The sequence below is a fragment of the Streptomyces chryseus genome (assembly GCF_014650755.1).
Taxonomy (GTDB): domain Bacteria; phylum Actinomycetota; class Actinomycetes; order Streptomycetales; family Streptomycetaceae; genus Streptomyces; species Streptomyces chryseus.
Genome location: NZ_BMVO01000015.1, coordinates 57,295 through 159,849 on the forward strand (window position 1 = coordinate 57,295; position 102,555 = coordinate 159,849).

At 71.6% G+C, this 102,555-nt stretch carries 80 protein-coding genes and 1 tRNA gene (1 of these 81 only partly in view); 26 read left to right on the forward strand and 55 right to left on the reverse strand.

Going from position 1 to position 102,555, the window contains the following annotated elements:
* Window positions 1-1,624, forward strand: the 3' portion of a protein-coding gene (locus IE185_RS21705; protein ID WP_138896060.1) for a DNA gyrase/topoisomerase IV subunit A. 830 nt of this gene lie to the left of the window's left edge; only the last 1,624 of its 2,454 coding nucleotides appear in the window; its start codon lies off the left edge, out of view; it ends in the stop codon at window positions 1,622-1,624.
* Here the strand turns inward: IE185_RS21705 and IE185_RS21710 are convergent.
* On the reverse strand, window positions 1,621-2,703 hold the full coding sequence (locus tag IE185_RS21710; protein WP_138896059.1) for a CobW family GTP-binding protein: 1,083 nt from the start codon (window positions 2,701-2,703) through the stop codon (window positions 1,621-1,623). The genes IE185_RS21705 and IE185_RS21710 overlap by 4 nt on opposite strands.
* A gap of 137 nt (window positions 2,704-2,840) precedes the next feature.
* On the opposite strand from IE185_RS21710, the gene IE185_RS21715 reads away from it, so the two are divergent.
* Window positions 2,841-4,589, forward strand: coding sequence for a sensor histidine kinase (locus tag IE185_RS21715; protein ID WP_138896058.1), 1,749 nt, complete (start codon window positions 2,841-2,843; stop codon window positions 4,587-4,589).
* Window positions 4,586-5,269, forward strand: a complete 684-nt coding sequence (locus IE185_RS21720; protein ID WP_138905821.1) for a DUF7342 family protein — start codon at window positions 4,586-4,588, stop codon at window positions 5,267-5,269. Before IE185_RS21715 ends, IE185_RS21720 begins: the two co-directional genes overlap by 4 nt.
* Before the next feature lie 163 nt (window positions 5,270-5,432).
* Here the strand turns inward: IE185_RS21720 and IE185_RS21725 are convergent, their stop codons facing one another.
* The 3 genes from IE185_RS21725 to IE185_RS21735 all read right to left on the reverse strand — a co-directional run bounded on the left by IE185_RS21725 (window position 5,433) and on the right by IE185_RS21735 (window position 9,819).
* A complete protein-coding gene (locus IE185_RS21725; RefSeq protein ID WP_138896650.1) occupies window positions 5,433-7,025 on the reverse strand; it encodes a monocarboxylic acid transporter in 1,593 nt (530 codons plus the stop codon).
* Window positions 7,022-7,513 carry a DUF485 domain-containing protein gene (locus IE185_RS21730; protein WP_229843629.1) on the reverse strand — a complete coding sequence of 164 codons (492 nt, stop codon included), beginning with the start codon at window positions 7,511-7,513 and terminating at the stop codon, window positions 7,022-7,024. The genes IE185_RS21725 and IE185_RS21730 overlap by 4 nt, the downstream gene beginning before the upstream one ends.
* Window positions 7,514-7,698: 185 nt before the next feature.
* Window positions 7,699-9,819, reverse strand: a complete 2,121-nt coding sequence (locus IE185_RS21735) for a DNA gyrase/topoisomerase IV subunit B (protein WP_138896649.1) — start codon at window positions 9,817-9,819, stop codon at window positions 7,699-7,701.
* Window positions 9,820-10,251: 432 nt separating this feature from the next.
* Here IE185_RS21735 and IE185_RS21740 point away from each other — a divergent pair, with 432 nt between their 5' ends.
* Window positions 10,252-10,482 (forward strand): DUF7455 domain-containing protein, encoded by a 231-nt coding sequence (locus tag IE185_RS21740; RefSeq protein ID WP_138896648.1) that lies wholly within the window; start codon window positions 10,252-10,254, stop codon window positions 10,480-10,482.
* A gap of 115 nt (window positions 10,483-10,597) precedes the next feature.
* Here the strand turns inward: IE185_RS21740 and IE185_RS21745 are convergent, their stop codons facing one another.
* The 7 genes from IE185_RS21745 to IE185_RS21775 all read right to left on the reverse strand — a co-directional run bounded on the left by IE185_RS21745 (window position 10,598) and on the right by IE185_RS21775 (window position 20,765).
* The gene (locus IE185_RS21745) at window positions 10,598-11,428 is read right to left on the reverse strand and encodes a serine protease (RefSeq protein WP_138896647.1); all 831 of its coding nucleotides are present in this window, start codon (window positions 11,426-11,428) and stop codon (window positions 10,598-10,600) included.
* Between the two features lie 159 nt (window positions 11,429-11,587).
* Window positions 11,588-13,162 carry an RNA polymerase sigma factor gene (locus IE185_RS21750; RefSeq protein WP_138896646.1) on the reverse strand — a complete coding sequence of 525 codons (1,575 nt, stop codon included), beginning with the start codon at window positions 13,160-13,162 and terminating at the stop codon, window positions 11,588-11,590.
* 350 nt (window positions 13,163-13,512) lie between these two features.
* Window positions 13,513-14,400, reverse strand: a complete 888-nt coding sequence (locus IE185_RS21755) for a FadR/GntR family transcriptional regulator (RefSeq protein WP_167518800.1) — start codon at window positions 14,398-14,400, stop codon at window positions 13,513-13,515.
* Window positions 14,401-14,560: 160 nt separating this feature from the next.
* On the reverse strand, window positions 14,561-16,315 hold the full coding sequence (locus IE185_RS21760) for an ATP-binding cassette domain-containing protein (RefSeq protein WP_189715783.1): 1,755 nt from the start codon (window positions 16,313-16,315) through the stop codon (window positions 14,561-14,563).
* Between the two features lie 175 nt (window positions 16,316-16,490).
* Window positions 16,491-17,255 (reverse strand): NUDIX hydrolase, encoded by a 765-nt coding sequence (locus tag IE185_RS21765; RefSeq protein WP_138897175.1) that lies wholly within the window; start codon window positions 17,253-17,255, stop codon window positions 16,491-16,493.
* Window positions 17,256-17,354: 99 nt separating this feature from the next.
* On the reverse strand, window positions 17,355-19,361 hold the full coding sequence (locus tag IE185_RS21770) for a glycogen debranching N-terminal domain-containing protein (protein ID WP_189715785.1): 2,007 nt from the start codon (window positions 19,359-19,361) through the stop codon (window positions 17,355-17,357).
* Between the two features lie 99 nt (window positions 19,362-19,460).
* Window positions 19,461-20,765: a DUF4192 domain-containing protein gene (locus tag IE185_RS21775; protein WP_138897173.1), complete on the reverse strand. Its 1,305-nt coding sequence runs from the start codon at window positions 20,763-20,765 to the stop codon at window positions 19,461-19,463.
* Between the two features lie 111 nt (window positions 20,766-20,876).
* Here IE185_RS21775 and IE185_RS21780 point away from each other — a divergent pair, with 111 nt between their 5' ends.
* Together IE185_RS21780 and IE185_RS21785 are read left to right on the forward strand one after the other, a co-directional pair.
* Window positions 20,877-23,039, forward strand: a complete 2,163-nt coding sequence (locus tag IE185_RS21780; protein WP_138897172.1) for a RecQ family ATP-dependent DNA helicase — start codon at window positions 20,877-20,879, stop codon at window positions 23,037-23,039.
* Window positions 23,040-23,339: 300 nt separating this feature from the next.
* Entirely contained in the window at window positions 23,340-23,969 is a 630-nt protein-coding gene (locus tag IE185_RS21785) for a hypothetical protein (RefSeq protein WP_138897171.1), read from the forward strand.
* Between the two features lie 114 nt (window positions 23,970-24,083).
* Here IE185_RS21785 and IE185_RS21790 read toward each other — a convergent pair whose 3' ends face one another.
* The 3 genes from IE185_RS21790 to IE185_RS21800 form a co-directional block, all read right to left on the reverse strand.
* Complete coding sequence (locus IE185_RS21790) at window positions 24,084-24,710, reverse strand: hypothetical protein (protein WP_138905830.1); 627 nt, start codon at window positions 24,708-24,710, stop codon at window positions 24,084-24,086.
* A gap of 61 nt (window positions 24,711-24,771) precedes the next feature.
* Complete coding sequence (rnhB, locus tag IE185_RS21795; protein ID WP_138897393.1) at window positions 24,772-25,482, reverse strand: ribonuclease HII; 711 nt, start codon at window positions 25,480-25,482, stop codon at window positions 24,772-24,774.
* A gap of 61 nt (window positions 25,483-25,543) precedes the next feature.
* Window positions 25,544-26,173, reverse strand: coding sequence for a TetR/AcrR family transcriptional regulator (locus IE185_RS21800; protein WP_138897394.1), 630 nt, complete (start codon window positions 26,171-26,173; stop codon window positions 25,544-25,546).
* Window positions 26,174-26,293: 120 nt separating this feature from the next.
* Here IE185_RS21800 and IE185_RS21805 point away from each other — a divergent pair, with 120 nt between their 5' ends.
* Window positions 26,294-27,850 carry an MFS transporter gene (locus IE185_RS21805; RefSeq protein WP_138897395.1) on the forward strand — a complete coding sequence of 519 codons (1,557 nt, stop codon included), beginning with the start codon at window positions 26,294-26,296 and terminating at the stop codon, window positions 27,848-27,850.
* An 88-nt stretch (window positions 27,851-27,938) separates the two neighbouring features.
* Here the strand turns inward: IE185_RS21805 and IE185_RS21810 are convergent, their stop codons facing one another.
* The 4 genes from IE185_RS21810 to IE185_RS21825 all read right to left on the reverse strand — a co-directional run bounded on the left by IE185_RS21810 (window position 27,939) and on the right by IE185_RS21825 (window position 32,413).
* Complete coding sequence (locus IE185_RS21810; protein WP_229843630.1) at window positions 27,939-29,738, reverse strand: DUF4153 domain-containing protein; 1,800 nt, start codon at window positions 29,736-29,738, stop codon at window positions 27,939-27,941.
* 331 nt (window positions 29,739-30,069) lie between these two features.
* The gene (locus tag IE185_RS21815) at window positions 30,070-30,978 is read right to left on the reverse strand and encodes an ADP-ribosylglycohydrolase family protein (RefSeq protein WP_138897396.1); all 909 of its coding nucleotides are present in this window, start codon (window positions 30,976-30,978) and stop codon (window positions 30,070-30,072) included.
* On the reverse strand, window positions 30,975-31,649 hold the full coding sequence (locus tag IE185_RS21820; RefSeq protein ID WP_138897397.1) for a histidine phosphatase family protein: 675 nt from the start codon (window positions 31,647-31,649) through the stop codon (window positions 30,975-30,977). Before IE185_RS21820 ends, IE185_RS21815 begins: the two co-directional genes overlap by 4 nt.
* A 158-nt stretch (window positions 31,650-31,807) precedes the next feature.
* On the reverse strand, window positions 31,808-32,413 hold the full coding sequence (locus IE185_RS21825; RefSeq protein ID WP_138905834.1) for a YdbC family protein: 606 nt from the start codon (window positions 32,411-32,413) through the stop codon (window positions 31,808-31,810).
* Window positions 32,414-32,603: 190 nt separating this feature from the next.
* Here IE185_RS21825 and IE185_RS21830 point away from each other — a divergent pair, with 190 nt between their 5' ends.
* The gene (locus IE185_RS21830; protein WP_138896254.1) at window positions 32,604-33,128 is read left to right on the forward strand and encodes a TerD family protein; all 525 of its coding nucleotides are present in this window, start codon (window positions 32,604-32,606) and stop codon (window positions 33,126-33,128) included.
* Between the two features lie 100 nt (window positions 33,129-33,228).
* Here the strand turns inward: IE185_RS21830 and IE185_RS21835 are convergent, their stop codons facing one another.
* The 3 genes from IE185_RS21835 to nrdR form a co-directional block, all read right to left on the reverse strand.
* Entirely contained in the window at window positions 33,229-33,969 is a 741-nt protein-coding gene (locus IE185_RS21835) for a class I SAM-dependent methyltransferase (RefSeq protein ID WP_138896255.1), read from the reverse strand.
* A 300-nt stretch (window positions 33,970-34,269) separates the two neighbouring features.
* The gene (locus IE185_RS21840; RefSeq protein ID WP_138896256.1) at window positions 34,270-37,173 is read right to left on the reverse strand and encodes a vitamin B12-dependent ribonucleotide reductase; all 2,904 of its coding nucleotides are present in this window, start codon (window positions 37,171-37,173) and stop codon (window positions 34,270-34,272) included.
* 125 nt (window positions 37,174-37,298) lie between these two features.
* Entirely contained in the window at window positions 37,299-37,817 is a 519-nt protein-coding gene (gene nrdR / locus IE185_RS21845) for a transcriptional regulator NrdR (RefSeq protein ID WP_138896257.1), read from the reverse strand.
* Window positions 37,818-38,276: 459 nt separating this feature from the next.
* Between nrdR and lexA the strand changes: the two genes are divergently transcribed.
* On the forward strand, window positions 38,277-39,062 hold the full coding sequence (lexA, locus tag IE185_RS21850) for a transcriptional repressor LexA (RefSeq protein ID WP_138896258.1): 786 nt from the start codon (window positions 38,277-38,279) through the stop codon (window positions 39,060-39,062).
* 120 nt (window positions 39,063-39,182) lie between these two features.
* Here lexA and IE185_RS21855 read toward each other — a convergent pair whose 3' ends face one another.
* The 5 genes from IE185_RS21855 to IE185_RS21875 are packed head-to-tail and all read right to left on the reverse strand — an operon-like array spanning window position 39,183 to window position 47,264.
* On the reverse strand, window positions 39,183-41,153 hold the full coding sequence (locus IE185_RS21855; RefSeq protein WP_138896259.1) for an ATP-dependent DNA helicase: 1,971 nt from the start codon (window positions 41,151-41,153) through the stop codon (window positions 39,183-39,185).
* Window positions 41,154-41,208: 55 nt separating this feature from the next.
* Window positions 41,209-43,080: an IucA/IucC family protein gene (locus IE185_RS21860; RefSeq protein WP_138896260.1), complete on the reverse strand. Its 1,872-nt coding sequence runs from the start codon at window positions 43,078-43,080 to the stop codon at window positions 41,209-41,211.
* 60 nt (window positions 43,081-43,140) lie between these two features.
* Window positions 43,141-43,866 (reverse strand): GNAT family N-acetyltransferase, encoded by a 726-nt coding sequence (locus IE185_RS21865; protein ID WP_189715786.1) that lies wholly within the window; start codon window positions 43,864-43,866, stop codon window positions 43,141-43,143.
* 40 nt (window positions 43,867-43,906) lie between these two features.
* A complete protein-coding gene (locus IE185_RS21870) occupies window positions 43,907-45,817 on the reverse strand; it encodes an IucA/IucC family protein (RefSeq protein WP_229843631.1) in 1,911 nt (636 codons plus the stop codon).
* Between the two features lie 28 nt (window positions 45,818-45,845).
* Window positions 45,846-47,264, reverse strand: a complete 1,419-nt coding sequence (locus IE185_RS21875) for a diaminobutyrate--2-oxoglutarate transaminase family protein (RefSeq protein WP_138896404.1) — start codon at window positions 47,262-47,264, stop codon at window positions 45,846-45,848.
* Window positions 47,265-47,578: 314 nt separating this feature from the next.
* On the opposite strand from IE185_RS21875, the gene IE185_RS21880 reads away from it, so the two are divergent.
* Window positions 47,579-48,814 carry a trypsin-like serine peptidase gene (locus IE185_RS21880; protein WP_138896403.1) on the forward strand — a complete coding sequence of 412 codons (1,236 nt, stop codon included), beginning with the start codon at window positions 47,579-47,581 and terminating at the stop codon, window positions 48,812-48,814.
* A 163-nt stretch (window positions 48,815-48,977) separates the two neighbouring features.
* Here IE185_RS21880 and hflX read toward each other — a convergent pair whose 3' ends face one another.
* The 6 genes from hflX to miaA all read right to left on the reverse strand — a co-directional run bounded on the left by hflX (window position 48,978) and on the right by miaA (window position 57,032).
* Window positions 48,978-50,477, reverse strand: coding sequence for a GTPase HflX (hflX, locus tag IE185_RS21885; RefSeq protein ID WP_138896402.1), 1,500 nt, complete (start codon window positions 50,475-50,477; stop codon window positions 48,978-48,980).
* A 214-nt stretch (window positions 50,478-50,691) separates the two neighbouring features.
* Window positions 50,692-52,182 (reverse strand): M1 family metallopeptidase, encoded by a 1,491-nt coding sequence (locus IE185_RS21890; RefSeq protein ID WP_138896401.1) that lies wholly within the window; start codon window positions 52,180-52,182, stop codon window positions 50,692-50,694.
* Window positions 52,183-52,318: 136 nt separating this feature from the next.
* Window positions 52,319-54,442 (reverse strand): RelA/SpoT family protein, encoded by a 2,124-nt coding sequence (locus IE185_RS21895; protein WP_138896400.1) that lies wholly within the window; start codon window positions 54,440-54,442, stop codon window positions 52,319-52,321.
* Between the two features lie 185 nt (window positions 54,443-54,627).
* Window positions 54,628-55,515: a diaminopimelate epimerase gene (gene dapF, locus IE185_RS21900; protein WP_138905842.1), complete on the reverse strand. Its 888-nt coding sequence runs from the start codon at window positions 55,513-55,515 to the stop codon at window positions 54,628-54,630.
* A gap of 34 nt (window positions 55,516-55,549) precedes the next feature.
* The gene (locus IE185_RS21905; protein WP_138895854.1) at window positions 55,550-55,987 is read right to left on the reverse strand and encodes a hypothetical protein; all 438 of its coding nucleotides are present in this window, start codon (window positions 55,985-55,987) and stop codon (window positions 55,550-55,552) included.
* A 106-nt stretch (window positions 55,988-56,093) separates the two neighbouring features.
* Window positions 56,094-57,032 (reverse strand): tRNA (adenosine(37)-N6)-dimethylallyltransferase MiaA, encoded by a 939-nt coding sequence (miaA, locus tag IE185_RS21910; protein WP_138895843.1) that lies wholly within the window; start codon window positions 57,030-57,032, stop codon window positions 56,094-56,096.
* 183 nt (window positions 57,033-57,215) lie between these two features.
* Between miaA and IE185_RS21915 the strand changes: the two genes are divergently transcribed.
* Window positions 57,216-57,458 (forward strand): hypothetical protein, encoded by a 243-nt coding sequence (locus IE185_RS21915; protein ID WP_138895844.1) that lies wholly within the window; start codon window positions 57,216-57,218, stop codon window positions 57,456-57,458.
* 25 nt (window positions 57,459-57,483) lie between these two features.
* Window positions 57,484-57,756, forward strand: a complete 273-nt coding sequence (locus IE185_RS21920) for an antitoxin (RefSeq protein WP_138895845.1) — start codon at window positions 57,484-57,486, stop codon at window positions 57,754-57,756.
* A gap of 99 nt (window positions 57,757-57,855) precedes the next feature.
* Here the strand turns inward: IE185_RS21920 and IE185_RS21925 are convergent, their stop codons facing one another.
* Window positions 57,856-58,590: a class III extradiol dioxygenase subunit B-like domain-containing protein gene (locus tag IE185_RS21925; protein ID WP_138895846.1), complete on the reverse strand. Its 735-nt coding sequence runs from the start codon at window positions 58,588-58,590 to the stop codon at window positions 57,856-57,858.
* Window positions 58,591-58,665: 75 nt separating this feature from the next.
* The gene (gene miaB / locus IE185_RS21930; protein WP_138895847.1) at window positions 58,666-60,150 is read right to left on the reverse strand and encodes a tRNA (N6-isopentenyl adenosine(37)-C2)-methylthiotransferase MiaB; all 1,485 of its coding nucleotides are present in this window, start codon (window positions 60,148-60,150) and stop codon (window positions 58,666-58,668) included.
* A gap of 70 nt (window positions 60,151-60,220) precedes the next feature.
* On the opposite strand from miaB, the gene IE185_RS21935 reads away from it, so the two are divergent.
* Window positions 60,221-61,216 (forward strand): TAXI family TRAP transporter solute-binding subunit, encoded by a 996-nt coding sequence (locus IE185_RS21935; RefSeq protein WP_138895848.1) that lies wholly within the window; start codon window positions 60,221-60,223, stop codon window positions 61,214-61,216.
* On the opposite strand, the gene IE185_RS21940 is transcribed toward IE185_RS21935, so the two are convergent.
* Window positions 61,206-62,603, reverse strand: coding sequence for a sensor histidine kinase (locus tag IE185_RS21940; protein WP_138895849.1), 1,398 nt, complete (start codon window positions 62,601-62,603; stop codon window positions 61,206-61,208). The two genes, IE185_RS21935 and IE185_RS21940, sit on opposite strands and share 11 nt — an antisense overlap.
* Window positions 62,604-62,609: 6 nt before the next feature.
* A complete protein-coding gene (locus IE185_RS21945; RefSeq protein WP_138895850.1) occupies window positions 62,610-63,320 on the reverse strand; it encodes a response regulator transcription factor in 711 nt (236 codons plus the stop codon).
* 269 nt (window positions 63,321-63,589) lie between these two features.
* On the opposite strand from IE185_RS21945, the gene IE185_RS21950 reads away from it, so the two are divergent.
* The 8 genes from IE185_RS21950 (at window position 63,590) to IE185_RS21980 (ending at window position 70,058) form a co-directional block, all read left to right on the forward strand.
* The gene (locus IE185_RS21950; protein ID WP_138895851.1) at window positions 63,590-64,375 is read left to right on the forward strand and encodes an amino acid ABC transporter ATP-binding protein; all 786 of its coding nucleotides are present in this window, start codon (window positions 63,590-63,592) and stop codon (window positions 64,373-64,375) included.
* Between the two features lie 74 nt (window positions 64,376-64,449).
* Window positions 64,450-65,364 (forward strand): glutamate ABC transporter substrate-binding protein, encoded by a 915-nt coding sequence (locus IE185_RS21955; protein WP_138895855.1) that lies wholly within the window; start codon window positions 64,450-64,452, stop codon window positions 65,362-65,364.
* A 114-nt stretch (window positions 65,365-65,478) separates the two neighbouring features.
* Complete coding sequence (locus tag IE185_RS21960) at window positions 65,479-66,126, forward strand: amino acid ABC transporter permease (RefSeq protein WP_138895852.1); 648 nt, start codon at window positions 65,479-65,481, stop codon at window positions 66,124-66,126.
* Window positions 66,123-67,088: an amino acid ABC transporter permease gene (locus tag IE185_RS21965; protein ID WP_138895853.1), complete on the forward strand. Its 966-nt coding sequence runs from the start codon at window positions 66,123-66,125 to the stop codon at window positions 67,086-67,088. The genes IE185_RS21960 and IE185_RS21965 overlap by 4 nt, the downstream gene beginning before the upstream one ends.
* Window positions 67,089-67,231: 143 nt before the next feature.
* On the forward strand, window positions 67,232-68,929 hold the full coding sequence (locus IE185_RS21970; protein WP_189715788.1) for an FAD-dependent monooxygenase: 1,698 nt from the start codon (window positions 67,232-67,234) through the stop codon (window positions 68,927-68,929).
* A gap of 47 nt (window positions 68,930-68,976) precedes the next feature.
* On the forward strand, window positions 68,977-69,048 hold the full coding sequence (locus tag IE185_RS34015) for a putative leader peptide (protein ID WP_309544753.1): 72 nt from the start codon (window positions 68,977-68,979) through the stop codon (window positions 69,046-69,048).
* A gap of 78 nt (window positions 69,049-69,126) precedes the next feature.
* Window positions 69,127-69,672 (forward strand): cupin domain-containing protein, encoded by a 546-nt coding sequence (locus tag IE185_RS21975; RefSeq protein WP_138899525.1) that lies wholly within the window; start codon window positions 69,127-69,129, stop codon window positions 69,670-69,672.
* Window positions 69,669-70,058 carry a rhodanese-like domain-containing protein gene (locus IE185_RS21980; RefSeq protein WP_229843632.1) on the forward strand — a complete coding sequence of 130 codons (390 nt, stop codon included), beginning with the start codon at window positions 69,669-69,671 and terminating at the stop codon, window positions 70,056-70,058. The genes IE185_RS21975 and IE185_RS21980 overlap by 4 nt, the downstream gene beginning before the upstream one ends.
* A 248-nt stretch (window positions 70,059-70,306) precedes the next feature.
* Here the strand turns inward: IE185_RS21980 and recX are convergent, their stop codons facing one another.
* The 4 genes from recX to IE185_RS22000 form a co-directional block, all read right to left on the reverse strand.
* A complete protein-coding gene (recX, locus tag IE185_RS21985) occupies window positions 70,307-70,909 on the reverse strand; it encodes a recombination regulator RecX (RefSeq protein ID WP_138896293.1) in 603 nt (200 codons plus the stop codon).
* A 3-nt stretch (window positions 70,910-70,912) separates the two neighbouring features.
* Window positions 70,913-72,040: a recombinase RecA gene (recA, locus tag IE185_RS21990; protein ID WP_189715792.1), complete on the reverse strand. Its 1,128-nt coding sequence runs from the start codon at window positions 72,038-72,040 to the stop codon at window positions 70,913-70,915.
* 180 nt (window positions 72,041-72,220) lie between these two features.
* Entirely contained in the window at window positions 72,221-73,387 is a 1,167-nt protein-coding gene (locus IE185_RS21995) for an AI-2E family transporter (protein WP_280117288.1), read from the reverse strand.
* A gap of 151 nt (window positions 73,388-73,538) precedes the next feature.
* The gene (locus IE185_RS22000) at window positions 73,539-73,733 is read right to left on the reverse strand and encodes a DUF3046 domain-containing protein (protein WP_138896291.1); all 195 of its coding nucleotides are present in this window, start codon (window positions 73,731-73,733) and stop codon (window positions 73,539-73,541) included.
* Between the two features lie 79 nt (window positions 73,734-73,812).
* Between IE185_RS22000 and IE185_RS22005 the strand changes: the two genes are divergently transcribed.
* Complete coding sequence (locus IE185_RS22005) at window positions 73,813-74,727, forward strand: hypothetical protein (RefSeq protein WP_138896290.1); 915 nt, start codon at window positions 73,813-73,815, stop codon at window positions 74,725-74,727.
* A 66-nt stretch (window positions 74,728-74,793) separates the two neighbouring features.
* Here the strand turns inward: IE185_RS22005 and IE185_RS22010 are convergent, their stop codons facing one another.
* The 3 genes from IE185_RS22010 to IE185_RS22020 are packed head-to-tail and all read right to left on the reverse strand — an operon-like array spanning window position 74,794 to window position 76,764.
* Window positions 74,794-75,102, reverse strand: a complete 309-nt coding sequence (locus IE185_RS22010) for an AzlD domain-containing protein (protein ID WP_138896289.1) — start codon at window positions 75,100-75,102, stop codon at window positions 74,794-74,796.
* Complete coding sequence (locus IE185_RS22015; RefSeq protein WP_138896288.1) at window positions 75,099-75,884, reverse strand: AzlC family ABC transporter permease; 786 nt, start codon at window positions 75,882-75,884, stop codon at window positions 75,099-75,101. The genes IE185_RS22010 and IE185_RS22015 overlap by 4 nt, the downstream gene beginning before the upstream one ends.
* A 10-nt stretch (window positions 75,885-75,894) precedes the next feature.
* Window positions 75,895-76,764: a helix-turn-helix transcriptional regulator gene (locus tag IE185_RS22020; RefSeq protein ID WP_138896287.1), complete on the reverse strand. Its 870-nt coding sequence runs from the start codon at window positions 76,762-76,764 to the stop codon at window positions 75,895-75,897.
* 91 nt (window positions 76,765-76,855) lie between these two features.
* Here IE185_RS22020 and IE185_RS22025 point away from each other — a divergent pair, with 91 nt between their 5' ends.
* The 3 genes from IE185_RS22025 (at window position 76,856) to IE185_RS22035 (ending at window position 83,385) form a co-directional block, all read left to right on the forward strand.
* The gene (locus tag IE185_RS22025) at window positions 76,856-81,490 is read left to right on the forward strand and encodes an ATP-dependent helicase (protein WP_189715794.1); all 4,635 of its coding nucleotides are present in this window, start codon (window positions 76,856-76,858) and stop codon (window positions 81,488-81,490) included.
* Between the two features lie 270 nt (window positions 81,491-81,760).
* On the forward strand, window positions 81,761-82,558 hold the full coding sequence (locus IE185_RS22030; protein ID WP_189715797.1) for an Fpg/Nei family DNA glycosylase: 798 nt from the start codon (window positions 81,761-81,763) through the stop codon (window positions 82,556-82,558).
* 62 nt (window positions 82,559-82,620) lie between these two features.
* Entirely contained in the window at window positions 82,621-83,385 is a 765-nt protein-coding gene (locus IE185_RS22035) for an SDR family NAD(P)-dependent oxidoreductase (protein WP_138910008.1), read from the forward strand.
* Between the two features lie 178 nt (window positions 83,386-83,563).
* Here IE185_RS22035 and IE185_RS22040 read toward each other — a convergent pair whose 3' ends face one another.
* The 10 genes from IE185_RS22040 to IE185_RS22085 form a co-directional block, all read right to left on the reverse strand.
* Window positions 83,564-83,935, reverse strand: a complete 372-nt coding sequence (locus IE185_RS22040) for a hypothetical protein (RefSeq protein ID WP_189715819.1) — start codon at window positions 83,933-83,935, stop codon at window positions 83,564-83,566.
* Window positions 83,936-84,066: 131 nt separating this feature from the next.
* Entirely contained in the window at window positions 84,067-84,537 is a 471-nt protein-coding gene (locus tag IE185_RS22045; protein WP_138897093.1) for a Dps family protein, read from the reverse strand.
* Between the two features lie 195 nt (window positions 84,538-84,732).
* The gene (locus IE185_RS22050) at window positions 84,733-85,113 is read right to left on the reverse strand and encodes a helix-turn-helix domain-containing protein (RefSeq protein WP_138897094.1); all 381 of its coding nucleotides are present in this window, start codon (window positions 85,111-85,113) and stop codon (window positions 84,733-84,735) included.
* Window positions 85,114-85,222: 109 nt separating this feature from the next.
* A complete protein-coding gene (locus IE185_RS22055) occupies window positions 85,223-85,771 on the reverse strand; it encodes a CinA family protein (RefSeq protein ID WP_138897095.1) in 549 nt (182 codons plus the stop codon).
* Window positions 85,772-85,848: 77 nt separating this feature from the next.
* Window positions 85,849-86,502 (reverse strand): CDP-diacylglycerol--glycerol-3-phosphate 3-phosphatidyltransferase, encoded by a 654-nt coding sequence (gene pgsA / locus IE185_RS22060; protein WP_138897096.1) that lies wholly within the window; start codon window positions 86,500-86,502, stop codon window positions 85,849-85,851.
* Window positions 86,499-87,992, reverse strand: a complete 1,494-nt coding sequence (gene rimO / locus IE185_RS22065) for a 30S ribosomal protein S12 methylthiotransferase RimO (RefSeq protein ID WP_138897097.1) — start codon at window positions 87,990-87,992, stop codon at window positions 86,499-86,501. Before rimO ends, pgsA begins: the two co-directional genes overlap by 4 nt.
* A 124-nt stretch (window positions 87,993-88,116) precedes the next feature.
* Complete coding sequence (locus IE185_RS22070) at window positions 88,117-88,938, reverse strand: helix-turn-helix domain-containing protein (RefSeq protein WP_138897098.1); 822 nt, start codon at window positions 88,936-88,938, stop codon at window positions 88,117-88,119.
* A gap of 189 nt (window positions 88,939-89,127) precedes the next feature.
* Window positions 89,128-91,959, reverse strand: coding sequence for a DNA translocase FtsK (locus IE185_RS22075; RefSeq protein ID WP_138897099.1), 2,832 nt, complete (start codon window positions 91,957-91,959; stop codon window positions 89,128-89,130).
* A gap of 131 nt (window positions 91,960-92,090) precedes the next feature.
* Window positions 92,091-92,777 (reverse strand): response regulator, encoded by a 687-nt coding sequence (locus tag IE185_RS22080; protein ID WP_189715799.1) that lies wholly within the window; start codon window positions 92,775-92,777, stop codon window positions 92,091-92,093.
* 243 nt (window positions 92,778-93,020) lie between these two features.
* The gene (locus tag IE185_RS22085; RefSeq protein WP_189715801.1) at window positions 93,021-98,576 is read right to left on the reverse strand and encodes a HAMP domain-containing protein; all 5,556 of its coding nucleotides are present in this window, start codon (window positions 98,574-98,576) and stop codon (window positions 93,021-93,023) included.
* Window positions 98,577-98,841: 265 nt separating this feature from the next.
* Here IE185_RS22085 and IE185_RS22090 point away from each other — a divergent pair, with 265 nt between their 5' ends.
* Entirely contained in the window at window positions 98,842-101,505 is a 2,664-nt protein-coding gene (locus IE185_RS22090; RefSeq protein ID WP_189715802.1) for a SpoIIE family protein phosphatase, read from the forward strand.
* A 46-nt stretch (window positions 101,506-101,551) separates the two neighbouring features.
* On the opposite strand, the gene IE185_RS22095 is transcribed toward IE185_RS22090, so the two are convergent.
* Together IE185_RS22095 and IE185_RS22100 are read right to left on the reverse strand one after the other, a co-directional pair.
* Window positions 101,552-101,624 (reverse strand) — tRNA-Thr (locus IE185_RS22095).
* A gap of 99 nt (window positions 101,625-101,723) precedes the next feature.
* The gene (locus IE185_RS22100) at window positions 101,724-102,407 is read right to left on the reverse strand and encodes a DegT/DnrJ/EryC1/StrS family aminotransferase (protein WP_189715804.1); all 684 of its coding nucleotides are present in this window, start codon (window positions 102,405-102,407) and stop codon (window positions 101,724-101,726) included.
* Between the last annotated feature and the right edge of the window lie 148 nt (window positions 102,408-102,555).

Consider the following 102,555-nt stretch of genomic DNA (forward strand, 5'->3'; position numbering starts at 1 on the left):
CACCGTCGGCCCGGAGAAGGTGATCGCGAAGATCAAGGACCTGGTCTCCGCGAAGAAGCTCCAGGGCATCGCGGACGTCAAGGACCTCACGGACCGCGCGCACGGCCTGCGTCTGGTCATCGAGATCAAGAACGGCTTCGTCCCCGAGGCCGTCCTGGAGCAGCTCTACAAGCTGACGCCGATGGAGGAGACCTTCGGCATCAACAACGTGGCGCTGGTCGACGGCCAGCCCCTGACGCTCGGCCTCAAGGAGCTGCTGGAGGTCTATCTCGACCACCGCTTCGAGGTCGTACGCCGCCGCAGCGAGTTCCGCCGCACCAAGCGGCGCGACCGGCTGCACCTGGTCCTCGGCCTGCTGGTCGCGCTGCTCGACATCGACGAGGTCATCCGCCTCATCCGTTCCAGTGACAACTCGGCGCAGGCCAAGGAGCGGCTCATCGAGCACTTCTCCCTGAGCGAGATCCAGACGCAGTACATCCTGGACACGCCGCTGCGCCGGCTCACCCGGTTCGACAAGATCGAGCTGGAGGCCGAGCGTGACCGGCTGAACGCCGAGATCGACGAGCTGACCGCGATCCTGGAGTCGGACACCGAGCTGCGCAAGCTCGTCTCGGCGGAACTGGCGGCGGTGGCGAAGAAGTTCGGCACCGACCGGCGCACCGTGCTGCTGGAGTCGGGGAGTTCTCCGGTGGCCGCGGTGCCGCTGGAGGTCGCGGACGACCCGTGCCGGGTTCTGCTGTCCTCGACCGGTCTGCTGGCCCGTACGGCCAACGGCGAGCCCCTCGCCGTGGACGACGCCCGGCGCGCCAAGCACGACGTGATCGTCTCGGCCGTGCCCGCCACGGCACGCGGCGACGTGGGCGCGGTGACGTCGTCCGGCCGCCTGCTGCGGCTCGCGGTGATCGACCTACCCCAGCTCCCGGACACGGCCTCCGCGCCCAACCTCTCGGGCGGGGCGCCGGTCACGGAGTTCCTCTCCCTGGAGCCGGACGAGTCGCTGATCTGCCTCACCACGCTCGACGAGTCCTCTCCCGGGCTCGCGCTCGGCACCGAGCAGGGCGTGGTCAAGCGGGTGGTCCCGGACTATCCCGCCAACAAGGACGAGCTGGAGGTCATCACCCTCAAGGAGGGTGACCGGATCGTCGGCGGGGCCGAGCTGCGCACCGGCGAGGAGGATCTGGTCTTCATCACGGACGACGCCCAGCTGCTGCGCTATCCGGCGGGGCAGGTCAGGCCGCAGGGCCGGGCCGCGGGCGGCATGGCGGGCATCAAGCTCGCCGAGGGCGCCAAGGTGATCTCCTTCACCGCGGTCGACCCGGCGGCGGACGCCGCGGTCTTCACGGTGGCCGGTACGGCGGGGACGCTGCTCGGCGACACGGAGACGTCCGCCAAGCTGACGCCGTTCGACCAGTACCCGCGCAAGGGCCGGGCCACGGGCGGCGTGCGCTGCCAGCGGTTCCTCAAGGGCGAGGACGTCCTCGTCCTGGCCTGGGCGGGCGCCGCCCCGGCGCGCGCGGCGGCGAGCAACGGCGCACCGGTGGAGCTGCCGGTGCCCGACCCGCGCCGCGACGGCTCGGGCACTCCGCTGGCGACGCCGGTGGCGGCTCTGGCCGGCCCGGCCTAGCCCTCGCCCTGTACGTACCGCAGGACGCCCCACATGCTGTGCTCGTAGGCAGCGGCGGAGGCGTCCTGCGGTACGTCGAGCGCTTCCTCTCCCGGGCCGCCGGTCCGGCATGCCTCCAGTTCCTTGCCCAGGGCCCGCCCGTCGGTCCCGGAGCCGATGAGGACGAGCTGCGTCGTCCTCGGCTCGTCGCGCCCCCACGGCTGTGGGTAGAAGCGCAGGAACCGGCCGACGGCGTGCACCCCGTACCGGTTGCGGGGGTCGGCCGCGCCGAAGTCGACGTACCCCTTGATCCGGTACAGGCCCTGGGGCCTGGTGTCGAGGAACTCCATGAGCCGGCGCGGGTCCACCGGCACGTCGGAGGTGAAGGAGACGCTCTCGTACGCCGCGTGCAGGTGATCGTCGTGGCCGTCGTGCGCGTCCTGCTCGGCCCGCAGGTCGTCGAAGGACAGCTGCCGTGCCTTCTCCTCGGCGTCGGGCCGCGCCGCCGGGTCGAAGAGCAGTGCCGGATCGATCCGCCCGTACTCCGCGCGGACGACGGCCGTCCCCCCGCTGAGGCTCCGTACGGTGTCGAGGACGCGGCCGAGCCGCTCCTCCCCCACCCGGTCCGTCTTGTTCAGCACGACGAGGTCGGCGACGGCGAGGTGGCGGTCCAGCTCGGGATGGCGCGTGCGCGTGGCGTCGAACTCGACCGCGTCGACGACCTCGGCGAGCCCTCCGTACACGATCCGCTCGTTCTCACTGGCGAGGATCATCCGCACCAGTTCCTGCGGTTCGGCGAGCCCGCTCGCCTCGATGACGATCACGTCGAGCCGGGCGGCCGGACGGGTCAGCCGCTCCAGGTACTCGTCCAGCTCGCTCGCGTCGACGGCGCAGCACAGGCACCCGTTGCCGAGCGAGACGGTGGAGTCCCCGAGCTGCCCGGCGACCGCCATGGCATCGATCTCGATGGCCCCGAAGTCGTTGACGATCGCACCGATCCTGGTGCCCCGGCTGCGGGCGAGCAGGTGGTTGAGCACGGTGGTCTTGCCGGAGCCCAGGAAGCCCGCGAGGACGACGACCGGGATCTGCTTCTTGCTCACCGTGGGACCTTTCTCATGACGCAAGAACGGGCCGCCCCAGGATAGGGGCGGCCTCGGCGCCCCCGCGGATCACGGCAGCCGCACGGCCGGAGGCCGGGATTTCGGAAAGCCGTGCCCGGCGCTCTACCGTTCGAGACATGAGCGCCGCACCGACCACCCCCGGCAGACGCCTGCGTCTGGGCTGGCCCCAGCGGGTCTTCTCGCAGGTCCTCCTCATGCAGCTGGCCATCGCCACCGGCGTCACCGTGCTCGCCACCGGGCTCTTCCTGGCCCCGCTCAGCGCTCAGCTCGACCAGGAGGCGATGCGGCGCGCCCTCGCGATCGCGCAGACCACCGCTGTCCAGCCGCAGCTCGCCGACGCCGTGACCGGCTCGCGGCCCGCCGTCTCGGGGCCCGTGCAGGCCGAGGCTGACCGCGTCCGGCGCTCCACCGGCGCCGAGTACGTGGTGGTCATGGACGACCGGGGCGTCCGCTGGTCCCACACCGACCCCCGTCAGATCGGCCGGATCGTCTCCACCGACCCGAGCGAGGCGCTCGCCGGCCGCGAGGTGATGGAGATCGACGAGGGGACGCTCGGCCGCTCCGCCCGGGGCAAGGTCCCGCTGCGCGACACGGCCGGCGAGATCGTCGGCGCGGTGTCGGTCGGCATCGAGTACGACAGCGTCCGTGCCCGGCTGCTCGCGGCGATCCCGGGGCTGCTGGCGTACGCGGGCGGCGCTCTGGCCGTCGGCGCGGTGGCGGCGTACCTCATTTCCCGAAGGCTCCAGCGGCAGACCCACGACCTGGCCTTCTCCGACATCTCCGCGCTGCTGGCCGAGCGCGAGGCGATGCTGCACGGCATCCGCGAAGGCGTCGTCGCCCTGGACTCCCAGGGCAGGATCCGGCTGATGAACGACGAGGCCCAGCGGCTGCTCGGCCTCGGCGCACAGGCCACGGGCCGCCCGCTGGACGAGGTGCTGGGCGAGGGCCGTACGGCGGACGTGCTGGCGGGCCGGGTGACCGGCGACGACCTGCTGACCGTGCGCGGTCACCGTGTCCTGGTCACCAACCGGATGCCGACGGACGACGGGGGCGCGGTGGCGACCCTGCGCGACCGTACCGAGCTGGAGCGGCTCGGCCGCGAGCTGGACTCGACGCGCGGCCTGATCGACGCCCTGCGCGCCCAGGACCACGAGCACGCCAACCGGATGCACACGCTCCTGGGGCTGCTGGAGCTTGGCATGCACGAGGAGGCGGTGCGGTTCGTGACGGAGGTGGCGGGGGTCCGCCGGGCCACCGCCGAGCAGATCACCGAGAAGATCCACGACCCGATGCTGGCGGCCCTGCTGGTCGGGAAGGCCACGGTCGCCGCCGAGCGCGGCGTCGCGCTCCGGCTGTCCGACGCGACGCTCCTGCCCGACCGGCTGGTGGACCCGCGCGGCCTGGTCACCGTCGTCGGCAACCTGGTGGACAACGCGCTGGACGCGTCGGCCGGGTCCCCGGACGCCGTGATCGAGGTCGAGCTGCGGGCACGGGGGCGTACGGCCGTACTGCGCGTGGCGGACGGCGGGCCGGGTGTCCCGGCGGAGCAGCGCGAGCTGATCTTCACGGAGGGGTGGTCGACCAAGGAGCTGCCGGCCCACGGCAAGCGCGGCCTGGGGCTCGCCATGGTGCGCCGGCTCGCGGAGCGGCAGGGCGGCAGCGCCCGGGTCGGCGAAGGGGCGGAGGGCGGCGCGGAGTTCACCGTCGTACTGCCGGAAGCCCTGACGGACGCCGGGCTGGACGGCCCGGACGGCGCCGGCAGGGACGGCGACGGCAGGGAGTCCGGCGAGCCCGGGGCCGGCGGTGCGGGGCCCGCCGCCGCGCCCACGGACGCGGCGCTCGACCCGGCGGGAGAGGCGCGATGATCGACGTACTGGTGGTGGACGACGACGTGCGCGTGGCGGAGATCAACGCGGCGTACGTGGCCAAGGTCGCCGGATTCCGTGTCGTCGGCCGGGCGCACTCGGTCGCCGACGCCCTGGCCCGGCTCCGCGCGGACCACGTCGACCTGGTGCTCCTGGACCACTACCTGCCGGACGGGAACGGGCTCGCGCTCGTCCAGGAGCTGCGCGCGCTCGGCCTCCAGACCGACGTGATCATGGTGACGGCGGCGCGTGACATCGGGACCGTACAGGCGGCCATGCGCCAGGGGGCTCTCCAATACCTCGTCAAACCCTTCAACTTCGCCGGGCTGCGCACCAAGCTGGAGGCGTACGCCACGCTGCGCCGGACCCTCGACGGCGGCGGCGAGGCGGAACAGGCCGAGGTGGACCGGATCTTCGGCGCGCTCTCCGTGTCCGGCTCGCCCGAGCTCCCGAAGGGGCACTCGCCGACGACCGCCGAGCTGGTGCGGCAGGTGCTGCTGGCCGCCGACGGGCCGATCTCCGCGCAGGAGATCGCGGAGCGCGCGGGCATCAGCCGGCAGACCGCGCAGCGCTATCTGAAGCTGCTGGAACGGTCGGGGCGGGTTCGGCTCAGTCTCAAGTACGGCGAGACGGGCCGCCCGGAGCACCGGTACGCGTGGACGGCCGGCAGCGGCGGCTGAGACGGCGCTGCGCGGTCGGGCGGTCGCGGTCGTCGGGAGCGGGGTCGTCGGGAGCGGGGTCGCGGTCGGCCAGGGGGCGCCGTGCCCCGTCGACGGCCCGTTTCGTGTCGCAGTGGGCGCCAGGCCCCCTCGGCGATGCGGGGGGCCTGGGCCCGGCCGGGCGTCAGACCGCGCCCGCGCCCGTCAGCGAGCGCACCTCCGTCTCGGCGTGCCTGGCCTCGTCCGGCGGTTCGGGTGACAGCGCCGTGCCGGCCCACCCAGCGAGGAAGCCCAGCGGGATCGACACCAGGCCCGGGTTCTGGAGCGGGAAGAGCTGGAAGTCGACGCCGGGGAACAGCGCTTCGGGGCTGCCCGAGACGACCGGCGAGAGCAGCACGAGCAGCACGGCCGGGATCAGGCCGCCGTACACCGACCAGACCGCGCCGCGCGTGGTGAAGTTCCGCCAGAACAGCGAGTAGAGGAGCACCGGCAGGTTGGCGGAGGCGGCGACCGCGAAGGCCAGGCCGACGAGGAACGCGACGTTCAGGTCGCGGGCGAGCAGGCCGAGGCCGATGGCCACGGCTCCGATCCCGGCCGCCGCGAACCGCGCCACCGCGACCTCGCTGTACTGCTTGGCGTGGCGCCGCCTGAGGGAGGCGTACAGATCGTGGGCGACGGAGGCGGAGGAGGCCAGGGTGATGCCGGCGACGACCGCGAGGATGGTGGCGAAGGCGACAGCCGCGACGATGGCGAACAGAACCGTTCCTCCGGTGGAGCCCGCGCCGCCGCCGAGGTCGAGGGCGAGCAGCGGAACCGCCGTGTTGCCCGCCGCGTTCGACGCCCGTACCTCGTCGGTGCCGACCACCGCCGCCGCGCCGAAGCCGAGCACGATCGTCATCAGGTAGAAGCTGCCGATCAGGCCGATCGACCAGACGACCGAGCGGCGGGCGGCGCGCGCGGTCGGCACGGTGTAGAAGCGGGACAGGATGTGCGGCAGACCGGCCGTGCCGAGGACGAGCGCGAGGCCGAGGCTGATGAAGTCGAAGCGGGCCGTCCAGTCGCCGCCGTACCGCAGACCGGGCGAGAGGAAGTCCGCGCCGTGGCCGCTGCGTTCGGCGGCGGACAGCAGCAACTGGTTGAAGTCGCCGTGGAAGCGCACCAGGACGAGCACCGTGAGCGCGACCGTGCCCGCCATCAGCAGCACCGCCTTGACGATCTGGATCCAGGTGGTGGCCCTCATCCCTCCCAGCGATACGTAGATCACCATCAGCGCGCCCACGCCGATGACCGTCCAGGAGCGCGCCGCCTCACTGCTCCCGCCCAGCAGCAGCGCGACCAGGCTGCCCGCCCCCACCATCTGCGCCACCAGATAGAGAACGGACACGGTGACCGAGGAAGTTCCCGCCGCGATGCGCACGGGCCGCTCCCGCATCCGGGCGGCGACGACGTCGGCGAGGGTGAACCGGCCGCAGTTGCGGACGAGTTCGGCGACGAGCAGCAGGACGACGAGCCAGGCGACGAGGAAGCCGACGGAGTAGAGCATGCCGTCGTAGCCGTAGAGGGCGATGAGGCCGGAGATGCCGAGGAAGGAGGCGGCGGACATGTAGTCGCCCGCGATGGCGAAACCGTTCTCCATCGGGGAGAACAGCCGTCCCCCCGCGTAGAACTCCTCCGCGGAACCACGCCGGTTACGGCTCACCCACGTCGTGATCGCCAGCGTCGCCGCGACGAACGCGCAGAACAGCAGCAGCGCGAGTGTCTGGTGGTCGTCGGTCACCGCGCGGTCCCCTTGATCCCCCGGGTGAGTTCCTGCGTGTCCCAGCGGAGATCGAGCGCCGCACGGTCCCTGCGGAGCCGGGCGTGACGCGCGTAGGCCCAGGTGAGTACGAAGGTGGTGAGGAACTGCCCGAGCCCGGCGACCATCGCCACGTTCACCGCGCCGGCGACCGGGCGGGCCATCAGGTCGTGCGCGGTGGTCGCCGCGACGACGTAGACCACGTACCAGGTGAAGAAGGCGAGGGTGGCGGGGACGACGAACCGCCGGTAGCGGCCGCGCACTTCCTGGAAGGCGGCGCTGCGCTGCACCTCCAGATAGATCTCGGCGGCACTGGGACCGGTCCCGTCACAGCCCGCGGGCTCGGGCTGTGACGGGACCGGTGCGGGTGCGCCGGTGCCGTCGAGCTCGCCCCAGCCGGAGGCGAGCGCGTCGTACCAGGGATCGTCGAACCGCACTGCTGCGGCGTCGCGCCCTTCCTGCTTCTCCACCGAACAACTCTCCTTGTCCGCGAACAAATGGTCCGCGTGCCCAAGGATGGACAGAGTGGGAAGATCCCGGACTCTTCAATCGGCGCACTTCACCCCTTCAGGTGAAGGTGAAAAAGCTCCACGCGGTCCGCCCGTGGGGGTGGACCGCGTGGAGCGTGGTGCGGTGCGGCGTCGGCGGCCGGGCCTCAGGCGTCGATGCGCGAGCGGTCCAGGGTGGCCGCCGAGCTGGTGATGAACTCCTTGCGGGGCGCGACCTCGTTGCCCATCAGGAGATCGAAGACCTGCTCGGAGGACTCCAGGTCACCGATGTTGATACGGCGCAGCGTCCGGTGGCGGGGGTCCATCGTCGTCTCCGCCAGCTGATCGGCGTCCATCTCGCCGAGGCCCTTGTAGCGCTGGATGGAGTCCTTGTAGCGCACGTTCTTGCGCTGGTACTCCAGCAGCGTCTGCCGCAACTCGTTGTCCGAGTACGTGTAGACGTACTTGTCCTGGCCCTTCTTCGGCTGGACGAGCTCGATCCGGTGCAGCGGCGGTACGGCGGCGAAGACGCGCCCCGCCTCCACCATCGGCCGCATGTAGCGCTGGAAGAGCGTCAGCAGCAGGCAGCGGATGTGGGCGCCGTCGACGTCGGCGTCCACGAGGAGGACGATCTTGCCGTAGCGAGCGGCGTCGAGGTCGAAGGTCCGCCCCGAACCCGCTCCTATGACCTGGATGATGGCGCCGCACTCGGCGTTCTTCAGCATGTCCGAGACGGACGACTTCTGGACGTTGAGGATCTTGCCGCGGATGGGCAGCAGCGCCTGGAACTCGGAGTTCCGGGCGAGCTTCGCCGTACCGAGCGCGGAGTCTCCCTCGACGATGAAGAGCTCGCTGCGCTCCACGTCGTCGCTGCGGCAGTCGGCGAGCTTCGCCGGCAGCGAGGAGGACTCCAGCGCGGTCTTGCGGCGCTGCGCCTCCTTGTGCTGGCGGGCCGCGATGCGCGTCCGGGCGGCGGCGACGACCTTCTCCATCACCGAGCGTGCCTGCTGCTTGGCGTCGCGCTTGGTGGAGGTCAGGAAGGTCTTCAGCTCCTTGGCCACGACGTTGCCGACGATCCGCGCGGCCGCCGACGTACCGAGCACTTCCTTCGTCTGGCCCTCGAACTGCGGCTCGGCCAGCCGCACCGTGACGACCGCGGTCAGGCCCTCCATGGCGTCGTCCTTGACGACGTCGTCCTCGGCGACGCGCAGCAGCTTGGCCGAGCGCAGCGCCTCGTTCACCGTCCTGGTGAGGGAGCGCTCGAAGCCGGAGATGTGGGTGCCGCCCTTGGGGGTGGCGATGATGTTGACGAAGGACCTGACGGTGGTGTCGTAGCCCGTGCCCCAGCGCAGCGCGATGTCGACGCCCAGCTCGCGGGTGACCTCGGTGGCCGTCATGTGGCCGCGGTCGTCGAGGACCGGCACGGTCTCCTTGAAGGTGCCCTGCCCGCTGAGGCGCAGGACGTCGCAGACGGCCTTGTCCTGCGCGAGGTACTCGCAGAACTCGCTGATGCCGCCGTCGAAGCGGAACGTCTCCTCGGTCTTGCCCTCTCCCTCCAGGGCGCGCTCGTCGCGGACGACGATGGTCAGGCCGGGCACCAGGAAGGCCGTCTGGCGGGCGCGCTGGTACAGCGTCTCCAGGCCGAGCTTGGCGTCCTTGAGGAAGATCTGGTGGTCGGCCCAGTACCGCACGCGGGTGCCGGTGCGCGTCTTGGGGACCCGCTTGCCCTTGCGCAGCCCGTTCGCCGGGTCGAAGGGGGCGTCGGGGCCGGATTCGGTGAACATCCCGGGGACGCCGCGCCGGAAGCTGATGGCGTGCGTCGCGCTGTTGCGGTCGACCTCGACGTCCAGGCGGGCGGAGAGGGCGTTGACGACGGAGGCGCCGACGCCGTGCAGGCCGCCGGAGGCCGCGTACGAGCCGCCGCCGAACTTTCCGCCGGCGTGCAGCTTGGTCATCACGACCTCGACGCCGGACAGGCCGGTCTTGGGCTCGACGTCGACCGGGATGCCGCGGCCGTTGTCCCTGACCTCGACGGAGCCGTCCTCGTGGAGGATGACCTCGATGTGGTCGCAGTATCCGCCGAGGGCTTCGTCGACGGAGTTGTCGATGATCTCCCACAGGCAGTGCATGAGACCGCGGCTGTCGGTGGACCCGATGTACATGCCGGGTCGTTTGCGGACGGCCTCGAGCCCCTCGAGTACGAGAAGGTGCCGCGCGGTGTAGTTGGAACCGTCACGGTCTGCACCGGTCAGAAGCGCAGTGGACGGCACGGACGTTTCGGCGGTCACGCGGTTCGCTCCTCGCTGAATTTCAAATGTGTCCCGATGGGGTACGGGCCCGGCGTGGGTCGCCGGTCAGAGGGTACCGAGGCCTGGTAGAGCCGATGTGACGCCACCCTCAGGAAAACTCATGCTAGTCCAGAGTCGTATGCGCGTTCGATCCCTCGTTGGAGTGACGTGGACATCACGTTCCCTTCGAGGCATGAACCATTTAGGCTCCGGGCACGTCCTCATGAACAACCGGCAAGCCAGCCGGGAGGGCGAACACCCACCCATCGACGCGAAACCGTAGAGCGACGCAATACGGCTCCTTCGCCGCTAACCGGCAACAGACAGCCACCTCGGAAGAATTTTCAAGGAAAAGCCACGAGCGGGAACGTTTTCGGCCTGGTTGGATGTTGACCCTGGTACGACAGCTCGTCGAGCTAGAGAAGAGGCGACGTGACTACTGTTCTGACCCCCGCGAGCCCCCTGACGGCCGCTGACCGATGCGACCGCTGCGGCGCCCAGGCTTACCTGCGCGTTGTCCTGGCCAGCGGCGGCGAACTGCTCTTTTGCGCCCACCACGGACGTAAGTTCGAGCCGGAACTCAAGAAGATCGCCGCTGAAATACAGGACGAGACCGACCGGCTGACCCCCGTGCCGCCGTCCCCGGAAGACGAGGACCGCTGAGAACGCAGGCACCTCGCACCCACGACGAGCCAAGGGCCGGTCTCCGACCGGCCGACGGGCGGTCTTCCCCGCGGGATCGGGGAAGGCCGCCCGTACTCGTACGCTGCAAGCGTAATCAGCTTCTCGCTGCCCAGATGTCCGGCGCCGCTGAAAGGCGTGCGTACACCCCGGGGCTCTCCGCCTGACCGCAGCCGCTCCCCCAGGAGACGAGCCCGATCAGCAGGCCACCGGCCACCAGGGGCCCACCGCTGTCCCCCTGGCAGGCGTCGTGCCCCCCGTTCTCGTCCCCGGCGCACAGCATCGTCTCCGAGCGGTACGTGCCCTCCGCGCGGCCCGGGTAGGCGCGCTCGCAGGCACTGTCGGGCAACACCTTCACCGGGGCCGCCCGCAGCTCACCGGCGTACGCCCCGCTGCCCGTCGTATCGCCCCAGCCGTAGACCATGGCGCCGGTGCCCGCCGTGTACGCGGTGCTGCCCGGCCCGGCGGCCCTGATGGTGTCGGACGCGGGGAGCGGGTCGAGCAGCGTCAGCAGGGCGAAATCTCCCTCGTTCGTCTTGGCGTCGTACGCCGGATTGAGCTCTACGCCGCTCACGGCGATCTCCCGGCCGCCCGTCCCCTTCAGCGTGCTGCGGCCCGCGATCACCCGCAGGTCGCGCACCTGGCCGAGCGGCACGCCCAGTACATCCGAACTCACGCAGTGTGCCGCGGTCAGCACTCTGGCGGGCCCCACCAGCACTCCCCCGCAGAATTGCCCCGCTCGCGTACCTCCGAACCGGTCACGGCTGGAGAGGGCCACCACCCACGGCGACTGCGAGATCTGTACCGGCTGGCCCCCGATCACCACACCGTCCGGGGCGGCGGTGCCTCCCGATGCCTGTGGCGCCGCGACGGCCATGGCCGTCAGGGCCAGCGCCCCTGTCAGTGATCCGGCGAAAGAGCGACGCATACGGCCTCCTGGCTCGGTGCAGCAATGGCACCACCAGCCTCGGGCGGACGCCTGCGCGCCGCACCCGCGAAAGGCCGGGGGCCCGGAGTCTCACGTACGGGACTCCGGGCCCCCGGCCCGAGCGGTGGGCGGCCAGGGACGTCCCGGCCGGGACAGGTCCTAGTCGAGGTAGTCGCGCAGCACCTGCGAGCGCGACGGGTGGCGCAGCTTGGACATCGTCTTCGACTCGATCTGGCGGATGCGCTCACGCGTCACGCCGTAGACCTTGCCGATCTCGTCCAGCGTCTTCGGCTGCCCGTCCGTGAGGCCGAAGCGCATGGACACGACACCCGCCTCGCGCTCGGACAGGGTGTCCAGCACCGAGTGCAGCTGCTCCTGGAGGAGGGTGAAGGAGACGGCGTCGGCCGGCACGACCGCCTCGGAGTCCTCGATGAGGTCACCGAACTCGCTGTCGCCGTCCTCGCCGAGCGGGGTGTGCAGCGAGATGGGCTCGCGGCCGTACTTCTGGACCTCGATGACCTTCTCCGGGGTCATGTCGAGTTCCTTGGCCAGCTCCTCCGGGGTGGGCTCGCGGCCCAGGTCCTGGAGCATCTGGCGCTGCACGCGGGCCAGCTTGTTGATGACCTCGACCATGTGCACCGGGATGCGGATGGTGCGGGCCTGGTCGGCCATCGCGCGGGTGATCGCCTGACGGATCCACCAGGTGGCGTAAGTCGAGAACTTGTAGCCCTTGGTGTAGTCGAACTTCTCGACCGCGCGGATCAGACCCAGATTGCCCTCCTGGATCAGGTCCAGGAAGAGCATGCCGCGGCCGGTGTAGCGCTTGGCCAGCGAGACCACCAGACGGAGGTTGGCCTCCAGCAGGTGGTTCTTGGCGCGGCGGCCGTCCTCCGCGATGATCTCCAGCTCGCGCTTGAGCTTCGGCGCCAGCTTGTCGCTGTTGGCCAGCTTGTCCTCGGCGAAGAGGCCCGCCTCGATGCGCTTGGCGAGCTCCACCTCCTGCTCGGCGTTGAGGAGGGGGACCTTGCCGATCTGCTTGAGGTAGTCCTTGACGGGGTCGGCGGTGGCGCCGGCGACAGCGACCTGCTGTGCGGGCGCGTCGTCCTCGTCCTCGTCGGAAAGGACGAACCCCTTCTCGCCGCCTTCCTCCTCCTCGTCGGCGCCCGCCTTGACCGGCGTCTCCTCGGCGGAGTCCTCACCGTCGGCGGCCTCGTCGGCGCCCTTCTTGGCGGAGGTCTTCTTCGCGGCCGTCTTCTTGGCCGCGGTCTTCTTCGCGGTGGTCTTCTTGGCGGCCGTCTTCTTCGCGGCGGCCTTCTTCACCGGCTCGGGGCCGGCGGACGCGTCGTCGTCGGCCACGGCGTCCACGGATTCCGCTGCCGGTGCCGGTGCCACGGTGGCCGCGACGGTCTTGGCGGAAGCCGGCTGGGCCGCGGTGGCCGCGACCGACTTGGTCGCGGTGCGCTTGGCCGGACTCTTCGCTGCGACGCTCTTGCGGGGACGCTTGGGCGACTCCGCGGCAGTGACCATCAGCGTCACACCCTCTTCCTCGAGGATCTGGTTCAGGCTGCGCAGAACGTTCTTCCACTGGGCCGCCGGAATCTGGTCGGCCAAGAATGCCTGGCGCACGTCATCGCCCGCGATCTGCCCATCAGCCTTTCCCCGCTCGATGAGCGCCATCACAGACTCGGACTCGGCGATCTCCGGCGGGAGCGTACGGGATGTGCTGGCCGACACGAACAACCTCTCGGAACGATGGAAACGACTTCCGGCCTCGCCCTGAGTGCGGGCCGCGGCCGACGACATCGGCTGGGGATGTACCGACGGCGCAGGTTGAACCTCGGACTGGTTACAGCGCCACTCTCAGCAGCTGCATTCCCTCTTCGGCTGTCACCTCTTAGGTCATCGCACAGTTCCGCGGAGTGTTACGCCCAATCTGCGTGGCCCGAGTCACACCCCGTCCGAATGAGGAAGAACAGAAGGGGCATCGGCCCACAATCGTGTCGCCGGACCCCAGGGGATCCGGCGACACGAGATTCGTCAGCGCAGCCGGGCCGCAAGGCACACACCCTGGCCGTGGTCCGCGGTCAGTGCTCGCGCGGCGCCGGCACCACACGCTCCACTTCCGGGTGAACCGTGAGCAGTTGGCGCATGGCGGCCTCGGCCGCCGGAGCGTCGCCCGCCGCGAGGGCGTCGACGGTACGCGAGTGGTGGACGAGAGCGGCCTCGGTGGGGCGGTCACAGCCGGTGACGGGGCCGCCGGACACCTGGAGGGCGGCGGAGACGATGCCGGAGAGGTGCTCCAGCATGCGGTTGCCGGCGAGCTGGATGAGCAGGGCGTGGAACTCCGCGTCGGCGCGGGAGAACGTCAGGGAGTCGCCCTGCGTGAGGGCATGGCCCATGATCTCGACCATGTCGCCGAGCCGCTGCTGGAGGTCCTCACGCCCGTGGCCGGCGGCGAGACGGGCCGCGAGCGGCTCGATCATCCACCGCAGTTCGCCCAGTTCGCGACGCTGGTCGTCGCGCTGCGGACCGAAGGCCCGCCATTCGATGATGTCGGGGTCCAGCAGGTTCCAGTCACTGACGGGGCGGACCCGGGTGCCGACGTTGGGGCGGGCGCTGACCAGGCCCTTCGCCTCCAGCACGCGCAGGGATTCACGGACGACGGTGCGGGAGACCTCGAAGCGCTGGCCGATCTCCTCCGGGACGAGCGGACGGTCGGCGCCGAGATCGCCGGAGACGATCATCTGGCCGAGCTGCTGGACGAGTTGGCCGTGGAGCCCGCGGCCCCGGCTGCCCGCCGAGCGGCGGCCCATCCGGCCCAGGTCCGTGTCGGCCCCTTCCCAGGAAGGCACGCCGACGCGGTCGGCGCCCGGCGCCTCTGCGTAGGGGTAGCGGTCGAGTTCACCCGGCCCGGCGAGGCCGGAGTCGGCGGGGCGGGAGGCGGTCATCATGGTGTGCGCAAGGGTACTCACGGATCCTTTGTCGGCGGGACTTCCGCGACCCTTGAGGTCTTTGGTGAAAAGCACACGAAAGGGTGATCGCCGCTCGCCCTGCAATTGACGACTTATCGGAAAGAAACGGGCGTACACAGGGGAGTTGCGAGCGGCCGTCGGTCTCCTCGGTCGAACCTGGTCACCAATGGGGCCTACGGCGAAGGCCAGTGAACAGATATGCGCAAAGCAGTGCACAAAGCGACAACGACAGCGCCGCTCCGACCGGTTGGGCCGCCACTCTCATCCCGGCCACCACCCACGCGTCGATCTCGTACGGCCATCGCAGCCAGGCCACTTCGCGCAGCCGGCCCGGCAGCCCGGCCACCGAACGCACCGACGGCCCCACGACCATCCGTTGCGCCACCGGCGCCACCAGAACCGGTACGGCGAGCACCGCGGCCACCCCGGCGGCCGTCGCGCGGAAGACTCCCGCGCCGAGCAGCCCGGCCCACGCGCAGCCGACGGTGAGGCCGGACCAACTGAGCCCCAGTGCAGCCCATTTCTCCGGTACGCGCAGTAAGTCCTCGCCGTACACCAGTCTCAGGGCTTGCGCGTCGGCCACCACGACGAGCAGGCCGAGCAACAGCGCGGCGGTGGCGGAGACCGCCAGTTTCGCGAGGAGCAGTCCGACGCGGCGGGGAACGGTGCCGCGTGCGGCGGCGAGCGCGGGATACCGGAACTCCTCGCCGAAGGCGATGGCGCCGAGCAGGCCCGCGCCCAACGCGGCGGGCGGCAGGGGCAGGATGTCCGGCCAGGCCGCGAGGAGGGCGGACAGGGGGGTGCTGCCGACGCGGGCCAGCAGTACGGAGATCGTCACGGAGGCGGCCAGCACGGCGGCGGCGACGAGGAGCGTCGTCCGCGTGCCGAGGAGGCGGTGCAGTTCGTAGCGCACGGGGCGCAGCGGGCTGCGGGACGGACGCAGCGGCAGGGGCGGCGGGACCGTCACCCGGGTACCGGTTCCGGAGCCTCCCGCGCCCCGGGGGGCGGCCGGGGCGGGCTGCCGTTCCGGGACGGGCGGCGGCCCCGTGTCGCGGACCTCGTCGGCCAGCCGGTGCACCGGGATCCCGTGCCGGAAGGCGGTCTCCCCGACCTGTGCGCAGTCGCTGCCGTAGACGGACAGGCGGGCGCCGCCCTCGGCGACGACCTCGACGGAACGCCTGGCGGCGCGGGCCTCGCGGGTGACGAGGGCGCCGAGCCGGGCGGCGTGCGGTGTGGTGACGACGACGCGCGGGCGCAGCCTGGTTCTGGCGAACTCGGCCGCCCCCTGGTCCGCGACGAGCCGGCCGCCCTCGATGGTGACGACCCGGTCGGCGGTACGGGCGGCCTCCCTGGGGTCGCTCGTCGTGTACAGCACCGTGCCGCCCTGGGCCGCGTGGCCGCGCAGCAGTCCGAACAGCCAGCTGTGCTCGCGTGGCGACAGGCCCTTGGCGGGCTGGTCGAGGAGGAGCGTGTGCGGGTCTCCCAACAGGGCGGAGGCGAGGCCGAGTCGGCGGTCCATGCCGAGGGAGAGCATGCTGAGGCGCTCGTCTGCGAGGGCGGCCAGGCCGACGAGGTCGAGCATGTCGTCCGCGCGGGAGGCGGGCACGCCGGCCGCGGCGCAGAGCATGCGGAGCTGACCGCGGGCGGTGCGTGCGGGGTGTCCGGGTACGTCGCCGAGGAGCGCTCCGACCTCGCGGGCCGGGTGGGCGATCCGGTACAGGGGGCGGCCGCGGAAGTAGGTGACGCCCCGGCCCGGCGCGAGGTCGAGCATCAGTCTGAGCGCGGTGGTCTTGCCGGACGCGGCGGCGCCGAGGAGGGCCGTGACCTGCCCCGGACGCGCCTCGAAGGTGAGGTCGTCGACGGCGGGCGGGAGTTCCCGGCGGGGGGCGCTGGTGAGTCCGATGGCCTGGAGCATCGCTTCTCTCGCGGAAGGGGTGACCGCTCGGCGGCATGGCGGTATCGCAGCACGATAACGCGACATATCCGACTTTTTGTGCAATGCGGGGCGTGTGGGTGTCAGGGCGAGTGTCAGAGGCTCTGTGACGGACCGTTTCCGGCCGGCTCCGTACGTTCGTTCGGCCCCCTGGGGGTCAGACCTCGGGGCGCAGCATCGGCGGGTTGAGCAGCGTCGCCCCGCCCGCCCGGAACAACTGCGCGGGCCTGCCGCCCTGCCGGGTCGTGGTCCCGCCCGAGGGGACGAGGAAGCCCGGGGTGCCGGTGACCTTGCGGTGGAAGTTCCGGGGGTCGAGGGCGACGCCCCAGACGGCTTCGTAGACGCGGCGCAGCTCCCCGACCGTGAACTCCGGGGGGCAGAACGCGGTGGCCAGCGACGAGTACTCGATCTTGGAACGGGCGCGTTCGACGCCGTCCGCGAGGATCTGGGCGTGGTCGAAGGCGAGCGGCGCCGGCGGCTCGTCCTCCCGGCTGTACTCGCCCTCCTGGCCGAGCAGAGCCTCCACCGTCGCCCAGCGCGCGCTGTGCGCGTCGCCGCCGGCCCGTGGGGCGGGAAGGTCCGGCGCGAGCACCAGGTGGGCCACGCTCACCACGCGCATGCGGGGATCCCGTTCGGGGTCTCCGTACGTCGCGAGCTGTTCGAGGTGGGCTCCGTTCCCGATCGAGGGTGTGCCCGGCTCGTGGGCGCACAGGCCCGTCTCCTCGGCGAGTTCGCGTGCCGCCGCCGCACCGAGGTCCTCCTCCGGCCGCACGAAGCCGCCGGGAAGCGCCCAACGGCCCTGATAGGGCTGCTCGCCCCGGCGTACCACCAGCGCGCACAGCGCGTGCCGGCGCACGGTGAGTACGACCAGATCCACGGTGACGGCGAAGGGAGGAAAAGCCGATGGGTCGTAGGGCGACATGCCGTGATCATAGTCGTCTTCCTGACGATAAACAGTCCTTCCGGCGGGGAAGCCGCTCGGCGGACCGGACTCGTCGCGCCCCTCTTCGCCGGCCACGCCTCAGCCCCCCAACTGGAGTGCGCCGGCCGCTTCCTCGATCATGCCGAGACCGAGCCTGCTGATCCGTACGCCGAAGGGTTCCCCCGCCACGCGCAGCCCCGAGAACTGCACGGCCCCGAGCGGCGCGCCGCGCATCGGGAACAGCGCCACCGTCCCCGCCGGGGCGTCGGGCCGGATGCCCGCGAGGGCGGTCAGGAGGTGGACACCGGCCGCCGCGGACACCGCCGCCGGCCGGCAGGCGGCCGGGTGCGGTACGGGCAGGCTCCCGGTGGTGCGCTGCTCGCCCGCGTACATCTCCGGCAGCCGGTTGCCGAACACCGCGGCGGCGTCGAGCACCCCGCGCAGCAGTGCGGCCGCCTCCCTCTCGTACCCGGCCGCCGCGAGTCCCGCGACGGCGACGGCCGTCTCGTGCACACGCACCGCGCCGCCACGGTGGCCGAAGGGGTTGTGGCCGGGCTCCCTGGAGCCGAGGCTGCGCAGTCCCCAGCCCGAGTCCATGGCGGGGCCGCTCAGCAGCCTCGCCACCTGTTCCGTCTGCACCTTGTCCAGCAGGCCCGGCGCCTGCCCGCCCCCGCCGAGCAGGCCGGTGTCCAGGAGGTGAGCGGTGGCGCCGCCGAGGTGCGGGACGAGCCGGCCGCCGGCGATGCGTGCCGCCGCCGGCCGGCCGCCCGCGCGGTCGTCGATCCAGAAGTCCTCCCGGAACCTGCGGCGCGTCACGGCCGCCCACTCGCGCCACCCCTCGGCGCCCGGCCTGCCGCACGCGGCCAGCAGGTCGGCTCCGAGCACGGCAGCGCGGTGGGCGTGGGCCCAGGTCTCGACGCGCCGGGGGCCGCCGGGTCCCGGTTCGGGCAGGCAACCGTCGTCGCCCGCCGCTCCGCGCAGCCACATCAGACAGCGTTCGGCGGCAGGGAGCAGCTCCTCCACGTCCTGCTCCGCGAGCCCCCACCGCCGCGCCTCCGCGAGTACGACGGGGAAGGCCAGCGTCGCCTCGATCCCCGTGCAGCTCGGTGGCAGATGCGGACCGGCGTCCCTGAAGGGGCCGGGAATCCTCCCGTGCTCGGGCCCGCCGCCCGTCCGCTGGGTACGGGCGAGGGCGCGCAGCGTGGACGCGGCGAGCCGGGTGCCCAGCGGCAGCGTCATCCGGGCCGCCCAGAGCGCCTCCGCGGGTGCCAGCCCGCAGCGCCAGGGCACTCCGGCCGCCAGATACGTGTCCGCCGGGTTGCGGGGGTCGCGCATCAGCAGGGCCCGCAGGTCGTCGAGGCTGGTCCGCATCAGCTCCCGTACCCGCGGATCGTCACCCTCCGCCGCCGCCTCGGAGAGCGGACCGCCACCGGCCCTGACCGGTGGCCGGGCCCGCCGGTCGGTCCGGACACGCAGTTCGACGGTGCGCGAGGCGCCGGGCAGCAGCTCGATCTCCCAGCGGAGCAGACCGGCGGAGGCGATCGCGTCGACGGGCGGCGGATCGGAGGTGACGACGGCCTGGGCTCCCCCCGCGGACCAGCGCAGGCCCGAGGCATGGACGCTCGCGGACAGTTCGGGCCCCGGCCGCCCCGCCGCGACGGCGCCGAGGTCGGCGAGATCGGTGCCGAGTCCGATCTCCATCCGCAGCCGCAGGGTGCGGCGCGCCGAGCTGCGCAGGGTGATCCGTTCCGTCCCGTCCGCGTCCCGCAGCCGCTCCACGACGACCTCGGGGTCCGGTCCCGCACCGCCCGGCGTCCGCACCACGCCCATGAACCGGGCGCGGCCCGCCGAGACAAGTCTGCCCTGGACGGCGACCGGTTCGCGTCCGGCGACCCGCACGTGACAGCGGGAGAGCAGACGGCGCCCCGACTGGTAGAAACCCTCCAGTCCGTCACCGGTGAGCTGCCCGTTCTCGGCGGACAGGGCGAGCCCCGGCAGGTCGGCGCAGATCAGCAGGGCATGGATCGACGGCAGCTCACCGGGGAGCCGGCCGCGAGCCGCCGGCTCCCTTCCCGCGGCGGCGGGGGACGGGGCAGTGAGAGTCATACGGTGCCTCCTCTGCGCTCGTATCGGTCGCACCGGTCGTCAGGGCGCGGGGCGTACGCGGTACCGCCACACGTGTGAACGTCCGCGTCGGCACCCGGGTCACGGCCGACCGTGCTCGCTCCTCCCCCGCTGCTCCTCCTGCCGCCGCGAGCGGCCGCGCGCGGCGGCCGCCCCGGGCCGCGCCTTGGCGGGCGGCGCGCTCGGCCTGGCGGCGGCCTGAGGCCGCACGGAACGCGTGGCCTGCCGGGTGCGCACCACGCGGGAACGGGCACCTTTGCGCCCGGCGCGCTCCTCACGGAGGCAGCGCCGCAGTGCTTCGGGGTCCATGCCCTCGTTGCACGCCTGATGGAGGAGCTGCGCGAAGGTGTACTCCGGGTCGGACCGCAGGGCGCGACCGAGGGCGACCCTGGCCTCCGGTTCGTCGCCGGACGACCACGCCACCCATCCCGCGAGGGTGAGCGGTGCGGCGGCGTGGGTCTCGTACGCTCCGGCGCACCTGCGGGCCAGGGCGCGCCAGAGTCGCAGGGCGGGCTCGGCGTCGGGCCCTTCCATCCATTCCGCCGCCCGGTCCCTGGTCTCCCGGTCCTGCAGTCCGAGGATGACGGCGGCGGCCTCGTCGTGGGAGATGAGCGCGTCGTCCCCGGCGTCCGCGTCGGGCCGGCTCGCCGGCAGCGGACGGTTCTCGCCGAGGCGCTTCATGAGCCGCCTGGCCAGCGCGAGCGTCTCGGCACCGACCTCCTCGCGCTCGGCCCCGCCGAGGATCCTTGGCACCAGGGCGAGCCCGGCCGCGTCGAGCGCCCGTACCTGCTCGTGGTCGGCCGGCTGTCGCGGTGTGAGCCTCGCCTCCATCTCCCGCAGTGAACCGCGCACTTGGATCCCCGCGTAGGCGGCGGCCGCCGCCATCACCGAGGTGCCGGGCAGGGCGAGTACGTTGCCCTCGGGCGGGCAGCAGCGCTCGTCGGGACAGCAGTAGGACCAGTACCTCCCGTCCGTGATGCACAGCGCCTCGAAGACGGGTACGTCGAGCGCGCCGCACGCGGTGCGCAGCCGCTGCGCGAAGGGGCGCAGCCGCTCCATGACCTGGCGGCCGGACTCCCCGTCGGCGGGGTCCTGGCAGAGGAAGACGACGATGCCGTCGGGGCGCCCGCCCCGGCGCTCGCTGCCGTTCACGAGGCAGTCGGCGAGCTGGTCGGAGACGAACGGCCATTCCCTGGGCGAGCGGGGGATGCCGAGCCTGAGCCGCCCGCCGAACCGGCCCCGGTTGCCGTGCAGCGCGACCATCACCACGCTGTCGGTCGGATGGAAGCCCATGAGGTACGGGAGGGCGTCGGCGAGCTCGGCGGGGCCGCGGAGGGTGATCTGGTCGCCGTCCGAAGGGCCTGTGGGTTCGTGGTGCTTGTTCATGGCTCGACGGTCCCGCAGACACCGCCGGCTCCGCCAACCCTGTGGATAACTTTATCCACAGGCCGGAGGCCGTATTCGCTCAATGTCCGAGCCATCAGGTTGCATGGGGGCATGACCAACGCAGACCTCAGGGCCTCAGCCGATTCCGTACTCGCCCGCCTCGTCGGAGACACCACCGGCGGCGCCCGGCTGCGCGAGGACCAGTGGCTGGCCATCGAGGCGCTCGTCGCCGACAGGCGCCGGGCGCTGGTCGTCCAGCGCACCGGCTGGGGGAAGTCCGCGGTCTACTTCGTGGCCACCGCGCTGCTGCGCGGCCGGGGCGCGGGCCCCACCGTGATCGTCTCCCCGCTCCTCGCACTCATGCGCAACCAGGTCGAGGCCGCCGCCCGCGCCGGCATCCGCGCCCGCACCATCAACTCGTCCAACACCGAGGAGTGGGAGACGGTCCAGGCCGAGGTCGCCGCCGGCGAGGTGGATGTGCTCCTGGTCAGCCCCGAGCGGCTCAACAACCCGGACTTCCGCGACGAGGTGCTGCCCAAGCTGTCCGCCGCCACCGGTCTGCTCGTGGTGGACGAGGCCCACTGCATCTCCGACTGGGGGCACGACTTCCGCCCCGACTACCGCCGGCTGCGCACCATGCTCGCCGACCTGCCGCCCGACGTGCCGGTCCTCGCCACCACGGCCACGGCCAACGCGCGGGTCACCGCCGACGTGGCGGAGCAGCTGGGCACGGGCGGCGGCTCCGACGCCCTGGTGCTGCGCGGGCCGCTCAACCGGGACAGTCTCAGCCTCGGTGTGCTGCGCCTGCCCGACGCCGCACACCGGCTGGCCTGGCTCGCCGACCACCTCGGCGAGCTTCCCGGTTCCGGGATCATCTACACGCTGACCGTGGCGGCGGCAGAGGAGGTCACCGCCTTCCTGCGCCAGCGCGGGCACGCCGTCGCCTCGTACACGGGCAAGACCGAGAACGCCGAGCGGCAGCAGGCCGAGGAGGACCTGCTCGCCAACCGGGTCAAGGCCCTCGTCGCCACCTCCGCGCTCGGCATGGGCTTCGACAAGCCCGACCTCGGCTTCGTCGTCCATCTCGGCTCCCCCTCGTCTCCCATCGCCTACTACCAGCAGGTCGGACGCGCGGGACGCGCCGTGGATCACGCGGAGGTGCTGCTGCTGCCGGGCAAGGAGGACGAGGCGATCTGGCAGTACTTCGCCTCGGTGGCGTTCCCGCCCGAGGCACTGGTCCGACGCACCCTCGACGTGCTCGCCCGGGCGCAGAAGCCGCTGTCGCTGCCCGCACTGGAGCCGCAGGTGGAGCTGCGCCGCTCACGCCTGGAGATGATGCTGAAGGTTCTCGACGTGGACGGCGCGGTCAGGCGGGTCAAGGGCGGCTGGACCGCCACGGGACGGCCCTGGACGTACGACGCCGAGCGGTACGCGTGGGTGGCGCGGCAGCGGGCGGCCGAGCAGCAGGCCATGCGTGACTACGCCACGACGGCGGGCTGCCGGATGGAGTTCCTGCAACGCCAGCTGGACGACGAGGGCGCGGCGCCCTGCGGCCGCTGCGACAACTGCGCGCAGCCCCGGTTCACCGCCGAACTGTCCCCGCAGGCGCTCGACACGGCGCGCGGTGAACTGAGCCGCGCGGGCGTCGAGGTGGAACCGCGCAAGATGTGGCCGACCGGGCTCGGAGCGGTCGGCATCGACCGCAAGGGCCGTATTCCCGTGGGCGAACAGGCGTTGCCCGGGCGGGCTCTCGGAAGGCTGTCGGACATCGGCTGGGGCAATCGGCTCCGCCCGATGCTGTCGCCGGGCGCCGCCGACGGGCCCGTACCGGAAGCGGTGGCACAGGCGGTGGTGGGTGTGCTGGCCGACTGGGCGAAGGGGCCGGGCGGCTGGGCGTCGGGCGATCCGGACGCTCCCGCCCGCCCGGTGGGCGTGGTGACCGTGGCGTCGCGTACCAGGCCGGAGCTGATCGGCACGCTGGGCGCCAGGATCGCCGAGATCGGGAGGATGCCGCTGCTCGGCTCGGTGGCGTACACCGCGGAGGCCGAGGTGACCGCGCCGCACCGCAGCAACAGCGCGCAGCGCCTGCGCGCACTGGAGGGCGCCTTCACCGTGCCGCCGCAGCTGGCTTCCGCACTGGCCGATGCCGGGGGCCCGGTGCTCGTGGTGGACGACTTCACGGAGACGGGCTGGACGTTGGCGGTGGCGGCGCGGCTTCTGCGCCGGGCGGGGGCGCAGGAGGTGCTGCCCCTCGTGCTGGCCGTGCAGAGCTGACCCGTCTCATGGACGCGAGGGCCGGCCCGGCGTACTCGCCGCGGTTGACGCGGTGTTACCGCTGGTCCTCGCCGTTCACGCGTGACAGGAGGCATCGCCGGAGGCCGGACTGGGCAGGGATATCCACGTCATACCAGCGGATTTCAGTCGGCGGCGCCAAATGCTCGTTGCCGCACACCCCACGGGGCAGCGAGAATTGGAACGCTCCCCGCACGGCCCCCCGGGGACCGGAAGAGCTGTGCCGCGGTGCGCCCAAACCGACTCTGCCCGCATTGTGGGCGCGTATGCGAAGGGAGGACCGTGACCTTCGGATTCGCTCCGTCCACCGGCTCGTTGCATCCGGCCTCGGCCGACACCGCCAGCCGTCTGGGGCGGACACTCGAACCGTCCGAGTGGGCAGCCGCCGGCATTCCGCTGCTGCGCAATCCGCGCGAAGTCGTCAGCGGACTGCACGCCCGGCACCACCCGGAACCGGCCACGGCGGTGGTCGCCGTCCTCGACGCCGAGGAACGGCTCACCGCCAGCGCCTCGTTCGCGCGGCGCTCCGTCCCGGCCGACGGGTGGGAGTTCCGCAATGCCCTGCTCGCCCACCTGCGCCGCGTCGTTCCGCACGACCTGCGCCGGCGCACGCCCGTGCGGACCGCGGTGCTGCTCTACTGCCGGGACGGGGACGAACGGTGGACCGAGGAGGACGGGGCCTGGATGTGGGGCCTGCGGGACGCCTGCACCCTGCACGGTCTGCGCTGCGGCGCGTACATCACGCTGACGCGCGGCGGCTGGCAGGTGCTGGGCGAAGGCCGTGGCGGCCGCCGCCCGAGCACCGGTTCGCGTCCGTCCGGCCTGGCCGAGGCCGCCGCCGAGGCCGAGCCGCCCCCGCCACGCTCAGGTGGCGGGGCGGCGGAGCCGCTGCGGCGGGTGGCAGCCCGCTGAAGCGGCCCACCTGCCTGCCCGTGTCTTCCGTACGCCACGCTCCTCGCGCCCCGCACGGAACGCGAGGGGAGCACGGAGCGTACGGCCGGAGCGGAAGCCGCGAAGCCGTACGACTCAGACTCCCGCGCCGAGCACGGAGTTGACCCGCTGCGGGTCTCCGCACACGATCAGCAGCGCGCCCGCGCGCGACTTGGCGAACGGCAGCGCACGGTGCACGGCTTCGTCGGCCCCGCCGTTGACCGCGACGACGACCACGGGCCGGGCGGCGGCCCGCTCCGCGACGGCGGTGTTCGCGTAGAAGACGTCGTCACGGGCATCGTGCTGCGCCCAGTAGGCGGCTTCGCCGAACGTCAGCTCGTGGGCGGCCCAAGGGTGCTGCTCACCGGTGGTGAGCACCAGGACGTCGCCCGGCGCGCGGCCCGCGTCGAGCAGTACGTCGACCGCCTCGTCGGCGGCGTCGAGCGCACCGCCCGCCGGAGCGGGGATCAGCTGGATCTGCGGCGCGGAACGGTTCTCCTGCCGCGGGGACGGGGTCCGGCCACCGGGCGTGTGCGACCGCTGCGCGGCGGGCGCGGGCCTGACCGGGGCGGGGCCGGGTACGGGACGTCCGGGACGCGGCGTGGCCGCGGTGCGCGGACCGGGTACGGGACGGGGGGTCGTCGCGGGACGGCCGGTGGCCGGAGTGACGCGGGGACCCTGGGCGCTCTCGTGAATCTGAGGCTCCTCGGGGGAGAGAGGCATGAGTGGAATGTCTATCAAATGTCACCGCTGAACGCAGCGGCGGGTGGGCACATGCGTGCGATCAGAAATCGAAGCCGAGCTGGCCCCCGCTTTGCAGAGCAGCGGCCTCCGCCGAGATCCGGGTCTTCTTGAGGTGTGCCCACTGGGGCAGCGCGTCGAGATAGATCCAGGACAGCCGGTGGTACGGAGAGGGCCCCCGCTCCGCCAGCGCCGCCTTGTGCACGGGCGAGGGATAGCCCGCGTTGGCCGAGAAGGCATAGGCGGCCAACTCCTCGGACCCGTGCTCCAGTTCGGCCATCATCGCGTCCCGCCGCACCTTGGCGATCACCGAGGCGGCCGCGACCGCGATGCAGGACTGGTCGCCCTTGATCACCGTACGGACCTTCCAGGGCTGCCCGAGATAGTCGTGCTTCCCGTCGAGGATCACCGCGTCCGGCCGCACCGGCAGCGCCTCCAGGGCGCGTACGGCGGCGAGCCGCAGGGCGGCGGTCATGCCGAGCGCGTCGATCTCCTCGGGCGAGGAATGGCCGACGGCGTGCGCGGTGACCCACTTCTCCAGGACCGCGGCCAGCTCGGTACGGCGCTTCGGACTGATCAGTTTGGAGTCGGTGAGCCCGTCGGGCGGACGGCGCAGACCGGTGACAGCCGCGCACACAGTGACGGGTCCGGCCCACGCTCCGCGCCCGACTTCGTCGACACCAGCGATGACCTTCGCCCCGGTGGTGGCGCGCAGTGAGCGCTCGACGGTGTGAGTGGGTGGTTCGTACGGCATGGCGCCTGCCAGGTTACGCCGCCGGGGGCCGCGCGCGACACCCCGGGCCCGTCCCCGGCGTTCAGCCGCCTGTCGGACGCAGCAGCGGCACCATGATCCGGTCGACCATCTCGGCGATCTCCTCGTCCGGCCATTCGCTGCCGCACACCTTCGAGCGGTACATCATCAGGCCCGGGATGACGTCGAAGACCAGGTCGCTCGTGGCATCGGGGCGGACGTCCCCCCGGTCGATCCCCCGGCGTACGACCTCACGGAAGAGCCGGTTCGACGGCTCGATCACGCGCTGGACGATCATCGCGTGAAACCGCTCGGCCACCTCGCTGTCGCATTCGTAAAGCACCGAGCGCAGGGCGAAGCCGGGCTTGGAGTACATCGCTCCGCGCATCTGCCGGCAGAGCTGGTAAAGATCTTCGCGGATGCAGCCCCGGTCCGGAGCCTCGTCGAGGACCGGCATCCCGGCCCGCAGGGCGTCGGCGACGAGGTCCTCCTTCGACGGCCAGCGGCGGTAGACCGCGGCCTTGCCCGTCTGCGCGCCCGCCGCGACGCCCTCCATGGTGAGTGCGTTCCAGCCGACCGTACTCAGCTGCTCCAGGGCGGATTCCAGGATCGCCCGCTCCAGTACGGGTCCGCGGCGCCGCAGCGCGACCGGCTGCACCTTGGCAGCCGCGGTGGTCCAGCGCGAAGTGACCATCTTTTTCTCTCCGTTGGGGACAAGGGCTTCAGTGAACGCTTGCGTTCACTGAGGGGGAATCCCTACCGTTGACACGACAGTGAACGCACCCGTTCACTAATTCACTTGCGGGGGGACCATGTGACCACCTCTCAGTTGGCTGCACCGCACCGGCCGGGCGCGGCCCGCCGGCAGGGGCGACCCGGGATCGCCCTCACCGTCATAGCCGCCCTTCAGCTCATGGTGGTGCTCGACAGCACGATTGTGAACATCGCGCTCCCGGACATCCAGACCGCTCTCTCCTTCAGTACGACCGACTTGTCCTGGGTGGTCAACGCCTACACCCTGACGTTCGGCGGGCTGCTGCTGCTCGGCGGACGAGCGGGCGACATCCTCGGCCGCAGGCGCGTGTTCGTCTTCGGCGTGCTGCTCTTCACCTTCGCCTCTCTGCTGTGCGGCATCGCGCAGGAGCCGTGGCAGATGCTCGCCGCGCGGGCGCTGCAGGGCGTGGGCGGCGCCATCGCCTCGCCTACCGCGCTGGCGCTGATCACGACGACGTTCCGCGAAGGCCCCGAGCGCAACCGGGCGTTCGGCATCTTCGCCGCCGTCTCGGCCAGCGGCGCGGCGATCGGGCTGCTGGCGGGCGGCATGCTCACGGAGTGGCTCGACTGGCGCTGGGTGTTCTACGTCAACCTGCCGATCGGCATCCTCATCGCCGTCCTGTCGCCGGTGTTCATCAACGAGTCGGAACGCCACGCCGGCCGCTTCGACCTCATGGGCGCGCTCACGTCGACCGTGGGCATGGCGGCTCTGGTGTACGGGTTCATCCGCGCCGCCGACGACGGGTGGCGGGACGCTCTCACCCTGGGATCGTTCGCCGTCGCCGTCGTCCTGCTGATCGCGTTCGTGTTCAACGAGCGGCGGGCGCCCGACCCGATCACGCCCCTGCGGATGTTCGCCGACCGCAACCGCTCGGGAACGTACGCGATCATGATGAGCCTCGCGGCGGCGATGTTCGGCATGTTCTTCTTCATCGTCCTCTTCGTGCAGAACGTCCTGGGGTACAGCCCGATCACGGCGGGTCTGGCGTTCCTGCCGGTGACCGTGATGATCGTGGTCGCGGCCGGGCTGTCCTCCAAACTGCTTCCGGTGCTCGGTCCGAAGCCGTTCCTGGTCGCGGGGGCGGTGTTCACCGGATCGGGCATGGCCTGGCTGACCTTGCTGGATCCCGCGGGGTCGTATCTGGGCGCCGTGCTCGGTCCGATGCTGCTCTTCGGCTTCGGCATGGGTCTGGTCTTCGTCACGGCCACGCTGACGGCGGTGTCCGGCGTGGCTCAGCACGAGTCGGGCGCGGCCTCCAGTCTGCTCAACGCCACACAGATGGTGGGTGGTTCCCTGGGCCTGTCGATTCTCATGACGGTCTTCGGCTCCGCGAGCCGGGACGAGGCCGAGCGGCAGCTTCCGTCGTTCCTGAAGGAGGCGACACCGGCGCAGCAGGAAGCTTTCGCCAAGTCTCACGAGCTGCCGGCCCCGTGGGGCCACCACGTCCTCGCCGAGGGCATATCGACGGCGTTCTGGGCCGGTGTCGGCCTGGTCGCACTCGCCGTGGTCATCGCGCTGTTCGTCATCCGGGTGCGCAAGAGCGACCTGGAGGCGCTGAGCGGGACGGCGGGCGCGGCGGGACCCGGGGCGGTCTGAGACGAACCTGCCCCGTACGAACGGCAAAGGGCCGGGGGCGGAGCCGCGGTTCGGCTCCGCCCCCGGCCCGTCGTCATCGGCCGGCCGCTCAGTACTCGTCGTACAGACCGCGTCCGGTCCCGTACGTGCCGAGCTCGCGGCACTGCGCCTCGTCGACGTCCAGCGGGCGCTCCGCGAGGATCTCCCGCGCCCGCACCGCGCCGAGACTCGTGGCGTACCAGGGCTCGTCCCCGCCGTCCAGACGTCCCGCGATGCCCACCAGCGCACAGGACCGCTGCGGCTCCGGCAGCGTGTCCAGGGCGGGCACGGCGTCGGCCGACAGGTCCTGGAAGTAGTGGACGTCGAGTTTCCGCGTGTCGTGGAAGCGCGCCACGTTCTGCTCCGCGACCAGCCCGTCCGGCGAGACCAGGCCGAAGGCCAGTACTGCCACTGCCGCGCTCGCGGCGACCGCACGGGGCAGCAGCCGGGACCCGAGCACCCCGGCCGCCATGATCAGTACGATCACCACGCCCAGCCACAGTTCGACCGCCGCCACCGAGACGCGCAGCCTGGTCAGGCCGTACGCGTCGACGTACAGGTCCATGCGGCGCAGCGCGGACGCGACGACGACCAGCGTGAGCACGCACAGGGTGCCGAGCACCGAACGCACCAGGGTGCGGTCGCGGGCTCCGCCGCGCGGGGCCCAGCGCAGAGCGAGGGCGATGACCAGGAGGACCAGCAGGGTGGCCCAAAGCAGCTGCCAGAAGCCCTGCCGGGCGTACTGGGCGTACGTCAGCCCGGTCGCGCTGAGCACTTTGTCGTAACCGCCGAACAGGACGGCCAGCTGGACCGCGATGAAGGCGGCGAAGAGGAGGTTCAGCACGACCAGCGGAAGCGCCCACTCCGATCGGCCGCGCGCACGCCCCGGACGTATCTCCAGCCGGTCCCACCGCATCGGCGCGGCGGCGGTGCGGGCAGCGGCGAGCGCCCCGAGAAGGCCGAGCGCGAAGAGGAACGTCCGCCACGGGCCGTCCGCCACGGAGACGTCGGGCGTGAGTCCGCCGAGCAGATCGGCGAAGGCGGCGTCCGCGGAGGCGAAGAGCGCGCCGAAGACGATCAGCAGGACGACGGCGACGAGGGTGGTACGCACCATGGGCGCCCAGCGGCCGCGGGACACCTCCGCCCGTTCGCGCAGTCCGCGCCAGGCCCACGCCGGACCGGAGCCCAGCGAGCCGAAGATCCCCAGCGAACCGACGAGGATGCCGGCCCACGTGCGGTTGCCGTGCAGCGCCAGCGATCCGAGCGCCAGCGCGGAACTGACGGCGAGGAACGTGGGCCAGCCCGCGTCGCGCAGCGCCGGAATCGCCAGCAGGGCCAGGCCGCCGGCCGCCCACACGAGCGTCCAGGGCCGAAGGCGGCGGCCGGCCGCCCGGGCGGCGAAGTACGCGGCGAGCGCGGCCGGGACGGCTACGACCAGCAGATTGGGGCCGAGCCCCTCGCCGAGCAGCAGGGCGCTCAGCAGGGCGGTGGCCAGGGCCGCCCCGAACGTGGCGGGCCGGATACCGGCCGGCGGCTCGGGCCGTACGTCGGTCAGCCATTTCGGCGGGCCGGGCGGCTGCCTCGGCGCGCCGGGGGGCGGCGGCCAGGGCTGGTAGCGCTGGGGCTGGGTGGCCCTGCTGTGCTGCTCCCGGTACGACATGGTGGCCGCCGGCGCCGCAGCGGCGGCCTGCGGCGAGGGCCCCGGGCTGTCGGCGGCCTCGGACTGCCGGGGCGGCGCGGAGGTCTCGGACGGGGCGGACTGCGTGGACGGCGGCGACGACGGCTCGGACGGTGCGGACTGCGTGGACGGCGGCGACGGCTCGGACGGTCTGGACGGCGGTACGGATGGCGTGGACGGCGTGTCGGACACGGGACCCCCTCCCGACCGGGCAGGGGACGGCAGGGTGCCGCGGCCGTGCCCGGTGTCTTGTCAGCGCACGCCCGACATGATCAACAGGGCGGCGTGGCCCGTCAGACTAGCTCCGGAGCCCGCGACCCCGGCGCTGCCCGGACCGGGCTGTGGCAGGACCGTGACAGACACGGAACCCGCGCATCCGGAGAACGCACGGCGCCACGGCAGCGTGGTCATCGGACAGCGCTGCCTGCCGAGGGCGGCCACCGCCCGGGTACGCCGCGCCCGGCCTGTCGCGGTGCGGCCGACGCCACCCGGCGTCGCGGCACCTCGCCGCGCGAGCGCGGCGTCAGACCGCCTGGGCGGGGACCCATCCGGGCAGTTCCTCGGTCCGTTCCAACCAGGCCGCCGGCGGGGCTCCGGCCTTCCCCGCGGCGACCACGCCGCCGAAGATGGCGCAGGTCGTGTCCACGTCGCCGCCCACCTGCGCGGTGCCCCAGAAGCCCTGCTCGAAGTCGCCCAGGGACCGGGCGGCCGACCAGAGGGCGAACGGCACCGTGTCGTGCGCGCTCGTACGCCGTCCGCATCCCAGCACCGCGGCCACGGTCACGGCGTCGCCGTAGTCGAGCATGTCCCGGGCGCGGCGCAGACCGGCCCCGACCGCGCTGCGCGGCACCAGCGCGATCACGCCGTCGAGCAGTTCGGCCGGCGTCGGCGGCCCTCCGGGAGCGGCGGCGAGCGCGGCGGCAGCGGCCACGGCCATCGCCCCGACCACCGCCTCACGGTGCTGATGCGTGACGTACGCCGAGATCTCGGCCTGGTGGGTGGCCTGCTCGGGGTCGTCCGCGTACCAGGCCCCGAGCGGCGCGATGCGCATCGCGGCGCCGTTGCCCCAGGAGCCCTGCCCCTTGAAGAGCGCGGCCGCGAGCTCGCGCCAGTCACCGCCCTCCCGGATCAGCCGGAGCATCCGGTTCACGGCAGGGCCGTAGCCGCGGTCGAAGTCGTGGTGGTCGGCGAAGGAGCGGGCGAGCGCGTCCTGGTCGATACGGCCGTGCTCGGCGAGCACGGCCAGGACCGAGCAGGCCATCTCGGTGTCGTCGGTCCACTGCCACGGCGCGGGCGGCAGCTCACGCCTTTTGAGCAGCGGGTAGTTCACGGGGACAAAGAACTGGGAGCCCAGGGCGTCTCCCAGGCACAGCCCACGCAGGCTGGCCAGGGCGCGTTCGAAGCGCCGGACGGTGGAGGAGTCAGCGGTCATCGCTCCGCCACTCTATCCGGACAGCCGTACGGCTCGGGAGCCCTCCAGCGCTCGAAGGGCCGGTCAAGGGCGTACCGCCCGTCCTCCCCCAGCACCAGCGACCGTGTTTCGCCGTTGCGCGGATTGCGCAGCGACTCGAAATCCGCCACCGTCCAGTGGAACCAGCGCATGCAGAAGAGCCGCATGGTCAGGCCATGGGTGACGAGGAGCACGTTCGGCGGATGGTCGGGCGCCTCGAAGCTGCGGAACAGGCTCTCCAGGAAGGCGCCGACACGGTCGTACACGTCGGCCCCGGACTCGCCCTGCGCGAAGCGGTAGAAGAAGTGCCCGTACGCGTCCCGGTACGCCTTCTGCAGCCGTACGTCGTCCCTGTCCTGCCAGTTTCCCCAGTCCTGCTCGCGCAGCCGGGGCTCCTCCCGCACGCGCACCCGCTCCGGGTCGAGCCCGAAGGCGGCGAAGGTCTCGTGCGTGCGGCGGTACGGCGAGACGTAGGCGCTGACCCGCTCGTCGCCGAACAGCCCCCGCAACCGCTCGCCGGTCTCCCGCGCCTGGCGCAGACCGGCTTCGGTGAGCCTGAGCGCGTGGTCCGGCTCACGCTCGTACACCGAGTCGTCGGCGTTGCCCTCCGACTGCCCGTGCCGGACGAGAACGATGCGCCGCGGTCGTGCCATGCCCACACCCCAGAACGTGAGATCGGATGCGGCTCGCCGGGCAGCCGCCCAGCCTCCATCCAGCGTATCCGCCCGTCGAATCGTCGGCGCAGCAGGCGGGCACGGGGCCCGCCCGCACGAGGCGACGGACCGCCTGATCAGGGGAGCGGACCGCCTGATCACACCGTCCAGGACGGGTCCAGCTGTACGACCGCGCCCGACAGCCCCGCCACGTCGGCGTCGGTCTGCGCGCGCAGCGACAGGCGCTCCACCCGCTCGGCCCGGTACTTCCCGTGCTCGGCGGCGGACTGCCACATCGACAGCACCAGGAACTCGTTGCCGGGCGCCTCGCCGAACACTCCTCGCAGCATCCCGGGCGATCCCGCCATCGCCGGATTCCAGACCTTCTCCTGCATCAGCGAGAAGTGCTCGACCCGGCCCTCACGCACCTTGCAGTGCGCAACCCGCACCACGTCGGCGTCCGTGAACCGCGGTTCGAAGCCCGTCTTGACGTCGAACCGGTAGTCGAAGAGACCGACTTGGATGTTCTTGTACGTACCGGCCTGGGCAGCGGCGAGCCGGTCGTGCGAGCGCGCCATGAACGAGTCGTAGAACGCACGGCTCTCCCAGAAGGAGAAGATGTGTGCCACCCCCGGCCGCTCACGGCTCCAGCCACCGCCCTGGCCCCGGAAACCCGGTTCCCCCGGCAGCCCCGCCCACTTGCGCTGCCCCCGCTCGAAACCTCGACGGTCGATCACCGTGCAGCGCATCCACTTGACCAGCACCGCGCCATCGTACGGCCAGGAACGCGCACCCCGTCACGCCTGCGGCGCACTTCACCCCTGACCGACACGCGCCGAACGGGCCACGACGCGAGGCGAGTTGTCGGTGGCCGGGGCTAGCCTGGTCCCCAGGTGCACGGTCGCACCGCTCGCGCCGGTGATCTCCGGCAGGATTTCGAGGAGGGGAAGACCGGTGGGCAGTCTCAACAAAGGGGTCGGCAAGGTCGAAGTGACGCTCAGGTGGGACCCCAGTCCCCTGGGCGAACCGGCGCACGACCTCGACATAGTCGCCGCGACGTACACCGTCGAGGACCCGCACGGCAGCCCCGCGTACATCGTGCACTTCGACAGCCGCTCGCCGGACGGCACCATCACCCTCAACAGGGACAGCCGGGACGGCCAGGGCTTCGGCTTCGACGAGGCCATGACCCTGGAGCTCGACCGGCTGGCGCCCGCGTACACCCGGGTGGTCGTGGGAATAGCGATCCAGCAGCGCGGCGGCAGGACGACGTTCGGCGCCATAGGGAATGGGGGCTTCCGTATTCGCGAGGGCTACACCGTGCTCGCGGAGGACGGCTTCACCGACGTGTCCGCGTCGACCGCCGCGACCATCGCCGAGTTCACGCGCAACGCCTCGGGGGTCTGGGACTTCCGCCACGTCGTCCGGGGTTTCGACACCGACCCGAGCTCCTTCGTCAGTTCCATGGGAGCAGCCTGACCTGACGGCCGCGCGCGTACACCGGGAGACGCGGAGGGCGGCGAGCCCGCAGGCCCGCCGCCCTCCGCTGCTCAGTGGCGGCCGGATGTCCGGTCGGCCGTCAGGCGCGGCAGCGCGCCATCTCCAGTGGGGGATTGGCGAGACAGTCCGCCCAGAAGTCCGCACCGAACTCGCGCACGCCGGCGTCCGACACCTCCAGCGGGACCCAGGTGACCTCGCTGAAGCCGGCCGCCCTCAGGCACTTCTCGAAGACCTCGCGGCGCGGCAGGGTGCTGACGATCGTGATCGGCGGATCGAGCAGCGCCGTGGTGCGGACTCGCGGTCCGGCCTCGGCCTCCTCGCCGGTCAGCTCGGTGACGAAGCCGTACTTGGCCAGGGAGGGACCGGCGAAGTCGTAGTCGGGCGACTGGTTGAACAGGAAGAACTCGGCGCCGGGCGCCAGGCTCTGGTGCGCGTTGCGGCACATCCGCTCCATGGCGGCGACATCCTGCGCGTAGTTGAGCAGCTGGACCGCCACGGCGACATCGAAGCGCTGCCCGTGCGGCCGGAATTCGGCCACGTCGCTCACCTCGTAGCGCACACCCAGCGGATCGCGCTCCTCCAGATGTCGTGCCACGGCGACCATCTCACTGGAGATGTCGACCCCGAGCACCTCCGTGGCGCCGCGTCGCCTGAACTCCCTGCTGTAGAAGCCGGTGCCGGAGGCCAGGTCGAGGACCGACTTGCCGCGCACGTCCCCGACCATGGCCAGGAAGCTGGGCACCTCCCCGTACCGCACCAGCGGCAGCGCCTTGAAGCCCTCGAACGCCTCACCGATCTCGTCGTACTGCTGCACGCTCATCGTGATGTCCTCCCCTGTGCTTCGTCAGGTCCTCGGCCTCGGCCTCCCACCCCCGGGACACGCCGCGGCCGCTGCGAGGCAGTCTTCCCGCAGCCCGGCAGACCGTCGTACTGGCGAAAGCCACAAAGCTGCGGCCGTCGTCCCGGCCTTCGTACGGGCGGACTCGCGGGTTCAAGCGGGCGTACGGCTCCGGCACGACGAAGGGGACCGGCCGTCGGCCGGTCCCCTTCGGGTGCTGTTGATCAGCTACCTGTGCACGTCAGGTCGGATGTCGTGTGTCCGACGTGATCGCGCCCCGTATCAGCTGCAGCCGCTGGTCGAGCCGCAGCCCTCGCAGATGTAGCAGCTGCCCGCACGCTGCATCTTCGTACCGCAGGAGAAGCACAGCGGCGCGTCCGCGCTGATGCCGAGCTGCATCTCGACGAGTTCCGCCGAGGTGTGCGCCTGCTTCTGCTCCGGCACTGCCTCCGCCTTGGGGGCGGCGGCGACCGGCTTCAGCGTCTCCGTCTGACGTGGGGCGGACTGGGCCAGACCCTCGACGTCGACGTCGTCGTCGTCCATCGACGGCTCGTACGAGCCCGTCTCCAGGTGACGCTGACGCTCCTCGGCGGAGTGGATGCCGAGCGCGGAGCGGGTCTCGAAGGGCAGGAAGTCGAGCGCCAGGCGACGGAAGATGTAGTCGACGATCGACTGCGCCATCCGCACGTCCGGGTCGTCCGTCATGCCGGCCGGCTCGAAGCGCATGTTGGTGAACTTCGAGACGTACGTCTCCAGCGGGACGCCGTACTGCAGACCGACCGAGACGGCGATCGAGAAGGCGTCCATCATGCCCGCGAGGGTCGAACCCTGCTTGGACATCTTCAGGAAGACCTCACCGAGACCGTCGTCCGGGTAGGAGTTGGCGGTCATGTACCCCTCGGCCCCACCCACCGTGAAGGAGGTGGTGATCCCCGGGCGGCCCTTGGGGAGGCGCTTGCGCACCGGGCGGTACTCGACGACCTTCTCGACCGCGGCGCGGATCGTCTCCTCGGTCTTCTCCGTGACCTCGGCCTTGACGTCCTTCGTCTTGGCGGAGAGCGGCTGGCCGACCTTGCAGTTGTCGCGGTAGATCGCGAGCGCCTTGACGCCCATCTTCCACGCCTCGAAGTAGACCTCTTCGACGTCCTCGACGGTGGCCGTCTCCGGCAGGTTCACCGTCTTGGAGAGCGCGCCGGAGATCCACGGCTGGATGGCCGCCATCATGCGGACGTGGCCCATCGCGGAGATGGAACGCTCGCCCATCGCGCAGTCGAACACCTCGTAGTGCTCCTGCTTCAGACCGGGGGCGTCGATCACGTTGCCGTTCTCGGCGATGTGGGCGACGATCGCCTCGATCTGCTCCTCCTGGTAGCCCATACGACGCAGCGCCTGCGGCACCGTGCCGTTGACGATCTGCATCGAGCCGCCGCCGACCAGCTTCTTGAACTTGACCAGCGCGAGGTCGGGCTCAAGACCGGTCGTGTCGCAGGACATCGCGAGACCGATGGTGCCGGTGGGCGCGATGACCGAGGCCTGCGCGTTGCGGAAGCCGTTCTTCTCACCGAGGCGCAGGACGTCCTGCCAGGCCTCCGTGGCCGCGGCCCAGATCGGCGAGTCCAGGTCGTCCACGCGCGGGGCGACGGCGTTGGCGTCGGAGTGCTGCTTCATGACGCGCTTGTGGGGCTCGGCGTTGCGGGCGTAGCCGTCGTACGGGCCGACGACCGCGGCCAGCTCGGCGGAGCGCCGGTACGACGTACCCGTCATCAGCGAGGTGATGGCGCCGGCGAGGGAACGGCCGCCGTCGCTGTCGTACGCGTGGCCGGTCGCCATGAGCAGCGCGCCGAGGTTGGCGTAGCCGATGCCCAGCTGACGGAAGGCGCGGGTGTTCTCGCCGATCTTCTGCGTCGGGAAGTCCGCGAAGCAGATGGAGATGTCCATCGCGGTGATGACCAGCTCGACGACCTTGGCGAAGCGCTCGGACTCGAAGGACTGGTTGCCCTTGCCGTCGTCCTTGAGGAACTTCATCAGGTTCAGCGAGGCCAGGTTGCACGAGGTGTTGTCCAGGTGCATGTACTCACTGCACGGGTTCGACGCGGTGATCCGGCCGGACTCGGGGCAGGTGTGCCAGTTGTTGATGGTGTCGTCGTACTGGATGCCGGGGTCGGCGCAGGCCCACGCGGCCTCGGCCATCTTGCGGAAGAGCGACTTCGCGTCGACCTCCTCGATGACCTCGCCCGTCATCCGGGCGCGGAGGCCGAACGTGCCGCCCGTCTCGACCGCCTTCATGAACTCGTCGTTCACGCGGACCGAGTTGTTGGCGTTCTGGTACTGGACGGACGTGATGTCGTCGCCGCCCAGGTCCATGTCGAAGCCCGCGTCGCGCAGGGCGCGGATCTTCTCCTCCTCCTTGACCTTGGTCTCGATGAAGTCCTCGATGTCGGGGTGGTCGACGTCGAGCACGACCATCTTGGCCGCGCGGCGCGTGGCACCGCCCGACTTGATCGTTCCGGCGGAGGCGTCGGCGCCCCGCATGAAGGAGACCGGACCGGAGGCGTTGCCGCCGGACGAGAGCAGTTCCTTGGAGGAACGGATGCGGGAGAGGTTCAGGCCGGCGCCGGAGCCGCCCTTGAAGATCATGCCCTCTTCCTTGTACCAGTCGAGGATCGACTCCATGGAGTCGTCGACGGCGAGGATGAAGCAGGCGGAGACCTGCTGCGGCTGGGGCGTGCCGACGTTGAACCAGACCGGCGAGTTGAAGCTGAAGATCTGGTGCAGGAGGGCGTACGCCAGCTCGTGCTCGAAGATCTCGGCGTCGGCGGGAGAGGCGAAGTAGTCGTACTCCTCGCCGGCCTTCCGGTACGTGTTCACGATCCGGTCGATCAGCTGCCGCAGACCGGTCTCGCGCTGAGGCGTACCGACAGCCCCGCGGAAATACTTGCTGGTGACGATGTTGACCGCGTTCACCGACCAGAAGTCGGGGAACTCGACGCCACGCTGCTCGAAATTGACCGAGCCGTCGCGCCAGTTGGTCATGACGACGTCACGACGCTCCCAGACCACCTCGTCGTACGGATGCACGCCGGGCGTGGTGTGGATGCGCTCGATGCGCAGGCCCTGCCGGGCCGCAGCCGCTTTGGAACCCTTGGTACGGGAACCCCGTGCCGGGCCGCTCGCCGTCTCTGTCATGCCGCCTCCCATATACGTACAAAAACGCTCTGACGTGCCCATTTCTTCCCGGGGCACGTGGTGTGTCTGATGTTCCGGACGCCGCGAAGGGGCGACCGGAACAGGTCTGGTCCGCCGCCGGTCGGTCAGTCGGCGGCAGTGGCGGGCACGGGGACCTCGGGGGTCGCGCCGGGCCCGCAATCGCAATCGTTCACAGGTGGCCGCTCTTCACGGAGCTCCGCGATGGCGGCCTCGAAGTCCTCGAGTGAGTCGAACGCCCGGTACACGGACGCGAAGCGCAGGTACGCGACAAGATCGAGTTCCCGCAATGGGCCGAGTATGGCCAGCCCCACGTCGTGGGTGGTCAGCTCGGCGCTTCCGGTGGCGCGCACCGCTTCCTCGACCCGCTGGCCGAGCTTGGCGAGGGCGTCCTCGGTGACCGGCCGCCCCTGGCACGCCTTGCGCACACCGGAGATGACCTTGGTACGACTGAAGGGTTCCGTGACACCGCTGCGCTTGATCACCATCAGTGAGGCGGTCTCCACCGTGGTGAAACGGCGGGAGCAGTCGGGACACTGACGGCGCCTGCGGATCGACGTTCCGTCGTCGGTGGTGCGACTGTCGACGACGCGGCTGTCGGGGTGCCTGCAGAAGGGACAGTGCATGGATCCCAACCCTCCTTCACAGCACGACTGAATAGCCTCGGCAGCCCCACCAGGGGCCCTTCGAAGCGGTCACCAGCATAGGTGATGGGAGGGGTCTCGGCGCACCGGGGACCCACTTGGACCACAACTTGTGGGCGGCTGTAGCCATGCGACTACTAGATCTAGGGTCTGGGTGCATTTTCTGCACTTCGCGCGTGTCGCGGCGCCCACGGCGGTCCGCCGCGGTACCGCCCGCGCCACCGACACGCTGACGGCACCCCCACCGGTGCTCGGCCCAGCCGCGAAGGTTACCGTAATGGCCCGAATTGCTATTCGACGCAAAGGCCTCTCATACACCCCGTCGCGCGTTCGAGAAAGCCATTCTGCGCTTTTTCACTCGAACGTGTGTTTGGCGCAACCTTTCGAAAGCAACTACCGTTGTCCACACCAGGGAGAGAGAACATCTCGAGAGGGGCCGACGTGACCACCACCGCCGACAGTGCAACTATCACTGCCCAGGACCGATCCCAGAGCCGACTCGAGCCGGTGCATGCCATGAACGAAGCAGCCAAGAATCCGGAGGGCCCCAAGCCCTCACGCTCGCTGCCCGGCCGACCTCCAGGAATCCGGGCGGACAGTTCCGGCCTCACCGATCGGCAACGACGGGTCATCGAGGTCATCAGGGACTCCGTGCAACGACGAGGATATCCGCCGTCGATGCGCGAGATCGGTCAGGCGGTGGGCCTCTCCAGCACCTCTTCCGTGGCCCATCAGCTGATGGCTCTCGAACGCAAGGGCTTCCTGCGCCGCGACCCGCACCGCCCCCGGGCGTACGAGGTGCGGGGTTCGGACCAGCCGAGCACCCAGCCCACCGACACGGCCGGCAAGCCCGCCGCGTCGTATGTCCCGCTCATCGGCCGGATCGCGGCGGGCGGGCCGATCCTCGCCGAGGAGTCGGTGGAGGACGTCTTCCCGCTCCCCCGACAGCTGGTGGGCGACGGAGAGCTCTTCGTCCTCAAGGTCGTGGGTGACTCCATGATCGAGGCGGCGATCTGTGACGGTGACTGGGTGACGGTCCGCCGCCAGCCGGTCGCCGAGAACGGCGACATCGTGGCCGCGATGCTGGACGGCGAGGCCACGGTGAAGCGGTTCAAGCGCGAGGACGGCCACGTGTGGCTGCTTCCGCACAACGCCGCCTACCAGCCGATCCCCGGCGACGAGGCGACGATTCTCGGCAAGGTCGTGGCAGTGCTGCGACGGGTGTGACACCTCGCCGGTCAAGGACCGGGCCCCTGGAACCCACTGCGCCGGTTCCGGGGGCCCGTTTGTGTTCGTGGCTTGCCCTAGGAGGGCGGTGCGCCGCCGAGCCGTCGGCGCCCCCGCCGCCTACTTCCCCTCGGCCTCGGCCGCCGCGTTGATCGCGGACAGCGAGCGCCGCACCTGGTTACGGTCCGTGGTGTACCAGAAGTCCGGCAGTGACGCCCGCAGGTAGCTGCCGTACCGTGCGTTCGCCAGCCTCGGGTCGAGCACGGCGACGACACCGCGGTCCCCCGAGGCCCGTACGAGCCGTCCCGCGCCCTGGGCCATCAGGAGCGCCGCATGCGTGGCCGCGACGGCCATGAAGCCGTTGCCCCCGGCCTCCTCGACCGCCTTCTGGCGGGCGCTCATCAGCGGATCGTCCGGGCGGGGGAACGGAATCCGGTCCATGACCACGAGCTGGCAGCTCGGCCCCGGCACATCCACGCCCTGCCAGAGCGACAGCGTGCCGAACAGGCACGTCTTCGGGTCCGCCGCGAAGTTCTTGATCAGCTCGCCGACCGTTTCCTCGCCCTGGAGCAGGATCGGCATGTCGAGCCGGCCGCGCAGCTCCTCGGCCGCCGCCTTCGCCGCCCGCATGGACGAGAAGAGTCCCAGCGTCCGGCCCCCGGCCGCCTCGACGAGCTCGGACAGCTCGTCCATCATGTCGCCCCGTGAACCCTCACGGCCCGGGGTGGCCAGCTGGCGGGCGACGTACAGGATCCCCTGCTTCGGGTAGTCGAAGGGCGAGCCGACGTCGAGTCCCTTCCAGACCGGGACGTCCTCCCCCTCGGTCCCCTCCGGGGACAGCCCGAGGGAGGCGCCCACGCCGTTGAAGTCGCCGCCGAGCTTGAGCGTGGCGGAGGTCAGGACGACGGACCTCTCGCTGAAGAGCTTCTCGCGCAGCAGCCCGGACACCGACAGCGGGGCGACGCGCAGGGAGGCGCCGTACCGGTCGTGCCGCTCGAACCAGACGACGTCGTACTCGGAACCGTTGGCGATCCGCTCGGCGACGCCGTGGACGCTCTCGACGGCCGCGAGCGCCTGCTTGCGTACGGCGTCCTCGTCCTGGACGGACTTGTCGCGGGTCGAGCCGATGGCGGAGATGACGTTACGGGCGGCGTCCCGCAGCGCCATGAGGGCGTACCCGAGGTCCTCGGGGATCTCCACGAGACGCCCGGGGAGCGCGAGCTCCATGATTCGCTCGAAGGACTCGGCGGCCGTCTGGAGGGCGTCGGCGGCCTTCTCGTTCACCAGCTTGGCCGCGCGACGGACCGCCCGGTTGACCTGGCCGGGGCTGAGCTCGCCGGTCGCGACCCCGGTCACCCGCGAGACCAGCTCGTGCGCCTCGTCGACGATCAGCACCTCGTGCTGCGGGAGCACCGGGGCGCCCTCGATGGCGTCGATGGCCAGCAGGGCGTGGTTGGTCACGACCACGTCGGCGAGCTTGGCGCGCTCGCGGGCCGCCTCCGCGAAGCACTCCGCGCCGTACGCGCACTTCGAGGCGCCGAGGCACTCGCGGGAGGAGACGGAGACCTGCCCCCAGGCGCGGTCGGAGACGCCGGGGGTGAGGTCGTCGCGGTCGCCCGTCTCGGTCTCGTCCGCCCAGTCCCGCATGCGCAGGAGGTCCTGGCCGAGCTTGCTGGTCGGCGCGGCGGCTTCGAACTGGTCGAAGAGACCGTCGTCTTCTTCCTGCGGCACGCCCTCGTGCAGCCGGTGCAGGCAGAGGTAGTTCGACCGCCCCTTGAGCATGGCGAACTCGGGGCGCCGGCGCAGCAGCGGATGCAGCGCCTCGACCGTACGAGGGAGATCACGCTCCACGAGCTGGCGCTGGAGGGCCAGGGTCGCCGTCGCCACGACGACGCGCTCGCCGTGGGCCAGGGCCGGCACCAGGTAGCCGAGGGACTTTCCGGTGCCGGTGCCGGCCTGGACGAGCAGGTGGGAATTGTCGTCGATGGCTCCGGCCACGGCCTCGGTCATGGCGACCTGGCCGGGCCGCTCCGTGCCGCCGACGGCGGTGACGGCGGCATGGAGGAGCTCGGGGAGTGAGGGCTTCGTCATAGCCCGTCCAGCCTACGGGGCACCACTGACAACCCGGGTCGCACCGGTGACGGCGTCAGGACGGGTGGAGCGGGTTGGGGACGGTTCCGTGCACGGCGGCGTGCGGGCGGTTGGGCCGGTCCCGGTAGCCGTCGAGGTGCAGGCGGTTGCGGTTGAGGCACAGCCGCTCGATCCGCGGAGTGAGCAGGTCGAAGATCTCGTACCGCTCCTTGAGCTCGGGAAAGCGTGCCTGGTGCCGGAGGATTTCTGCCCGTACGAGTGACCAGAAGTCGTTCTCGGGAACGCCCAGTTGTTCCTCGCACAGAGGAGCCAGATAGCGGAATACGCCGACGAACAGACCGGAATGGATGAACTGCGTCAGGAAGGCGGGAGGCTCGGTCAGCAGCACCTCGCGCACGTCGTCGGGCATGGAGTCGTGCTCGGGAAGGGGCCGCGCGCTCACGTTCACGTCGTCGACGAAGTCCTTGATCGCGAGCCGCACCGGGATGTCGTGATCGTCGAACACGACGATGGCGTTCTCGCCGTGCGGGGAGAAGACCGTGCCGTAGCGGTACAGGAAGTGCAGCAGCGGCGGCAGCATCGCGGCGAACAGCCGCTGGAGCCACACGGCCGGCCCAAGGCCCGAGCGGTCGACGAGCTCCGCGGTGAAGGCACGCCCCTCGGGGTCCGTGTGGAGGAGGGACGCGAGCGTACGGGCGCGCTCCCCGGGGGCCAGCCGCCCGGTGAGCGGCTCGCGCCAGATCGCGCCGAGCAGTTCCTTGTACTGGTAGGGCACCTCGGGGAGGCCGTCGTACAGGGGGTGCTCGACGGCGACGGAGGCGACTTCCCCGAGGAGGATCACTCCGCACTCGTCGCGCAGGAAGGGGTCGCCGTCCCGCAGGCCGTGCACCCAGGCGGTGACGGCCGGCGCCGCCAGGGTGCGCTCGGTGGGCAGTCCGCGCCAGACCAGTGTGTTCAGGACGGCGAGCGGCAGTTTGACCGTGTGCCGGTCGGGACGGCTCGTGTTGAGGAAGGTGCGGATCGACTGCTGAGGCAGACGTACGTCGCCGTCGGTGGGCAGCGGCACGATGGCGCCCTGGGCGACGGCGGGCCCGAAGAGCGGCAGCACCACTTCGTCCCACTGCCACGGGTGCACGGGCAGGTAGAGGTACCGCGCCGGGTCCAGGTCGCGGGCGCGCAGTGCGGCGGCGAAGGACTCGCGGGTGGGGGCGTCGAGCTCACGCGCGTAGAGATGTTCGGGCGTGGCGAGTAACGGGACGCCGCGATAGCCGGCGATCTCCGTGCTGACGGCGATCCAGGGAAGCGTGGCCGGGGTACGGGCCTCGGGGGCCCAGCGGGCGGTGTCGGTGGCGGAGAAGCCGAGGCGGCCCTTGTTCAGGACGAGCCAGGGGTGTCCGGTCTGGTGCCCTTCGAGTTCCGCGTAGCCGAGGTCGGCGAGGTGCGCGGCGGACACGGCGGTGTGGTCGAGGCGGGCGTCGGCGGCCAGGGTGCCGCTCAGCTCGCGGATGAGGTGGCCGAGGGTGGCGCCGTCGAGTGCGAGCAGGCGGTGGGCGCGGACCAGGAAGCGGAGCGGGTCCCCGAACGGCAGGCTCCCGGGGTCCGCGTCGGCGGCCTCGTCCTCGGCTGCGCCCTCGCGGGTTCCGGCGTCGCGCTCGCGGATCTCGATCGTGTCGGGGTGCACCCGCCAGCTGCCGTACGCCCCGCGCGCCGCCCGGAACGCGAGGGTCGCGCCGTCGTCGAGCAGGAGGGTGTGACGGTCGCCGGGTGGCTGCGGGACCGGTTCGATGATCTCCTCGTACGCGAACTCGCCGAGCATCTTGGCGAGGAGGCGACGCGCTGCCCGGTTCCAGGTGCCCGGTTTCAGCTCGGGCGGGGCGAGCAGCGGGAGCGAGTCCTCGAAGTCATGGGCGACGGCGGGCTTCGGCACGGGGACTCCTCGGGGTGGAACCCAGTCGGGGCGAGCGGTGTATGAGAAGGAGCGGGTTGATCACAGCAGGTTTCGCAGGGCGCGGTCGCGGACCATGAGCGCGGCCCGTTTGTCGGGGAGGTCGAGTTCCGCTGAGAAGCGGAAGCCGGCCCCGAGGAAGGCGGAGACGGAGGGGGCGTTGCGGATGTCCGGTTCGGCGACGACACGTGCGCAGGCGGGGCGGTGGTCGAGTACGAGGTCGGCGACGGCTCTGAGGAGGGTCGTGCCGAGACCGCGGCCGCGGTCGGCGACGCCGCCGACGAGGAGGTGGACACCGGTGTCGTTCGGGCGGGCCGGATAGTGGCGGGCCAGCGGGTCGAGGTCGGCGCGGTAGATCTCCCAGTAGCTCATGGGCACGCCGGCCAGTACGCCGAGACAGGGTGCGCTGCGGCCGTCACCGTCGAGCTGGGGGCGCAGGTGGGCGGCGGTGACGTCTTCCGGACCCGCCAGTTCCCAGAACGCGGCGACGGCCGGATCGTTCATCCACCGGCTGATGAGCGGCAGGTCCCGTTCGATGCGTACGGGCACGAGCTGGAACGGGCCCGCTTCGGTGGGGACGGGGCCCCAGTCGGCGGGGGCGTCGAGGAGGCGGCCGGCGGCGGGCCCGGGGGCTGCCGCCGGCGTGTCGTCACCGAACAGCGCGATGAGCTCGTCGGTCAGCCGCAGGTCGAGGGTGTCCTCGGTGCTGGATCCGGCGCGGGGAGCGGAGTTGGTTCCTGCGTCGGTGCTCGCATCGGTGGGAGGCACGGCGACGCTCCTCTCAGCAGTTCGGTCGGGGCACGTTCCTTCAGGTGCGAAGGGGGTTGGCGATGGTGACGTACACGGACTGGGTGTCGACGGGGCCTTCGAGCTCGTCGAGACCGTGCAGACGGGTGAGCAGGTTGGCCTTGCAGCGGAGGCTGGGGGTCTCCAGGAGCTGTGCGGGCAGCGGGGAGCCGAGTGCGGTGCTCTTGCCGAGGAACTGGCGGAAGGCGGCGATCAGCACGCGTTCGTCGGCGAGCCGTTCGGCGCCGAACGCTCCGATGAGGCCGAGGACGTTGTTGATGCCGAGGTAGTACGCGAAGCGTTCGTCGGTGACGGCGTCGGGGACGAAGGTGTCGCTGATGGCGCCGATGCCGGGGAGGCGGCGTTCGAGCCGGTCCCGGTGCGACTCGCGGAAGTAGTAGCCCTGGTTGTCGCGGTAGCGGCCGCCGACGGGCCAGCCGTCGGGGTCGAGCAGCACCAGGGTGTTCTGCTGGTGCGCCTCCAGTGCGACCCCCGCCGTGCCGTCCAGCCAGAGCACCGGGCGTACGACGTGGTCGAGGTAGCGCAGGAACCACTCGGCGGCGACGGCTCCGGTGGGCCGGCCGGTCCGGGCGGCGAGCCGGGCGACGACGTCGGCGAGCCGGGAGTGCATGCCGGTGCGGCCCGGCCAGGGGCGCGGGGCGGTGAGTCCGGCGATGCAGACGGCGTCGTCGGAGGGGCCGAACGGGTTGTGGCGCAGCAGAGCGTCGAGTCCGGGCACCGGTTCGCCGTCCACGGTGTCGACGGCGAGCCACGCCGGGTCCCGGACGATGTCGAAGCCGGGGTGGGCGGACTGCCATTCCTCGGCCAGCCCGGCGCGCAGGAGGCGGTGGACCTCGACGCCGCGGTGGAGTTCCTTGCGGAGGTTCTCACGGCGGGAGTTGGTGATGCGTACGCCGAGGGAGAGCTTGAGCATGACGGGGGCGCCGGGGCGGTGCACGGTCCGGACGGAGGAGGTGGGGTGCCACCGGGCGCCGTGCGGGCCGAGGTCGTGGAGGAGTCCCTGCTCCAGGAGTGCCGCGACGGCGGGCCGGTGCCGGAGCTCGCGGGCCTGCCACGGGTGGAGGGGCAGCGGGACCGTGCCGTCGGGCAGGCGCAGACCCTCGGCGAGGCGGACGGCGAGTTGCTCGACGGGTACGGTGCGGCCGCGCTCGGTCCAGGCGGAGTCCTCGGCCAGTACGGACCGGTCGACAGCCATCCAGTGGAGCGGGAAGGAGCCGTGCAGCTCCGGCGAGTAGAGCTGCGCTTCGGCGTCGGAGAGCCCCTCGCGGCTCTTGGGGGTGGGGTGCAGCGGATGTCCGAGAAGGAGTGACTGTTCGGCGCTGAGAAACAGGTCCGCCTCTTCGGCGGGACCGGGGTGCGCGCGCCGCTCGGCGATGAACCGGGTGGTGCGCCGGACGGAGTCGGCGACCCTGCCGACCAGGTCCGCGCCTTCGCGCTGCCCCGCCTCGCGGCCGAGGAGTGCCGCGACCGTGACGGCGTCGGCGGGCGGCGCCCCCTTCGGGCCGCCCTCCAGTGACGGCATGCCGAAGCGGTGCCATCCGCCGGCCGACCAGTAGCGGACGGGGACCAGCAGGGCGGTTCCGCTGGCGTCGAGCGGGACGCGGAGGGTCGGCCCCTGGGGCCGGGGGAAGTCCTTCTCCCGGATCCAGCACCTCAGCAGGTTCTCCACGGCCGCCGCCTCCGCGGCCGTGTGCGGATCGGGGTGGTCCAGCAGATCCTCCGCGGCGGCCGGATCCGGACCCGCTGTCTGCGGGCGCCCGGACGCGCGCTGCTCCTCGTGGGGGCTGCCCTTCTGCCGGGGCACCTTGGCCTCGTCGAGCGCGAGGGGGCGGTGCGCGGGGCCCTGTCCTCGGTCGTGGGCGCTGGGACGGTCGTCGGCCTCGGACGCGTCGGATGCGGGGGTGGGGTTCACGGGGTCTTCCTTGGGACGAGGTCCGGGGTCAGTTCGAAAGCCCGGTCTGTTGCCGGCGGTACGGGGAGCGTTCGGCGGCCGACAGGGCGTCGGCCAGACGGTCGAGGACCGCTGTGGCCTGTTCATCGGTGAGAGTGAGGGGAGGCAGCAGACGGACGACGCTCGAATGGCGCCCGCCGAGCTCGACGATCAGTCCGCGCTCCAGGCACTCCTGCTGGACGGCGGCGGCCAGTGCGGGCGCCGCCGGGGGGACACCGGTGGACGTACGGACGCCGTCCTCCCGGCCCGTCCGGCGGCCCGCGCCGTCGGGGTCGGCCTCGGGGTCGACGAGTTCGACGCCGATCATCAAGCCCCGGCCGCGTACGTCCCCGATGCAAGGATGGTCGGCCGCGAGCCCCTGCAACCGGCCCGTCATGCGTGCGCCGAGCACGGCGGCCCGCTCCGCGAGCCGGTTCTCGCGCACGTACGCCAAGGTGGCGGCGCCTGCCGCCATGGCGAGCTGGTTGCCTCGGAACGTTCCGGCGTGCGAGCCCGGCTCCCAGGCGTCGAGGTCGTCCCGGTAGACCACCACGGCCAGGGGAAGACTGCCGCCGATCGCCTTGGACATGACCATCACGTCGGGCACGATGCCGCTGTGCTCGACCGCCCAGAAGGTGCCGGTTCTGCCGACTCCGGTCTGCACCTCGTCGGCGATCAGTGGAATGGAGCGGTCCGCCGTGATCCGGCGCATCCGGCGCATCCAGTCGTCCGGAGCGGGAATCACCCCTCCCTCGCCCTGCACCGGTTCGAGGATCATCCCGGCCGGGGACGTCACGCCGCTCTTCGGGTCGTCGAGGAGGTTCTCCGTCCAGCGGGCGGAGAGTTCCGCGCCGCGTTCGCCGCCCGCGCCGAAGGGACACCGGTAGTCGTACGGGTAGGGCAGGCGCGTCACCCGTACGTCCTGCGCGCCGCCGGAGGCGTCGAGGGCCCCGGCCGTCATGCCGTGGTACGCCCCGGTGAAGGCCAGCAGTCCGCTGCGGCCGGTGGCGGTGCGGACGAGCTTGAGCGCGGCTTCGACCGCGTCCGTGCCCGCCGGGCCGCAGAACTGCACCCGGGCGTGGTCGGCGAGCTCGCGGGGCAGCGTCTCGAACAGCTCGGTGGTGAAGGCGTCCTTGACGGGGGTCGCGAGGTCCAGCACGTGGAGCGGCGCACCCGAGTCGAGAACCTTCTTGACCGCTTCCAGGACCACCGGGTGGTTGTGACCGAGCGCCAGCGTCCCGGCGCCCGAGAGGCAGTCGAGATAGCGGCGCCCGTCCGCCCCCTCGATCGTCAGCCCCCGCGCGCGTACGGGCACGATGGGAAGGGACCGCGCGTACGTACGGGCGGAGGACTCGCGCAGCGACTGACGCCGCAGGATTCCCTCGTGAGCAGCGGTCAGCACCGCAGCGGCTGGTTCGGTCACGGCCACGTCTGTTGGTCCTCCCGCGGTGAAGCCTGCGTCGCGCGCACTGGTCTGTATGTCCGTGCCCGTCCGGGCCGGACGTCGACCCTGCGTCCCCCGTACGTACCAACGACGGTGGCGCCGGAGGATCACGGGCAATAAGAAGATCCTTACGTCGGGGGAACCGTGCCCCTGCCGCGCGCCGTCCCCATCGGCACCGGCATAGTGGGGACCGCGCTCCGGCCCGGCGCTCCGTCGCCGGGGTGCGCGATGCGCGCGCAGTTCGCAGAGTTCACATCAGTTCGCTGAAGAAGATTTCGAAGTCCCAGGGGGATCACGACATGCGACCCATTCGCCCGACCAGCGCAGCACGTGGCGGGAGGAGCGCGCGTCGCCGAACCTCCCCCGTCCTCGCGGCTGTCGGCCTCGCCGCGGCCCTCGCCCTGACCGCCACCGCCTGCGGTCCGAGCGAGGACAACGCGGGCGGCGAGCCGAGCGCTCCCGCGGGCCAGGTCACCGGTGGGACCGACGGCAAGATCGTCATCCCCGACGATCTGAAGGACCGTCTGAAGGAGCACGGCGTCGACCTGGACAAGTGGAAGGGCGGCGCGTGGAAGGACTGGAGCAGGGACGACTGGCTCCGCGAGGCCGAGGACTACATCAACCCGATCATCGAGGACCTCTGGGACGCGGACCGCATGCGGGACGCCGAGGAGCCCGACAGGCCGGTGGACAACGACATCTCCGGTGACGAGGGTGTCACCGACCCGACGCCCGCGCCGGTCCAGGCGCAGCCCGTGAAGTCGCCGTACACCGCCGGCACCCCCGAGGCGGGCAAGCTCTTCTTCGACGGGCCCGAGGGGGCGATGGTCTGCTCAGCGACCGTCGTCAAGGACCCGGCGCACCCCGGCAAGTCCAACATGGTGTGGACGGCCGGCCACTGCGTGCACGCCGGCAAGAAGGGCGGCTGGTACCGCAACATCGCCTTCGTGCCGTCGTACAACGACACCGGCAGGTCGGCGGCGGAGCTCGACGGCGCGCCCAAGAACGAGAAGGAGATCGCTCCGCACGGTGTGTGGTGGGGCGACTGGGCGCAGACGTCCTCGCAGTGGATCGCCCAGGGCGGCCCGACCGGCGGCGAAGGCGCTCCGTACGACTTCGCGGTGCTGCACGTCACCCCGGAGAAGGGCAACCGCAAGTCCCTGGAGGAGACGGTCGGTTCGGCCCTTCCGGTGGAGTTCGACGCGCCCGCCGCGCCCGGCATCGCGAGCATGACGGCGACCGGTTACCCGGCCGCTCCGCCGTTCGACGGTCAGAAGCAGTTCCAGTGCGCGGACAAGCCGGGGCGCCTGTCCATCAGGGCCGGCGAGCCGACGATGTACCGCATCGGCTGCACCATGACCGGTGGTTCCTCCGGCGGCGGCTGGGCTGCCATCGGCCAGGACGGAAAGCCGGCGCTGGTCTCCAACACCTCGATCGGCCCGGTGACGGCCGGCTGGCTGGCCGGTCCGCGCCTGGGCAGGGAGGCCAAGGACATCTTCGACACGGTGAGCGGGAAGTTCGCCGACAAGTCGTAGTGCGGCAGGTGACCGCAGGTCAGGGCCCTCGGCGTATGCGCCGGGGGCCCTTCCCTGTTCGCCGTTCACCGGGCCGAAGGCCCGAAGGCCGCCCCCTCGTGGTGAGGGGGCGGCCTTCGGGTCTGCTCGGTTCCGGTACGAACGGCTCCGGAGCGGGCTGCGGTCAGTGAGCCGCCGGTACGTACGGCGCCAGGTCCGCCGCCAGCTCCTCGTGCACCCGCACCTTGATCAGCGTGCCGTCACCGGTGTGCTCCTCGGAGAGCACCTCGCCGTCGGCGTGCGCCCGCGAGATCAGCCCGCCGTGCGTGTACGGCACGAGCGCCTCGATCTCGACGGCGGGCCGGGGCAGCTCGGAGTCGATCAGCGCCAGCAGCTCCGCCATGCCCGCGCCCGTACGGGCCGACACGGCGATCGCGTGACGCTCGATGCGCAGGAGCCGCTGGAGGACGACCGGGTCCGCGGCGTCCGCCTTGTTGATCACCACGATCTCGGGCACGTCCACCGCGCCGACATCGCGGATCACTTCGCGTACGGCCGCCAGCTGCTCCTCCGGCGCCGGGTGCGCGCCGTCCACCACGTGCAGGATCAGGTCGGAGTCGCCGACCTCCTCCATGGTGGAGCGGAACGCCTCGACCAGGTGATGCGGCAGGTGCCGCACGAACCCGACCGTGTCGGCGAGGGTGTAGACCCGCCCGGTCGGCGTCTCCGCCCGGCGCACGGTCGGGTCGAGGGTGGCGAACAGCGCGTTCTCCACCAGCACACCCGCGCCCGTGAGGCGGTTGAGCAGCGAGGACTTTCCGGCGTTGGTGTATCCGGCGATCGCGACCGAGGGCACCTTGTTGCGCTTGCGCTCCTGGCGCTTGATGTCGCGGCCGGTCTTCATCTCCGCGATCTCCCGGCGCATCTTCGCCATCTTCTCGCGGATCCGTCGCCGGTCGGTCTCGATCTTGGTCTCACCGGGACCACGGGTGGCCATACCGCCGCCACCACCGGCACCGGCGCCGCCCATCTGCCGGGACAGCGACTGACCCCAGCCGCGCAGCCGGGGCAGCATGTACTGCATCTGCGCGAGCGCGACCTGCGCCTTGCCCTCCCGGGACTTGGCGTGCTGGGCGAAGATGTCGAGGATCAGGGCGGTGCGGTCGACCACCTTGACCTTGACGACGTCCTCGAGGTGGATGAGCTGGCCGGGGCTGAGCTCACCGTCGCAGACGACGGTGTCGGCACCGGTCTCGATCACGATGTCACGCAGCTCGATCGCCTTGCCCGAGCCGATGTACGTGGCCGGGTCGGGCTTGTCACGGCGCTGGACGACGCCGTCGAGCACGAGGGCTCCCGCGGTCTCCGCGAGGGCCGCCAGCTCCGCCAGCGAGTTCTCGGCGTCGAGCACGGTGCCTGAGGTCCAGACACCGACCAGCACCACACGCTCCAGGCGCAGCTGCCGGTACTCGACTTCGGTTACGTCTTCGAGCTCGGTGGAGAGGCCGGCCACACGTCGCAGCGCGGCGCGGTCGGAGCGCTCGAACTGGTCGCCGTCCCGCTCTCCGTCGACTTCGTAGCTCCAGGCGACGTCCTCTTCCATCAGGGCATCGGCCCGAAGGCTCTCGGTCACGTTCTCCGTGAAGCTCTGTGCGTCCTTGGAAGCGGAAGAAGAGGAGGTCATTGGATCCTTACGTCGATAGGAATCAGGTTACGCCGGTCACAACGCGTGACGTGGCCGGAAGATTCCCGCGGGTGCGGAGATCCCCGGCCCGGCAGCGCCGTGGGCCCGTTGATAGTGGCACGCCGCGCACCGGGCCGTCACTCCGGTTTATGCCCGCTTCCCGTCCCCTCGCACCTGCCGCCGCCCAGTCTCTGCCGCCCGGGCGCCGCCGGCCCTATCCCCGGGCCGGGCCGGCCTTGGCCGACGTCGTGGCCGCCTCGGTGCGCCAGTCAGGGTGCCCGGGCATCGCCGGCGTCTTCTTCCCGTACAGCCACTCCTTGAAGAAGGCGGTGAGGTCCCGGCCCGCGACCTCCGACGCGAGGCCGGTGAAGTCGGCGGTCGTCGCGCTGGCGTCGCGGTGGTCACCGACCCAGCGGCGCTCCAGCTGTCCGAAGGCCTCCTTGCCGATCTCCTGGCGCAGCGCGTACAGCACCAGGGCGCTGCCGTCGTAGACGACCGGCCTGAAGATGCTGATCTTCTTGCCCGGCGCGGGACCGCGGGGAGCGGCGGGCGGGCCGCCCTGGGCCCGCATGGCGTCCGACTGCGCGTACGCCTGGCGCATCCTCGCCTCCAGCGGACGCTTGGCGTGGTCCTCGGCGTACCGCGCCTCGTACCAGGTGGCGTGCCCTTCGTTGAGCCACAGGTCGGACCAGGAGCGCGGCGAGACGCTGTTGCCGAACCACTGGTGCGCCAGCTCGTGGACCATGATCGAGTCGACGTACCAGGCGGGCAGGTCGGAACGGGTGAACAGCGACCGCTCGAAGAGCGACAGCGTCTGGGTCTCCAGCTCGAAGCCCGTCTCGGCGTCGGCGACGAGCAGCCCGTACGCCTCCAGCGGGTAGCGGCCGATCTGCCGCTCCATCCACTCCAGCTGCCCCGGCGTCTTCTTCAGCCACGGTTCGAGCCGCGCCCGGTCGGCGGTGGGCACGACGTCGCGTACGGGAAGGCCGTTCGGCCCGTTCCTGCGCACGACGGTCGACCGGCCGAGCGACACCTGTGCGAGCTCGGTCGCCATGGGGTGGCTGGTCCGGTACGTCCAGGTGGCTCCGCCCGCGGCCTTCTCGGCCCCTCCCACGGGCAGCCCGTTGGCGACTGCCGTGACGCCCCGCGGAGCGGTGACGCGGAACGTGAAGAGCGCCTTGTCGGCGGGGTGGTCGTTGCACGGGAACACCCGGTGCGCCGCGTCGGCCTGGTTCGCCATGGCCAGTCCGTCGCGCGTGCGCACCCAGCCTCCGTCCGGGCCCTCCTTGGGCTGGGGGTCGCTGGTGTGCCGGACGGTGACGCGCAGCGGCCACCCCTCGTAGACCGGTGCGCCGGGGGTGACGATCAGGTCCTCCCCCGCCGTCTCGAACGCCGCGCGTTCGCCGTTCACCTCGACCGACGCGACGGCGCCGCGCGAGAAGTCCAGGTTCACGCGGTCGAGCCGCTCGGTGGCCACCGCGTCGATCTTCGTGACGGCGTCCAGGGGCTTGCTGTTGCTTCCGGAGTACGTGAAGGAGATGTCGTACGCGCGCACGTCGTATCCGGGGTTCCCCAGGTGCGGGAACAGCGGATCGCCGATGCCGAGCGCCACCGGTGGTGCGGGGGCGGGCACGGTCGCGGCGACGAGGGTGGCCGCCGCGGCGGCCAGCAGGGCGGCACGCAGGCGCCTGGAGGTGATCAGCATGGCCTACCGCTATCAGCGCCGGACGGGGCCTCCGTGACGGCACGCGTGGTTCCCACTCGAAAGAGCGGCGCGTTCGATCAGGCGGAGGCCCGGCCGTGCCGGGCGCGGCCACGCCCGCCCGGCGGCACGGGTTCCGTCAGGCGGTGGCGGGGCGCTGGGCGCGGCTCACGTCGTACACGCCGGGCACCGCGCGCATCGCGCGCATCAGCGCGGGCAGCTGCGCGGCGTCGGGGAGCCGGAGCGTGTACGTGTGCCGTACGCGCTGCTCGCTCGGCGGTTCGACGGTGGCCGAGACGACCGCCGCGCCCGCGGTGGCGATGGCCTCCGTCAGGTCCGCGAGGAGCCGCGGGCGGCCGAACGACTCGGCGACCAGCGTGACCCGGCAGCCGCCGGTGTTCAGCCAGCGCACGCTCACCGGCTCTCTCCCGCGCGCCCGCATCCGCCCCACGGCGGGGCACTCCTCGCGGTGCACGGTGACCGCGCCGCCGCGCACCGCGAAGCCCGTGACGGCGTCGGGCGGTACGGGCGTACAGCAGCCGGCGAGCCGTACGGTCGCGTCCGGCAGGTCCACGACGGCGTTGCCGGCGATCCGGCGCACCAGCGTGCCGACGCCGGGGGCCCGGCCGTCCGCGCTCTCCTGGGGCCTGGGCCCCGGCGGCCGGCCGGTGGCTCCCGCCGGGGCGGGCACCTCGGTCTGCGGATGGGCGGAGAGCCAGCCGGTGATGGCGATGCGCGCCGCGGGCGTGCGGGCGTGGTCGAGCCACTCGGGCAGGGGGCCGGAGCCGATGTCGAGGGCGAGGAGGGGCTGCACCGTGTCACCGTCGCTCAGCACCGTACTGAGCGTCGCCAGGCGGCCGTTGACCCGTGCGCCGATGCACCGGTGCGCCGCTTCGCCGTACTGCGCGTACGCGGCGTCCACACAGCTGGCGCCGGCCGGCAGCCCCAGCGTGCCGCCGCCCGGGCGGAAGACGGTGATTTCACGGTCCTCGGCGAGGTCCGCGCGCAGGGACGTCCAGAAGGTGTCGGGGTCGGGCGTGGACTGCTGCCACTCCAGCAGCCGCGAGAGCCAGCCGGGCCGGGTGGGGTCGGCGCGCACCCCGTCGTCGGCCGTCTCGGCGTCGTCGGTCGGTGCGTACGGGTTGCCCAGGGCGACGACGCCCGCCTCCGCCACCTTGTGCATCTGGTGCGTACGGATGAGGATTTCGGCCACCTCGCCGTCCGGGCTGACGACGGCCGTGTGCAGCGACTGGTAGAGGTTGAACTTGGGCGCCGCGATGAAGTCCTTGAACTCGGAGACGACCGGCGTGAAGCAGGTGTGCAGTTCGCCGAGTACGCCGTAGCAGTCGGCATCCTCCGCGACGAGGACCAGGAGCCGTCCGAAGTCCGTGCCGCGCAGTTCGCCGCGTTTCAGCCTGACCCGGTGGACGGAGACGAAGTGGCGCTGCCGGACCAGGACTTCGGCGGACAGGCCCGCGTCCCGCAGCACCCTCCTGACCTCTTCGGCGATGACGTTCAGGGGATCGCCCGTGCCGGCGTCCGCCGCGATGAGCGCGCGGGTGCGCTCGTACTCCTCGGGGTGGAGGATCGCGAAGACCAGGTCCTCCAGCTCGGTCTTGAGGGCCTGTACGCCGAGCCGTTCGGCGAGCGGGATCAGCACGTCGCGGGTGACGCGGGCGATCCGGGCCTGCTTCTCGGGGCGCATCACGGTGAGGGTGCGCATGTTGTGCAGCCGGTCGGCGAGCTTGATCGACATGACCCGCACGTCGTTTCCGGTGGCGACGAGCATCTTGCGGAACGTCTCGGGCTCGGCGGCCGCGCCGTAGTCGACCTTCTCCAGCTTGGTCACGCCGTCGACGAGGAAGCAGACCTCTTCGCCGAACTCCGACCGGACCTGGTCGAGCGTCACGTCGGTGTCCTCGACGGTGTCGTGCAGCAGCGCCGCCGTCAACGTGGTGGTCTCGGCGCCGAGTTCGGCGAGGATCAGCGTCACGGCCAGCGGATGCGTGATGTACGGCTCGCCGCTCTTGCGCATCTGCCCGCGGTGCGACGACTCGGCCAGTACGTACGCCCTGTGCAGGATGCTCAGGTCCGCGTCGGGATGGTGGGCGCGGTGGGCGTCCGCGACGTGGCCGATCGCGTCGGGCAGCCGGTCGCGCGACGTGGGACCGAGCAGGGCGACCCGGCCGATCCTGCGGAGATCGAGCCTGGTGCGGCCACGCCTGCGACTGGTGGCGCCTGGATTGGCGGCCTCTGCACTCATGGGCACCTCCGGCAGCGTCGACCGGCGGTGGACGGGTGGACCCGCGTCCCGGCCGGTGCTTGATGCTACCGAGCCCACCACGCCCCGCAGTCCCGCTCTCGCTCTGCGTGAACCGGATCACCCATTCGAGCGAAGCTGGGGATGGTGCCCGTTTCCCGCTGGTCGTACGGCCGTGGGGCCGGTGCCTACGAGTGCCCGGCCAGCCAGTCGGCGTCGAGGACTCCCTCGGCGACGATCACCGCGGGCCCGGTCATCTCGACGGCGCCGTCGGGCCGCTCGGTGATCACCAGACGGCCGCCGGGGAGGTCCACGGCGTACGCCACGGGCTCGCCGGTGACGGCGGGGTCGGCGCCGTCCCTGCGGGCCGCGGCGACGGCCACGGCGCAGGCTCCCGTGCCGCAGGAGCGGGTCTCGCCCGAACCGCGCTCGTGCACGCGCATGGCGACGTGGCGCGGGCCGCGGTCGACGACGAACTCGACGTTGACGCCGTCGGGGTACGCGGCGGCGGGGCTGAAGGGCGGGGCGGTGAACAGGTCGCCGGCGTGGTCCAGGTCGTCGACGAAGGCGACGGCGTGCGGGTTGCCCATGCTCACGTTGCGGGCGGGCCATTCACGGGCGCCCACCGAGACCGTCACGTCGCCCTCGGGCAGGACGGCCCGGCCCATGGAGACGGTGATGTCGCCGGCGTCGCCGGCGGCTCCGGCCTTGGCGATGTGCACCTGCTTGACGCCGCCGCGCGTGGCGACGGCCAGGTCGCCCTCGCCGACGAGGCCGGCGTGCTGGAGGTAGCGGGCGAAGACGCGCACGCCGTTGCCGCACATCTCGGCGATCGAACCGTCCGCGTTGCGGTAGTCCATGAACCATTCGGCCGCGTCGGCCATCGACCGGGCGTCGGGATGCGCGGCGGACCGTACGACGTGCAGCACGCCGTCGCCGCCGATCCCGGCCCTGCGGTCGCAGAGTCTCGCGACGAGGGAGGCGGGCAGGTCGACGGCGTTGTCCGGGTCCGGGACGATCACGAAGTCGTTCTCGGTCCCGTGCCCCTTGAGGAAGGCGGTCTGCGAGGTGCTCACGGCGTCAATCGTACGGGCCGGGTACGACAGCCGGTCAGCGGAGGCGGGCCACGCGCCAGACGGCGAGGGCGACGAGGCCGGCGCCCACGACGACGTAGAGCGCGATCATCCGCCAGTCGGAGCGCTTGCCCGACTCCCTGGACGGCAGGCCGGGCCAGGTGTGTCCCACGCGGCGGGCGGCCATCATGCCCCAGCCGGCGGCGCAGCAGCTGATCAGCAGTCCCAGCATGGCGACGACCGCTCCGCCGTCGCCGAACTCGAAGGCCAGGGGGAAGGCGAACATCAGGGAACCCATGGCGGCGAGCCCCACGATCGGCGCGAGCTGCCAGATCCGCAGGCGTGGCTGCGGGCGCAGCTCGACCTCGACCTCGGGGCCCGCGACACTCCCGGGCCCCCCGTCCTGCTCGTCGGGCCCGTCGGGGCTCAATCGGTCCGGTTCGTCCTGCGTTGTGTCACGAGGGCCGGCTTCCATCGCCACGCGCCCTCCCAACTTGGACTCACTGGTCGATCGAAGCTTGATGATGGCACGCGTCCGGGCACCGGAATGACGGGCGGAGCGTCCCGATGCCATCACGTGATCAGGCTGTGACCGCTCGTTCGACCAACGCCAGAGCCCGACGCGGGAGTTCCGCCCGGTCGTCGGCCGCGCCGCTCAGCCAGTGCACCCGGGGGTCCCGGCGGAACCAGGAGTCCTGGCGGCGCGCGAAGCGTTTGGTGGCGCGCACGGTCTCGGCGCGCGCCTCTTCCTCGGTGCACTCCCCCGCCAGCGCGGCCAGCACCTGCTGGTACCCCAGGGCGCGGGCCGCCGTGCGCCCCTCCCTGAGCCCCCGCGCCTCCAGGGCGCGCACCTCGTCCACAAGGCCCGCTGCCCACATCCGGTCGACCCGTACGGCGATGCGCTCGTCCAGCTCCGGGCGGGCCACGTCGACGCCGATCTGGACGGTGTCGTAGACGGAGTCGGGACCGGGCAGATTGGCCGTGAACGGCTTCCCGGTGATTTCGATCACTTCGAGGGCGCGGACGATGCGCCGGCCGTTGCTCGGCAGGATCGCGCGCCCCGCGTCGGGGTCGGCGGCGGCGAGCCGGGCGTGCAGGGCGCCGGGGCCCCGTAGTTCCAGTTCCTCCTCCAGGCGGGCCCGTACGGCCGGGTCCGTGCCGGGGAACTCGAGCGCGTCGATGGCGCCGCGCACGTACAGCCCGGAGCCGCCGACGAGGACGGGCGTACGGCCCTCGGCGAGCAGCCGGTCGATCTCCGCGCGGGCGAGCCGCTGGTACTCCGCGACGCTCGCCGCCTCGGTCACGTCCCAGATGTCGAGGAGGTGGTGCGGGATGCCGCCGCGCTCCTCGGGCGTCAGCTTGGCGGTGCCGATGTCCATCCCCCGGTAGAGCTGCATGGAGTCGGCGTTGACGACTTCCCCGCCGAAATGCCGGGCGAGGGCGACGCCCAGATCGGACTTTCCGGCTGCCGTGGGGCCGACAACGGCGATGACCCGCGGTGCGGGAGCTGCAGTTCTCACTCGCACAGTCTCGCAAACCCCACGCCCCCTCCCCGAACGAGTTACGTGACGGCACGCGGCCGGGTTCGTTGCCTGTTGCGAGGTTCCGGCCGCCGGTTTACGGACCGGCGCCCCCGGGCGGTGCGAGGAGACGCTCCGGTCGGGCGCGGGATTTCGCCCACACGAGTAAGGTATGGAGCAGATATGGGCGTTTTTGCACGGTTTAGCCGCAAGTCCAAGGGAGCCGCTGAGGCGTCAACCGAGGAGGCGAAGGCCGCCACCGGGACGGCCGACACTCCGGAGGAGACCGCCGCGGAGGAGCCGGAAGGCGGGGCCCAGAAGGCCGCCGAGGCTTCCGACGCCGGCGCGGACAACGTGGAGATCCCCAAGCAGCAGTCCGCGGACGAAGCGGCGGACAATGGGGCCGGAGAGAGCGCCCGTCAGTAGTCCCCCGAAGAAGCGAAGGTGTTCCATGGGCTTCCTGGATTCGTTGAAGGCCAAGCTTGCTCCTGCGAAGGACAAGGTCTCGGACCTCGCGCAGCAGCACGAGGGCAAGATCGAGCAGGGTCTGAACAAGGCCGCCAAGGCGGTCGACAGCAAGACCAAGGGCAAGTACAGCAGTCGGATCGAGTCGGGCACGGGCAAGGCCAAGCATGCCCTGGATCGCATCGCGCACAAGGACGACGGGCCCGGCGGAACCGGAGGCACCGGCACCACGCCGCCGCCTCCCCCTCCGGCGGTCTGACGCCCGGCCTTCTGATCAGCGGCGACGGTGGACGGCCGTGGAGCGCTTCCCGCTCCACGGCCGTCCCCGTGCGTGCGCGTGAGGGCTGGGCCGGTCGCCTCAGGACCAGACCGCGACGAAGTAGCCGACGCCGTAGGGGGCGTCCTCGTACAGCAGCCGGCCGCCGAGGCCGGCGCCCTCGGCGGCGCCCGCGAGGACCTGCCAGGGCGCTCGCCCCGCTGCCTTGAGTTCGTACGCCAGACGGCCGTCCAGGGCCGCCAGAGCGGCCGTGTCGGCCGCGCCCAGGGCCCGCGCCGCGGCGGCGTCGAACCCCTCGGCCCGTTCGTCCAGGTAGCCGGGCGCCTTGAGCGTCCGGCAGGCGCTGCCGTCGCCGAGTACGAGGAGGGCGACGCGCTCCGCCCGTGCGGCGAGCTTTCCGCCCTCCCGCGCGCACTGCTCACCGGCCAGCTGTTCCCCGACGCGCAGGCCCTCGACACGGGCGTCGGCCCACCGCGCGCGCGAGAGCAGCCAGGCCCCCACGGCGAGCGACGGGGGAAGCTCGCGTTCTGCGGCGCTTCCCGGGACGCCCGGTCGGGGCGTCGCGTCCGTTCCGAGGAACGTCGCGAAATCCGCACCGAAGCCCTCGAAGCTCCCCCTGGCGCCCTGGGGGTACGTCGCCGTGCCTTCCTGTTCCGCGGAACCGACCACGACGAGCAGGTCGGGACGGGAGGCCGCGAGTACGCCCACCGCGTCCGCGCACGCGTCCCGCGCGGCGGCGAGTTCCGGTGCGGCCCCCGAGGCGACCTCGGGGACCAGGAGCGGCGGACAGGGGCACACGGCGGCGGCGACAAGCATGCCCGGCAGCCTAGTACCCCGGCGGAATCGGACTCCGGGGCCGTTGCCGGGCGACACCCGTGGCGCGGGTGGCCGTTACTGGACGGAGCAGCCGCCCGTGACTGCCGGAAGCGGCTCCGGTACGCCGATCTTCGGCAGCCCCAGGAGCACACCGGCGCCCTGCTGCGGCTGCGCGGTGCGCTGCTCCCAGGCATCGCCCGCGCGGGTGCGGCGTACAGCCTTGGAGGGGCCCTCGGCCAGCAGGTGGTGCGGCGCGGCGTACGTGATCTCGACCGTCACGACGTCGCCGGGACGCACGTCCTGGTCCGGCTTCGTGAAGTGGACGAGGCGATTGTCGGGGGCGCGTCCGGAGAGGCGGTGCGTGGCGCCGTCCTTGCGGCCCTCGCCCTCGGCGACCATGACGTCCACGGTGCGGCCGACCTGCTTCTTGTTCTCCTCCCAGGAGATCTCCTCCTGCAGGGCGACCAGGCGCACGTACCGCTCCTGGACGACCTCCTTGGGGATCTGGTTCTCCATGGTGGCGGCCGGCGTACCGGGGCGCTTGGAGTACTGGAAGGTGAAGGCCTGCGCGAAGCGCGCCTCGCGGACCGTGTGCATGGTCTGCTCGAAGTCCTCCTCCGTCTCGCCGGGGAAGCCCACGATGATGTCGGTGGAGATGGCGGCGTGCGGCATGGCGGCGCGCACCTTCTCGATGATGCCGAGGAAGCGCTCCTGGCGGTACGAGCGGCGCATCGCCTTGAGGACGGTGTCCGAACCGGACTGGAGCGGCATGTGCAGCTGCGGCATGACGTTCGGCGTCTCGGCCATCGCGGCGATCACGTCGTCCGTGAAGTCGCGCGGGTGCGGCGAGGTGAACCGCACGCGCTCCAGGCCCTCGATCGTGCCGCATGCGCGCAGCAGCTTGGAGAACGCCTCGCGGTCGCCGATGTCGGAGCCGTACGCGTTGACGTTCTGGCCGAGCAGGGTGATCTCGGAGACGCCCTCGGCGACCAGTGCCTCGATCTCGGCGAGGATGTCGCCGGTCCTGCGGTCCTTCTCCTTGCCGCGCAGCGCCGGGACGATGCAGAAGGTGCAGGTGTTGTTGCACCCGACGGAGATGGACACCCAGGCGGCGTACGCGCTCTCGCGCCGGGTCGGCAGCGTGCTCGGGAACGCCTCCAGCGACTCCGCGATCTCGACCTGCGCCTCTTCCTGGACGCGGGCGCGCTCCAGCAGCACCGGCAGCTTGCCGATGTTGTGCGTGCCGAAGACCACGTCGACCCAGGGGGCCTTCTTGACGATGGTGTCGCGGTCCTTCTGCGCGAGGCAGCCGCCGACGGCGATCTGCATGCCCGGCCGCTTGGTCTTCATGGGGGCGAGCCTGCCGAGGTTGCCGTACAGCTTGTTGTCGGCGTTCTCCCGCACCGCGCAGGTGTTGAAGACGACGACGTCGGCGTCCCCGTCGGCGCCCTCCGGCGCACGCACGTATCCCGCGCCCTCCAGGAGGCCCGAGAGCCGTTCGGAGTCGTGGACGTTCATCTGGCACCCGTAAGTGCGCACCTCGTATGTCTTCTCGCTCATCTCGTACACCAGGGTACGGGCCCCGGCACCCCCTGGTCTCCGAGGGGAGTGAACTGGCAGGATCGCGCGCATGCTCCACGCCCTCCCCCGCTTCAGCCGCCGCCGCGCCCTCCAGGGGTCCGTCGCCGCACTCGTGGTGACCGGACTGCTGCTGTGGTGGCTCCTGCCGATCGGGGAGGCCCCACCGCGCGGGAAGGTCACGTTCAGTACGGGCGTGACCACCGGCGTCTACCAGCGCTACGGCGAGCTCCTGGACAAGGAGGTCGCCCGCGACCTCCCCGACGTCGCCATGGAGCTGCGGTCCAGCGAGGGCTCCCGGCAGAACCTGGCGCGTCTGGTGAACGGGGAGGCCGATTTCACGATCGCCACGGCCGACGCGGTGGCGCAGTACTTCCGCGACGGTCTGCCCGAGGGGTACCGGCTGCGTGGTTGCGCCCGGCTGTACGACGACTACGTGCAGCTCGTCGTGCCGAAGCGTTCCACGGTGCGCTCCGCGGCCGATCTCCGGAACAAGCGGGTGGCGGTCGGCCAGGACGGCTCGGGTGTACGACTGGTGTCGAACCAGCTGCTCGAGGCCGCGGGGCTCGATCCCGAGCAGGACATCACTCCGGTGTCCATCGGCATCGACACCATGCCCCAGCGCCTGGAGAACGGCACGATCGACGCCTTCTTCTGGTCCGGCGGCCTGCCCACGGCCGCGGTCAGGGACCTCTCGAAGCGCTTCGACATCCGGCTCGTGCCCCTGGGTGATCTGGTCGACGAGCTGCACGCCGAGCCCGGCCCCTCCCGCTACTACCGGTCCGCCGTGATGCCCGCCGACGCGTACCGGGAGGCGCAGGACGGGAAGGCCGTGCCGACGGTGGCGGTGGCCAACCTGCTCGTGACGACGGACACCGTGGACGCGCGGCTGACCGAAGGGCTCACCCGTACGGTGATAGGGAGCCGGGACAGCATCGGCAAGCAGGTGCACGCGGCGCAGCTGGTGGATCTGCGGACCGCCATCTACACCGATCCGCTGGAGCTGCACGAGGGCGCGCAGCGCTACTACCGGTCGGTCAAGCCGTAGGGCCGGTGCGCGGGACCCTGAGGGTCACGCGCAGTCCCCGGGGCTCGTTGCGGGCGTACGACATGGTGCCGCCGCCCGGCAGGAGCAGGGCGCGCGAGATGGACAGGCCGAGGCCCGAGCCGCTGACGTTCTGATGGCGGTTGCTGCGCCAGAACCGGTCACCGACGCGTTCCAGTTCGTCGTCGGTCAGGCCCGGGCCGCCGTCGGCGACCGTGATCGTGCAGGTCTCGCCGTTCGGCACGACCTCGACCGTGACGTCCTCTCCGCCCGGCGTGAACTTCAGGGCGTTGTCGACCACCGCGTCCAGGGCGCTGGAGAGCGCCACCGGGTCGCCCCAGGCGGTGACGGCCGCCGGGCCCTCCCGGGTGAGGTGCACGCCCTTGTCGTCCGCCAGGGGGCGCCAGGCGGCGACCCGCTCGGTGACCAGGTCGCCGATGTCGATGAGCTGGAGGTGCGTGGTGGCCTGCTCGGCCAGCGCCAGGCCGAGGAGGCTGTCGAGGACCTGGGCGAGGCGCTTGCCCTCGGTCCGCACGGAGGCGATCTCCTCGTTGCCCTCGGGCAGTTCGAGCGAGAGGAGCTCGATCCGCAGCAGAAGGGCCGCAAGGGGGTTGCGCAGTTGGTGGGAGGCGTCGGCGACGAAGGCGCGCTGCTGCTCCAGCACTTCCTCGACGTTGTCCGCCATCTCGTTGAACGAGCGGGCGAGCCGCCTGAGTTCGGGCGGACCGCCGGCCACCGCCACCCGCGAGTTCATCAGACCCGTCGCGATGTCGTGCGTGACCGCGTCCAGGACACGTACGGGCCTGAGCACCCACCCGGTCAGCCGGAACGCGGCGCCCACCGCCACCAGCATCGCCGCGAACTCGCCCGCCGCGATGACCAGCCAGCCCTGCAGGATCCGTGAGCGCATCGGTCCGGTCGGCGAATCGGTGACGACGACCGCGACCACGTCGCCGTCCCGTACGACCGGGGAGGCGACCACGAGACGGCCCTCCTGCCACGGCCACACCTGGGGCGGGTCGTGACTGCGGCGCTTGTAGAGCGCTTCCTCGAAGGCGTCGAGGCCCTCGCCGCTCTCGGGAACGGCCCAGCCCTCCGGCGCGCTCGCCATCGCCCACTTGTCGCGGTAGAAGACGCCCGCCTTGATCCCGTACACGGCGTAGTAGCTGGCGAGTTCGGCCTCCAGCGTCCTGCGGCGTTCGTCCTGGCCGCTCTCCGTGCGTTCGGTGACGAACTGGGCGAGCGCCGCGAAACGCGCCGTGTCGTCGATCCGGTCGACGACCACTCGCTGCTGCTGTGCCGCTGCGACGCTCACCGCGAGGGGGAAGCCCAGCGCGAGCAGGATGCCCGCGAGCAGGACGATGAGGAGCGGGAGGAGGCGGGTGCGCACGTGGGGTTACGGGGCCTGTACCGACGCGGCCGGTGCGACGAGCCGGTAGCCGACCCCGCGCACGGTCTCGATGAGCGCGGGCATCCGCAGCTTGGAGCGCAGGGAGGCCACGTGCACCTCCAGGGTGCGCCCGGTGCCCTCCCAGCTCGTACGCCAGACCTCGCTGATGATCTGCTCGCGGCGGAAGACCACGCCGGGCCGCTGCGCGAGGAGCGCGAGCAGGTCGAACTCCTTGCGGGTCAGCTGCACTTCGACGCCGGCGACGCTCACGCGGCGGGTGGGCAGCTCGATGCGTACGCCGCCCAGCCGCAGCGCGGCGTCGTCGCCGGGGGCGGGCGACGGGTCGCCGGTGGCCTTGCGCCGGGCGACGGCGTGGATACGGGCGAGCAGTTCGCCGGTGTCGTACGGCTTGACGACGTAGTCGTCGGCGCCGAGGTTGAGGCCGTGGATGCGCGAGCGCACGTCGGAGCGCGCGGTCACCATGATCACCGGGGTGTTGCCGCGCTTGCGGATCTTGCCGCACACCTCGTAGCCGTCCTGGTCGGGCAGTCCGAGGTCGAGCAGGACGACACCGAAGGGCTCCTTCTCGGCCGGCAGGAGCGCCTGGATCGCCTCCTCGCCACTGCGGGCGTGGACGACCTGGAAGCCGTGGCGGACGAGGATGGCGGAGAGGGCGGCGGCGACGTGGTCGTCGTCCTCGACGAGCAGCAGCCTCATGGCACCTCCCCCTCCGGTGAAATCTCAGTGAACAGGTCCGGCGCAATACGCCTCAGGGCATAAACGCCGATGGGTCACGTTCCAGTCAAGGGACTTCCCGTTACGGGCATGTTCCGTTACGGAGCCGGTACACCGGCCCGAATCCTGTTCACGCGGCGTGTCCGCTCGAAGCCGTATCGTTATGCTCAATTTCCGCTCAGATGTGATGACGCTGGTCGTAACGGCTGGCTAGGGTCCTCCCCAACCGAGGAGGACGGAGCAAGAAGCCGATGAGCGGAGTTTCAGTGACCAAGGCCGCCGATGACGCTGCCCCCGCAGCCGACGACCTGGTCGTGCTGAGCAACGTCAACAAGCACTTCGGCGCGCTGCATGTGCTCCAGGACATCGATCTGACCATCGCCCGTGGCGAGGTCGTGGTCGTCATCGGACCCTCGGGGTCCGGAAAGTCCACGCTGTGCCGCACCATCAACCGCCTGGAGACGATCGACTCCGGCGCGATAGCCATCGACGGCAAGCCGCTGCCCCAGGAGGGCAAGGAGCTCGCACGGCTGCGTGCCGATGTCGGCATGGTCTTCCAGTCGTTCAACCTCTTCGCACACAAGACGGTGCTGGAGAACGTCACGCTGGGCCAGATCAAGGTCCGCAAGGCGGACAAGGCCGCGGCCGAGAAGAAGGGCCGGGAGCTGCTCGACCGCGTGGGCGTCGGCTCGCAGGCCGACAAGTACCCGGCCCAGCTCTCCGGTGGCCAGCAGCAACGTGTCGCGATCGCGCGGGCGTTGGCCATGGACCCCAAGGTCATGCTCTTCGACGAGCCCACTTCGGCGCTCGACCCCGAGATGATCAACGAGGTCCTGGAGGCCATGCAGCAGCTGGCGCGCGACGGAATGACGATGGTGGTCGTCACCCACGAGATGGGCTTCGCGCGCTCGGCCGCCAACCGCGTCGTCTTCATGGCGGACGGCAAGATCGTCGAGCAGGCCACGCCCGACCAGTTCTTCAGCAACCCGCGCAGCGACCGGGCCAAGGACTTCCTGTCGAAGATCCTTCACCACTGACGACCGACGACCAACGACGTCGTACGACGCACGCCGTACGACGTATGACGACCACGACTCAAGGGATGTTCACGATGAAGCTCCGCAAGACGGCCGCCGTCGCCATTGCCGTGCTCGCCCTGACCGCGACCGCCTGTGGTGGCGAGTCCGGCACCGCGGGTGACAAGCCGAAGGACCCGACCGGCGGCAAGGAAGCCCCCAAGCTTCCCACGTACACGGTCGCCAAGGACGTCAAGATCGACTCGCCGGCCCTGAAGAAGGCCCAGAAGGCCGGCAAGATCACCTTCGGCGCCAAGAACGACCAGCCGTACCTCGGCTTCGAGGACACCGACGGCAAGCGTTCCGGTTTCGACATCGAGATCGCCAAGATGGTCGCCGCCGACCTCGGCTTCTCGGCCGACCAGATCACCTTCAAGACGGTCGACTCCGGCGTCCGCGAGACGACCATCTCGAAGGGCGACATCGACCTGTACGTCGGCACGTACACGATCAACGACGAGCGCAAGAAGCAGGTCGGCTTCGCCGGTCCGTACTTCATGGCCGGAGCCGACCTCCTGGTCCGCAAGGACGAGAAGGCGATCACCGGAGCGGACTCCCTCAAGGGCAAGAAGGTCTGCTCGATCGTCGGCTCCACGCCGCTCCAGGAGATCAAGAAGCCGAAGTACGGCGCGGAGACCGTCGAGCTCTCGAAGTACTCCGAGTGCGTGCAGCAGCTCATCAACAACGAGGTCGACGCCGTCACCACCGACGACGCGATCCTCAAGGGCTACGCGGCCCAGCGTCCGACGAAGCTCAAGGTGCTCGGCAAGCCGTTCACCAAGGAGCCGTACGGCATCGGCATGAGCAAGGGCGACAAGGCGCTGCGCGACGCGGTCAGCGACGCCCTCGAGGCGCACATCAAGAACGGCGACTACAAGAAGGCGTACGACGCGACGCTCGGCCTGTCCGGCTCCGAGTTCACCGAGCCGCCGGCGCTCGAGCGTTACTGACAACCGCCGTCTGTCTTCGGTGGTGACTTTCCGGGCCCCGTACGCGCTTGAGGGGAGCGTACGGGGCGCGGTGTCCCCTGCCCGTCCGCTGCTGCCGCCCACGAGGACTTCCCCGTGAATGTATTGCTCGACCACTTGCCGGAGTTCCGTGACGGTTTCATAGGAACCGTGCTGCTCACCGCCGCCAGTGCGCTGCTCGCGATGGTGCTGGGCCTCGTGATGGCCGGTTTCCGTGTCTCGCCCGTACCGCCCCTGCGGTTCTTCGGCACCGCCTGGGTCACGCTCTTCCGCAACACTCCGCTGACGCTGCTGTTCCTCGTCGCCTGGTTCGTGGTGCCGGCCGTCTTCGGCACCGGCATGAGCCCGTGGACGAAGGCCCTGCTGGCGCTCGGCTTCTACACCTCCGCGTTCGTCTGCGAGGCCGTCCGGTCCGGCGTCAGCACGGTGCCGCTCGGCCAGGCCGAGGCCGCCCGCTCGCTGGGCATGACCTTCTTCCAGACGCTGCGCCTGATCGTCCTTCCGCAGGCCACGCGGACCGTGGTCCCGCCCCTGAGCAGCATCTTCATCGCGCTCACCAAGAACTCGGCGATCGCGGGAGCGTTCAGCGTCACCGAGCTCTTCGGTGTGCAGAAGCTCCTGAGCGACAAGGGCTTCGCCATCGCCCCGATCTTCCTCTGGGTGGCACTCGCCTACCTGGTCATCACGTTCACCATCAGCGGTCTCTTCCGGCTGCTCGAGCGGCGCCTGGAGGTCGCACGATGAGTTCGAGCGTCCTGTACGACGCCCCGGGTCCCAAGGCCCTGGTACGCAACCGCATCTACAGCGTGGTCGGCTCCCTGCTGATCCTGGCGCTGATCGGCTACGCGGTCCTCCAGCTGGCGGACCGGGGCCACTTCGCCCCCGAGATGTGGAACATCTTCAACAACGCCGGCGTCCGGGCGAACATCCGCGACGGCATCCTCTCCACCCTGCAGGTCTTCGTGGTGGCGGCCGTGCTGTCACTCGTCCTGGGTGTGGGGCTGGCGGTGGCACGGCTTTCCGACCACCGTGCCGTGAGCGCGGTGGCGACCGGGTTCATCGAGCTGTTCCGGGCCGTGCCCCTCCTGATCACCATCTACGCCATGTGGGTCCTGTTCCTCACGTACAAGGAGAACCTCGGCTTCATCGGCGAGAGTTCCGCGTACTGGGCCCTGGTCATCGGGCTGACCGTCTACAACGCCTGCGTCCAGGCCGAGGTCCTGCGGGCGGGCGTCAACGCCGTACCCAAGGGCCAGGTGGAGGCGGCGTACGCACTGGGTCTGCGCAAGTCGCAGGTCATGACGATGCTGCTGATCCCGCAGGCCGTCCGCTCGATGATGCCGACGATCATCAGCCAGCTCGTGGTGACCCTGAAGGACACCTCGCTCGGCTACATCATCACGTACGCGGAGCTGCTGTACGCGGCCCGGACGATGGCCAACAACATCATCGTCAATGACGACAATCCGTACGTCCCCGTCGTCATCGTCGTGGGCGCCATCTACGTCGCCATGTGTCTGGCGCTGTCCTCGGTCGCCACGTGGATCGAGAAGCGCGGGCGCCGGGCGAAGACCGGCATCGTGCCGGCCGCGGCCGGTGAGCCGCTGGAGGCGCCCGGTGTCCTGGAGACCGCCGCCGGACCGGTGGGACCGCAGGCTCCGGGCGGGCCCGAAGGTACCGAAGGGCCTGCCGACAAGCAGAACTGACGAAATGTGAGGCAGCGGCCACCGCGCCGCTGCCTCTGTCACTTGACGCAAGCACCCGCAGTGGGTTGCATACGTTCTGTGATCGTGCACCGGGTTCCACCTGCCACTTCCCGCATGTCCGTACGGACTGGAGGGAACGCGCCGTGGACCCGGTGATCGTCGTGGGGGCCGGTCCCGTCGGGCTGGCCCTCTCGCTGGCTCTCGCCGGCCACGGGGTGCCCTCCGTCGTACTCGACGAGGGGGCGGGCAAGGACGAGCCCCGCACGGCGCGTACAGCCCTCCTGCGGCCCGACACGGCCGAGCTGGCCGAGCGGCTCGGCTGCGCCACGGTCCGTGACGAAGGCACGCGCTGGACCGGATGGCGGTCCATGCGGCGGCATCAGGAAGTCAGGGAGGTCCGTTTCGGGGACGACGGCGACCTGCCGTCCCCCGTGCACCTGCCGCAGCACGACCTGACGCGCGGGCTGCGGGACACCGTCGCCGCGCACGAACTCGTGCGGATCGAGTCCCACAGCCGCCTCGACACCGTCGAACAGGACGACAGCGGGGTCACCGCGCACACCCGTGAGCCGGGGGCCACCTGGTGGCGGGGCAGTTTCCTGGTCGGGTGCGACGGGGCGCGGTCCACGGTGCGCAAGCTCCTCGACATCCGCTTCCCGGGCCGTACGGCGGTCGAACGCCACGCCGTCGCCGCGCTGCGCACGGAACTCCCCTGGGAGGGTGAGGCGCTGCTGCACCGCATGCCGCCGTGGCGGACCGGCGGGCAGGAAGTGACCGCCCGGCCGCTGCGGGACGGGGTGTGGCGGCTCGACTGGCTGCTGCCCGCGCGCGGTGAGCTCGTCACGCCCGAGGCGCTGGTGGCGCGCGTGCGCGACACGCTGGCCGGGTGGTGCGGCGAGACACCTCCGTACGAACTGCTCGACACCGGCGTCTACACGCTGCACCACCGGCTGGCCCGCAAGTGGCGGGTGGGACGGGCGTTCCTCGCCGGTGACGCCGCCCATCTGCTGGGGGCACTCGGGACGCAGAACCTCGACGAGGGGCTGCGGGACGTCGACAACCTCGCCTGGAAGCTGGCGCAGGCCTGGCATCTGGGCGCTTCCCAGACGCTGCTGGACAGCTACCAGGCCGAGCGGCGCACGGCCGTCGCCGCGCGCCTGCGCGCCGCCGACCAGGCACTGCCGATCCTGCGGGGCAGCGGGCTGCGGACGTACCTGCCCGGCACCGCGCGCGGGCACGACACGCTGCTCACGGACGGGCACCTGGGGCGCGGTGCCCTGGGGGCGCCTCCGGCGTACACGGGCTCCCCGCTCGCGCCCCCGGGCACTGAGGCGCAGACGCTGGTCGGTACGCCGATGGGCGGGCCGGTCGCCGACGTGCTGGTGACAGCGCCCGACGGCGCCACGGTACGGCTGCGGGACCGGCTGGGGCGGGGGCGACAGCTGGTGGTGCTGGTCGCGCCGGGAACCGGTGTGTGGGACCGGCGGCACTGGATGACCGCCGGAGTGATGCCGCGGCTGGCGGCGGCGGTGACGGCGCTGCCGGTACGGGCCGAGCTGCTGGTCACGGAGGGCTACCCGGGGGCGTCGGCGCACACCGTGCTGCTGGTGCGGCCGGACGGGCATCTGGTCGCGGCGTTCCAGGGGGTGCGGCCGGCCGAGCTGTACACGGCGGCGGACGCGGCACGCGGCGGCCCGCCGGTGTCGGCGCAGGCGGGGCCCGGTCCGCAGCGTTCCGGAGAAGCCGACAGTCCGGTGGAGTCCTCGCCCTCCGACGGCTCCGACGAGCCGGAGGAGACCACTCCGGCCGACCTCAGCGACCGTACAGCGGACATCAATTGACCCCTGCGGGCGTGCGTGGTGTACTCCGGAGCGTGACCGACACCGATGTGCGCCTGTGGCGGAGGGTCCATATGGACCTCGTCCGCTACGCGGGCTGCGTGTGTCGCCCGTCCTGCTGATTCGCCTCTTCCCTGCGCGCTGTGCCGTGCCGTGCTTCCGGCCGCGCGTTCTCGCGAACATCCCCAGGACGGTCTCCTGTGTCTCTTTCCGTACGTTCCCCGGGCGCGCCCGAAAGCGCTCCCCGGAACGCCGCCCCTTCTTCCTCGGAACTGCTCGAATTCGTGCGCCGCACCGCCGCGGACGCTTCCCTGGTGGCCTCTCTTCAGCTCGATCCCGAAGGGCGTACGTGGGTACGGCTCGACGGGCCCGGCGGCAGTGAGGCGTGGCTGATCGGCTGGCCGCCCGGTACGGGCACCGGCTGGCACGACCACGGCGGCTCGCACGGCGCCTTCGCCGCCGCGGCGGGCACGCTGCGCGAGGAGTCTCTCGCGGCGCGCATCCCCACCGAGGGCTGGAAGACCCTCGAACTGGCCGACGGGGTCGACCGGGCGCGCGAGCTGACAGCGGGCCGGGGCCGCGCCTTCGGCGCGCACCACGTGCACCAGGTGCTGAATCAGTCGGCCGACGAGCACGCCGTCTCGGTGCACGCGTACTACCCTCCGCTGCCGATGATGCGGCGCTACAGCCGCACGGGCGCGGTGCTGCGTCTGGAGCAGGTCGAGCGTCCCGAGGAGTGGCTGTGAGCGGCGGACCTGTCGGCATCGACGAACTGCTGGAGCGGGTGCGCGAGGGGCTCGACCGGCTCGGGCCGCAGGAGGCGTACGACGCCGCCTCGGCCGGCGCACTCCTGGTGGACATCCGGTACGCCGCCCTGCGTGAGCGGGACGGGCTGATCCCCGGAGCGCTCGTCGTCGAACGCAACGAGCTGGAGTGGCGGCTCGATCCCCGGGGCAGCCACCGGGCTCCGGAGGCCACGGGTCATGACCTGCGGGTCGTGGTGATCTGCAACGAGGGGTACGCGTCGAGTCTCGCGGCCGCGTCGCTGCGGCAGTTGGGGCTGCACCGGGCGACGGACCTGGACGGCGGATTCCAGGCGTGGCGCGCGTCGGGACTGCCGGTGAATCCGTAGGGGCCACCGGGGGGGGAGCCGTCGGGTGGGGAGCCGTCGGGCGCGGGCGCCCGGCGAGCTCCTGCCGCCGGCGCTTGGGCCCGGTTCCCCGAGCCCGGTCACTGGGTCCGGTCTGAGCCCGGCGCCTTGAGCCCCTTGCCTGTGCCCGGCCGCCGGTCCCGGTCCCTGAGCCCGGTTCCCGAGCCGTAGCGCCGGCACTCTCCCGCGCGCACACGTCGCTGCGGCAGGAGCAGATCCGCCGCTACGGCTCAGAACGGGTCGTAGTCCAGACCGTCGGTCGTCTCACCCTCTTCTTCGAGGGCGCGTCTGACGACCCGCAGCGCCATGCCCTCCGGGTAGCCCTTGCGGGCCAGCATTCCGGCCAGGCGCCGCAGCCGTCGGTCGCGCTCCAGGCCGCGGGTGGAACGGAGCTTGCGGTCCACCAGCTCACGGGCCCGCTCCTCCTCCTGGTCGGAGTCGAGCTGCCCCATGGCGTCGTCGATGAGGGTGGGTGCGACTCCCTTGTTGCGCAGTTCCCGGGCGAGCGCCCGCCGGGCCAGGCCCCGGCCGTGGTGGCGAGACTCCACCCAGGCGTCCGCGAAGGCCGCGTCGTCGATGAGCCCGACCTCCTCGAAGCGGGACAGCACCTCGTCCGACACGTCGTCGGGGATGCCCCGCTTCTGGAGGGCGTCGGCGAGCTGCTTGCGGGTACGGGCGGTCCCGGTGAGCAGGCGCAGGCAGATCGCCCGCGCCTGCTCACCCGGATCCTGAGGCGGCAGCCCCTTCCCGGCCCTCGACGGGGCGGGGCTGCCGCGGTCCTCGGCGTCCGTGCCTTCGCTCGCGTCCCCCGGCCAGTCCGTCCTCCGGGTCACGGTCTAGCTCTTGGCTGCCGCGGGCTTGGCCGTCTTGGCCTTGGTCGCCGGAGCCGGTACCGACTTCGCCTCAGCGGCCGCCGGAGTGCTGCCCGCCGCGTCCGCACCGGGCTCGGCCCCGGGCGCTACCGGCTTGACACCGACGCCCAGCTTCTCCTTGATCTTCTTCTCGATCTCGTCGGCGAGATCGGGGTTGTCCTTCAGGAAGTTGCGGGCGTTCTCCTTGCCCTGCCCGAGCTGGTCGCCCTCGTACGTGTACCAGGCGCCCGCCTTGCGGACGAAGCCGTGCTCCACGCCCATGTCGATCAGACCGCCCTCGCGACTGATGCCCTGGCCGTAGAGGATGTCGAACTCGGCCTGCTTGAAGGGCGGCGCGACCTTGTTCTTGACGACCTTCACGCGGGTGCGGTTGCCGACCGCGTCCGTGCCGTCCTTGAGGGTCTCGATACGACGGATGTCGAGCCGCACCGAGGCGTAGAACTTCAGCGCCCGGCCACCGGTCGTGGTCTCGGGCGAGCCGAACATCACACCGATCTTCTCGCGGAGCTGGTTGATGAAGATCGCCGTGGTGCCGGACTGGTGCAGGGCACCAGTGATCTTGCGCAGCGCCTGGCTCATGAGCCGGGCCTGGAGGCCGACGTGCGAGTCGCCCATCTCACCCTCGATCTCCGCGCGCGGCACGAGGGCCGCGACGGAGTCGATGACGATCAGGTCGATGGCGCCGGAGCGGACCAGCATGTCCACGATCTCGAGTGCCTGCTCGCCGGTGTCCGGCTGCGACAGGATCAGGTTGTCCGTGTCCACGCCGAGCGCCTTGGCGTACTCGGGGTCGAGCGCGTGCTCGGCGTCCACGAACGCGACGGTGCCGCCGGCCTTCTGCGCGTTGGCCACCGCGTGCAGCGTCAGGGTCGTCTTGCCGGAGGACTCCGGTCCGTAGACCTCCACCACACGGCCGCGCGGCAGGCCGCCGACGCCGAGGGCGATGTCCAGGGCGGTCGACCCGGTGGAGATGACCTCGATGGGGTCGTTCGGCCGGTCGCCGAGGCGCATGACCGCGCCCTTGCCGAATTGTCGTTCAATCTGCGCGAGCGCGGCGTCGAGCGCCTTCTCGCGGTCGGTGCCTGCTGCCATGGGTTCCACCCGATTTGCTTGAGTCGATCGCTTCACGTCAAAGACGCTATCTCCTGCCACTGACAACGCGCCCCGGCGTCGCCCTGACCTGTGGATAACCCTCGCAGCATCACGGCCAGAACCCCATCTGAACGGATGTTCGATTTTACTGTCAAGCGCGCTACGCCCACCGGCGGGCGGTCAGGCGTCGTCGTCCGAGCGCGGCGGCGTCCGGTCCGTGCGCGCCGCCTGCCGGGGCTCGCGGCGCAGGGTCCGCCGCAGGCGCACGAGGGCGGAGGTGCCCCGGCGCCGCGGGTGCCTGCCGTGCACGCGCGGGTCGTCCGTCACGGCGTACCGCTTCACGTACGCGCCGAGGAAGGCCTGGAGGGTCGCGATCGCCGGGATCGCGATCAGCGCGCCGACGGCTCCCATCAGCGCCGTGCCGGCGACGACCGACCCGAAGGCGACCGCCGGGTGGATGTCGACGGTCTTCGAGGTCAGCTTGGGCTGCAGCACATAGTTCTCGAACTGCTGGTAGACCACCACGAATCCGAGCACCCACAGCGCGTACCAGGGGTTGACCGTGAAGGCGATCAGCATCGGCAGCGCGCCCGCCAGATACGTGCCGATCGTCGGGATGAACTGCGAGATGAGCCCCACCCACACCGCGAGCGCGGGCGCGTACGGCACGTCGAGGATCAGCAGCAGGACGTAGTGCGCGAGGCCGGAGATGAGCGCCATCAGGCCGCGCGAGTAGATGTAGCCGCCGGTCTTGTCGACCGCGATCTCCCAGGCGCGCAGCACCTCGGCCTGGCGGGCGGGGGGCAGTACGGAGCACAGCGCGCGGCGCAGCCGGGGCCCGTCCGCGGCGAAGTAGAAGGAGAACAGGAAGATCGTCAGCAGCTTGAACAGACCGCCGAGGACGGTGGCCGACACGTCCAGCACGCCGGTCGCGCTGTTCTGCACGTACCTGCGCAGCCAGTCGGAGTTCAGGACGCTGTCCTGGACCTCGACGCGGGAGAGTTCCGTGTGGAACGTCTGGTTGATCCAGTTGATCACCTGGTCGAGGTACTTGGGGAAGTCCTCGACCATTTCAATGATCTGGCCGGCGAGCATCGAGCCGAGCAGTATGACGAAGCCGACGCCGAAGGCCAGTACTCCGATGAAGACGATGAAGGTGGCGAGGCCGCGCCGCATGCCGCGGGCCGCCATCCGGCCGACGGCGGGTTCGATGGCCAGTGCGAGGAAGAACGCGATCAGGATGTTGAGCAGCAGCCCGACGAGTTGGTGGAACGCCCAGCTGCCCAACTGGAAGCAGGCGTAGAGCGCGAGCGCGAGCACCATGGCGCGCGGCAGCCACCGGGGCATCCGGGCCGGAACGCCGCCGCCCGTCCCCGGGGGCGTGGGCGGCGGTGCGGTCGGCGAGTCTTCTTGCCCGGCGGGCTCGTCAGTGGATGCCACGGGGCCAGTGTCGCCCATGCCTGCGACATCCGGCCGCTCCCCCTTCGCGCCCCGCACGTCAGCGCTTGTCCGCGGGAACGTCCATCGCGGCGCAGACCGCGCGCCAGACGGTCTTCGCTTCCCAGCCGGCGTCGAGCGCCTGGTGCACCGTACGGCCGCCGAGTCCGGCCATCACATGGTCGCGCGCGAAGGAGTCGGCGTACGCCTCGCCGAAGTGGTCCGCCATCCGCTCCCAGAAAATCGTCAACCGCATGACTCCAGTATCGCGCCCCTGAGAGTGCAGCCCTGTCCTCGAAGCTTCCAGAGAGCGCTTTCCGCCCTACGGTCTTTCCATGGTTGGAGCCGGGGCATCCCCCCTTGTACGCGCCGAGTACTTCGTCTGGCTGACCGCCCGCGTCCTCGAACAGCGGCGGTTCGCCTACCACTTCCTGGACGGCGGTGGCGACGCGGTCGAAGCGGCGCTCGCCCCGTTCCAGGGTGAGGACGGTGGTTACGGCTACGCCCTGGAACCTGATCTGCGCGGTCCCGTGAGCCAGCCGTTGCACGTCGCGCACGCGCTGCGCGTCCTCGATTCCATCGGCCGTTGCGAGGGCCCCCGGGTGGAGCGGTTGTGCCGCTATCTGTCCGAGGTGTCGACGAAGGAGGGGGCCCTTCCGGCGGTGCACCCTTCGCTGCGCGGTTATCCGGCCGCGCCCTTCATTCCGGTGGTCGACGACCCTCCGAGTGATCTCCTGGCGACGGGCCCGGTGGTGGGGGTGCTGCACCGCAACGAGGTGTGGCACGCGTGGCTCTTCAGGGCCACCGACTTCTGCTGGGCCGCCGTCGAGGCGCTGGAGAAGTCGCATCCGTACGAGATCCAGGCGGCGCTCGTCTTCCTGGACGGCGTGCCCGACCGGACGCGGGCGCGCGCCGCCGCGGACCGGCTCGGCCGGCTGGTGCGCGAGCAGCGGCTCGTGGTGCTGGATCCGGCGCGGGCCGGGGAGGAGCCGGTCGCCGAGGGGTACGCCCCGGGCGAGCACCACTTCGCGTACGACTACGCCCGTACGCCGGGGTCGCTCGCCCGTGGCTGGTTCACCGACGAGGAGATGGGCCGCTCGCTGGACTTCCTCGCCGCGGCGCAGGAGGAGGACGGGGGCTGGCCGGTCCGCTGGCGGCAGTGGGCTCCGGGAACGGCCCTGGAGGCGCGTCCGGCCGTGACGATCGACGCGCTGCTGACGCTGCGGGCGTACGGGCGCGCCATCGGCTGAGCGCGGGTGCGGTCTCCCACGGCGGCGGGGCGGCGACGATGCTCGCCGCCGTGGGACGGACTGTCTTCAGCCGCCGACCGCCCGTACTCCGGCCGTGACGGCCACCGCGGCTCCGATCACGACGAGGAAGGGGGCGCGCAGGACGAGCGCGAGCGCAGCCGCCGCGAGTCCCGCGCCCCGTGCGTCCAGGACCAGGTGCTGCCCCGTGCTGAAGGTCTGCTGGGCGGTGAGCGCGGCCAGCAGGGCCACCGGCAGCAGGGCGGCCAGGCGCTTGACGAGCGGGCGTTCCAGGGCGCCCGCGGGCACCAGCAGGCCGAGCAGCTTGACGAGGTAGCAGCCGACGGCGGTTGCGCCGATCGCGATCCACACGGTCATCGCGCGTCCTCCTTCGCGGTACGGCGGGCCTTGCGGCCCTGGGCGTAGAGCAGCGCCGGGGCGGCGAGTGCGGCGACGAGCACCGGCACGCCGGCCGGCAGGACGGGCAGGAGGCCGAGGGCCAGGAGCACCGCGAGGCCCGCGACGGCGCGTTCCGTGCCGGTACGGAGCATGGGGGCGAGCAGGGCGAGGAAGACGGCGGGGCTCGCGGCGTCCAGGCCCCACGCGTCGGTGTCGCCGATGGCCTCGGCGCCCAGGGCTCCGACGAGGGTGGTGAGGTTCCACAGCACGTACAGGCTCAGCCCGGTGACGGTGAAGCCCAGCCGGGCACTGCGGCGCGAGGGCTGCGCGAGCGTCACGGCCGTGGTCTCGTCGATCACCCAGTGCGCGGCGAAGGGACGTACGAAGCGGGGCAGGGCCAAGAGCTGGGAAAGCCGCAGCCCGTAGAAGGCGTTGCGTACGCCGAGGAAGAAGGCGCCGGCGGCGGCGGTGAACGGATTGCCGCCCGCCGCGAGCGCTCCGACGAGTGCGAACTGGGAGGCCCCCGTGAACACGAGGAGGCTGAGCGCGCACGTCTGGAGCAGGCTGAGGCCCGATCCCGCCGAGGTCACCCCGAAGGCGAAGCCGGACAGACCGACGGCGACGCCCACGGCGAGCGCGTCACGGACGACGGCGCTGTCCGCCTTGTCCTCGGCCGGTGCGGTCGGTGCGGTCGGTGCGGTCGGTGCGGTGGACGCGGTCGGTGGTGTGCGTATCGCTGGGGGTGAGGTCTGTTCTGCCACGTCAGGGACGTTACGACGGATCGCCGGGCCCGGTCTTGTACGTTCTTGCGCGCTCCCGCTGGTAGGCGCCGGGCGGCACTCCGACGATCCGGGTGAAGTGCCGGTTCAGATGCGGCTGGTCGCTGAACCCGACCGCTGCGGCCGCGTCCACGGGGGCGGTGCCGGCCTCCAGGAGCCGCCGGGCGCTGCGCACGCGCGCGTTGGTGAGCCAGGTGTGGGGCGGCATGCCGTACGCCGACTTGAACGCGCGCAGGAGCGCGAACGGACCGGTCCCGAGTTCGTTCGCGAGCTGTTCCAGGGAAGGGGGCTGCGCCATGCGTTCTTCGAGGAGGCTCTTGGCGAGGGCCGCCGTGCGCGCTCCGGCGGCGGTCGGCGCCCGTGGGGGCAGTGCCCGGCCGTGCCGGCGCAGGAGTCTGGCGACGGCGACACGGAGCAGACTGTCGGCGGCGAGGGCGTTGCCCTCCTCGGCCGCCTGGTGCACCGCGCGGATGAGCCGGGCGGTGTCGGCGTCCTCGACGATGGTCTCGGCGAAACCGGCCGTTCCGCGCAGGCTCGTCGTCTCGTCGGCGATGCCGGCGACCACGTCCGCCGAGGGGTAGAGGGTGGCGTACGACCAGCCTTCGGGCACGCCGGCGTGGGCGGAGTGCGGCACCTCAGGGTTGATCATGACGACGGTGCCGGGGCGGGCCCTGATCGTGCCCTCCGGCATGACCACGTCCTCGATGCCGCGGAACACCGCGCCGAAGACGTACCCCTCGTGGCTGTGCCGCGCGAAGGAGTGGCGTACGTAGCGGGCCCGCAGCAGGTCGAGGCCGGGGACGCCCGGGTACTGCCAGTGCCGTGCCCACTCGCCCGCGTTCCGCGCCTCCGTCGTCGCCATACCTTCCATTCTGCGCCGTGCCGCGCCCCGCTGACCTGGGCGTCCATGTCCCGGACGCCCGTTGTCAGTGGTCGGGTGCACGATGGGGGACATGTCCAGGACTGCGCTCGACTCCTTCTCTCCCGCGACCCGCGGCTGGTTCACGGGGGCCTTCAGCGCGCCCACCGCGGCGCAGGAGGGCGCCTGGCGGGCGATCTCCGAGGGGTCGGACGTCCTGGTCGTGGCCCCGACCGGCTCCGGCAAGACCCTGGCCGCGTTTCTCGCCGCGCTCGACGGACTGGCGTCCGAACCGCCGCCCGCCGACCCGAGGAAGCGCTGCCGCGTGCTGTACGTGTCGCCGCTCAAGGCCCTCGCGGTCGACGTCGAGCGCAACCTCCGCAGCCCGCTCACGGGCATCCGCCAGGAGGCCGTGCGGCTGGGGCTGACCGAGCCCGACGTGCGCGTCGGCATCCGCTCGGGCGACACCCCGGCCAATGAACGGCGGTCGCTGGCGACGAAGCCGCCGGACATCCTCATCACCACCCCCGAGTCGCTGTTCCTGATGCTCACGTCCGCCGCCCGGGACGCCCTGGCCGGCATCGAGACGGTGATCCTCGACGAGGTGCACGCGGTCGCGGGGACCAAGCGCGGCGCGCACCTGGCCGTGTCGCTGGAGCGGCTCGACGAGTTGCTGCCCCGGCCCGCGCGCCGGATCGGGCTCTCGGCGACGGTGCGGCCGGTGGACGAGGTCGCCCGTTTCCTCTCCCCGCAGCGCCAGGCCGTGATCGTCCAGCCGCCCTCGGGCAAGGAGTTCGACCTGTCGGTGGTCGTGCCCGTGGAGGACCTCGGGGAGCTGGGCGGCGCCCCCGCCAAGGGCGACGACGCGGGCGGCAAGCCGTCGATCTGGCCGCACGTGGAGGAGCGCATCGCCGACCTCGTGCAGGCCCACCGCTCGACGATCGTGTTCGTGAACTCCCGCCGCCTCGCCGAGCGCCTGTGCAACCGGCTCAACGAGATCGCGTACGAACGGGCCACCGGCGAAGCGCTCCCCGACGACCACTCCCCCGCCGAGCTCATGGCACAGGCCGGGGCCGCCAAGGGGGCCCCCGCCGTGCTGGCCCGGGCACATCACGGCTCCGTGTCCAAGGAGCAGCGCGCCCAGGTCGAGGAGGACCTCAAGGCGGGGCGGCTGCCCGCCGTCGTCGCCACCTCCAGCCTGGAGCTCGGCATCGACATGGGCGCGGTGGACCTCGTCGTCCAGGTCGAGTCGCCGCCGTCCGTCGCCTCCGGTCTCCAGCGCGTCGGCCGCGCGGGCCACCAGGTCGGCGCGGTCTCCACCGGTGTCGTCTTCCCGAAGTACCGGGGCGACCTCGTCCAGTCGGCCGTCGTCACCGAGCGCATGCGCAGCGGTTCCATCGAGGCCCTGCGCGTCCCGGCGAACCCGCTCGACGTGCTGGCGCAGCAGCTCGTGGCGATGGTCGCGCTCGACACGTGGCAGGCCGACGATCTGCTCGCCGTCGTCCGCCGCGCGGCCCCCTTCGCCTCACTCCCGGAGTCCGCCTTCACGGCGGTCCTCGACATGCTGGCCGGCCGCTACCCCTCGGACGCCTTCGCCGAGCTCCGCCCCCGCGTCGTGTGGGACCGCATCGCCGGTACGGTCACGGGCCGGCCGGGGGCGCAGCGTCTCGCCGTCACCTCCGGCGGCACCATCCCCGACCGCGGCCTCTTCGGGGTCTTCCTGGCGGGATCCGACCCCAAGCGGGGCGGTGGCCGGGTGGGCGAGCTCGACGAGGAGATGGTCTACGAGTCCCGGGTGGGCGACGTCTTCACCCTCGGCACCACCTCGTGGCGCATCGAGGACATCACGCGCGACCGCGTGCTGGTCTCCCCCGCACCCGGTGTGCCGGGCCGGCTCCCCTTCTGGAAGGGCGACCAGCTCGGCCGCCCCCTCGAACTGGGCCGGGCCCTGGGCGCGTTCGTCCGCGAGGTCGGCTCCCTCACCCCGGAGGACGCCCGGCTGCGGCTGACCGCCGCCGGCCTGGACGCCTGGGCCGCCGAGAACGTCCTGTCGTACCTGGACGAACAGCGCCGCGCCGCCGGTCACGTCCCGGACGACCGGACCATCGTCGTGGAGCGGTTCCGCGACGAGCTGGGCGACTGGCGGGTCGTCATCCACTCCCCGTTCGGCGCCCAGGTGCACGCCCCCTGGGCGCTGGCGCTCGGCACCCGCCTTGCCGAGCGGTACGGCATGGACGCCCAGGTCATGCACGCCGACGACGGCATCGTGCTGCGCCTGCCCGACGCCGACCTGATGGGCTTCGACCTCCTCGACGACGAACCGGCCCGCCGGGGCACCGAGTTCGACAGCGACCAGGCGCCGCTCGGCGCGGCCGACGTCGCGTTCGACAAGGGCGAGGTCAACCAGATCGTCACCGACCAGGTCGGCGGCTCGGCGCTGTTCGCCGCCCGTTTCCGCGAGTGCGCCGCCCGCGCGCTGCTGCTGCCGCGCCGCAGCCCGGGCAAGCGCACCCCGCTGTGGCAGCAGCGCCAGCGCGCCTCCCAGTTGCTCCAGGTGGCCTCCGAGTTCGGCTCGTTCCCGATCGTCCTGGAGGCCGTGCGGGAGTGCCTCCAGGACGTGTTCGACGTACCGGGCCTCACCGAGCTCATGGGCGACATCGAATCCCGCCGCGTCCGGCTGGTCGAGGTCACCACCCCCGAGCCGTCCCCGTTCGCCCGCTCGCTCCTCTTCGGTTACGTCGCCCAGTTCCTGTACGAGGGCGACTCGCCCCTCGCCGAGCGGCGCGCCGCCGCGCTCTCCCTGGACTCCCGGCTCCTGGCCGAGCTGCTCGGTCAGGCGGAGCTGCGCGAACTGCTCGACGCGGACGTCCTGACCGAGCTGGAGCAGGAGCTCCAGTGGCTCACTGAGGACCGCCGTGTCAAGGACACGGAGGGCGTCGCCGACCTCCTGCGGATGCTGGGCCCGCTCACCGACGCGGAACTCGCGGCGCGCGGCGCGGAACCCGGGTGGGCCGAGGCGCTGTCGACGGCCCGCCGGGCCATCCGGGTCCGCATCGGGGGCGCCGACCACTGGGCGGCGGTCGAGGACGCCGGCAGGCTGCGCGACGCGCTGGGCACGGCGCTGCCCGTCGGTGTGCCCGAGGCGTTCACCGAGCCCGTCAAGGACCCGCTCGGCGACCTGCTGGCCCGCTTCGCCCGTACCCACGGGCCGTTCACGTCGGCCGCGGCCGCCGCCCGGTTCGGTCTGGGCGCGGCGGTCACCGACGGCGCGCTGCAACGCCTCACCGCGAGCGGCCGGATCGTGCAGGGCGAGTTCCACCCCGCCGGGATCGGCCAGGAGTGGTGCGACACCACGGTGCTGCGCCGCCTGCGCCGCCGGTCCCTGGCGGCCCTGCGCCAGGAGCTGGAGCCGGTCCCGCCGGCCGCGCTCGCCACGTTCCTTCCCCAGTGGCAGCACCTGGGCAGCAGCAGTCTGCGCGGCATCGACGGCCTGGTGCGCGCCGTCGAGCAGCTGCAGGGCGCGTCCGTCCCCGCGTCCGCGCTGGAGAAGCTGGTCCTCCCGTCCCGCGTCGTGGGGTACTCCCCCGCCATGCTCGACGAGCTCACCACGACCGGCGAGATCCTGTGGGCGGGCTCGGGCGCCCTGCCGGGCAAGGACGGCTGGGTGTCCCTCTACCTCGCCGACGCGGCGCCCCTGCTGCTCCCCCAGCCGCACCCCCTGGAGCTCACCGCGCTCCACGAGTCGGTCCTCACCACGCTCTCCGGTGGATACGGCCTCTTCTTCCGCCAGATCGCCGACCAGGTCCGCGCCACGACCCACCCCGACTGCACCGACCCGCAACTGGCCGACGCCCTGTGGGACCTGGCCTGGTCCGGCCGTCTCACCAACGACACCCTGGCACCGCTGCGCTCCCTGCTCGGCTCGGGCCGTACGGCGGGCTCCACCGCCCACCGCGCCAAGCGCACGGTCCCGCGCGGCCGGTACGGCGCCCTCAGCGCGGCCGCCCGCCCCGTCTCCCGCACCGGGCCGCCCACGGTCTCCGGCCGCTGGTCGTTGCTCCCCGGCCACGAACCCGACCCGACCCACCGCGCCCACGCGCTCGCCCGCACCCTGCTCGACCGGCACGGCGTGGTGACGCGCGGCGCGGTCGCGGCCGAAGGGGTCGAGGGCGGCTTCTCGGCGACGTACCGCATCCTCGCCGCGTTCGAGGACAGCGGGCAGGCGCGGCGCGGTTACGTCGTGGAGGGGCTGGGCGCCGCCCAGTTCGCGATGGACGGCGCGGTCGACCGCCTGCGCGCCGCCGCCACCGCACGCGAGCGCGCGGAATCCGACTCCCCGAACCGCGCGGTGGTCCTGGCCGCCGCCGATCCGGCCAACGCGTACGGCGCGGCCCTGCCCTGGCCGGAGCCGCCCTCCGACGCGGGCCACAAGCCGGGCCGCAAAGCCGGGGCCCTGGTCGTCCTCGTCGACGGGGAGCTGGCGCTCTACATGGAGCGCGGGGGCAAGACCCTGCTGGGCTGGCCCACCAGCCCGGACGATCCGTCGGCGTCCGACCCCCGCCTCACCGCCGCGGCGGAAGCCCTGGCGACGGCGGCCAGGCAGGGCGCCCTCGGCACGGTCACGGTGGAGCGCACCAACGGCACGCCAGCCCTGACCTCTCCCCTGGGCAAGACCCTGGAGGCAGCGGGTTTCCACCCCACCCCCCGAGGCCTCCGCCTGCGCCCATGACGGGCCCGCGTCCCCACCCCCCTGCCGTCCGCCGACCGGGATCGCCCCCGGCCCCGGGCCGGCGGTCGAGGACGCCCCGCGACCCCAGGGCCGAAAGGGGCCCGCACCCGCCCCGACGACCCTGCCTCACCACTCGCACCGCTGGTGCGACGCGAACGCGCCCCGACCGAGACGGGTCCCCCAAGCCCCCACCCACCCACCCACCCACCACACGATCGACCGCGCCGCCCAGACAACCCGCCCCCACCCGACCCACCGCATCATGGACCCATGCCCGAAGGAGACACCGTCTGGCAGGCCGCCCAGCGCCTGCACACCGCCCTGGCCGGGCACACCCTCACCCGCGCCGACCTCCGCGTCCCCCGTTTCGCCACCTCCGACCTGACCGGCCGCACCGTCCTGGACGTGACCCCGCGCGGCAAACACCTCCTCACCCGCGTCGAGGGCGGCCTCACGCTCCACTCCCACCTCGGCATGGAAGGCGCCTGGAAGATCTACGCCCCCACCGAACGGTGGCGCGGCGGCCCCACCCACCAGATCCGCGCCATCCTCGGCACCGAGGAGCGCACCGCGGTGGGCTACCGCCTTCCCGTACTCGAACTCCTGCGCACCCAGGACGAGGCCGAGGCCGTCGGCCACCTCGGCCCCGACCTCCTCGGCCCCGACTGGGACCCCGACGAGGCGCTCCGCCGGCTCCTCGCCACCCCCGAGCGCCCCCTCGGCGAGGCCCTCCTCGACCAGCGCAATCTCGCCGGTATCGGGAACGTCTACAAGTGCGAGCTGTGCTTCTACGCCCGGGTGACCCCCTGGCTGCCCATTGGCGAACTGCCCGCCCCCGAACGCCTGGTCGCCGCGGCCAAGCGCGTCCTGGAAGCCAACCGCGACCGCCCCCGCCGCCGCACCACCCTGCGCGAACGCGCCCCCACACCTCTCGCGTACGTGTACGGCCGCGCCGGCCGCCCCTGCCTGCGCTGCGGCACCACGATCCGCCACGCCGAACAGGGCGACCCCGGCCGCCTCCGCCCCACCTACTGGTGCCCCCACTGCCAGTCGGGCCCGACTCCCTGACCGGCATACCGCCACCCGCATGATAGTTGACGCCCCGTCAGATCCGGTCGTACCGTCCCCGCATGGCTCTCACGGCGTACGACCTCACCGGCCGCACCGCGCTCGTCACCGGCGCCGCGAGCGGCATCGGCCGGGCGAGCGCGCTCCTGCTCGCCGAAGCCGGCGCCACGGTCCACTGCGCGGACCGCGACGAGCCGGGCCTCCATGAGACCACCACCCTGATCACCAAGGCGGGCGGCACCGCTCGCCCGCACACCCTGGACGTCACCGACCGCCCCCGTCTCGCGGAGGCGGTGGCGGCAGCCGGCCGTGTCGACATCCTCGCGGCCGTCGCCGGGATCATGCACCACAGCACAGTCCTGGAGACCCGCGACGAGGATCTCGACCGCGTCCTCGCGGTCAATTTCAAGGGGGTGCTGTACGCCTGCCAGGAGGCGGCCCGCGCCATGATCGCCGCCGGGACCCCCGGCAGCATCGTCACCATGGCGTCGGGCGCGGTGGACGCGGCCCATGCCGGCCTGCTCTGCTACAGCACGGCCAAGGCCGCCGTCGTACAGCTCACCAGGACGCTCGCCACGGAACTGGGCCCCCACCGCATCCGCGTGAACGCCGTGGCGCCCGGCTGGGTCCGCACCCCCATGACCGACCGCCACGACGCGACGCTCCAGCACCGGACCGAGGCCGCCATGGCCGGGGCGTCACCGCTGGGGCGCGTGGGCGAGCCCGAGGACATCGCACACGCCGTACTGCACCTGGCGTCCGACGCCTCCGCCTTCACGACAGGCCAGATCCTCCGCCCCAACGGCGGCGTCCTGATGCCCTGGTAGCCCCCACGCCCCCACGCCCCCCGGCCCCCGACCCCCGGCCCCCGGCCCCCGGCCCCCGGCACAGCCCACCCCCCACCACAGGCCCACCCGCGCTCCGAACCCGCACCCCGGAACTCGCCCCCGTCCCGCATCCACCCCCTCGGTCCCCTCGCCCCAGCCACCCGCGCAACCACTCCCCCTACTCGCCCCGCCCTCTCCCCGGACCACCCCTGCGCCGCACCCCGGCCGCCCCCCGCCGCAGCGCCCGGACGCCCCCACGTCCGAGCGCCCGCGCGAGCCGGGCAGCGGCGCCATCCCCCGCCCCCCGCGCACGAGGAGCCCCGCGCCGGCGCCCCCCGTCCACCCCGGCCGCAGCCGCCGACACCGCGTGGACCGGCAGCAGGCTCAGCCCCCAACCGCCCGCCGCCACCGCACCCTCCACGACGCCCGCCCGCTCCGGCACCAGCACGAGCCGCAGCACGGCGCACCACCACACCGCACTGAGCACCAGCACCGGAATCAGCACCGGCACCAGGACCGGCCGGCGTCGCCAGAAGTCACGCCATGCCATGGCTGCCTCCTCCGACCGACGCTAGACGGGCCCCCGTACACGCCGGGAGGGCGCACCGGATGCACACCCCGGCGCACCCGCCCGCACCAGACACCGCACGCGCCCGCGCTCTGCGCCCCCGCTCGCCGCGCCTACTCGCTCTCGGCCTGGAACATCCACGCGTGCTTCTCGAGATCCGCCGTCAGCCCGATGATGATGTCCTGGCTCACCGGATCCGGATCGGCGGTCGCCTGGATCCGCTCCCGCATACGCCCGACCACGACACCGAGCGCGTCCACCAGGATCCGTACGGCGTCCACGTCCTTGATCCACCCCGACGGCACCTCCCGGATCGCCGTCGCCCGCGCCACGCTCGCGGACCGCCCGTCCGGATTGACGCCCAGCGCCGACGCCCGCTCCGCGACCGAGTCGGAGTGCAGCCTCGCCGTGCCGACGACCTCGTCGAGTTGCAGGTGTACCGACCGGAAGCGCGGTCCGATCACGTTCCAGTGAACCTGCTTGGCCACCAGCGACAGGTCCACGAGGTCCACGAGCGCGCCCTGCAGGGCCTCGCCCACCACCTTGAGATCCGCCTCGGGCAGGGTGCTCTTCACTACAGACATCCGTTTTCCTCCTCGGGGAACCGGCTCGCGCGGGGAACCAGCACGGTTCAGCCCCTCGCCGTCCCACCACCATGGCACAAATGCCCCAAAACGGTCACGTGAGGGCATGCGGGAGCCCCGGGGGTCTCCAGGACCCACCGGGGCTCTCCCACAAGCATCAGACCGCTGTCACCGCGGTCGCGGCAGCCACCGCGGTCAGGCGGCGACCACGTCCACCGCTTCCGCGGGTGCCTTGATCGTCACCCGCTCCGGTGGCACACCTGCCACCGACGTCACCGAAACGGAATTGAGCATCGGGCGTACCGGTGGACGCACCGGCTCGCTCGCAGCCGACACCGCCAGCTCAGCCAGCGACAACTCATCACTCACTTCGCGCATGAGCTCGGACATCCGTACATCGAGCGCGTCGCAGATAGCGGAGAGCAGTTCGGAGGAAGCCTCCTTCTGCCCCCGCTCCACCTCGGATAGATAGCCGAGTGAGACTCGGGCGGACGAGGAGACTTCGCGCAGAGTACGGCCCTGGCGCTGGCGCTGCCGACGCAGCACGTCACCAAGCAGGCGACGGAGCAGAATCATCGGTGGCTCCCTCCTCGGACCGCGTAGCCGCATCCTTCACGCCCCACCGTACCGCCTCGCGCTGCGGCCGTGCGGGGAGCGATGTCGTGTTCACTCAGGGCTGCAAACATCAATTCCCCCCGTTCTGTTCCGTATCCTGTGCCCGCGCATTCTCGTTCAGTTCGCCGGAGAGCAGGGTCAGTACGCTCCGCACACTCTCCATACGGATTACCGCCCGGTCCCCGTTCAACCTCAACCGGGTCACTTTCCCGGCTCCGTCCGGCCCCGCCACCGCCACGAACACCGTCCCGACGGGCTGCCCGTCCTGGGCGTCGGGCCCCGCGACCCCGGTGGTCGCGATGCCCCAGCCCGCATTGAGCACCCGCCGCACGCCTGCCGCCATCTGCCGCGCGACCTCGGCGTCCACGGCCCCGCGCTGCTCCAGAAGCGCCGCGTCTACCCCGAGCACGTCCCGCTTCAGCTCCGTCGCGTACGCCGTGACGGCTCCGCGGAAGGCTCGCGACGCCCCGGGCACGGCGGTCAGCTCCGCGGCCACCAGTCCTCCGGTGAGGGATTCGGCGACGGCGAGCGTCTCCCCCCGCCCGGCCAGCAGCTCCAGCACCTCAGCGGCGCCACCGGCGACCTGCGCCGCCTCCTGCGCCTCAGCCGCATCACTCACGCCTCGCACAGTCCCCAGAGCCTCAGCGGGGCACCTGGCGCCTCCGGCGCCCCTGGCGTCCTCCACCGTCCCGCCCGTCACCGCGACGACTCCGCCGCGATGCCGGCCCGCCGCAGCACGATCGCCTGGCGCACGTAGTCCAGCCCGGTCACCACCGTCAGCACGACCGCCGCCGCCATCACCCAGAACCGCAGTGTCGCGAGCGGCCCGGTGAGCGCCAGCACGTACATCCCGACCGCCACGCCCTGCATGAGCGTCTTCATCTTGCCGCCGCGGCTGGCCGGAATGACTCCGTGCCTGATCACCCAGAAGCGCAGCACGGTGATGCCCAGCTCCCGGAACAGAATGACGCCCGTGACCCACCAGGGCAGATCCCCGAGCGCCGACAGACACAGCAGCGCCGCGCCCATGATCGCCTTGTCGGCGATGGGGTCGGCGATCTTCCCGAAGTCGGTGACCAGATTGTACGTACGGGCGAGGTGCCCGTCGAAGATGTCGGTGATCATCGCGACGGCGAACGCCGCCCAGGCCCAGGCGCGCCAGGCCGGGTCGTACCCGCCGTCCTGGAGCATCAGCACCACGAAGCCGGGCACCAGCACCAGCCGCATCATGGTCAGGAGGTTGGCGACGTTCCACAGGCTGGCCTGATTGACGGCCGCAGCGCCCAGCTTGCCGCCGGGCGCCGGCTTCGCGCCGGTTCCACCGGCAGCGGATGCCGGGACTCCGGTCATCTGCCTGCCTCCTCGTCGGGGGTCTGGGGGTCGCCTCCCAGCAGTTCGCTGTACTCCGCCACCAGATCCACACCCTCGGTGGCGATCACCTTCGCGGCGACCATACGCCCCACGGACAGCCCCTCGGCCGAGGTGAACAGCACCTGGCCGTCCGTCTCGGGCGCCTGGTGCGCCGCGCGCCCGACCGCGCCGTCCTCACCGTCCACCGACTCGACGAGCACCTCGACCGTCTCCCCGAGCCGCTCCTCGGCCCGCTGGCTGGTGAGCTCGTCCGCGAGCCGCGAGATGTGCTCGAGCCGCTCGGCGATGACCTCGGCGTCCAGCTTGTTGTCGTACGTGACGGCCTCGGTGCCCTCCTCGTCGGAGTATCCGAATACGCCGATCGCATCCAGTCTCGCACCCGTGAGGAAACGCTCCAGCTCGCCGAGGTCCGCCTCGCTCTCGCCGGGGAACCCGACGATGAAGTTGGACCGCACACCGGCCTGCGGCGCCTTGGTGCGGATCGTCTCCAGCAGTTCGAGGAAGCGGTCGGTGTCGCCGAACCGCCGCATCGAGCGCAGCACACCGGCCGCCGAGTGCTGGAAGGACAGGTCGAAGTACGGCGCGACCTTCGGCGTGGACGTCAGTACGTCGATCAGCCCCGGCCGCATCTCGGCGGGCTGCAGGTAGCTGACCCGTACGCGCTCGATGCCGTCGACCTCGGCCAGCTCGGGCAGCAGCGTCTCCAGCAGCCGGATGTCGCCGAGGTCCTTGCCGTACGACGTGTTGTTCTCGGAGACCAGCATGATCTCCTTCACGCCCTGCTCGGCCAGCCAGCGCGTCTCGCCCAGTACGTCGGACGGGCGCCGCGAGATGAACGAGCCTCGGAACGACGGGATGGCGCAGAAGGAGCACCTGCGGTCGCACCCGGAGGCGAGCTTCACGGAGGCGACGGGGCTGGTCCCCAGCCGCTGGCGCAGCGGCGCGCGCGGTCCCGAGGCCGGCGCGAGGCCGCCGGGAAGGTCCTCGGGCGGCGTGTCCTGGGCGTGCCCGGGAAGCGCGACGTCGGGGGCGTCCTGGCGCTCGGCGGGGCTGATGGGCAGCAGTTTGCGCCGGTCACGCGGGGTGTGCGAGGCGTGGATGCCGCCGTTGAGGATGGTCTGGAGGCGGTCGGAGATGTCGGCGTAGTCGTCGAATCCGAGTACGCCGTCGGCCTCGGGCAGCGCTTCCTGGAGTTCCTTGCCGTACCGCTCGGCCATGCAGCCCACGGCGACGACGGCCTGGGTCTTGCCGTGATCCTTCAGATCGTTGGCTTCGAGCAGGGCGTCGACGGAGTCCTTCTTGGCGGCTTCGACGAATCCGCAGGTGTTGACGACGGCGACGTCCGCGTCCGAGGCGTCCTCGACGAGCTGCCAGCCGTCCGCTGCCAAGCGGCCTGCCAGCTCCTCCGAGTCCACCTCGTTACGGGCGCAGCCAAGAGTGACAAGGGCGACGGTGCGGCGTTCGGGCATGGACTCAAGACTACTTTGTCCCGGCGCGCGCCCCCGCCGCGAGGGTTGAGGGGGGCCGGTGGCCGTGGATGACGGTCCGGCCCCGGGCCTGTCCGGCCCTGCCCCGGGGCCGGAAGTCACCAGGTCAGCCGACCTCCGGGTCGCCCTTGGTGTACGTCAGCCGCTGGACCTGGCCGGCCTGGAACTCGTCGCCGACCTCCTTGCCGTTCACGAAGAGCTGCATCGCGCCGGCGTCACCCAGCACGAGGTCGATCTTCTCCTTGTCGGTGAAGGTCTTGGACTCGCCCTTGAGCAGCAGTCCGTCGAAGAGCAGGCGGCCGTTGTGGTCCTTCGCCGAGATCCAGCTCTTGCGGTCCTTGGCGGTGAGGGCGACCGTCACCTGGTCCTGCGGGACGGCCGCGATGGCGCTGTCCGACGGGTCGGGCTTGGGGTCGGCGGGCTTGGTCGGGGTGGGCTTGGCCGGCTTGGTCGTGGCGGGCGTGGAGCCCGCGACGTCCCGGGAGCCGCCGCTGCCGTCGGTGCCGTTGAAGAGCGTGAAACCGACGAAGCCGACGACGGCGACGATCGCGGCGACCATGGCCGCGGTCCAGTTGGGGCGGCGGGCCTCCGGGCGGATGCGTTCCGCCTCGAAGAGCGGCGCCGCGGGCGTGGGTGCGGGCCGTCCGCCGTGCTCGTCGTCGTACTGAGCGACCAGGGCGTCCGGATCGAGGCCCACGGCGCGCGCGAGCGTACGGATGTGGCCGCGTGCGTAGACGTCGCCTCCGCAGCGGCTGAAGTCGTCCTGCTCGATCGCGTGCACGATGGGGATGCGCACCCGGGTCGAACCGCTGACCTCGTCGACCGTCAGACCCGCGTCCACACGGGCCTGCTGGAGAGCGCGTCCGATCGAGGGCCGGTCGTCTTCGACTGAAGGCCGGTCGTCTTCGGGAGAGTTGCCGATGGACACGGGGGCGCCTTTCGAGCGTGAGCCACCTGCTGGGTGTTCAGTCTAGGGGGGGTACGAAAGCGTGAGGCAACCGGGAGGGCGGACTTTGTACGCCATCAGGACTGCCTGACAGGCTGATGGTGACACCATCTGTCTCCCCCTCCCCTCAACTGGACGTACGAACCGGGGAAACGGTTGCTCACCACTCTCTTACGGGTGAGAATCTCCTCGGATCATAGCGAGCATTTCATCCAATTCGTCCGGTTTGACGAGTACATCGCGCGCCTTCGATCCCTCACTCGGCCCCACGATGTTCCGCGACTCCATCAGATCCATCAGCCTGCCCGCCTTCGCGAAGCCGACACGCAGTTTCCGCTGGAGCATCGAGGTCGATCCGAACTGCGTGGACACCACGAGCTCGGCCGCCTGGCACAGCAGATCCAGGTCGTCACCGATATCCTCGTCGATCTCCTTCTTCTTCGCCGACCCGACGACCACGTCCTCCCGGAAGACCGGCGCCATCTGGTCCTTGCAGTGCTGGACGATCGCCGTGACCTCGTCCTCGGTGACGAAGGCGCCCTGCATACGGGTCGGCTTGTTCGCCCCCATCGGCAGGAAGAGGCCGTCGCCCTTGCCGATCAGCTTCTCGGCGCCCGGCTGGTCGAGGATGACCCGGCTGTCCGCGAGCGAGGAGGTCGCGAACGCGAGCCGTGAGGGCACGTTCGCCTTGATGAGACCGGTGACGACGTCCACGGAGGGCCGCTGGGTCGCGAGCACCAGATGAATCCCGGCGGCGCGGGCCAGCTGGGTGATGCGGACGATGGAGTCCTCCACGTCACGCGGCGCCACCATCATCAGGTCCGCCAGCTCGTCGACGATGACCAGCAGGTACGGGTACGGCGAGAGCTCCCGCTCGCTGCCCTCGGGCGGCTTGATCTTCCCGGTCCGCACGGCCTGGTTGAAGTCGTCGATGTGCCGGTAGCCGTACGCCGCCAGGTCGTCGTACCGCAGGTCCATCTCCCGCACGACCCACTGGAGCGCCTCGGCGGCTCGCTTGGGGTTGGTGATGATCGGGGTGATCAGGTGCGGGATGCCCTCGTACGCCGTCAGCTCGACGCGCTTCGGGTCGACCAGGACCATCCGCACGTCCTCGGGGGTCGCCCGGACCATGACCGAGGTGATCAGGCAGTTGATGCAGGACGACTTTCCTGATCCGGTGGCGCCCGCGACCAGGACGTGGGGCATCTTCGCCAGGTTGGCCATCACGTAGCCGCCCTCGACGTCCTTGCCGAGCGCGACGAGCATCGGATGGTCGTCCTCGGCCGCGTCCGCGAGGCGCAGCACGTCACCGAGGTTGACCATCTCGCGGTCGGTGTTGGGAATCTCGATGCCCACGGCGGACTTGCCGGGGATGGGGCTGATGATGCGCACGTCGGGACTGGCGACGGCGTACGCGATGTTCTTCGCGAGCGCGGTGATCCGCTCGACCTTGACGGCCGGCCCCAGTTCCACCTCGTACCGGGTCACCGTCGGGCCCCGGGTGAAGCCGGTGACGGCCGCGTCGACCTTGAACTCCGTGAAGACGGTCGTCAGCGAGGCGACTACGGCGTCGTTGGCGGCGCTGCGCGTCTTGCCCGGCCCGCCGCGCTCCAGCAGGTCCAGCGAGGGCAGGGAGTAGGTGATGTCCCCGGCGAGCTGGAGCTGCTCGGCGCGCGGCGGCAGCGGCTGGGACGCCTCGGGCGGCGCCTTGGTCAGATCCGCCACCTTCGCCCCGGACGCGGATCCCGAGCCGGAACCGGCCCCGGAACCCGATCCGGACAGGGGCGCGGGCACCGGTGTGCGTTCCGGCTTCCCGGCCCCCTCGCGCGCCGGCGGCACGGCGGCAGGGCGCTCGGTGGAGACCCCCTGCGTCAGATCGGCCACGAGCGCCGACGGCGGCAGCCCGTTCAGTACGGCGCCGTCCAGCGCGGCGGCGGCGGCCGCGGCCACGTCCACGGCGTCCAGGGCCCGTGCCCCGGACGCGGGCTGCGCGGCGGCCCTGCGGGGCCGGCGGCGCCGGGTGAGCGCCTCATCCTCCGCGAGGTCCTCGTCGTACGCGGCGGGAGCCGGGGCCCGGCGTGCGGGCGAGCGGCGCGCGCCGGCGGGAAGCGCCTCGCGCCACTGCTCGTCGTACCGCTCGTCGTCCTCGGATTCCTCGGAGTCCACGTAGTATCCCGGCGGCGCGGCGAGGATGCCCAGCATGATGCCGAGCTGCCGCAGCCGTTCGGGGACCGCGTTGACCGGTGTGGCGGTGACGACGAGCAGCCCGAAGACGGTGAGCAGGAGCAGGAGCGGTACGGCGAGGACGCTGCCCATGGTGAAGATCAGCGGCGTGGAGGCGGCCCAGCCGATCAGCCCGCCGGCGTCCTGAAGGCCCTCGATGCCGTCGCCGCGGGAGGGCGCTCCGCAGGCGACGTGGACCTGCCCGAGGACGCCGACGACGAGGGCGGAGAGCCCGATGACGATCCGGCCGTTGGCCTCCGGCTTCTCCGGATGCAGGATCAGCCGTACGGCGACGACGCCCAGCAGTATCGGCACCAGCAGGTCGAGCCGCCCGAAGGCGCCGGTCACCAGCATCTCGACGAGGTCGCCGACCGGCCCGCGCAGCTGCGCCCACGTACCGGCGGCGACGATCAGCGCGAGACCGAGCAGGAGCAGCGCGACACCGTCCTTGCGGTGGGCCGGGTCGAGGCCCTTCGCGCCCCGCCCTATGCCGCGGAACATCGCGCCCACACCGTGCGCGAGGCCGAGCCACAGGGCGCACACCAGCCGGAACACACCGCTGGTGGGCGACGGCGCCGTCTTGGCGGCGGGCCTGGCCGCCGCCCTCTTCGCGGGCGCCTTCTTCACCGGCGCCCTCTTCACGGGCGCGGCCTTCTTCGCCGCGACGGCGGACTTCTTGACGGGTGCCGCTTTCTTCGCGGCGCCGGTGGTACGCCCGGCGCGCGCCTTCGCGGTGCCCGCCGTGCCCTGGGAACCCTTGCCGGACGTACGTGAGGCCATGGTGGTGAGGTTACCGGTGCGGGACGCGACGGACACGTGTGCCCACCGCTTCACCCGTTCGTGTCGCGCCTCGGGAGGCAGAGAACTGACGCCACCTCACCGGGCCCGCAGCGACCGCCCGGTGCCCTCGTTCAGTGCTGTGACGGGAACGGGGGCGCCGCGCCGGTGGTTCCCGGTTCGAGCGCGTCGAGTGCCCGGCGCAGACCGGTGAGCTTGCGCTCCAGGTGCGCGGCCGTGGCCACGGCCGCGGCGTCCACGGACTCGTCGTCCAGCTGCTTGGACAGCGCCTCGGCCTGCTCCTCAACGGCGGCGAGCCGCGCGGAGAGTTCGGCGAGAAGACCAGCGGGCTCCTTCGCGTCGCCCACGGCACCCGCCTGGCCGCCGCCCTCCAGCTGGAGGCGCAGCAGCGCCGCCTGCTCACGCAGTTGGCAGTTCTTCATGTACAGCTCGACGAAGACCGAGACCTTGGCGCGCAGCACCCACGGGTCGAACGGCTTGGAGATGTAGTCCACCGCGCCGGCCGCGTAACCCCGGAAGGTGTGGTGCGGGCCGTGGTTGATGGCGGTGAGAAAGATGATCGGGATGTCCCGGGTCCGCTCTCGCCGCTTGATGTGCGCGGCGGTCTCGAAACCGTCCATCCCCGGCATCTGGACGTCCAGCAGGATGACCGCGAAATCGTCCGTCAGCAGCGCTTTGAGCGCTTCCTCCCCTGACGATGCCCGTACCAGTGTCTGATCGAGCGCAGAGAGGATGGCCTCCAGCGCCAACAGATTCTCCGGCCGGTCATCGACCAGGAGGATCTTGGCCTTCTGCACCATGGCCCGCCCTCCTCGCCCCGGCAGTGCACCGGGCGCCGCCCCAGGGGACGACTCTCTTGCGTCGCCCGTCCTTGTGCCGGTCATGGTAGCCGCACCCCGCCTGTCGCCACACCCTGTCACCGCGATGTCACTGTGCACGTAGGAGAAACGCGGTGGGAGACCAGAAGGTTCCCCGGATACCGCGCCCTCACACGCCTTCGGCCACAGTCGGTCAGCAACCCGCCGCTTTCCTCCAGCCTACGGTCACTCCCCACGCATCCATTGATCCATCACCGAGAGCAGATGGTCGGGATCGACCGGCTTCGTCACATAGTCGGAAGCTCCGGACTCGATGGCCTTCTCCCGGTCGCCCTTCATGGCCTTCGCCGTCAGCGCGATGATCGGCAGCCCCGAGAACTGCGGCATCCTGCGGATCGCCGTCGTCGTCGCGTAGCCGTCCATCTCCGGCATCATGATGTCCATCAGTACGACCGTCACATCGTCGTGCTGCTCCAGGACTTCGATGCCCTCCCGGCCGTTCTCCGCGTACAGCACGGACAGTCCGTGCTGCTCCAGGACGCTGGTGAGCGCGAAGACGTTACGGATGTCGTCGTCGACGATCAGCACCTTCTCCTGGGAGAACATGATCCCGCGGCGCGGCTGCGGCGTCGCCGCCTCCTGACCGCCCGAGGCCCACGACTCCTGCGCCGCTCCCGACGGCTCGCCGGCCTGACCGGACCGGGGATGACCAGCCTGGTCGGGCGCCCCCGGCTGATCCGCCGCCTGCCCCGGCAGCGCCGTCCACTGCTCCCCGCCGGCCACCGCCCTGCGCCGGCGCCGGAACAGCCCGGCGGGGCCGCCCTGCGGGTCCGAGGGCAGCCTGGCCGGCCCGTAGTCGGCCGGCGGCGCGGCATCGGCCGACCGGTCGTCGTCCGGGGCGCTCCCGCGCAGCGGCTCCATCGCGCCCGGCGTGAGCTGCGGGTAGCCCTGCGGCGGCAGTTCACTCGGGTGCAGCGGCAGGTAGAGCGTGAACGTCGAACCGCGGCCCGGCTCGCTCGCCGCGTGGATCTCGCCGCCCAGCAGCCTGGCGATCTCCCGGCTGATGGAAAGACCGAGGCCGGTGCCTCCGTACTTCCTGCTGGTCGTCCCGTCGGCCTGCTTGAACGCCTCGAAGATCACCCGCATCTTGCTGGCCGCGATCCCGATGCCGGTGTCGGTCACCGAGAAGGCGATCAGATCGGCGTCCACGTCACGCAGCGAACCGGCCTCCAGCAGCTGCTCACGGATGGCGTTCGGCACGTCGGTCTTCGCCGGCCGGATGACCAGCTCCACGGCCCCGCTGTCGGTGAACTTGACCGCGTTGGACAGCAGGTTGCGCAGGACCTGGAGCAGCCGCTGCTCGTCCGTGTGCAGCGTCGCGGGCAGCTCCGGGGACACCCGTACGGAGAAGTCCAGTCCCTTCTCCGCGGTGAGCGGCCGGAAGGTCGCCTCCACGTAGTCGACGAGCTGGACCAGCGCGATCCGCGTCGGGCTGACGTCCATCTTGCCCGCCTCGACCTTCGACAGGTCGAGGATGTCGTTGATCAGCTGCAGCAGGTCGGAGCCCGCCCCGTGGATCGTCTCCGCGAACTCCACCTGCTTCGGGGAGAGGTTCGCGTCCGCGTTGTCGGCGAGCAGCTTCGCGAGGATGAGCAGCGAGTTGAGCGGCGTACGCAGCTCGTGCGACATGTTCGCCAGGAACTCGGACTTGTAGCGCATCGAGACCGCGAGCTGCTCGGCGCGCTCCTCCAGGACCTGCCGGGCCTCCTCGATCTCGGTGTTCTTCACCTCGATGTCCCGGTTCTGCTGGGCCAGCAGCTCGGCCTTCTCCTCCAGTTCGGCGTTGGACTCCTGGAGGGCCTTCTGCCGGTTCTCCAGCTCCGCCGACCGCTCCCGCAGCTGCTCGGTCAGCTCCTGCGACTGCTCCAGCAGCACCTCGGTCTTCGTGTTGACGCTGATCGTGTTGACGCTCGTCGCGATCATCTCGGCGATCTGGTTGAGGAAGTCCTTCTGGATCTGGGTGAAGGGCTGGAACGACGCCAGCTCGATCACCCCGAGGACCTTCCCCTCGAAGAGCACCGGCAGCACGATCACATGCGCGGGCGGCGCCTCGCCGAGACCGGAGGAGATCTTCAGATAGCCCGGCGGCACGTTGTCCACCAGGATCGTGCGCTTCTCCTCCGCCGCCGTGCCGATGAGCGTCTCACCGGGCTTGAAGGACGTCGGCATGGAGCCCGCCGAGTATCCGTAGCTGCCGCGCATGCGCAGCTCGTACGGGCTGTCCTCGTCCGCGCCCACCTCGCTCGTGCCGCGCGTCGTCAGCGCCAGGAAGAACGCGCCGTGCTGGGCCGAGACGACCGGGGTCAGCTCGCTCATGATCAGCGAGGCCACGTCGTCGAGATCGCGGCGGCCCTGCATCAGACCCGAGATACGGGCCAGGTTGCCCTTGAGCCAGTCCTGTTCCTTGTTGGCGAGGGTGGTGTCGCGCAGGTTGGCGATCATCGTGTTGATGTTGTCCTGGAGGACCTGGATCTCGCCCGCGGCATCGACGTCGATCTTCAGGTTGAGGTCGCCGCGGGTCACCGCGGTGGCCACGGCCGCGATGGCGCGCACCTGCCGGGTCAGGTTCCCGGCCATCTCGTTCACGGACTCCGTCAGGTCGCGCCAGGTGCCGTCCACGTCGCGTACGCGCGCCTGGCCGCCCAGGATGCCCTCGGTGCCCACCTCGCGGGCCACCCGCGTCACCTGGTCGGCGAACGAGGAGAGCTGGTCGACCATCGTGTTGATGGTCGTCTTGAGCTCCAGGATCTCGCCGCGCGCGTCGATGTCGATCTTCTTGGTCAGGTCGCCCTTGGCGATGGCCGTGGTGACCATCGCGATCTGGCGGACCTGGCCGGTCAGGTTGGACGCCATCGAGTTCACCGACTCGGTGAGGTCCTTCCACGTACCGGAGACGCCGGGGACGCGCGCCTGGCCGCCCAGTTCGCCTTCCGTACCCACCTCGCGGGCCACGCGTGTGACCTCGTCGGCGAACGACGACAGCGTCGTCACCATGGTGTTGACGGTGTCGGCGAGCTGCGCGACCTCGCCGCGCGCCTCGACCGTCACCTTCTTCGTCAGGTCGCCGTTGGCGACCGCCGCCGACACCTGCGAGATGTTCCGCACCTGGGACGTCAGGTTGTTGGCCATCAGGTTGACGTTGTCGCTGAGGTCCTTCCAGATGCCGGTGACGCCGCGTACGCGCGCCTGGCCGCCCAGGATGCCCTCGGTGCCCACCTCACGCGCGACCCTCGTCACCTCGTCGGCGAACGACGACAGCTGGTCGACCATCGTGTTGACGGTGGTCACCAGCTCCAGGATCTCGCCCTTGGCGTCGACCGTGATCTTCTTCGACAGGTCGCCCTTGGCGACCGCCGTCGTGACCTCGGCGATGTTGCGCACCTGCGACGTCAGGTTGTTCGCCATGGAGTTGACGGACTGGGTGAGGTCCTTCCACGTACCGCTGACGCCCTGCACCTCGGCCTGGCCGCCCAGCATGCCCTCGGTGCCCACCTCGCGGGCCACCCGGGTCACCTGCTCGGCGAAGTTCGACAGCTGGTCCACCATCGTGTTGAGGGTGTTCTTCAGCTCCAGGATCTCGCCGCGCGCGTCCACGTCGATCTTCTGCGACAGGTCGCCGCGCGCCACCGCCGTCGCGACCTGGGCGATGTTGCGGACCTGGGCGGTGAGGTTGCCGGCCATGCCGTTCACCGAGTCGGTCAGGTCGCGCCACACACCGGCCACACCCGGCACCTGCGCCTGGCCTCCGAGCCGGCCGTCCGTACCCACCTCGCGGGCCACCCGCGTCACCTGGTCGGCGAAGGAGGAGAGCTGGTCGACCATCGTGTTGATGGTGTTCTTCAGCTCCAGGATCTCGCCGCGCGCGTCCACGTCGATCTTCTGCGACAGGTCGCCGCGCGCCACCGCCGTCGTCACCTGGGCGATCTGCCGCACCTGCGACGTCAGGTTCCCCGCCATGAAGTTGACGGAGTCGGTGAGTTCCTTCCACGTACCGCTGACGCCGTCCACCCGCGCCTGACCGCCGAGGCGGCCCTCCGTACCCACGTCCCGCGCCATCCGCGTCACCTGGTCGGCGAACGACGACAGCTGGTCGACCATCGTGTTCACGGTGTTCTTCAGTTCCAGCATCTCGCCGGAGACGTCCACCGTGACCTTCTGCGACAGATCGCCGTTGGCGACCGCCGTCGTGACCTGCGCGATGTTGCGCACCTGTCCGGTCAGGTTGCGGAAGGCCGTGTTGACGGAGTCCGTCAGGTCCTTCCACGTGCCCGCCGCCCCCGGCACCTGCGCCTGACCGCCCAGCAGACCCTCGACGCCGACCTCTCGCGCCACGCGTGTCACTTCGGAACCGAAGGACTGGAGCTGGTCCACCATCGTGTTGACGGTGTTCTTCAGCTCCAGCATCTCGCCCGCGACGTCGACGGTGACCTTCTGCGTCATGTCACCGTTGGCCACCGCCGTCGTGACCTGCGCGATGTCCCGCACCTGCGTCGTGAGGTTCCGGAAGACCGTGTTGACGGAGTCCGTCAGGTCCTTCCACGTGCCCGCCGCCCCCGGCACCTGCGCCTGACCGCCGAGCAGACCCTCGCCACCGACCTCGCTCGCCACCCGCGTGACCTCGTCGGCGAACGTACGCAGCGTCTCGGTCATCTGGTTGATCGTCTCGGCGAGCTGCGCGACCTCGCCGCGCGCGCTCACGGTGACCTTCCGCGACAGATCACCGTTGGCGACCGCCGTGGTCACCTCCGCGATCCCCCGCACCTGGGCGGTCAGGTTCCCCGCCATCAGGTTGACCGAGTCCGTCAGGTCCTTCCAGACGCCCGCCACCCCGGGCACCTGCGCCTGGCCGCCCAGCTCGCCCTCCGTACCGACCTCGCGCGCCACACGGGTCACCTCGGAGGAGAACGACGACAGCTGGTCGACCATCGTGTTGACGGTGTTCTTCAGCTGGAGCATCTCGCCGGCCACATGCACGGTGACCTTGCGTGACAGATCACCCTTGGCGACCGCCGTCGTGACGAGAGCAATGTCACGGACCTGAGCGGTGAGCCGGTACGCCATGGTGTTGACGGAATCCGTCAGATCCTTCCAGGACCCGGACATACCGCGCACCTGGGCCTGACCACCCAGTTTGCCCTCGGTACCCACTTCGAGGGCGACCCGCGTCACCTCGTCCGTGAACGCCGACAACTGGTCGACCAGGTTGTTGACCGTACGACCGACCTTCAGGAACTCGCCCCGCAGCGGATGCCCCGCGCCCTCCGCACCCTCGGCGCTCAGCGACCGCAGTTCCATCCGCTGGTCCAGGTCGCCGTCGGCCACCGCGGACAGCACCCGGCCGACCTCGGAAACCGGCCGCGCCAAGTCGTCGACCAGCGCGTTCGACGCGTCGATCGCGGTCGCCCAGGAGCCCTCGCAGGCCCCCGTCTCCAGCCTCTCGGCCAGCTTCCCCTCACGTCCGACCATGCGCCGCACCCGGGCGATCTCACCGGTCAGATGCAGATTGCGGTCGGCGACCTCGTTGAAGACGGCGGCGATCTCGGCCATCACCCCGTCGCCCGACACCGTCAGGCGTTTACGGAAATTGCCGTCCCGCATCGTCACAAGGGCCTGCAGCAGCCTGTTCAGGGCCGCTGTGTCCACTTCGGTTGTCCCATTGTTCCGGGACCGTCCGCCTTTTGCGCGCGTGCTGGTGCTCCGCGCGGCTGCGCCAGACTCCACCGTGTCCCTCCCGCAGGGGTCGACCGTACTCATCGGGCTTCGCCCGAAGCCTTCCCAGTGTTTCACCATGGCCGAACGAGGCCATAACAGTTCGGCAGCTTCGCACACCCCTCCCCGGACTCCGGGGGCGGAAACACTGGTGACCGGCATCCGCTCGGACATGGAAGGTAAGTAACCTGGCTTACGGCTGTCCAGCCGCCCCGGTCCGCCCGGCGGGGGCGGTGACGCGAGATCCATCACCGGGCACCGGAGGGGCGGGCCGATCATGGCAGAGCCGGGCGTCGAGACGCGTACGAGGAGTTCTGTGATCACCGCGCGGGCGGCTGCCAGCTTCGACCCTGTGGGACGGTCGGTCGCGACCGCCCGCGCCTTTGTCAGGGACACACTCCAGGGCTGGGGTTACACGGACATCGTGGACGACGCCGTCGTCCTCACCAGCGAACTCGTGACGAACGCGGTGGTGCACGCCGGCACCACCGCCGACGTGCTCTGTCTGCGTACGGACGAGGGCGTCCGCGTCGAGGTCGGCGACCGCTACCCCGAGCGCGACGTCCCGCTCCAGGGAACGGCCCAGTCCTTCGGCAGCCCCGACCGCGAAGGCGGACGCGGCCTCCTGCTGTGCGCGGCCCTCGCCTCCCGCTGGGGAGTCGACTACGCGCCCACCCACAAGCACGTCTGGTTCCAGCTCGACCTCCCCGCACGCCCGGTCGGCATCCGCTCGGCCGGCCCCGTCCTCCCCGTCGAACACCTCCCGGTCGCCGACGGCCGCGTCCGCGTCGCCGTCGTCCAGATCGACCGCTCCGGCGCCATCAACGCCTGGAACGAGGACGCGGAGGAGCTCTTCGGGTACGACGCCGACCAGGTCACCGGCAAGCAGCTCACCGACTTCGCCGCCTGGCCGCACACCCCCGGCATCGCCACCGGCATCGCGGACGCGCTCCAGCTCTCCCGCTGGGAGGGCAGCTACGGCGTCCGCGCCGCCGACGGCCGCACGGTCCCCGTCTACGCCTCCCACCTGCGCGTACGGGACACCTCCGGCGAGCCCTCGACCGTCTGCCTCCTCGTACGCGACTTCGAGCGCGCGGTCCTGCAGTCCCCCCAGCGCACCCCCGGCGACACCGCCAAGGGCTCGCTCTCCGAGGGCCGCACCACGGACCCCTTCGAGGTCTTCATCGGCTCCCCCGCCCCCGACGACCTCGACGGGCTCCTCCAGCGCACCGTCGAGCGCTCCCGCGACATGCTGGACGCCGACTCCGCGTTCCTGCTGCTCGCCACCGACGACGAGACCGAGCTGGAGGTACGGGCCACCACCGGCCTCCCCTCCGCCCGCCAGCGATTCGCCCGCGTCCCCGTCGAGGCCGGCACGGGCCGCTACGGCTCCGCCCGCATGCCCGCCGTCCACGACGACCTCACAGCCGTCCCGGGAGCAGTCCCCCTCCTCAACGGCACCGGCATGCGCTCCGTCGTCACCGTCCCCCTCAAGGTCGAGGGCCGCCTTACCGGCTCCCTCGGCGTCGCCGCCGAGGCCCCCGGCCGCTACTCGAACGAAGAGGCCCTGCGCCTGCAGTTCGCCGCCGACCGCATCGCACTCGCCGTCGAGTCCGCCCGTCTGGGCGAGCTGGAACGCCTGCGCCGCGGCTCGCTCTCCTTCCTCGTCGAAGCCTCCGACCTCCTCGCCGGTACGCTCGACCGCGACCAGACCCTGGCCCTCATGGCGCAGATGACGGTCCCCACGCTGGCCACCTGGTGCGCCGTCTACACGATCGCCGACCAGTCCTCCGAGCCCTACCTCTCGTTCGTCCTCCACGAGGACGAGGAGCGCATCGACGGCCTCAAGGCCCTCCTCTCCAAGATCGACCCGCCGGAGCCCGTCCCCGCCCCCGGAGCCCGCGTCTGGAACGCCCCCGCCGAAGCCGCCCACCAGGCAGCGCTCCGCACCTCCATGCGCAGCCTCGGCCTCGGCTCCACCCCGCACGTCGGCTCGGGCATCGGCACCACGCTCGCCACAGCCGCGGCGGTCGGCGGCGAGACCGTCGTCCTGCCCCTGGTCGCCCGCAACCGCGTCATCGGCATGCTGACGCTCGGCAAGCCCACCGACGACCACTTCCGCCAGGAGATCCTCGAACTCGCCGAGGACCTCTCCCGCCGCGCCGCCCTCGCCCTGGACAATTCGCGGCTGTACTCCGAGCGCATGGCCATCAGCCAGTCCCTCCAGCGCAGCCTCCTCCCCCCGGAACTCCCCCACGTCCCCAACGTGGAGGTGGAGGTCATCTACCGGGCCGCAGGAGAGGGCAACGAGGTCGGCGGCGACTTCTACGACCTGTTCCCCATCCGCGACGGCGCGTACGGCTTCGCCATCGGCGACGTCTGCGGTACGGGCCCCGAGGCGGCCGCCGTCACCGGTCTCGCCCGCCACGCCCTGCGCCTCCTCGCCCGCGAAGGCTTCGGCGGCCCCGCAGTCCTGGAGCGCCTCAACGCGGCCATCCTCGACGAGGGCGCCCGCAGCCGCTTCCTGACGCTCCTGTACGGCGAGCTGTGGCCCCAGGAGGACGGCGGCGCCATCCTGAAGGTCGTCTGCGCCGGTCACCCCCTCCCGCTGCGCCTGCGCCCGGACGGCTCGGTCGAACCGGCCGCCGAACCGCAGCCGTTGCTCGGTGTCATGGAGGACCTGGAGCTGTACGAGCAGACCGTCACCCTCGACCCCGGCGACGTACTCCTGTGCGTCACCGACGGCGTCACCGAGCGCCGCGAGGGCACCCGCATGCTCGGCGACGACGGCCTGGCCGACGTCCTGGCCACCTGCACGGGCCTGACGGCCGGCGCGGTCGCCGCCCGCATCCTGCGCGCCGTGGAACGCTTCGCAGCCGAACCGGCCTCCGACGACATGGCCATCCTCGCCATGCGCGTACCGATGCCCCACCACCCGTAGAAACGCGAAAGGCCCCCGCCAACCGGCGGGGGCCTTTCGTGTGTTGAGCCCCAATACGGAATCGAACCGTAGACCTTCTCCTTACCATGGAGACGCTCTACCGACTGAGCTATTGGGGCCTTCGCTGCGCTGCGGCAACGAGGTAGATCCTACCCGAACATCAGCCGTGCTCCGAACCCGCCGCTCCCCTCGCGTACGTCACCCTTCAAACAAACTCGCTAGAAGGCGGGTTGCAGCAGCCCGCCGAGCGCGTTGCACGCGGCGACGACACGTTGCAGGTCACGACGGGACAGCGGGTGGCCGACAGGCAGGGCGAGCGTCTCGTCGGCGGCCCGCTCGGTCTCGGGCAGACAGACCGCCCGCTGGAACGCGGGCAGCCGGTGCACCGGCGTCTTCACCGGTACCTGGCAGTCGACCCCCTTGCGCCGCACAGCACGCGCGAAGGCGTCACGGTCGGGCCGCCCATTCCCGGGCACCCGCACGACGTACTGCTGGTACGTGTGCCCCACACAGTCCTCCGGGGTCCGCACCCCGGTGAGCCGCCGGTTCAAGTAGGCCGCGTGGACCTGCCGTTGAGCGAGGACGCTCGGCTCGCGGGAGTCGTCCTCCTCCCGGTGCTCCACCACGAGAAGGCCCCGCCGCTGTCCGAGCTCCCGCACGGACCGCACGCCGGCCAGGTACCCGAACCGCGATACGGCGACGACCGCCGCCGTACGCGTCGTGACGGCGGCTTCCACAGCGGCGGCGTCGAGGCAGTACGTGGCGCCGTCGATGTCGGCGAACACCGGCATGGCCCCGACGGCGAGCACGGCCTCGGCCACCTCGGCGTTCCCGTAGGCCGGCACGATGACCTCGTCACCGATGCCAACACCCGCGGACTTCAGCATTCCGATCGTCCCCATGCCTGGGATGCTCGTCCTACAACGTGAACACCAAGTGACCGGGCACAAAAAAACGCTGGTCCCCGAACCGAAGTTCAGGGACCAGCGTTGAATGATTGTTCGGCGGCGTCCTACTCTCCCACAGGGTCCCCCCTGCAGTACCATCGGC

What these genes read in the sequence shown, in the direction of transcription:
- IE185_RS21915 (WP_138895844.1), top strand. Translation starts at nt 57,216, where the DNA reads ATGGGCGTTTTTGCACGGTTTAGCCGCAAGTCCAAGGGAGCCGCTGAG.
- rimO (WP_138897097.1), bottom strand. Translation starts at nt 87,992, where the DNA reads ATGCCCGAACGCCGCACCGTCGCCCTTGTCACTCTTGGCTGCGCCCGT.
- hflX (WP_138896402.1), bottom strand. Translation starts at nt 50,477, where the DNA reads ATGACCTCCTCTTCTTCCGCTTCCAAGGACGCACAGAGCTTCACGGAG.
- nrdR (WP_138896257.1), bottom strand. Translation starts at nt 37,817, where the DNA reads ATGCACTGTCCCTTCTGCAGGCACCCCGACAGCCGCGTCGTCGACAGT.
- IE185_RS21775 (WP_138897173.1), bottom strand. Translation starts at nt 20,765, where the DNA reads ATGAACAAGCACCACGAACCCACAGGCCCTTCGGACGGCGACCAGATC.
- IE185_RS22030 (WP_189715797.1), top strand. Translation starts at nt 81,761, where the DNA reads ATGCCCGAAGGAGACACCGTCTGGCAGGCCGCCCAGCGCCTGCACACC.
- IE185_RS21950 (WP_138895851.1), top strand. Translation starts at nt 63,590, where the DNA reads ATGAGCGGAGTTTCAGTGACCAAGGCCGCCGATGACGCTGCCCCCGCA.
- IE185_RS21945 (WP_138895850.1), bottom strand. Translation starts at nt 63,320, where the DNA reads ATGAGGCTGCTGCTCGTCGAGGACGACGACCACGTCGCCGCCGCCCTC.
- IE185_RS22010 (WP_138896289.1), bottom strand. Translation starts at nt 75,102, where the DNA reads ATGACCGTGTGGATCGCGATCGGCGCAACCGCCGTCGGCTGCTACCTC.
- IE185_RS22080 (WP_189715799.1), bottom strand. Translation starts at nt 92,777, where the DNA reads ATGGTGCAGAAGGCCAAGATCCTCCTGGTCGATGACCGGCCGGAGAAT.
- IE185_RS22100 (WP_189715804.1), bottom strand. Translation starts at nt 102,407, where the DNA reads ATGGGGACGATCGGAATGCTGAAGTCCGCGGGTGTTGGCATCGGTGAC.
- IE185_RS22090 (WP_189715802.1), top strand. Translation starts at nt 98,842, where the DNA reads ATGGCAGAGCCGGGCGTCGAGACGCGTACGAGGAGTTCTGTGATCACC.
- IE185_RS21835 (WP_138896255.1), bottom strand. Translation starts at nt 33,969, where the DNA reads ATGAGCGTGCAGCAGTACGACGAGATCGGTGAGGCGTTCGAGGGCTTC.
- IE185_RS22075 (WP_138897099.1), bottom strand. Translation starts at nt 91,959, where the DNA reads ATGGCCTCACGTACGTCCGGCAAGGGTTCCCAGGGCACGGCGGGCACC.
- pgsA (WP_138897096.1), bottom strand. Translation starts at nt 86,502, where the DNA reads ATGACCGGAGTCCCGGCATCCGCTGCCGGTGGAACCGGCGCGAAGCCG.
- IE185_RS21855 (WP_138896259.1), bottom strand. Translation starts at nt 41,153, where the DNA reads ATGACGAAGCCCTCACTCCCCGAGCTCCTCCATGCCGCCGTCACCGCC.
- IE185_RS21720 (WP_138905821.1), top strand. Translation starts at nt 4,586, where the DNA reads ATGATCGACGTACTGGTGGTGGACGACGACGTGCGCGTGGCGGAGATC.
- IE185_RS21905 (WP_138895854.1), bottom strand. Translation starts at nt 55,987, where the DNA reads ATGGAAGCCGGCCCTCGTGACACAACGCAGGACGAACCGGACCGATTG.
- miaB (WP_138895847.1), bottom strand. Translation starts at nt 60,150, where the DNA reads ATGAGCGAGAAGACATACGAGGTGCGCACTTACGGGTGCCAGATGAAC.
- IE185_RS21800 (WP_138897394.1), bottom strand. Translation starts at nt 26,173, where the DNA reads ATGGTCACTTCGCGCTGGACCACCGCGGCTGCCAAGGTGCAGCCGGTC.
- IE185_RS22005 (WP_138896290.1), top strand. Translation starts at nt 73,813, where the DNA reads ATGGTTGGAGCCGGGGCATCCCCCCTTGTACGCGCCGAGTACTTCGTC.
- IE185_RS21770 (WP_189715785.1), bottom strand. Translation starts at nt 19,361, where the DNA reads ATGACTCTCACTGCCCCGTCCCCCGCCGCCGCGGGAAGGGAGCCGGCG.
- IE185_RS21820 (WP_138897397.1), bottom strand. Translation starts at nt 31,649, where the DNA reads ATGGCACGACCGCGGCGCATCGTTCTCGTCCGGCACGGGCAGTCGGAG.
- IE185_RS21935 (WP_138895848.1), top strand. Translation starts at nt 60,221, where the DNA reads ATGCTCCACGCCCTCCCCCGCTTCAGCCGCCGCCGCGCCCTCCAGGGG.
- IE185_RS22040 (WP_189715819.1), bottom strand. Translation starts at nt 83,935, where the DNA reads ATGGCATGGCGTGACTTCTGGCGACGCCGGCCGGTCCTGGTGCCGGTG.
- IE185_RS22020 (WP_138896287.1), bottom strand. Translation starts at nt 76,764, where the DNA reads ATGGCGACGACGGAGGCGCGGAACGCGGGCGAGTGGGCACGGCACTGG.
- IE185_RS21840 (WP_138896256.1), bottom strand. Translation starts at nt 37,173, where the DNA reads ATGACAGAGACGGCGAGCGGCCCGGCACGGGGTTCCCGTACCAAGGGT.
- IE185_RS21955 (WP_138895855.1), top strand. Translation starts at nt 64,450, where the DNA reads ATGAAGCTCCGCAAGACGGCCGCCGTCGCCATTGCCGTGCTCGCCCTG.
- IE185_RS22035 (WP_138910008.1), top strand. Translation starts at nt 82,621, where the DNA reads ATGGCTCTCACGGCGTACGACCTCACCGGCCGCACCGCGCTCGTCACC.
- IE185_RS22025 (WP_189715794.1), top strand. Translation starts at nt 76,856, where the DNA reads ATGTCCAGGACTGCGCTCGACTCCTTCTCTCCCGCGACCCGCGGCTGG.
- IE185_RS21790 (WP_138905830.1), bottom strand. Translation starts at nt 24,710, where the DNA reads ATGCCTCTCTCCCCCGAGGAGCCTCAGATTCACGAGAGCGCCCAGGGT.
- IE185_RS21895 (WP_138896400.1), bottom strand. Translation starts at nt 54,442, where the DNA reads ATGAGTGCAGAGGCCGCCAATCCAGGCGCCACCAGTCGCAGGCGTGGC.
- IE185_RS22045 (WP_138897093.1), bottom strand. Translation starts at nt 84,537, where the DNA reads ATGTCTGTAGTGAAGAGCACCCTGCCCGAGGCGGATCTCAAGGTGGTG.
- IE185_RS21815 (WP_138897396.1), bottom strand. Translation starts at nt 30,978, where the DNA reads ATGACCGCTGACTCCTCCACCGTCCGGCGCTTCGAACGCGCCCTGGCC.
- IE185_RS21890 (WP_138896401.1), bottom strand. Translation starts at nt 52,182, where the DNA reads ATGCTGATCACCTCCAGGCGCCTGCGTGCCGCCCTGCTGGCCGCCGCG.
- IE185_RS21880 (WP_138896403.1), top strand. Translation starts at nt 47,579, where the DNA reads ATGCGACCCATTCGCCCGACCAGCGCAGCACGTGGCGGGAGGAGCGCG.
- IE185_RS21760 (WP_189715783.1), bottom strand. Translation starts at nt 16,315, where the DNA reads ATGCTCCAGGCCATCGGACTCACCAGCGCCCCCCGCCGGGAACTCCCG.
- IE185_RS21965 (WP_138895853.1), top strand. Translation starts at nt 66,123, where the DNA reads ATGAGTTCGAGCGTCCTGTACGACGCCCCGGGTCCCAAGGCCCTGGTA.
- IE185_RS22050 (WP_138897094.1), bottom strand. Translation starts at nt 85,113, where the DNA reads ATGATTCTGCTCCGTCGCCTGCTTGGTGACGTGCTGCGTCGGCAGCGC.
- IE185_RS21715 (WP_138896058.1), top strand. Translation starts at nt 2,841, where the DNA reads ATGAGCGCCGCACCGACCACCCCCGGCAGACGCCTGCGTCTGGGCTGG.
- IE185_RS21780 (WP_138897172.1), top strand. Translation starts at nt 20,877, where the DNA reads ATGACCAACGCAGACCTCAGGGCCTCAGCCGATTCCGTACTCGCCCGC.
- IE185_RS21765 (WP_138897175.1), bottom strand. Translation starts at nt 17,255, where the DNA reads ATGTCGCCCTACGACCCATCGGCTTTTCCTCCCTTCGCCGTCACCGTG.
- IE185_RS22000 (WP_138896291.1), bottom strand. Translation starts at nt 73,733, where the DNA reads ATGCGGTTGACGATTTTCTGGGAGCGGATGGCGGACCACTTCGGCGAG.
- IE185_RS21920 (WP_138895845.1), top strand. Translation starts at nt 57,484, where the DNA reads ATGGGCTTCCTGGATTCGTTGAAGGCCAAGCTTGCTCCTGCGAAGGAC.
- rnhB (WP_138897393.1), bottom strand. Translation starts at nt 25,482, where the DNA reads ATGCCGTACGAACCACCCACTCACACCGTCGAGCGCTCACTGCGCGCC.
- IE185_RS21925 (WP_138895846.1), bottom strand. Translation starts at nt 58,590, where the DNA reads ATGCTTGTCGCCGCCGCCGTGTGCCCCTGTCCGCCGCTCCTGGTCCCC.
- IE185_RS21995 (WP_280117288.1), bottom strand. Translation starts at nt 73,387, where the DNA reads ATGCCCCGGTGGCTGCCGCGCGCCATGGTGCTCGCGCTCGCGCTCTAC.
- IE185_RS21745 (WP_138896647.1), bottom strand. Translation starts at nt 11,428, where the DNA reads ATGCGTCGCTCTTTCGCCGGATCACTGACAGGGGCGCTGGCCCTGACG.
- recA (WP_189715792.1), bottom strand. Translation starts at nt 72,040, where the DNA reads ATGGCAGCAGGCACCGACCGCGAGAAGGCGCTCGACGCCGCGCTCGCG.